Genomic DNA, 115,343 nt, shown 5'->3' with positions numbered 1-115,343 from the left:
GACTCGCAGTGCTTGCCGACGACGCGGGCGAGCATCGGCTCGGCCGTGGACGCGCGGGAGGCCAGCGCCACCGAGTACTCGGCGTCGTAGAGCGCGGTGCGGATGTTGTCCGACATGCCGCCGTCCACGCTCACGTACGTACGCAGCCCCTCCAGCTCCTTGACCGTGCCGACCTCGTACAGCGTGAACGCCGTGGGGCCGACGATCGCGCGGCCCGGCTCAACGGACAGCCGGGGCACGGCAAGACCGGCGGCGGTGCACTCGCGGGAGACGATGTCGCGCAGCGCCTTGGCGATCTCGTGCGGCTCGCGCGGGTCGTCCTCGGGCGTGTACGCGATGCCGAGGCCGCCGCCGAGGTCGATCTCGGGCAGCTCCACCCCGTGCTCGTCCCGGATCTCGGTGAGCAGCCCGACGACGCGGCGGGCGGAGACCTCGAAGCCTGCCATGTCGAAGATCTGCGAGCCGATGTGGCTGTGGATGCCGACCAGCTCCAGGGAGTCGAGCTTCAGCACCCGCCGTACCGCCTCTGCCGCCTGTCCGTCGGCGAGCGCGAGGCCGAACTTCTGGTCCTCGTGGGCGGTGGCGATGAACTCGTGCGTGTGCGCCTCGACGCCGACGGTCACCCGGATCTGCACCCGCTGGCGCTTCCCGAGCCGCTCGGCGAGGTGCGCGACGCGGACGATCTCCTGGTACGAGTCGAGCACGATCCGCCCGACGCCGGCCTCGACGGCCCGCTCGATCTCGGCCGGGCTCTTGTTGTTGCCGTGCATCGCGATGCGCTCGGCGGGCATCCCGGCGGCCAGCGCGGTCGCCAGCTCGCCGCCGGAGCACACGTCGAGGTTCAGCCCCTCCTCGCGCAGCCAGCGGACGACGGCGCGGGAGAGGAACGCCTTGCCGGCGTAGAAGACGTCGGCGTCCTCGAAGGCGTCGGTCCAGGCGCGGCAGCGGGCGCGGAAGTCGTCCTCGTCGAGGAAGTAGGCGGGGGTGCCGAACTCCTCGGCGAGCCGGGTCACGGGCAGCCCGCCGACGGTGACGACGCCGTCGTCGCCGCGGGCGACGGTACGGGCCCAGACGCGGGAGTCGAGGTCGTTGAGGTCGGCGGGCGGTGCGGCGTAGTGCCCTTCGGGCAGCACGTCGCCGTGCCGGGGGCCGGCGGGGTGGGCGGATCGGCTCACGGCGGGGTACTCCTTCGGTGGTGCGGGGTGTTCGCAGGTGGCTGTCGGGTGGGTGTCGGGTGGTGGCTCAGAGGTGCTGGGGGGCCCGGATCCCGAGCAGGGTGAGGCCGCTGCGCAGGGCGACGCCTGCGGCGGCGGCCCGGCGCAGCCGGGCCCGGTGCACGGCGGTGGGCTCCTCGTCGCCGCTGGGCAGGGCGGGATGGGCCGCCTCGGCGCCGAGGAAGGCGCCGGCCAGGACGTCGAGGTGCCGGGCGAGCCGGTCGGGCGCGCGGCGGCGGGCGGCGGTCTCCACGACGGCGGGGAGCTCGCCGATGGCGGCGCGGAGGGCGCCGTCGGAGCGAGTGTGCCGTACGGGGGCGGCGGGGGGCGCGGCGGGTGGCCCGTCGGCGCCGGTGCCGGTCTCGACGGCGATCCGGAGTGCGGCGGCGGCGCGGGCGAGGGCGGCGGTGCGGGAGTGGGCGTACTGGATACGGAAGAGGGGGTTGGCCTCACGGCGGAGGAGCAGCTCGGGTGCGAGGCGGGGCCGCTGCTGGGCGGGGGCACGGAGGAAGGCCCACCGCAGTACGTCGGGGGGGAGTTCGCCGGCGCCGGGGCCCGGGCCGGGCGGGGCGGCGACGGCCCGTACCCGTACGAGATCACCCTGCTCGCCGGGGGAGGCACCGGCGGCGAGGAGGAGCCGCCGGAGGGAGTCGGCAAGGACGAGGGCACGGGGGTGCTCGTCGGCGACGAGGCGGATGGACTGCCCGCGGAGGAAGTCGCCGTGCCCGAAGAGATCCCCCGCGGCGAGGGCGTCCTCGACGGGATCGCCCTCGTGCCGAAGGGTGATGTTGAGGAACCCGGGCCCGGTGACGGTCACGGCGGCGATGCCGGGCTGGACGGCGAGCCGGTCGCGCAGCAGGGCGGCGACGTCGAGGGGGTCGCGGCCGGCGGCGTGGGCGAGCTGGAGGGCGGCGTTGGTGGCGTAGTCGCCGGATCCCCCGGGCCGCGGCCGCTCCACCACGACGCGCGCCGGCACGGGTGCGCCGAGCTCACCCACCGCGGCGGATCGCACCGTACGCCACACGGTGCCGGTGAGCTCTGCGGGGTCCACGGGACCAGCGTACGAGAGGGACGGGGTGGGGAGGCGAACCCTTTTACCGGACTCGTCCCCGGCTCAGCACACCGGAGACCCGGCGGGCTCCGCGTCATCGGCGGCATCCCCGGCGACGGCCCCACCGACCCGCTGCGAGGCCCGCCGCGCGGCGAGCCGCCGCACGACCCGTACGAGATCGACCGGCTCGAAGGGCTTCGCCACGAACGCATCCACCCCGGCCGCCCGCCCCGCCTCGGCCTCAAGCTCCGTGCACCCGCTGACCACCGCTATCGGCAGCCCCCGCGTCCGCGGATCGGCCCGCAACCGGGCCGCGGTCCGCAGCCCGTCGAGCCGGGGCATGACGATGTCGAGCGTCACCACATCGGGGCGCACCCGATGGACGGCTTCCAGACACTCGGCACCATCGGCCGCGGTCACGACCTCGAAACCTTCAAGTTCGAGATTGACCCTGATCAACTGCCGGATCACCTTGTTGTCATCGACGACAAGGACCCGACCGGACAAGCCAGGCACATGGGAAAGGGTAGGCGCGCCCGCCCCCCTACGTCCGGCTTTTGGACACTTCCGCCCCTGACCTGCACACACACCCCGCCCCCCACCCCCAAAACCCAGTACCCGACCACCCCCACGAAGCTGGTAGGGTTCTACCCGTCACCGCACCACCACGCGGCGGACACGCCCCCGTAGCTCAGGGGATAGAGCAACGGCCTCCGGAGCCGTGTGCGCAGGTTCGAATCCTGCCGGGGGCACCTCGCTTGAGGTGCCCAAGACCCCGTGACCAGCGCAAGCGCTGAGGACGGGGTCTTCGTACGTATGCAGCCGAAGGCCGCCGAACGCGGCTCCATGCCACTGATCACGTAGTAATAGCGTTGTGATCTTGAGAGGCTTCCGGGCAGGTCAACCCGGCTTTTCAGAGGTGCATACGCGCGAGAGCCCCGGATCTCTCCGGGGCCCGCGCCATTCACCTTCTCGGGTTGCCTACTCCTCCTCTCCGAGCCCTTGCATGATCCGGTCGTTCATCTCGGTTTCCTGGCCGTCGATGCACTTGGCGTAGATCTTCAGCAGCACGTCGACCGAGTGACCCGCGCGTGCGGCCACCTCGGGCGCGGGCACGCCGGAGTTGAGCCACTGGGAGACGCCCGCGTGCCGGAGGTCGTACGGCCGAGCCGCCAGTACCGAGGACACCTGCCCCGGCAGCAGCGCCAGTTCGCGCGTCTGCTTCCACACCCGCGAGTACGAGGACGCCGCGACGACGTTGCCCCGCTCGCTGGCGAAGAGCCGACCGTCCGCGGCCGTACCGAACTCCTTCAGGTGCTCTCGCAACAGCCGCACGAGCGGCGGAGGAATGGGCACGATCCGCACCTCACCGTCCGCACGTTGCTTGAGGCCCCGCCGGTCGTGAGCCTCGCCGGAGTCGGTCCACGCCTTGCCCGCCGAGGGCCGGGTCTCTGCCAGCTCGATTCGCCCCCAGCCCTGCGCAGGCAGGGCGCAGTCCGAACGCCGGAGCCCCAACGCCTCACCAGGCCGCAGCGCGGCGTAGTAGAGGCACCCGAAGAAGGCCCGCAGCCGCCGCCCGCTGGCACGCTCCCAGCCGCCGACGTAGGTGACAGCGGCCAGCAACTCCCGGGCCTGCCGCGGGTTGACCACCACCCGGCGGTCGACCTCCTGCACGGCCCGACGCCCGCGCTTGCGCTGCACCCGGCTCAGCGGGTTGGACGGCAGCGTGCCCGTCTCGACCGCGTACTCCAGGGCGTTGAAGACCACCGCCCGGCGGCGCCGGTAGGTCTGCGTGGCCGCCGGCTTGCCGTCCAATTTCCGCCCCAGCGCGTCGATCAGGTCATGTACCCGAGCGATCTCCTGCAACTCCGCCACGGGCAATGACGCCTTCTCCAGCCAACGCACGGCCGCCGCGATCTCCTCGGGCCGCTCCCGCTCCCGTCGAGGCGGAGCGAGCAGGAACGAGCGCAACGCCTTCCGCAGCACCTTCGTGGCGGGCCGCCCCCGCACCGGCTTGACCAGTACGGGGACGACGGTAGCCAGGGCATCGGTCATGCTGTCGCGGTGCTTCGCCGACGCTTCCGCCCAGCGATGATCGAGGTACTTCAGCGCCAGTTCCAGGAAGGACAGCGCCGCTTTCCCACCTCGGAGCGAGTCCGGCAGGCCGGTCACCGTATCGAAGGGCTCGCCCTTGTCCACGGCCCGCAGCAGCTTCGCGCGGAAGCGATCGGCCAGGGCCTTCGTCTTGTACGACTCACTGAAGGGCTGCCCGCCGACGACCCAGCGGACGAGGTACGTCGGCTTCTTCGTCGTGCGGTTCACCGTGAGCTTCCACACGGACACCTTGTACGACTTCACACCGCCCCCTCCCTACGCTCCTCCAGCCAGTCGTTCAGCACGTCACGCCGAACTCGCAGCTCGCCGTTCGGGAGCCGGATGCACCGCGGCGCGGTCCGCAGTTGCCGCCAGCGATAGAAGGTGCGCCGGGAGATACCGCCCAGCTCATCGAGCACCTGACGGACGGTCAGCAGTTCCGTCGCCCGCTCACGCGCCATGACGACCACCGCCTTCACGGACCGACGCCGCAACGAGCGCCGCCTCCGGCGAGTAGCCGCGCCCCGCGTACCGCCACTGGCCGACGACAGCCGTCGACCGCCCGTCGAGGCCGAGGGCCGTCCGCTGCTCTTCCGCCCGGTGCTCCGCACGGGTCTGCCGGAGCGCCGTGAGCGTGATCGAGTAGCGGCGCGACTTGGTGGAGAAGTGACCGCCGTAGCCGAGCATGTGCGCCCACCGCCGCAGCCTCAGCGGCTCGAACGGCGGCAGACCGCCCAGCCACCAGCACGTACCGATCATGCGCAAGGTGTGGTGCCGCACCGGCAGCAGCGCCAGGTCTCGCGCGCCGTGAATCCGACCGTCCACGGCGCCGGCCGACTCGGCTCCCTTAGTCGCGTACTTCGCGACATACGCCGCAACGGCAGCCGCACTCAGCCGCTCCCCCGCACCGAACGCCGCGACCGGCCGGACGTCGAGCTGCATACCGAACCGCAGCACGCGCCGCCCCACGACCTCCGCACCCGGCGAGACGAGGCGAACCCGCCCCGCGGCCTCACGCACAGCGCCCGCCAGGAGATCGGTCGAGGCCCAGCCCGGTGAAGGTGTCGCCGGCCCGTCCGGACCGTCGAGCCGGATCACGGCGTGGAAGTGGACCAGACCGCGCCGCTGGTACTCGGCAACCTTCGCGTACGACAGCCGCACCACCTCACCGAGCCGCGTACGCGGCAGCCCGGCTCGCCGGGCGAGTTCACGACGCAGCTCCAGCACGAAGCGATGCCACAGCTCCCCGGAACGGGCCTGCCACAGAACCGCTCCGGCGTAGTCGTAGCAGCGCGGGCAGAGCGGTTCACCGAGCCGCCGATCACCGTCCAGGTGCCTCGTATGACACCCGACCGGCACACCGTGCGGGCAGCACTCCCCCGGCTTCCGGGGGCGGCAGGCGCGTACCCGCCCATCGTGTTCACGCCGCGTGTGCACCGGCCCGAAGCCGGGAGCGGTGAGGGTGGCGAATACCCGGGGATGCCCGCCGACCGTCTCCTCTACTCCCTTACCGCCGACAAGTCCGGCCCGGACGAGCTGATACGTGTCCGCCCGGTAGATCTGCGCACAGGCCGGGCAGACTGTGGCCCGCCGGTTGCCGCACGCGATCAGGATCCGCCCGCCGTCTACCTCCGGCGCATACGACAGCAGGGCCTCCCCCGTGCCCGTGTCGACAACGGTGGCGTTGCCCACCAGGTGCACGGGGTTGGTGCAGCCGCCCAGCCGCACGATGTTGCGGCGCCACGCCTCGAAGCCAGGCTCCGATGCCCGCGCGACCAGCGCCATGACCCCCGCGGGCAGGGGCGTCGACCGGCCGCTCATCGCGACTCCCCGAACGCATGGCGCATCACCGTGGCGATGGCCTCCGGCCGGGTCTTGGCGCTGAACCGGAGCGTCGGGTCCGTCAGCCAGCACGCTGCGGCATGTGCCGGACAGAGTCGCTGTTCGACCTCGTCCGTACCCACGAGGACGATCCCCTCACGGCCGGCACAGGTCGGTTGTTCCTCGTCGTGCAGCTCGCACCGCTGCCGAGGAGATTTGCGCGAACGATTCGCGGTGGACAAAGTGTGAGTACTCCTTTCTCTACGCATGTGGCGGATGGAGTGGGTTCCTGGCGGGGTCGGGTTTGGCGACTTCGCGCCCCGCCGGGAGCCCGTCTTGCTGTGGGTCGGAGGAGGCCGCCGGTCGGCGGCACGGATGACGTGCGCAGGCATGGCTCTCCCCTCCTTTCGACTCGGGTTGATCAGGAGGAGACGCCGCCGAGGAAGCGGCTGACTCCGTCGAGGGCCGCTTGGACGACCGGCGCAGCGGCCGTCTTGGCGACGAGGAAGCCGAACGTTCCGCAGATCAGGAATTCGGCCCAGCGCAGGTAGCGGATGCGCAGCAGGAACCAGATCAGGAGGCCGAGGAGCAGCACGGCCGACGCGGTGACGAGCATTGCGTCCCCTCACCCCGCTCGCTTGTCGGCAATGCCGCCAAGGGCATCGACCAGTTCCGGCAGTTGCGGCGTGAGGTGCGCGTACTCAGCCGCTACAGCCTCCGCGTCCGTCTCCGTGATCAAGTGAGAGCGAGCACGCTCCCACCCCTCACCCGAGGCCAGAACCGCGGTACCTGCCTGCTCTGGCCGTATCGCCTGAGCTGCCTTGAGGGCATCCGGGTTGAGGTCCCCCAACGCCATCTCCGCCGTACCGGGGTCGGCCACCCGATGGCACACGCGCCCGCCGAGCTGGGCCCGCAGCGCCGTGACACCCGGCCCGAGGTCGGAGCCAACGCGCTGCCCGGCGACGACGAGGAAGACCCCGAGCGCAGCTCCGAGTTGGGCCAGCCGGATCAGGGCCGTACCTGCCGCGTGCGCTTCGTCCTTCTCGCTACGGCTCGCAATCAGGAACAGCTCCGCGATCTCGTCAACGATCACGACAACGGGGACAGGCCGCTTCGACTCCGGCAGACCCCAGATGTTGCGAACGTGGGCTGAACGGCAGACCACCATCCGGTCAAGCGTCAGGTCGACGAGCGCAGCAAGCAGCTTGACCGCCTGCCTGCGGTTCGTCGCCAGGGCGGACAGCCGAGGTCCGTAGAGGGACAGCTCCATGCCGCCCTTGCAGTCGATCCCGACCAGCGCCACGGGTTGCGGCGCCAGCCCAGCGACGAGCGCGTTGATCAGCGTCGACTTGCCCGACCGCGTGGCCCCGACGATGAGCCAGTGCGGCACGGCCCGTAGGTCGATGGCCCACTGAACGCCCGTCTCCAGCACGCCAACGACAACCCGGAGCAGTCGGCCGGGGCCCCGCTGCTGGGGTATCTGCTGTGCGCTCAGCGGATCGGCCGCCGAGGCGACGACGCGAACCAGTCCGGGCCTGTACGGAGTCGCCCGTACTGCGTGGACCTGCCACGCCTCAGCGATGGCAGGCGACGCCTTGGCGAAGTCCTCCGGCACCTGGCCAGGAAGCAGCCGCACCAGGAGCCAGAACCCGCCGGTTGTCGGACGTACGGCGCCACGACGAGGTACGCGCGGCAGGGGCGGCGGTGCTCCGTTGCCGACGAGCCCGGAGACGACCGTCAGGGCTGCCTTGCGGCTGATGGCCAGTCCGCAGCCGGCCATCAACGGCCGCCAGGTACGGACGACTCGTAACCATGCGGCAGGGAAGCCGAGGCAAAGCCACCAGGCCACGGGGAAGCGGCGGCGCAGCGCCGGGCCTGCAACAAGCAGACCCGACACCAACGCAGCGGCCCCTACCAGGACCCAGAGCGGCCACGGTTCCCCGCCGGAACCGGTGGAGGCGATCATCACGGCTGACCCGCCCCCTTCCCCGATGCGGCAAGGGGCTTGATCTCCGTGGCGCGGAAGGCGATCCCGTGCCGCCCCTCGTTCTCCCACGGGGTGGCAACCAGGTCCCGGACCTGCACCGGGATCCCCAACTGCACGCCGCTGGGCTCACCGACCACGGTGACGTTCACGACGTCCGCCGAGGTCCCGGCCATCAGACACAGGCCGACATGGAAGAGGGTCTTGCCGGTCTCGCGGTCCACGCGAAGCTGCCCGGTCTCCCGGTTCGCGACGCGCGGCGTAGGGGGAACGGCACAGATGATCCCCGTGTACTTCGCGGTGTCGATCGGTAGTGCTGGCATTGCTACGAACTCCTCTCATCTCGAACGCGGCTCGCGGGCGTTGACCCTGGCGAGCCTGCTAGACTACCCGTAGTACGGGTTGCTGAGACTCCAGAGTGCAGCCCGTACTACGGGTTGTCAACCCGTCCGAGATGAGAGAAGCTGTCCGCGTCTGCAAACGAAGACAGAGGGTCTACGGAGCGGAACGCCGCGCCCCGACACCGGCCGATGGAGAACCGCATGCCAACCGAGAAAGCCCAGGCCAAGTACCGTCAGATCGCAGAACACCTGCGCCGCGGGATCTTGGAAGGTGAGTACCCGGCCGGCCAACCGCTGCCCTCGGAAGAGGTGCTGGCGAAGCAGTTCGGGGTCACCCGCCCTACGGTTCGGCAGGGCATCGCGGAGCTGCGGGCGGCCGGGATGGTCGAGGTGATGATGGGCCGCGGCATGTTTGTCCGCTCCCCACACAGCCGCCCCAGCCTCACGCGCCCCCGCGGCGTACGCCGCGACACGGACGGCGGCTACGTCGAAGCCGATGGCCTCCGCTGGACCGACGCCGAGGACGCCGCGATTACCCGCACAGACGCCCCCGTCGCGCTGGCAGACCTACTCCGCATCCCCCCCGGCGAGCCGATGCTCACCTACGACGCACTACAGACCGCCGACCACGGCCGCCTCCGCCAACTCCACCGCACCTACGTGCCGTTCTCAGTCCTGGTTGGCACGAAGTACGAGGAGGAACCCCCGCCTCCGGCGCCGGCCCTCTACACGGCACTCGCCGAGCTGGGCTACGAACTCCACTTCACAGAGCACGTCCGCACCCGCATGCCACTCCCCGACCAGGCCCAGGCCCTCCGCCTCCCGGACGGCGTCCCGATGCTCCACATCCTCCGCATCACCCTCAACGCCCAGGACAAACCCCTCGCCCTAGAGGAGTTCCACCTCCCCGGCGACGACCTGGAACTCAGCTACCCCCTTGGCTGACCCCCGCCTGGCTCAGACTTTCTCTACGTCATCAAGCCGGCTCGCTACCGCTCGCCGCGCGGCCCGGCTCCCCGGGCCGCCGCTCCTGTCTCCGCCCCGCTCCGGCCCGGTCCGCCAGCCCGCGCCGCGGAAGGCGAGCCCACTCAGGAGAAACGACTCATGGCCGGGTCCGGTTGGCCCCACGGCTTTAGGCAGCCACTTTGGGGCGAGCCTCTAAGATCGGGGGCCCACCTCGGTCCATAACGGGCAGGCCACAAGCCAGCCCGAGCGTGGTCAGCTTAAGGGCCCCCAATCTCTCACCCCAAATCAGCCTCCGCCCAAAGCCCCTCACCGACTTGGTTGTTAGTAATCTGGAGCGCGCAGTTCCCGCCCCGCCAAGCTGAATGAACCACTAACCCACTCGCGCACAAAATCATAAAAACCAGGAGCAAACACGTCAGCATATCTAGCGAATACGGCACCACCATCCTCACCATAGGCTCGCATCCTGGATATACAAATCAAAAATTCATGTGCGCCGTAGTATTCCGAATCAGCGTCATCCCTATAATCCCACGAAAGCATCCAGCTAAGCACGCAAAAGGATGCCTGATAGGGATCGTTCGGTAGATCTCGCATGTAGACCGTGAAAGATTGACGGTACGGCGCCCACGGAACCGGCTGGGCCAGCATGAAGTGAAGAACATCCCGCCTGACGTCAGAGATTCCAGGATAATCCAAACGACGCCTCGCCTCACCAAGCTCGGCAATGATGTTCGAAGACCCGACGTGGAATTGGAATGGCCCCTTCTGCATCACGATAGAAGAGCCATGATACTCCACAGCTTTATCAATACCGAGAAAACCGTAAAGGAGTGCACTGGCGGCGGCTCGCACATCATGCGGGGAAAGGCTGAGGAGAACGTCCCTGAACCGATTCGCATTCTCCCTATCTTGCGAAGCCCAAAAATTGCGAACCTCATCACCTGCATACCAAGGGACGTAATCACTCAAGGAAATTGCCCACTGCAACTCCATATAGCCAGAGGGAGCATTGCCGTTCGGGCGCGTCAGTGCGTCGTTGATGACGCCACGAACCTCTTGCGGAGACAAGCTGATACCGCGCCAGGCAGACTGCAACACTCTTTGAGTGTTTATGGAGTCAGCCTTTCCCTCCCAACTTGCGGAAGCGACCTCTTTCAGCTCTGAGATAACGTCACGCACCGTTGCAGGTCGCAGCGTAACGAACTCCATAAGTCGCGCACAGAAAGACGTGAGTGCTAGGCGGGCGGGAGACGTTGGGGGCTCAGCGCGAGCTTCGCTCAATGCACAGATCACGAAGTTGGTAGCTGCGCTATCGAGGCGCTCATCCAAGAACTGGACGGCCAATTGCGCTGTGACATCCCAGGATTCGTTCTTCAGATGTTCCCGGATCTCGCTGTAGAGCCCATCCGCATCACCATTCTCTCGCACTAGCTGGCGAGCCGAGAAATACTCCAGAAAGGTCCGATGCGTGAACGAATATATACGCTCCCCAGACGGATGGGTACCGACGTCCGTCAGTACCCAAGCCCGCCCACGGCAGTACCGTACGAACGCCTCAGCCGCTTCGTCTGCAGTGTCTCGATCTTCGTACTGTTGCCGGAGAAGATAGTCCGAGGTATAGCGAATCAACTGGCGCTCCGACATTCCCGCTTCCGCGCCAGAGTTTCTGAGCATATTTAGGGCGAGACTAAACATCGCAAATTGAATGCCCCGCTCAAAAGGCTTGGAAACAGTAATGCCCCGTGTAGCATCCCAACGCTCGAAGAGAAATTCCGAGCATCTACGGTAGAGGTCAGGACGGTTGCGCGGAATATACCCCTCCCCTCGGTAAAGCGCACACATAAGCCCCAACATCAATGGATTAGTGATCAGATCTGACGCGTGAGTGGATTCAGCAAGGAATCTCGACGCTAAGCTCGCCCCTTCCGAAGCGTTGCCAGACGTCATCCTCCGAAACCATTTGGTCACGTACTCACGTTGCTGATCGGAGTCGAACGACGCAAGTTGCGAATTCGAGAACAACATTTCGTCAAGGGGAGCCATCTCATAACCAACACGGCGAGATGTAACAAGGATGGGTACAGTGGGGTAGGCGTACGCAAACGCCTCCGCGGTGTCCACAATCTGGGTACGGAGGCTGGTGTCTGTCAACTCGTCGAGGCCATCGAAGATGACTACCGCCCGACCATTCAACAAGAGGTACTCAATCGCGTCGACAGGGGGATCAACCGAATAATACGACCGGCACTGCTTTTCCAGGAATTCTACGATGGACTCTCGGCTATCCCTGAAACGAATGGCGTACTCCCTGAGTACAATCCGAAACGGGACCTGCTGCGCGGGACCACTGATTCCGCTCCCCTTGGCAGCATCCAGTGTGAGCTTGAGGGCGAGTGTACTCTTGCCGCCACCTGGGTTCCCTAAGACCACGAGTCGGTGCGTGGCCGCGAGAAGCTGCCTCACATCAGCCATTTCCTGCTGACTTAGCTGCTTTTCTTCCCCTAGACCAAGGCGAGGCTCAACATAGAGCTCATCGAATGGGATGCGCACACCAGACTCCGTTTGCGCAGGCCGAATACTGCCATGCACTCGAGCGCACTGGCGCGACAAGCGTGTAGCGAAATCATCAATAGCCGATAGTGAAGCAACAGCTTTATGCAGTTCTGCATTCCGAGCCGAAGCTGCAACGTGAGATGCAACTAATTCAGGCGTGAGTGCTCTCTTGTTAACGCCAGACTCGGGTTGATGCTTCTTTACTTCACTCCACGCGATGGCGGAAACATCCGAGAATAGAGCATCCGCAACAGAATCGGTATCTTCATCTGGCACACCAGGATACCGTCTTAGCATGATCTTAAAAGTGTCACGCAGCCTATTTAGGTGCCCCTCGGTGTCGCCTGGCATGCAGTAGGCGATGGCGACCTCGAAACAAACATTCTCAAACTCGGCAGATTGGGTAAATCGCAGGATTTCTGCGCGATCGACTGCGGAAATTTCCTGTAGCGCGCGCTCCACACTTGAAGCACCTTCGAAATCAGCCGCGTCCCGCCGCTTCTTCAACGCGCGGCGTTCACGCAGTGCACGCACTCCGCCGAGGAGCATGGGCCCAGCGGTCCTGCCGGCAGCAGAGCTGGCAGCAGACACGAGGCTCGAGGTGATCGGGTCCGGCATGGGTTCCCCCCTCGTCGATGCGCTCCGACCGCAGACTACTTCGCCAAAGGCCCGCTCGGGCAGGAACCGCCTATTAATGGCAGACGGTGCAGACCTCCCGCGTCGCCGTCCGGCGGTTCCTCGCGCCGCCGGCCGGGCTGCGGCGCTGAGGCGCCGGTCCCGGCCGGCGGCAGAACCGCCGACAGCCCCAGCCGGGCCACGCTAGTCGCGGAGCAACGTGCGATCGCACGTTGATGCCTTGCCCTGACCGAGGCTGCGAGGCCGTGTTGTCTCTTCGCCAGTTGCGTCATCGCTTCCTCGTCGCGGTACCACCAGGGCCCCGTATGCCGGCCGCTGGTTGGTGGAGGCAGATCAGCGGATGCATACGGGGCCGTCTCCGACCCGGGGATGGTCGGAGATCAGGAGATGCGGGCTATGCCGCGGGAGCGGATGGCGGTGCGTTGGGGTCGGCTGCTTGGTTGGCCATCTCGGCGGACAGGCCCGCGGTGAGTAGGTGGGTCAGGAGTTCTGCTGTCGCCGGGCGGATCGGCCCGAGGCGTACTACTCCCTCGCCGTGGACGTTCACGTCTGCCTTGAGGGACGGGAAGTCTGTTTCCAGGCCCAGGGCTGTCAGCGTCTCTGCCAGGGCGTCGACGCTCCTCTTCGACTCCGCCCAGCCGCGGATGTACGGGACACCGGGTGTCAGGTTCTCGGCGCCCTTGGCGCACACGCCTCGCGGGTCGGTCACGGGTGCCTCCTCTCTCCGGTGCTTGGGGGTGTCGCCCCACGCAAGTCCTGATCGCACGTCAGGGCCAGGCGCAGCAGCTCCGCCAGGCGTTCCGCCGTCTCTGGGGAGATGCGGCCGAGTTCGATGAGGCCGTGGCCGAAGGCGTTGAGGTCCGCGCGGAGATAGGGGAAGTCCCGCTCCATGCCGGCCGCGATCAGGACGTCTCGGAGGGCTGAGACCGCGTTGCGTGCCGCGTACCACTCCTGGCTTTCGATCGGGGACCAGTGGGCCGCTTCGTCGTCGGGGCTCTCATGCTCGCTGGGCATCGGTGGACACCTCCACGGCTGCGGGGATGTCCTGGTACTCCCGCCGGTAACGATCGGCGCGAGACACCAGAGCGGCGGTTGCTACGAACATCGCGGCCAGCGCGGCCGTGCGTGCGATCGTCGCTTCCGGACGGCGCATCGGGGCCCGCAGCCAGGCGTAGCGGTCACCGGACAGCGGCATCGGGCCCGGGACGACCACCGTGGAGCCCTTGCTCAGGTAGCGGTACTTCGGAGTCTCGGTCGTCTCGTGCTTGACCATGCGCTCGAAGCGCTCGCGGGAGCGCGACGGCAGGAAGAAGCCCGTCTGCCGGGACGCCCAGTCGACCATCACAGGACCGAGCGGCATCGCGCACCGGTCGAGCTGTTCGTAGGTCTCCATGCCCACGCGCTCCTCGATCACGACTACATCGAAGTAGCGGCCAGCAGGCAGGGCGTACGGGTGGCGCGGGTCGGCGGTCCACACCAAGCGGCAGTCCACCGGATCTTCGGCGGTCGCTGACAGCCAGGACATTCCGCGCTTCGTCATCATCTCCACGTCGACCCACTTCGGTTGGGCATCCTGCGGCGTGATCGCCGCCGTGTGACCACCCTGCTCCGGCTGGCCCTGAGCTGGGCAGATGACGAGAGGTGACGTGGGATGACGACCCCTCCGGGAGCACGTCACCCCGCTGTCGTCCTCGATTCCGGCGGGGATCTCCCCTTACGGGAAGACACAGCCGTCTCACGTTCCGTACATTCGGAACGGGAACGCCTACAGCTTCGGCCCGAGCCGGGAGACGATCGAGACGAGCACCGACCAGCCCTTCGGCCATCTGCTCCGTGCTGCGCGACAGCGGCGCGGTTGGGGGCAAGTGCGGCTGGTACGCGAGATGCGACGGCTGGCCGCTGGCCGAGGGGACACGCTTCCGCAGGACGCCAGCGTGAAGCGTCGCATTGCGAGCTGGGAGAACGGCCACAGCATCCCGGACGAGTTCTACGGCCCGCTGCTCTGCGAAGCGCTCGGCGTGAGTGCGGCGGAACTCGGGCTGAACCACCTGGCCGGCCAGGACGCCCGGTTACTGGACGCGCACTACCCACCGACCCCGGAGGACGCCTTCCGGGCAGTCGGCATGCTGTGGCGGGCAGACCTCAACGGCTACGAACCGCTGATTCTCTCGGAGGCTCAGCAACCCACATGGAACGAAGCGTCATTGCGTTGGCTGGTGGCGCCCGAGCCGTCGTTTCCGAGCCGTCCCGGGTCGGACAGCGTGCAAGTGGGCCTCGCTGACGTCGCCATGGTCAAGTCGACGGCTGACGTCTTCGCTCAGTTAGACGACCGCTTCGGCGGGGAGCACGCGCGCCAGGCCGTCGTGCAGTACCTCAGCCGGGACGTGGCACCGCTGCTCACCGGCACGTACACGGAGGGGGTCGGCCGTGCTCTGTTCTCCACCGTGGCGGAGGCGACGCTTCTCGCCGGATGGATGTCGTACGACGCCTGCCATCACGGGCTTGCGCAGCGGTACCTCCTCCAGGCTCTGCGGCTGGCCCAGGACGGGGACGATCGCCGTCTTGCCGGGAGCATCCTGTCCGCGATGAGCCACCAGGCGACGTTTCTCGGCAACTTCACAGAGGCCGCGACGCTCGCCCGCGCCGCGCGTATGGGCATCTCCCGCGTCGCGACCCCGACACTCATGGCTCAGTTCCACGCGATGGAGGCGCGCGCCCTCGCCCGTATGGGAGATACGCGCGCGTGCGAACTCGCCCTCGCGGAAGCGACCAAGGCGCTGGAGAGCCGGAACAGCGGCGAAGAGCCGGAATGGATCACGTACTTCGACGAGGCCGAACTCGCCGCCGAAGCCGCCCACTGCTTCCGGGACGTGAACCGTGCCCGGCAGGCTGTCAGCCACGCACAGAACGCCATGAGCGGCAGCCACGTCCGCAGCGACTTCTTCGCGACGATGGTGCTCGCCGACGCGCACGCTCGGGCCGGGGAAGTGGAGGAAGCCTGCCAGGTGGCCCTTGGCGCGCTGGACCTCGGCGAGCAACTGAAGTCCTCGCGATGCGTCAGCTACCTGGCGGAGTTCCGGCGAAGCCTCGCAGCGGCCGGTGACAGTGCGGCAGCGCGGGACTTCCACGAGCAGGCCGCGGAGCATCGGCTGTGGGCAGCCACGGCCAGTCAGGTCGCCCAGTGACGGTCAGAAGGGCTGCCAACCCCGGCGGCTGCCGCCGGTCCGGATGTCGCGTACGCGCCGCGGGAACTCCTCCGCAGCCCTCTCGTTCGTCGTGACCTGCTGGCCGAGCCACAGCGTCATCATCAGTTCCCTGACGTCGGCGAGCACCTGGTAGCCGGGCCAGTTCATGAGGTCGAAGCCGTAGCGGTGGACGAACTCCTCGTACTCCGCGCGCGTGTGCCAGCCGAACCGATCGTAATAGAGCGCCGTGAGCACAAGGTCCCACTCGCGGGGCGCGAGCGAGAAGCCGTCGAGGTCGATGAGCACGGCGTGCCCGTCACGGTGGCGGAGGATGTTCCCGACGTTGGCATCCCCGTGGATCATTCCGAAGGGGAGCACGAAGTCCAGGCGGTCGTACTCCTTGTTCAGCTCGCCGGCCCGCGTCTCCAGGAAGGCCCGGTCCTCGTCCGCGATGCCGTTCAAGCGCCGCACCGAGGCCCATACCTTGGCGAAGGGGTCGTAGTACGGGAGCCTCAGGTCCTCGGGCTCCTCCAGCCAGTGCAGCGTCTTGAGCAGGTCGGCCAGCTCGCCGAGCGTCGCGTACTCCGTACGGTCCTGGTCGCTCTCCCAGAACGTGACGACGCGGCCGTCAATGCTCTGCGGCTGGCTCACACCGGGCAGGACACGAGTCGCGGGGAAGTCCTGCTCCCGAAGCCAGCGAGCGACGCGCACCACGCGCTCCATGGCGTCCAGGCTGTCGGGATCACGGGCGATACGAACGATCACCGGGGCGGTCGACAGCCGGTAGACGGCGTTCGAGCCCAGCCGCAGCAGCTTCGTGTCCGCGGGATCGAGCCCCGCCGCCGCGCAAGCCTCCCGGAGCACAGCCCCCGCGCTATCCGCGGTGAACTCCTCGGCTGCGTGCGACTCTTCGCCGTTGCCCGAGATCATGCCTCCGACGATACGGGGCACCCCGGGGCCCGGACAGGCCGCTCACGTAATAGGGGCGTAATGATCTTCCAAAGCCCACCGCCCGGACGGGTCTCTCCTGCTGGTCACAGACGCGTGCCCCTCCTCCGCTCCCCCGGCCTCCGGAGCCGTGTGCGCAGGTTCGAATCCTGCCGGGGGCACCTCGCTTGAGGTGCCCAAGACCCCGTGACCAGCGCAAGCGCTGAGGACGGGGTCTTCTTGCGTGCGCAGCCGAAGGCCGCCGGATGCGGCTCCATGTCACTGATCACGTAATGACCACCTAATGATCTCGACAGGCTTCCTCGCAGGTCAGCTCCTGCTTGACCCAAGGCATCCACCGCGTGTACCCACCATCGGCAGCGACCACCTGACCATGCCGTTCCCGCGCGTGTGGTGTCCTGGTCGCATGAATGGCGCTGCCTCGGCTCTCATCGCAGTTTTGGGGACGTTGCTGGGCTCCACGATCACGTACCTGTTCCAGCGCAAATCGGCAGAGCGGACCGAAGGCTTCACTCGCCAGCAGCAGCTCCGCACGGAACGCATGGGCGTCTACAGTGACTTCGCCGGCGCAGTAACGGAGCACCGGCGCAGCCAGTACGACCGCTGGCACCGCAAGAACGAAGATCCGGACAGCACAGCCGCCTCGGAAGCCCGGCTGGAGTCGTACCGACTCAAGGGGCTCGCCCAGCATGAGCTGTTCCGCGTCCAGCTCATAGCCAGCTCCCCCGCAGTGGTCGAAGCAGCTCAGCTCGCTTTCGACGCGACGTCCAGCCTGCACCACGCATCCGAGAAGCCGCAGTTGCGTGCCGCGGGCAACGAGGCCAAGGCTGTCTTGGAACGCTTCATCACCTTGGCCTCTAACGACGTTCGGTAGCAGCCCACCCAGGATGACGCGAGCCCCGGATTGCTCCGGGGCTCGCGATCGGTCCTGTGGGCCGTTGCGTAGTGGGTGTTCTCGCTTACCTGGTCTCCTCTCCTCCAAGGCCTTTCAGGATCCGGTCGTTCATCTCCTGCTCCTGGCCGTCGATGCACTTGGCGTAGATCTTCAGCAGCATGTCGACCGAGTACCCAGCACGGGCAGCCACTTCCGGCGCGGGAACGCCGGAGTTGAGCCACTGGGAGACGCCCGCGTGCCGCAGGTCGTATGGCAGGGTCACCAGTACCGACGAGACCCGCGACGGCAACAGCGCCAGTTCCCGCGTCTGCTTCCGCACCCGCGAGTACGACGAGGCAGCAATGACGTTGCCCCGCTCGCTGGCGAAAAGCCGGCCGTCCTTGGCCCTGCCGAACTCCTCCGGGTGCTCGCGCAGGATCCGCACCAGCGGCGGCGGTAACGGCACGATGCGCACCTCACCCTCCGCGCGCTGGTTCAGAAGCCGTTGTCTTTCCGAATGTGATCGCTGCGTTTTCGCTGTTCAGGCACGATGTCGATGGTTCTGCGGCAGGGACGACACGTCGTGGTGTTTCGTCCCTGCCGCAGAACCATGAACGAGCTGGGGCTCAGGTGGACATGAGCGCGGTTGTCGTGAGGGCGAGTGTGGGTGTGATGGGGGCGCGCGGTGCGGAAGGCCGGGGTGGCCTTCCGCCCTGTGTGCGCCCGTTGTGATCACGCTCCGGGAGCGTGCTCCCGTATGCCCCGAGTGAGTGATCTTGGGTGCTTTGAGGGTGGGGAGGCTGCCGGTACGGGCGGGAAAGCCTTTCCGTCCGGCTTCTACTGGCACATGGAGGAACCGTGCACCTTCCCGGGATCAAAGCGCCGGTACGGGTACTGGCCGTTGCCGCCGCGGTGGCGACGAGCGCCGTCGTCCCCACCGCCGGCGGCGCGCAGGCGGTGCCCAGCGACCGCTGTCCTGAGGGCTACGTCTGCTTCTGGACCGGCCCGAACTTCACCGGCACCATGACCGTCTTCGAAAACCCCAGCGGCCTCAACGACTGCGACGCCATCAACCCCGCCGCTCGCACCGTGTTCAACAACGACGACCAGACCTGGAACTTCTACCGCGACACCAGCTGCCGCGCCTACGCCTACACGCTGGACCCCGGCCAGTACAACGACGACACCACCGTCCACAGCTGGATCTGACCCAGGGGGCAATGAGGGTGCCTGTCGTCCAGCAGCCCGGCAGGCGCCCCTCCCCCGCACAGCCGCCATCTGCGGGCCCTCGTCGCTTCCCAAGGGCGGCGGGGCGCGGAGGCGCCCAACGAACTCGATCTGCAGGCGACGCCCGGAACCGTCTGCAAATGACGCCGGCCTCGGGGAACATCGGTACAGCCGTTTTGCGCTGAGATCGATCACGTCCGATCGGTGCAAGGGTGCTGACGCGGTTCTCGTACTCGCGGCGGGCCTTGCGCTGGCCCCGCGCCGCACGGTCACCCCTTGGTCGAGCGCGGCGCGCTCGGCGGGCTCCAAGTCGGCCGCGCGGAGAAAGTCGGCGACCTTGCCCGGCATGTCGGGGGTGACCGGCAGTTCCGGGGCCGGGGACGTCCTCCTGCTCGGTGGCGGTGGGTCGGGCAGGAGGTCGGCGACCGCCGTGCGGATGGCGCCGCTGCTGACGCCGTGGTCGCGGGCGAGGGCGGCGATCGAGCAGCCTTCGAGGGACGCGGTGGGCACGGCGTCGGTCCTGTCGGCCAGGACGGCAGGGCGGCGACCGCCTTTGCTGCCCTTGTCGCCGGTGGCGTTGTAGGTGTAGATCTCCTGGCCGGCGGCGCCGGTGGCGGTGAGGACACGTCCGAGGATGTCGAGGTCGTAGGTACGGGAGTCCGGGAGTCCGCCGTCAAGCGCGGTGAGGTGCCCGTCTGCACGGTAGCGGTAGCTACGGTCGGCGATGGGCAGCGCCGTGGGTCCGGTGACGGACTGCCCTGTGAGGCGGCCGGCCGGTCCCCATTCCTGCACGCAGGTCAGCCGGTCGCCGACCCTGCGCGCCGTCTCCCGGCCGAGGGGGGTCGTGGTCGAAGGCGATGGTGCGCCCATCGGTGGTCAGCGTGACGGCAAGACCGTCGGCCGCATACGCCCACTGGCTGTGGCGCCCGGAGGGCGTAGTGCGGGCCAACGGCCGGTTGGCCGCGGGGTGGATGAGGGCGAGGGACAGACGCCGGCGGAGTGGAGCCAGGATCGTCCTGGCTCCACTCCGTGGTGCGGGTGTGTCACTGGAACTGTGCGAAGAACCTCCAGATCTCTGTCTTGGTCCAGGTGGTGACGCCGCTTTCGTTGGTGGAGCCGTCGACCGGACCGGGTATGTGGCCGCCGTCGAACGCGGCCCATTGGACCGGGTACCCGGCCCGGCAGCCCGCGTAGGTGGTGGTGATGTGCGTGCGGCTGCCCGGTGCGGGCTCGCGCGGGCTCTGGGGGGTGCAGCCGTTGTTGCTGACGAATGTGTCGCGCAGGGACCGTCCTTGCGAGATGTTGAGGACGGAGTCGCTGATGCCGTGGATTCCGAAGTAGGCGATGGGCTTGGTGCCGCCGCTGCACCCGCTGATCTGGGCGCCGGACAGGACCGCGACGGCCCTGAAGACGTTCGCCCGGCTGCATGCGAGGGCGTAGCTCATACCGCCGCCCCAACTGAATCCGGTGGCGAAACGCTGTGCCGTGTTGACACAGAGGTCGCTCTCGATCAGGCGGATCATGTCGTCGACGAAGGTGACGTCCTCACCGCCCGAATTGGCCCAGCCGTTTCCGAGGCCCTGGGGGGCGACGAGGATGGCGCTGTTGTTCGACTGTTCTTGTTGACCGTAGTAGGACCAGGCGGTCCCGCTCGTTCCGCCCGAGGCGACGTCGCCGGCGGTTCCGCCCCGCCAGTGGAACGCGAAGATCAGTCGGTAGGGGTGGCCGTTGTCGTAGTTGGCGGGGACCCTGAGAATGAAGCTGCGGCTCTTGCCGCCGCTTTGAATCGTGTGCGTACCGCTGGTCAGGGTCGGAGTGCCGCCGCATCCGCCGCCGCCGTCGGACGACAGCTTGATCATCTGCCACTGCTGGTTGCCGCCGCCCCAGTCGGTGTACTGGACGACGTTGGCGCCGTCGGCGGTGGAACCGCTCTGCACCTCCACCGCCTTACCGCTGTTGCGGTTGATCAGCCGGACGTGGCCCGCGTCGGAGTCGGCCAGACGGAACTGCTGGTTGGCCCCGTTGTGGTCAGCCCACTGCTGGACGGCGGCACCGTCTGCGGCCGAGGCGCCGGTCACGTCGAGGACCTTGCCCGAATGCCGGGCCTTGAGCCGGTAGAAGCCGTCGCCGGAGTCCACGAACTGCCACTGCTGGTTGGCTCCGTCGTGGCGTGTCCACTGGCTGACCTGCGCGCCGTCGGCTGTGGACACGCCGGAGACGTCCAGCGCCTTGCCGCTGTTGCGATTGACCAGGACGTACCAGGCATTGGTGTCCACCGTCGCCGCCTCGGCGGGCGCCGGATTCACCACGGCGAGCATGCCGAGCGCGAGGGCCGCAGCCACCACGGCGGCGATCCGGGACCACCAGCGATGTCTTCGTGGAGGGGCGGGGGAAGCCGCACCACAGGTCTTCATGATTCACCTTTCGTCCGAGCAGGTCCCCTCAGGTGCGGGTCCAGCGTTGGTTGCTGCCGTTCGAGCAGGAATAGAGCTGGATCAGGGTGCCGTTGGCGGTGCCGGCTCCGGAGGCGTCGAGGCAGAGTCCTGACTGGACGCCGACGATGGATCCGTCGGAGTTGAGGCGCCATTTCTGGTTGTCGCCGCCCCAGCAGCCGTAGATCTGGACTCTGGCGCCGTTGCCGGTGCCGGCGGCGTCCAGGCACTTGTTGCCGTAGACCCTCAGTTCGCCGGCGGAGGTGGCGGTCCACTGCTGATTGGTGCCGCTGTGGCAGTCCCACAGCTGGAGCTGGGTGCCGTCGGTGGTGCTGGCGTTCGGCACGTCCAGGCAGCGGCCAGAACCGACGCCCTTGATCTGTCCGGAATCCCCAGGCGGCGTGGAGGAGCCGCCGTTGAGTGCGTCGAGGACGGCGGTGTAGGCGGGCTTCTTACTGCCGTCGCCGTTGAACAGCAGCGGCGTGTCCTGTGACCGCCAGGAGTCGGTGTCGCGCACACCCCAGACGGTGATGCCGAGGCAGCGCGGGACGGCCAGGCAGTCGTTGGTCACGTTGGCGTATGTCGTGGGCGAGGCGCCCTGGATGTCGAGTTCGGTGATGGCCACGTCGACGCCGAGGGCGGCGAAGCTCTGCAGGGTGGTGCGGAAGTTGCTGTTGTAGGGGCTGCCGCTGTTGAAGTGCGACTGGAAGCCGACGCAGTCGATCGGTACGCCGCGCTGCTTGAAGTCCCGGACCATGGCGTACACGGCCTGGGTCTTGGCCCAGGTCCAGTTCTCGATGTTGTAGTCGTTGTAGCAGAGCTTGGCGGCCGGGTCGGCGGCGCGCGCGGTGCGGAAGGCGACCTCGATCCAGTCGTTGCCGGTGCGCTGCAGGTTGGAGTCGCGCCGCGCTCCGGAGCTGCCGTCGGCGAAGGCCTCGTTCACGACGTCCCACTGGACGATCTTGCCCTTGTAGTGGCCCACCACGCCGTTGATGTGGTCGATCATCGCCTGGCGCAGCGTGCTGCCGCTGAGGCTCTGCATCCAGCCGGGCTGCTGGGCGTGCCAGGCCAGGGTGTGGCCCCGCACCTGCTTTCCGTTCTGCACCGCCCAGTTGTAGACGCGGTCACCGGCGCTGAAGTTGAACTGGCCCCGCTGCGGCTCGGTGGCGTCGATCTTCATCTCGTTCTCGGCCGTCACCGAGTTGAACTCGCGGCTCGCGATCGACGTGTACGCCGAGTCGCCCAGCCTGCCCGAGGCGATGGCGGTGCCGAAGTAACGGCCGCTCTGCGCCGCCGCGGCGCCGAGCGTGCTCTCGGCGGCATGCGCGGGCGGCGGCGCGGCCAGCGTGGTGACCGCACCGAGGACGCCGACGACCAGCGCCAGCAGCAGGCCGCGGAGCTTCCGGCGGGTACCGGGTCTGGGAAGGGCATACGAGCCCATGGCTGTGCCTCCAAGGTAAGCACGGAAGGACTGGAGCTCAGGACAATGCGCCGTCCGCTCCCACTCGGCAGACGGACGGGGCGGCCCGGAACCCGGGCAGCGCGGAATCACCGGACACCGCGGGCGGGGAACCGGGACGATCTCAACCGGCACGGACAGCATCCGCTCGGCCGGCGGATGACGTACGCCGGACGGCGGGGGTGTTTCGACACAGGCATGTGGGTGCTCCACAGCGGCTCAGCCGGGGGATCGCCACGCGGCGTCGCGTACCTCTTCAACTGCGCGAAGAGCCAGGACGCACTGGTGCGAACCTCACCGGGACGAAACGGGGGTGGCACGGGTGCTTTGGTGCGCGGATCTGTCGTGCAGCACTACGTGGGATCTGCCGTGCAGCGCAGATCACCCGGGACCGATGCGGTCCGAAATTTCGAACTATGGTCAGCCCCTCAGACAGGGATGATTGAGGGCTGGCGGTACGTCGTCAACACTTCCCGCGAAAAAAGTTTCTGTTTCAGTCTCGAAAATTTCGGGATCTCGACAGCCGGGCGGGGAGCCGCCACACTCCCGGCTCCGCCGTCGGCGGATGGCGCAGAGCCGGGACCCGGGGCCGGGATCGGGGCCGGGGCCGTGTGCGGACCGCCCGTGGCCCGGCAGGCGCGGAAAAGTGTTATCGCGGGCCTGTTCCCTGCGTCACCTGTAACGGGTGCGCTGCCCGGCGCGCCCGTCCCCCCACTCACAGGAGCCGTACATGGGCCACCACAACGCACACCGCATGAGCCGCCGCAGCGTCCTGCAGATCGCCGGAGGGGTCGCGGCGGCCGGGGCGGTGGGCAGCTCGGCCGCCGTCTGGAGCGGCGATCCCGCCGGCGCCGCTCCCGGGGCCGGGGCCAAGGCCGCCGCCTTCACCCACCCCGGAGCGCTGCACACCCGGGAGGCGTTCGACCGGATAGCGGAGAAGGTCGCCGCGGGCGACCAGCCGTGGCTCTCCGGCTGGGACCGGCTCACCGCCAACTCGCACTCCGCATCGGGCTGGGTCCCCAACCCGCAGGAGACGATCGTCCGCGGCGGCGGCGAGGGCGAGAACTACTGGATCCTCTACCACGACATCCACGCGGCATATCAGAATGCGCTGCGCTGGAAGATCACCGGCGACACCGCCCACGGCAACACCGCGCGGGACATCTGCAACGCGTGGTCGCAGACGCTGGAGTCCCTCGACCCCACCTACTCCGAGTCGCGGCTCGCGTCGGGCATCTACGGGTATCAGTTCGCCAACGTCGGCGAGCTGATCCGCGACTACGAGGGCTTCGACCTGCCCCGGTTCCAGGAGCTGATGAAAGCCGTCTTCTCTCCGCTGAACAGCGACTTCCTGGTCCGCCACAACGGCACCTGCGATACCCACTACTGGGCCAACTGGGACCTGTGCAACATGGCCTCGATCATGGCCATCGGCATCCTCTGCGACGACCAGGCCCTGTTCGACGAGGCGGTGGACTACTTCCACAACGGCGCGGGAAACGGCGCGCTCGCGAACGCGATCCCCTTCGTCTACGACGACGCCGGCCTCGCCCAGTGGCAGGAGACCGGGCGCGACCAGGCGCACAGCATCATGGGCATCGGCCTGATGGGAACCCTGTGCGAGATGGCGTACAGCCAGGGCGTCGACCTCTACGCCGCGGACGATCACAGGTTCCGCAAGGCATGCGAGTACGTGGCCCGGTACAACCTCGGCCACGACGTGCCGTACACCACGTACAACAACTGCGACAACGTGAACCAGACCGTCCCCGGCACAGCGGGCCGCGGCCAGGGGCGCCCGGTCTGGGAGCGGGTCTACCACCACTACACGGGCCGGCTGAACCAGGACTGCCCGAACATGCGCGAGACGGTCGAGGCCAACTCCCCGGAGGGCGGCGGCGGCGACTACGGCGGCAACAGCGGCGGCTTCGACGAGCTGGGCTTCGGCACCCTGCTCTACGTTCAGTAGCCTCGCCGCGGCAGCGGCGGGTCCGGCGATGCGAGGAGTGACGGTGGACGCCCGGGACTGGCGCGCGGTCATCACGGCGGCGCAGGCCGGGGACCGGAAGGCGATGGACCGGCTGGTGGCCGGCTGGCTGCCGTTGGTCTACAACATCGTCGGACGGGCGCTCGGCGGCCATGCCGACGTCGACGACGTCGTACAGGAGACGATGCTCCGCGCCGTGCACCAACTCCCCGCGCTACGCGACCCGGACAGCTTCCGCTCCTGGCTCGTCTCGATCGCGATGCGGCAGATACGCGACCGGGCACGGTGCCGGGAGCGGCAGGCCACCGAGTCCCGCGCGACGGCTGACGTCCCTGACGCGACCGTCGACTTCGCCGAGACCACCGTGCTGCGGCTGCAGTTGGAGGGCCAGCGGCGCGAGGTCGCCGAGGCGGCGCGCTGGCTGGACGGGGAGGACCGGCAGTTGCTCTCCCTGTGGTGGCTGGAGGTGGCCGGCGAACTGAGCCGCCGCGACCTCGCCGCGGCGCTCGGCGTCAGCCGGGCGCACGCCGCCGTACGCGTCCAGCGGATGAAGGAACGGCTGGAGAGGGTGCGCGGCATCGTCCGGGTGCTGAACGAGTCGAACGACCCGAAGCACGCCGACTGCGACGGCCTGCGCGCCCTGCTCGGCCGCTGGGACGGCCGGCCCAGTTCCGTCTGGCGCAAGCGGCTGGCCCGGCACATCCGCGGCTGCGCCCGGTGCGCCGCGTCGCGCGAGGAGATCGTGCCGGCGGAGCGGCTGCTGGTGGGCCTGGCCCTGGTGCCGATCCCGGCGGGGTTCGCCCTGTCCCTGGCGCTGGGCGGCAAGACCACCGCGGCAGCCGCGGGCGCCGGCTGGTCGGCCAAGGCGCTCGCGGCACTCGGCAAGCCCGTGGCGGCGGCCACGGCCGGGGTGACCCTCGCCGCGGGTGGCACGGCACTTCTGGTGTACGAGCGGCCGGCGGACCCGGCGCCGCGGGCCACCGCCTCCTCGACCCCGCCCACGTCGGGGCTGCCCGGTACGCCACCGGCGAGCGCGCCGACGACGAGCAGGCCGACGACGAGCACGCCCTCGACGAGCACACCGCCGACCGCCCCACCGGGCACCAGGGCCCCGACGTCCACTCCCGCCGCCCGGTACGGCAGCGTGGTCGACGCCGTTGACTCCCCGCCCGACCCCGACCGGCCGCCCGGCCCGCTGCCCCGCCGGCCGGAACGGGGCGTGACCAGCACCGTCGGACCTGACGTCACCCTCACCCACCGCGGGGAGAGCGCGACCCTGCGCGGCACGGGATACGTGCTGGTCCGCTGGCAGATCGTGACCGCAGAACCCGGCGGCAGCCTGACCATGCCCACCTGGACGGGCCTGGAGGGCAGGCTCTTCCATGTGGCCTCCGGCGGGGGCCGGCGGATGGACGACGTCAAGCCGGGCGGAGCCGGCGAGACCTGGATGGAATCACCCGACATCGGCACCACCGTGCTGCCCGAGGGCACCCAGCAGATGTGGCAGAGCGAGTTCTTCTGGCTCGACGGCGCGGTCACCCTCCACCAGAACGAGACCGGCGAGGACTACAACGTCTTCGTCCAGCCGACGGACCACGCGTCCGTCCTGCGCGACCTGCACACCGCGCCGGACCCGGCGACGGGCATTGTCCGCTACGGCCTCGTCCGCGACACCGGCGACAACCGCACGCCCGTACCGCAGTACCTCACCCGCGCCCGCCCGGCCGACCCGGCCACCGTTCTGCAACGTTCCCGGGTCGGATAGCGGCAGGCCGGAATGGCCGGACCCACGCACCGCCCGCTGCAGGGAGGTGCGATCCGCAGATGGTGCGCATCGAGCCGGGTCGCTGCAGCTACGGGCTCGTCTGCCACGAGGCGGGGCACGCCGTGGGGCCGCTGCACGGCGAGGACGCCGACCCGCCGGTGTCCCACACCCACTCGGAGCTTGCAGGCGGCATGGAGCGTACTGCGTGACCGCCACGAGGCGCGCGGCCGGGCAGAGGCATGGCCGCGTGACGGCGCAACCGTGGCGCTACCGGTGTGCTGTACCTCTGGTGTGCGCGAGAAGACGGCGCATGCGTGCGAGTCAGCCGACGAACCCCCACAAGCGTCTGGAGACGACATGTCGCAACGACCATCCCGCCGTGGCTTCCTGGGGATTGCCGCGGTCGCCGTGGCCGGCGCACCCGTGATCTGCTCCGGTCAGGCCTTCGCCGCGGACCCGCGGGAGCTGCCGATCGTGAACCGCCCCGGCCATCCCGGCGCGGTCTACCCGTCCGGCGGCCTGCGGCACGCGCAGGCCGAGCCGCTCAACGCCACCGTCGACTGCGCCCTGTCCGGACGGAGGGCCCAGTGACCACCTTCGTCAGCCGGTCCGCGTGGGGTGCACGCGCTCCGCGGAACACCAACAGCAACATCACGCCCCAGAACGGCGGGGTGACCATCCATCACGTCGACGCCGTGCACGTCGCCCGCGCGAACCACGCGGACTGCGCCGCCCAGGTGCGCGGAATCCAGAACCACCACATGGACGGCAACGGCTGGGCGGACATCGCGTACAGCCACCTCGTATGCGTGCACGACTACGTGTTCCAGGGCCGCGGCGAGAACCGCCGCACGGCCGCGAACGGCACCGACCCCGGCAACCAGAACTGGTACGCCGTCTGCGGTCTCGTCGGCGGGACCGCCGGTGACTACGACACCATCACCACCGGCCTCATCAACGCCTTCCGCTACGCCGTCAACCGGCTGCGCACGCAGGGTGGTGCGGCCCGTGCCATCTGCGGCCATCGCGACCACCTGAGCACCGGCTGCCCGGGGAACCTCTACGTGAACGGCGTGCTCAACGGCGCGACGAACCCCGGCGGCGGCCCGCTACCCCACCCCGGCGTCAACTTCCGCCAGCCGCCGACCTTCAGCCACGCGAGCGTGGCCACCTGGCAGAACCAGATGAACGCCCGCCACGGCTACAGCCTCACCGCTGACGGCGCCTACGGCCCCAACTCGTACGCGGCGTGCCGGGACTTCCAGTCGAAGAAGGGCCTCGCCGTCGACGGCATCGTCGGCCCCGCCACCTGGGGTGCCACCTTCCCCGCCTGACGGACGGCGTTCCATGCCGGGGAAGACCGCGAGGATCGCGGCCGCGGCGGCCCGGTCGGCCTCGTAGTTGTCCTCGCCGCCCAGCAGGTGGTTCCAGATACGCGCCGAATGCGGGCGGCTCGTGTCGATCGCGTCCGGTGCGTGGTCTGCCATGGGACCGCCCTGGGAGTCGCGGGGGTGGAGCGGGGTGAAGCGGGGGTGAAGCGGGGGTGGAGCGGGGTGCGTCGCGGCTCAACGTACTGCGGGGCGGCGGGCCCGAGGAAGGCCGCTTGACCCTCACGTGGCGTGAGGGGGCATCGTCGGGGGCGTGGCGGTGAAGCACCGTGCACCACTGGCCGGACCCGGTGGCCGGGCTGCGGGAGATGCGGCGCGTGGCGCGGCGGGTGGTGGTGTTCACGTACGACGCCTGCGACCCGGGCCGGCGCGAGCGGTTCTGGCTCACCCGCGACTACCTGCCGGAGTTCGCGGGACTCCTCACGGACTGGCCCTCGCTGGCCGACCTGACGCGCGCGTTCGGTGGGCGCGCGGAGCCGGTGCTGATCCCGTGGGACTGCGCGGACGGCTTCTTCGAGGCGCACTGGCGGCGGCCCGAGGCGTACCTGGAGGACGAGGTGCGCCGCGCGGTGTCGGTGTGGACCAGGGTGGGCCCGGAGGCGGAGCGGCGGGCGGTGAGCGGCCTCCGCGACGACCTCGCCTCGGGCCGCTGGACGGAGCGCAACCGCGACCTCCTCGCCCTCGACGCGGCCGAACTGGGCCTGCGCCTCCTCATCGCCTGAGGGTCCACCGCACCCCGCTGGGCCTCGGGCTGATGCTCACCGGCTGCGCCGTCCTGACGCTCTCTCGTCCTCCACAGCCGACGGCGGTTGCGCGGCCCGGGCCCGCTGCCGTGAGTCATCCGTAACCGGGCGGCGTCCGCTTTCCCCCGAACGGGCACGGCTTGCCGGGGGAATGCGTTTGCGGGCGACGGGTCCCGCCGGTTAGGAAACAGGGATGCTACGAGGCACGAAGGTCGGGCTCAGGGCCCGCCACGCGGACGACATCCCGGTTCTGCAGGCCGACCTCTACGACGACGTCGTCGCCGGCTCCCGGGCCCAGGCCACGCCGTGGCGGCCGATCGCGGCCGCGTCGAAGGACAACCCGCTGCTGGTGGACGACAAGGCCGAGGGGACCGTCCCGTTCTCCGTGGTGGAGCTGGACGGCGGGGCGCTGGTCGGCACGGCGTCGCTGTGGGGCATCGACACGCATCACCGGTCCGCGCACATCGGTCTCGGGCTCATGCCCTACGCCCGCGGCAAGGGCTACGGCACCGACATCGTCGCCGCGCTCTGCCACTACGGCTTCGTCGTACGCGGCCTGCAGCGGCTGCAGATCGAGACCCTGGCCGACAATGCCGCCATGCTGGGCGCCGCCGAGCGCAACGGCTTCGTCCGCGAGGGCGTGCTGCGCTCCTCGGCCTGGGTGCTGGGCACGTTCCTGGACGAGGTGGTCCTCGGGCTGCTCGCCGCCGACTGGCGGCCGGACGCGGCCGCGCGGGCGGGCGGCGGCCGCTGACGGATCGTCCGATCGTTGGTACCGCGCGCGAGCCGCGGGGGTCCGGCACCCCGAACCTTTGGCATGCTGCACTCATGTCGACGCCGCCCCTGCGCCCGGGTGTCTCCCGTGGCGGTCCCGCCGGTGTGTCCGTTTCGCCGGCCGCCGGCCTGCGGTTGCGGGCGCGGCGGGTGGGCCGGGACGTGCGCGGGGCGGGCCGGGTGCTGCGCGGGGTGTCGCTCGACGTCGCGCCCGGGACCCTCACCGTGATCGCCGGGAGCAGCGGCGCCGGCAAGACGGTCCTGCTGCAGACGCTCGCGGGGCTGAGCGTGCCGAGCGAGGGCGAGGTGTGGCACGACGGGGCGCCGCCGGGGCCGCCGGGGCCGGAGTTCGGGTACGTGCCGCAGGAGGACATCATCCACCGTGAGCTGCCGCTGCACCGCACGCTGGTGTACGCGGCCGGGCTGCGGATGCCGCCGAAGACCCCGGCCGCGGCCGTCGCCGCGACGGTCGACCGGGTGCTGGCCACGCTGGGGCTGACCTCGCGGCGCGATACGCCGGTACGGGCCCTGAGCGGCGGCGAACGCAAGCGGGCGAGCATCGCGGTGGAGCTGCTGACCCGGCCCCGGGTGCTGTTCCTCGACGAGCCGACGTCCGGGCTCGACCCGGCCACCGGCGCGGAGCTGATGCACACCCTGCGCGGGCTGGCCGACGACGGCACGACGGTCGTGATGACCACGCACGTGCTCGCCGATCTGCCGCGCGGTGACCAGGTGGTCTTCCTGTCGGCCGACGGCGAGGTCGCCTACGCGGGTGAACCGGGCCCGCTCTGCGAGACGTTCGGCGTGGACACGGCGGAGGAGGTGTACGGGGCGGTGGCCGCCGGCGCACGGGCGCCGGGGGCGGGCGCCGGCGACATCCGGGAGCAGGGGGTCACCTGGGGATCCGCGGCACCCGCCGGGGCCGTCGCCGCGGCCGGAGCCGTCGCGGCCACCGGGCTCGCCACCGCGACCGCCGCCGAGCCCACCGCCCGGTCCGAGCCCACCGCCCGGTCCGGCCCCGCGGCAACGACCCGCCCCGCAGCACCGGCCGCCCCCGCAACCCCCGCCGGCCCCGCCGCGCCGGCCCGGGCCCCCTCGTCCGCCGTCCCCGCCACCGGCCCCGCCCGCGTCGGCGCCCTGCGCCAGTGGGCCCTGCTCACCCGGCGCGGCACCGCGCTCCTCCTCCACAACCGCCTCTCCGTCGCCGTCCTCGTCGGCTCCCCCGTCATGATCGTGGCGATGTTCGCGGTGCTCTTCCGCGGCGGCGCCTTCGACCCCGCGTCCCCGGACCCGGCGTCCACCGCGATGATCATGTTCTGGATCGCCTTCGGCGCCTTCTTCTTCGGGCTGACGTACGGCCTGCTGCAGATCTGCACCGAACTGGCCGTGCTGCGCCGCGAATGGCTCGCCGGCCTGCGGATCGGCCCGTACGTCGCCTCCAAGCTCACCACCATGCTCCCCGCGCTCGCCCTCGCCGACGCGCTGCTGCTGGCCGTGCTGCGCGCGCTGGACCGGCTGCCGCCGGCCGGCTGGGACACGTACGCCTCGCTGTTCGCCTCCAGCGTGCTGGCCTCCGCCGCCGCCCTCGCGCTCGGGCTGCTCGCGTCCGCGGCGGTGGCGGAGCCGGGGCAGGCGACGCTGATGCTGCCGCTGCTGTGCTTCCCGCAGGTGCTGTTCTCCGGGGCGTTCGTGCCGGTGCCGCGGATGACGCCGGGCGGCGAGGCGGTCAGCCTGGCGATGACCAACCGGTGGGCGTTCGAGGCGCTGGGCAGCGGGGTGGGTCTGGAGTCGCTGTGGCGTACGGGCGCATCCCCCGCGGGGCGGCCGCTGCTGGCGTCGTACGGAGAATCGTTCGCGCACCCGGCCGCCCGCGGGTGGCTGATCCTGGCCGGCTTCGCGGTGCTGTTCCTGGCGCTGACGTGGTGGGTGGTCGTGCGCAAGTGCCGGGACGGCGCCGAGCGGAGCCGGCAGGGACGTTGACGCGGGCCGGGGTCCGGGGCCCGCGGGGTCAGCAGCCCAGCCGCGGCGCGAGGTCCGCCGCGTCGGGGACGCGGTCCCGGTAGGTCTGCGTCACGAACGACAGAAACGTTTCGACATCCGCGGGCTGCGACGCCGCGCCCAACGACACGCGCACCGCGCCCGCCGACGGCAGGTGCAGCATCTTCAGGTAGTCCTCCAGCGAGCCGAGCCGCCTGCGGGCCGCCCGGCGCAGCCGGCGCGGCGCCAGGTCGAACGCCGCCTCGCCGGCGCCCGGGTTGCAGAAGCAGCCGGTGCGCAGGGAGATGCCGTACGCGCCGCTGTCGCGGATGATGACGCGCTCGTCGACGACCCGCCCTTCGGCGTCGAGTACGTTCAGCGCGACCGTGCCGCCGCGGGGTGCACCGGCCCGGTCAGGACCGTACAGCCGGACCAGCGGCGAGCCGTCGCCGTGCCGCAGCGTCCGCAGCCCGGCGAGCAGGTGCGCCGTCAGCGCGTCGACGTGGTCGTGGACGCGGTCGATGCCGATGCCCTCGATCCAGGCGAGGCCGGCGGTGACGTCCGGTATGGCGAGGAAGTTGACGGTCCCGTCCTCGAACGCGGCCTCGTCGTCGGCGAGGACGTGCCACTGCGCCTGCGCGCTGACGGCGTAGATCGTGCCGCCGGCGAACCACGGGCGGCGCAGCTTCGCGAGGGCGGTCCTGCGGGCGATGAGGGCGCCGAGTCCTGTGGGGTGGCCGAAGAGCTTGTACCAGCTCACGACGGTGAAGTCCGGGTGGTGGCGGCCGAGGTCGAGGGCGTTGGTCGGGACGTACGCGGCCGCGTCGAGCACGACGTCGTAGCCGTGGGCCTGGGCGGTGGCGATCCAGTCCAGGGAGTGCTGTACGCCGGTGAAGTTGCTCTGCGCCGGGTAGGCCAGCAGCCCCCGGGGAGCGTGGTGCGCGAGGGCGGGGCGCCGGGTGCGTACGGTCAGCGCGGCGTGCATCCGGTCCTCGTCGATCCCCAGGTCCGGCGTGCGCAGCGGGACGTACTCGACGGTCGCGCCGCGCGCCCGCGCGTACTCCCGCAGGCCGTTGACGGAGTTGTGGTTGTCGAGGGAGAGGACGAGCCGGCTGCCGCGCCCGAGCGGATACGCCTCGCCGACCAGGCGCAGCGCGCCCGTGGCGTTGGGCGTGAAGATCACGGCGTACTCGGCGGGGTCGGCGCGGAAGTACCGCAGCACCGCCTCGCGGGCCTCGGCGAGCCCGTCCCCCGAGGCCCGGGAGGCGGGGCTCTCGGAGTGCGGATTGCCGAACAGCCCGCCGGTGATGCGCCGGGCGCTGCCCGCGACGAGGGAGCGCGGCGGAAGCCCGGCGCCGGTGTGGTCGAGATAGGTGTGCCCGCCCTCGTCGAGGTATCCGAACTCGCGTTCCCGCAGCTCCGCGAAGAGGTCGGGGGTGTCCGCGGCTCGTTCGCGTACGTGCCCGGTGGTGTCTGCCCTGCCCATGGGACCCCTTCGCATGAAATCCGCCAAAGGTAGCCATACCAGGATGACACCGACCACGCCCCGTGGCCGCAGCGAAGCGCGGCTTCGGCACATCGAAGTCGGCGGGGTCTTCGATATGGCAGCTCGGTCGCATGTCGCATTCACAGATTTTCGACTGCCGCGGCGGGGCACGCGGGCGTGGCTGCGGGGGACTTCGACGGTGTGCCGCGGCTGCCGGGTGCCTCACCTGGATGGCCCGCGCTCGTCGCGCCAGGGGCGTACTACGCCCCCGGTGACGTCCCGGCGTACGGCCGCGATATCCGCTGGCGTGGGCGCGGGGCGCGTCACTAGCGTCGAGGCTGTGCATCATGAAGATCCGCTGGCCTACGCGGTCGGCCTGGAGGGCGCTGCCCTGCTGCGTTCGTTCACCGGGGAGTACGACCGCGCGTTCGTCGCCGCGCGGCTCGGCGGGATCCGGCGGCTGCTCGGCGACGAGGCGCTGGCGGGTGCGGGCGTGGACGTCGCCCGGGTGTCCACGGTCGAGGGCTACCGGATCTGGTCGGAGACGTACGACGGGCCCAACACGGCGTTCGACCTGGACGAGCCGGTGGTCGGGGCGTTCCTCGACCCGCTGCCCGCGGGCCTCGCCCTGGACGCCGCCTGCGGCACCGGGCGGATGGCGGCCCTGCTGGCCGGGCGGGGCCACCGCACCGTCGGCGTCGACAGTTCCCCGGAGATGCTGGCCCGGGCCCGGGAGCGGGTGCCGGAGGGCGACTTCCGCCTCGGCGGGCTGGACGCGCTGCCCGTCGCCGACGGCGCCGTCGACGTGGTGGTCTGCTCGCTCGCGCTGACCCACGTCCCCGATCTGGGCCCGGTGATGGCGGAGTTCGCGCGGGTGCTGCGGCCGGGCGGACACCTGGTGACCTCGGACGTCCACCCGGAGCGGGTGGCGCTCGGGTCGATCCCGGCGGTACGGCTGCCGGACGGCAGCCCCGCCCGGGTGGAGACGTACCGGCACGCGGTCGGGGACTACGTGCGCGCCGCGCTCGCGGCCGGGCTCGACGTGCTGGGCTGCGAGGAGCCGGAGGTGCCGGCCGCCGGTGAGACGAAGCCGGCCCCGGCCCCGGCGACGGACCCCGGGCCGTGGGAGGCGTGGCCGTGGTCCCTTCGCGAACTGGTCCCCGAGGCCGCGGCGGTGTCCCACACCGGCGTCCCGGCGGGGATCGTCTGGCACTTCCGGCGGGCTGCCCGCCCCGCGGTCCCGTCCGGGGGCGCGTGACGTCGTAGCGCAGGTACGTCACCTCCCGCCCCGACGCCGCGACGCCGTCGATGACGAACGCGAACGGGGCGATCCTCTCGTGCTGCCGGCCCATCAGCGCCAAGTACGTCACCGGGTGCCGACCGCGAGGCGAGCACGTCCTCGTCAAGTGACCTGCGCGGGGCGCCGGTTCGCCCCGGCCGACCGCCGTGGCGGCGGGGCCGGATCCGGTCCGGGTGGGCTGCCGGTCGCGGAGTTCGGGCGGAGCACCACGGGGTGCGTGCACCGCGTCGGCCGCGGGTGCGGAACCCGGGTGGCCTCCCTCCCCGGGGAGCTGTGACCCCCGCCGCCACCTGCATAAGGTGGCGAACATGGATCCAGCAGACTTCTACACCGGAATCGTCGCGGAGCTGTACGGGCCGCTGAAGTCCGTCACCCAGGACCCCGAGCCGTACGCCGCCTTCGTCGAGCAGGCCGGTACGCCCGCGCTGGAGCTGGGCTGCGGCGACGGCGAGCCGCTGCTCGAACTGCGCCGCCGCGGTCTGGACGTGGACGGCGTCGACTCCTCCGCGGACATGCTGGACCGGCTGCGCCGCCGCGCGGCGGAAGAGGGCCTGCCCGTCAGGGTGTTCCAGCAGCGCATGGAGGCCCTGGACCTGCCGCGCAGGTACGCGGCCGTCTTCCTCGCCGGGCCGACGTTCAACCTGCTGCCCGACGACGCCACCGCGCTGGCCACGCTGCGCGCCATCCGCACCCACCTCGCCGCGGGCGGCACCGCTCTGATCCCGCTGCACCTGCCGGCGCCCACCGCCGCGGCGGACGTCGGCCGGGCCCGCACGGCCACCGGGCCGGACGGCGCCGAACTGCGGGTCCGCGTCGTCGCCGAGAACCGCGACGAGCACACCCGCACGCAGACGACGCTGCTGCGCTACGAGCGCTACCACCCCTCGGGCAGCAGCATCACCGAACGTCCGTGGGTGCTGCACTGGTACACCCGGGACGGCTTCGAGACCCTGGCGGCCGTCGCCGGGCTCGACGTCGCCGGTGTCACCGAGCCGGACGGCGGGCCCGCGGCGCCGGACGCCGGCCACATCCACGTACGGCTGCGCGCCTCGGACTGACCCCGCGCCCGGCCGCACTCCCCCGGCCGCACTCCCCGGCGGCTCTCCCCAGCCGCTCTTCCCCGCCCGCTCCCCTGCCCGCGCGGCACTCCGCGCGTCCGTCCCGGACTAATTCACCCGGGTGTTGACGCCCGGTCGCGGGCCGCCGGACGCTGAGCCGTATGCCCCCGACGACGTTCCGCCGCCCCTCGCGCCGCAGCGTCCTGCGCGGCGCCTCCGCCGTCGGCCTCACGGCCGTCGCCGCCCCCGCACTCGCCCGGAGCGCCACCGCCGCAGGCCCGCCGCCGCCCAACGTCATCGTCGTGTCGATCGACGACCTCGGCTGGCGCGAGTTCGGCTCGTACGGCAACACCTTCAACGAGACCCCGCACATCGACCGGCTGGCGCGCGAGGGGATGCGCTTCACCCGCGCGTACTCCGCCGCTCCCCTCTGCTCGCCGACCCGCGCCGCGCTGATGACCGGGCTGTACCCGGCCCGTACCGGCATCACCGACTTCCTCCGCGAGGAACCGGCGGCCAGCAACAAGTTCCTCTCCCCCGACGTGCCCACCGTCCCCGACTTCCTCGGCCCGTACGGCTACACCACCGCCCTGATCGGCAAGTGGCACCTCACCGAGACCTACAGCGGCGAGTACACCGAGCGGCCCGGCAACCCCTACGCGCACGGGCTGGACGAGGCCATCGCCTCCGAGCGGCTGTACATCGCGGACGGCGACTACTTCCACCCGTACCGCTTCATGCCCGACCTGCCGGCCCGCACGCCCGGCGAGTACCTCACCGATCGGCTCGCGGACGAGGCCGTCGACTTCGTCGCGCGCCACCGCGACGAGCCGTTCTTCCTGCACGTCTCCAACTACGCCGTGCACACGGCCCTGGCCGCGAAGCCCGAGCTGCTCGCCAAGTACGAGGCCAAGCCGGGTGCCGGCCGACTGCCGAACCGGCCCGCGCTGGCCGCGATGCTGGAGAGCATCGACCAGCAGGTCGGCCGCATCGTCGGCGCGCTGGACGAGCACGGGCTCGCCGAGCGCACGCTGATCCTCGTCACGTCCGACAACGGCAGCCCGTACCGGGACGCGACGGCGCCGCTGCGCGGCGGCAAGAGCGAGCTGTACGAGGGCGGGATCCGGGTGCCGCTGGTCGCGTACTGGCCGGGCAAGGTGGCACCGGGGCGCACGGACGCCACGCCCGTCTCCACGATCGACGTGCTCCCGACGGCTCTCGACCTGGCCGCCGGCGGCCGCGCCCCCGCCGCGCGCTTCGACGGTACGAGCCTGGCCCCCCTGCTCACCGGCACCGGCCTGCTCCGCCGCGACACCCTCTTCTGGATCTACCCGCACTTCAACCAGAACCGCCACCCGCACGCGGCCGTCCGCCACGGCGAGTTCAAGCTGGTACGCCGGCTCCGCGGCGGCGCCGCCGAGCTGTACCACCTCGGCCGCGACCCCGGTGAGACCGACGACCTCGCGGACCGCTACCCCGCGATTCTCCGCCGCTTGACCGCGCTGCTCGACGACCACCTCGCGGACGTCGGCCTGTTCCCGCCGCCGCCCGGCCCCGACGCGTACCCGGTGGCCGAACTCGACGAGCGGTTCGACACCGGCCTCGACCGCTTCACCGTGCTGCCCGTACCGCGCGGGTCGCACCAGGGCACCGCCACCGCGGGCGACGGCAGGCTGACCGTGACCACGCAGGCGCCGACGCACCTGCTGTTCCTCTCCGGCACCGCGCCGCGCACGGACACCTTCGCGCTGGTGCTGGACACCGGCACGTTCGCGGGGACGGGCGGCCAGGACACCGTCTTCGTCGGCCTCGCCAAGGACGCGGACAACTATCTGCTCTTCCGCCACCACAACGGGCTGCGGCGGGCCGGCTGGGACCTGCGCATCGACGGGAAGCTGATCACCGTCGGCCAGGAGCCGCTGGACAACCTCGACGGCACCGTTGACCTCTCCCGCCCCGGCTCCCGCTACGCCCTGGTGGCGCGCTCCACGGTCACCACGGCGTACGTGGACCAGGGCGCGGGCTGGGAGTTCCTGTTCACGGCGGACGCGGGCGGGGTGCTGGACCTCACGGACCCGGAGGTGCGGGCCGCGTACCGGTACACGGCCGGCGTGCGCCTCGACCGGGGCACGATCACGCTGAACGGGCTGCGCGCGGCGAGCCGCGCGTAGGCCGGGCTAGGCTCCCACCGACCGGCAGGAAGGTGCGGTGGGCGGGATGACCCTGACCGAGGTAATGGCGGAGCTGGCAGAGCTGGAGGATCCGAAGGCGCGCGCGGTGAACGAGAGGCACGGCGACGACCACGGCGTGCACCTCGGCAAGCTGCGCGCGCTCGCCAAGCGGCTGAAGACGCAGCAGCCGCTCGCCCGCGAGCTGTGGCGGACCGGCGACACCGCGGCGCGGCTGCTGGCGCTGCTGGTCTGCCGCCCGAAGGCGTTCGAGCGGGACGAACTGGACGCGATGCTGCGCGAGGCGCGTACGCCCAAGGTGCACGACTGGCTCGTGAACTACGCGGTGAAGAAGAACCCGCACGCCGAGGAGCTGCGGCTGGCCTGGCTCGCCGACCCCGACCCGGTGGTGGCGAGCGCCGGCTGGGCGCTGACCGCCGAGCGCGTGGTGAAGAGCCCCGCGGGCCTCGACCCGGCGGGGCTGCTCGACGTGATCGAGGCAGAGCTGAAGGACGCCCCTGACCGGCTGCAGTGGGCGATGAACACCTGCCTCGCGCAGATCGGCATCGAGTACCCCGCGCACCGCGCACGCGCCGTCGCCGTGGGTGAGCGCCTGGAGGTGCTGAAGGACTACCCGACGTCACCGGGCTGCACGTCTCCGTTCGCACCCGTCTGGATCGCCGAAATGGTCCGCCGCCGAGACGGCTCGCAGGCCCTCTGACCGGGCCGGAAGCCCTCACCACGCAGAGTCACCCAAACAGGCGTATCGTACGAAAAGGGATGCATCCGACTCTGTCTCTGGAGAGGAGGCGGCAACCATGTCGAATCAGCAGCACACCACTGAGATGACCTCGCACCCCGATGTAGTGGAGATGCGAGACCGGCTCGATCGCACGGCGGCCAGAGGTGGTGTGATTGCCCTCGAAGGACTGATCCTTCTGGCCGGCCTGTTCGCCGCGATTTCGCCTTGGGTCGTGCACTTCACGGGGAACACCAACCTCACCATCAACAACCTGATCGTCGGCATCGCCATCGGCCTGATCGGGCTCGGGCTGGCCCTCGCCCCGGAGCGGACTTCCGGCCTGGCATGGCTGACCGTGCCCCTCGGCGCCTGGCTGGTCATCTCCCCCTGGGTGGTCACCGTGACGCACGGCGCACCCAACGCCGCCATCTGGGCCAACTGCTTCGTCGGCGGTGCCACCGCCCTGCTTGGGCTGCTCGCCATGGGTCTGACCGTGGCGTTCAAGCACCAGGCGCGAACGCGTATGTGACGGTCCTCGACTCCGGCCGCGGAGCGGGCAGTTGTCTCCCGCCCCTCCGCGGCCGGGTCGCGCCCGATAGCGCGCGGCCGGCCGGCCGCGCGCTATCGGGCGCGGGCGGCCGGACGCCGGGTGGGGACAACCCCCGGCGCGGAACGCCGACCAGCCCCATCGCTCCCTGCCTCCGCCTGCCGCAGGCTCGTCGCGTACGAGACGGGCGAGACGAGAGCGCGGGTGGACCGGGTGAAGCACGTACGGAGTGTGCTGGTGGCGGCGGCGACGGTGCTGGCGGTGGTGGCCGGGTCGGCCGCCGCCCCACCGCCGGACGGCGAAGAGCCGCCCGGGGCGGCGGAACTGCGGGAGCAACTGGACGAGCTGGTGGCCGAGGGTGCGGTGGGCGCGCTCGTGGAAGTACGCGACGGGCGCCGGGTGTGGCGGGACACCAGCGGCGTCGCCGAGCGGGACACGACGCGGGCGGTCCCGGCGCGCGGGCGGTTCCGGATCGGCAGCATCACGAAGACCTTCGTCGCCACCGTCGTGCTGCAACTCGCCGACGAGGGGCGGCTGCGGCTGGACGACCCGGTCGAGGCGTGGCTGCCGGGCGTCGTCCCGGACGGCCGCCGCATCACCGTGCGGCACCTGCTGGGCCACACCGGCGGACTGTACGACTACAAGCGCACGCTGACCGTGCCGCCCGACCCGGCGTTCCTGGACTACCGGTGGCGGACCTGGACCCCTGACGAGCAGATCGGGCGCGCCGTCGCCCACCCCCCGACCTCGGCGCCGCCGGGCACGGCCTACGCGTACTCCAACACCGGCTACATCCTGCTCGGCCGAATCATCGAGGAGGCCACCGGGCGCCCGTACGCCCGGGAGATCGGGCGGCGGATCATCCGGCCGCTGCGGCTGCACGCCACCTCTATGCCCGGGGCGTACCCGCGGATCCGCGGGCCGCACATGCGCGGCTACGTCCCGGTCGAGCGGGCCGGCGCGATATGGCTCGCCGACTTCACGGAGATGAACCCGTCGCTGTTCGGCGCGAGCGGCGAGATGATCTCAACGGCCGGCGATCTCGACCGCTTCTTCGCCGCGCTGCTCGGCGGGCGGCTGCTGCCGGACCACCTGCTGGCGGAGATGCGCACGCCTTCGTTCGAGGGCCGGACGTACGGGCTGGGGCTGGCCTGGAAGGAGACCGCGTGCGGAGTCACGGTGTACGGCAACGACGGCGACGCCCTGGCGTACCAGAGCTGGTCGTTCACCACGCCGGACCTGCGTCGCCACGTCACCGTCGCGCTCACGCCCGACCACCGCGCCGACCTCGACGACTCCGTGGACGCGCTCCTGGACGCGGCCTTCTGCGGCTGACCGGCCGCGCGCTCAGGCGTGCGGCGACAGCAGGGCGCGCAGGCCGCTGCGGAGTTCGACCTCGACGTCCTTGAAGACCGCCCGCTGCACGATGAACCCCTGGACGAGCGCCATCAGGGCGCGTACGACGTGGTCGGTCGGGATGTCCGCGCGCAGGTGGCCCGCGTCCTGGTAGGTGCGGACGACCTTGGCCCACATGACGCGCATGCGGTCGTAGCCGGCGTTCAGCGTTGCGGCCAGCCCTTCGTCGCGCAGGGTCTCGCTCCACACCTGCACTACGGCGCCGTGGTGGCCACCCCCGGCGGGCCCGAGTTGCTGGTGGCCACCGCCGCCGGGCCCAGCGTGGCGCAGTTGCTCACGGAGGCGGTCGGGGAGCAGGCGGGACGGCCCGTGCCCACCGAGGACGTGGTCCCGCTCCCCTCGGCGGATCCCCGCGGCGCGGCCCTCAACTCCAGTGTCCTGCCGCTGGCGCTGGCCGGCATCGTGGTCGGCGCGCTGGTCACGGTGCTGGGCCTGCGGGGCGGTCGCGCGGTGCTCGCCGTGGCCGGTGCGTCCGCCGCGACCGGCCTCGTCGCCGCCGCGCTCGCGGACAGTTGGCTCGGCGCCCTGGCCGGCGACTGGTGGACGGAGGCCGGCGCGCTCGGTCTGACGGTTCTCGCCGGGGCCGCCGCGGTCGCGGGCCTCGCCGCGGTGCTCGGCCGCGCCGGGATGGGGGTCGGCAGCCTGCTGGTGATGCTCCTCGGCAACCCGTTCTCGGGCGTCACCTCGGCCCCCGAGCTGCTCCCCGAGCCGGTGGGGGCGCTCGGCCAGTGGCTGCCGCCGGGCGCGGGCGGCTCCCTGACCCGCTCCGTCGCCTACTTCGACGGCAACGGCGCCGCGGGCCCGCTCGCGGTCCTCGCCTGCTGGTCCGTCGCCGGCCTGGCGCTGCTGGCGCTCGGCCCGCTGCTCGCCCGCCGCCGCGCCCCGGAGGCCGCGCGGCCGGCCGCGGAGAGCGTCGCGGTGTAGCACCCCCTTTGACGGAGCCCGTACGGCCCCGGCCAACAGGCCGGCCGTGCGGGCTCGTTGACGTGTACGCGAAGTGATCATACGCTCCACGCGTCGGTCCCGGTCGCGCCCGCGACGTGTGGTTTTCCCGAGTGCGCCCAGCCGCCGTCCCCCCACAACTCCGTACCGTCAATCCGGAGGAGCATGTGAAGAGACGTCACGCGGCCGCCTGGGCCGCCTCCGCACTCGCCGCCACCCTCGCGGCGACCGGCGCACTCGCCGGGCCCGCGACCGCGGCGCCCGAGGCGACCGCGGCCGGCCCCCAGGCCCGTATCGCCACCGCCACCGAATCCGTCACGCACGACGAGAACGACCGCGTGCCCGAGGGCGCGGAATGGACCCAGCACTACTTCCCCTCCGCCGACGACTCCGGCACCGAGCTGCACGCCGACGTGCTGCTGCCCGAGGGGCTGGAGAAGGGCGAGGAGGTGCCCGTCATCCTGTCCGTCGGGCCGTACTTCGCGCACGCCGGAGCGACCGGCGACGAGGGCTGGTCGCACACCGGGCCCTCCTCGCGGTTCCAGGACTTCACCGAGGGCGCCGACGTCTTCGCCAACGGCTACGCCTTCGTCATGGTCGACCTGCGCGGCTTCGGCGGCTCGACGGGCTGCCTCGACTGGGCCGGGCCCGGCGAACAGGCCGACGTGAAGGCCGCGATCGACTGGGCCGCCGGCCGGCCGTGGTCGACGGGCGCGGTCGGCATGTACGGCAAGTCGTACGACGGCGTGACCGGGCTGATCGGCAACAACCTGGACCAGCGGGCCCTGAAGGCCGTCGTGTCGCAGGAGCCGGTCTGGGACATGTACCAGTACATCTACTCCAACGGCGTGCCCCGCCCCAACGTCACCGGCACCGCCAACGCGTACAACTCGATCGCCACCATCCCCCCGATGGCCGACGACGACCCCCGCTACGCGGCCAACGCCCGCTGGGAGGAGACCCATCCGGAGTGCCTGACGGAGAACTCCGCCGGCTACCGGATCTCCGACCAGGACAGCGAGCACTGGAAGTCGCGCGACCTCGCGCGGCAGGCCAAGGGCACCGACACTCCCCTCTTCGTCACGCAGGGCTTCATCGAGCCCAACACGAAGCCCGAGGAGATGGAGGAGTACCTGGACAACCACCGCGGCCCCGAGCGCGGTTGGCTCGGCCAGTGGGACCACGTCCGCGGCGGCGACCGCGTGCCGGACGGCCGGCTGGCCATGGGGCGCGAGGGCTGGTACGACGAGACGCTCGCGTTCTTCGACCAGTATCTGAAGGGCGAGAAGCCGGCCGTCCGCTACCCGAAGTACGCCATGGAGGACAACAGCGGCGACTGGCGCGCGCAGAGCACCTGGCCGGTCGTCGAGCGGCGCGCGAGCATCTCCCTGGGCGGCGGCTCGTACGTCGACGACGGCGGCGCCTCCGCCCGCGCCGACCTCACCGCCTCCGGCCGCGCGGCGCCCGGCAAGCCGGCGCAGCCGTCCGGCAAGTGGGACATGGAGAACGCGCCCGCCCTGGAGCCGGCCGCGCCGGACGGGCTGGCCGCCGAGGCCGCGAAGCAGCAGCGGGCGGGCGAGGTCACGTCGAGCTTCTTCGCGTGGTCGAAGCCGCTCCAGCGGGACGTGCGCGTCACCGGCACCCCGCAGATCGCGCTGAACGCGAAGGGCGCGGGGAACGTCATGCTCAAGCTGTACGACGTCGCCCCCGACGGCACCGCCGTGATGTTCGACGAGCAGGTCTCGCTGCTGGAGCGCGACCGGTTCACCGTCGACCTGAAGGCGACCGACTGGCGGCTGGCGGCCGGGCACGTGCTGGCCGTGGAGATCGGCACGATCCAGACCGGCTCGTGGCGGGACACCCCGTCCGGCGAGACGATCGAGGTCCGTGACGCCACGCTGCACCTCGCCCTGGACGGCACCGCCGACGACGTGGCGACGGGCGGCGAGCGCTCGCCGTACCTCGACACGTACCTCAGGCAGTACACGGTGGACCTCCCCGCGGGGCCGCCGTCGTTCACCGTCCCCGGCGTCAGGTAGCGCCGGCGGAACGCTGACCGAGCCGTCGGCAGCACATGCGCCGTCCGGGAGCCCGCAGCGGGCTTCCGGGCGGCGCAACGCGTTCGAGGCAGGTCCGAGGCGTACGCGACCGCGGCGCCGGGGCCCGTCCTGAGGGCCCGTTTCTGACGGTCTATCGTGTACGGCATGTCCGTGCCCGAGTTCATCCGCATCGTCTCGCGCGACTCCCCCATGGCCCTCGCCCAGGTCGAGCGCGTCCGCACCGAGCTGTCCGCCCGGCACCCCGGCATCCGCACCGCGGTGGTGCCGGTGAAGACCACGGGCGACAAGTGGCTGGGCGACTTGTCCGAGGTGGACGGCAAGGGCGCGTTCACCAAGGAGGTCGACGCCGCGCTGGTCACCGGGGAGGCGGACCTGGCGGTGCACTGCGTCAAGGACGTGCCCGCGGACCGGCCGCTGCCGGCCGGGACGACGTTCGCCGCGTTCCTGCGCCGCGACGACATCCGCGACGCGCTGGTCCACCCCGGCGGGCTGGGGCTCGACGACCTGCCCGCGGGCACCCGGATCGGCACGTCGTCGGTGCGCCGGATCGCCCAGCTCTCCGCCGCGTACCCGCACCTGGAGTGCGTGCCGTTCCGCGGCAACGCGAACCGCAGGCTGGCGAAGCTCTACGCCGGGGAGGTCGACGCGCTGCTGCTGGCCGTGGCCGGTCTGGAGCGCATCGACCGCGCCGACGTCATCACCGAGGTGCTGCCGGTGGAGACGATGTGCCCGCCGCTGGGCGCCGGGATCCTGGCCCTCCAGTGCCGCGAGGACGACACGGCGACCATCGACGTCGTCAGCGACCTGAACCACCCGGAGACGTACCGCGAGGCCATGGCCGAGCGGATGTTCCTGCACGTGCTCCAGGGCCACTGCAACAGCCCCATCGCCGGCTTCGCGACCGCGGCGCCGGACGAACTGTGGCTGCGCGGCCGGGTGTTCAGCCCCGACGGCAAGACCGTGCTCCACGCCCGCGAGTCCGCGGGCCGGCTCACCCCGCCCGACCTCGGCACGTCGGTCGCCCTCGCGCTGCTGCGGCAGGGGGCGCGGGAGCTGATCGACGGCATCGCGCACTGAGGCGCGCGGGCCGCGCGGGCGGGGGCGGCGGGCGGCTTACAGGCCCACGTCCGGCGCCCGGTACTCCGGCGGCCTGCGGACCGCGGTCGCGCGCTCGTACGCGTACGCCGGCCGCAGCAGCGTCGGTTCGCTCCACGCCGTCCCCATGAACGTCAGCCCGACCGGCAGCCCGAACGCGAACCCCGCCGGCACGCTCACCGCCGGATACCCGGCGAGCGCCGCGGGGGTCGAGGAGCCGCCGCCGTAGGCGTCGCCGCGGATCAGGTCGATCTTGGCCGGCGGCCCGCTGGTGGGCATCACGAGGGCGTCGAGGCGGTACCGGCGCAGCACCGCGTCGATCCCCTCGGCGCGCGAAAGCCGGTGGTTGACGCCCAGCGCCTCCCGGTACTCCGCCTCGCCGAACTCCAGCCGGTGCACCGTCTCCAGACCGTCCTGCCGGACGTAGCGCAGCTCGCGGTCGGCGTTCTCGCGGTTGAACTCGATCAGCTCGGCGAGGCTGCGCGGGACGTCGCCCGCGGCGCCGGAGAGATAGGCGTTGATCTCGCGCTTGAACTCGTAGATCTGGACGACGACTTGGCCCGGCAGGTCGTCGAGCTGCCCGGCGGCGTCGAGCCGCCCGTCGGCCATGCGGCGGCGCAGCTCGGCGATGTCCAGCTCGTCGAAGCCGTCCGGAGCGTCCGGGACCCGGCCGCGGCCGGTCCCGGCGTGGGCCGGGGTGGCGCCCAGCACGGGCGCGGCGGCAGCGGCGGAGCCGAGGGCGAGCAGGGAGCGGCGCGAGGGGCGCGGCGCGGGAGTTCTCATACGCCGGAACGCTAGGGCGGCGGCGCCGCCGGTTCCCTCCGGCTGCCACCCCCTTAGCTACGGGCGCCATCCCCACGCCCGTACCTGGTGCTGGCCGGAGTCCCCGACTGCCGTACGGCGGCGGGGAGTTCGGCTCCGCCCCGGCGGCCGGGCGCCGGGCGCCGCCGTGCACTCCGGCGCACGACGGCGGCCCAGCCCCGCGCGCTACCGCCGGTACGCCTCGATCTGCAGCGCCTCCTCGCCGACCTCGGGCTCGGCGAGCACGTACAGCACGCCGCCGTCGTCACTGCTGGCCACCGCCTGCGCGGAGCCCGCATTCTCCGGCAGCATGCCCGCGGTCGAGGGCTCGCCGCCCTTCCGCGCGTCCCACAGCGCCAGGTACTCGCCCATGGCGTTCTCGCCCTCGATCATGCCGTCGCGGAGCGCGACCAGTTCGCCGCCGGAGCCGCTGCCGGGGGCCAGCGGGTGGGGAGCGAAGTCGAACTCCTTCTTCCACAGCTCCTTGCCCGTGGTCAGATCGATGCCCACGTAGTCGTTGGTGGCGTCGTCGTAGCTGGTGACCAGCACCGAGTCCCGGATGGTGAAGTCCCCCGGGTCGAGGTGGAGATACCCGTCGGGCCGCTTCAGCGGCAGGTCGGTCAGCACCTTGCCGTCCTTGCCGAACGACACGAGCCGCTCCTGCGTCGCGACCGTCAGCGGCTCGTCGGTGAGGATCTCGACCCGGGCGGGCTGGTCCTCGTCGGTGAAGTCCGCCGCGGTCCACAGCTCTTCGCCGCTCGCGGCGTCGTAACCGGCGATGTGGTTCTCGGCGCCGGTCAGGTCGGGGCAGTCCACGACGGCGACCAGGTACGTGGCGCTGTGCCGCCAGTCGGTGTAGTAGTCGTCGCACTGCTCGCCCACCGTCACCTCGGGGGTGGGCAGTTCCTCGCCGTCGAGGGAGAAGCGGTGCAGGCCGTCCTCGATCAGCTCGACGGTGACCGCCTCCTCGCCGACGCTGACGGGTATGACGTCGGCGCTCGGGTACGCGCTGTCGCCGGAGGTCAGGTCCTTGCTCCAGAGCAGCTCGCCGCTCTTGGTGTCGACCACCGCGAGCACCGCGCAGGAGTCGTCGCCGGGCTTCGCGTCCGCCGGGCCGAACAGCACCGCGCCGACGCCGTCCGCGTTCACGGTCGGCGAGGCGGCGCAGGGCTGTCCCGCGCCCTCCGGCGGCGCAAGTTCCCAGGCGGCCTTGCCGGTCTTGGCGTCGTGTCCTGTGACCCCTTCGGTGCTGATGCCGACGACTCGGTCACCGGTGACCCACAGCGGCGGCAGCCACACGTCCTCCGGTTCGTGCGCCACGGCCGGCGTCTTCCACTCCTGGGCCAGCGGGGCCCCGCCGTCGGCGGCGTCGCTCCCCTCGTCGCCGTCGTCCCCGCAGCCCGCGGCCAGCAGCACCGCTGCCACCGTGGCCAGTAACGCCCACTTCTTTGTGTTCGCGCCCATACAGTCGCTTGTGTCCTGTCCTCTTGTCGTGATCAACTCAGCTTTTCGGACGCGACTCCGGACAGGATGGTTCCGCTACGGGTGGGGTGGAAGTCGGCCACGATACAGGGCTGTTTTCCCCACAAGCGGGCCCCGCGGGCCGGCGGGCGGTGCCGTCGCGCCCGTTCAGGGCCCGGGGGACCGCCGCGGAAACGGGCCGAACCGGGCACGATCCGCCGGGTCCCACGCGCGGGTCACCCATCGGTAGGGCGGTAGCTTGCGAATTGACCAGTCGGGTTGACTGCGCGACCGTTTCCGTATCAGTGAGGTGAGTTCGCGTGCTTTCCATTGGGATCGTGACGCCTGACCGCCGGCACCTGTCGCACGTGCTCGGGCTCGCACTCGACAGATTCCACATCGACATCGTGCTGACCAGCACCGTGGTGGCGGACGCCGTCTCGCGCCCCGAGGCCGGGCGGGTGGACGTCTGGCTGGCGCGGCCGGCCGCGGCCACCGGGGAGTCCGTACGGGAGTTCCGGCGGCTGGTGCCGCCGCGGGGGACCGCCGAGTACGGGGCAGAAGACGGCGGCGGCGCCGGGGCAGGCGGGGGCGTGGGCCGGCCGCGGCCGCTGGCCGTCGTGTGCGGGGGTGAGGAGGGCCAGGTGGCGCAGGCGCTGGCGCTGGGCGCGTCGGCCGTGATGCTGCCGGACGACTCGGTGTTCGACACCGCGGCCGGCCTGTACGCGGCGGCCTCCCGGGACCTGTTCGTCTCGCCGCGGCTGCTGCGCCGGGTGTCGCGGCGGCTGAGCGATGCGCTCAGCGGGCCGCTGACCGTCGGCGTGGACGTGCTGACCGAGCGGGAGCAGCGGGTGCTGAGCCTGATGTCCGCGGGCATGTCCAACGGGGCCATCGCCCGCTCGCTGTGCATCAGCCCCGCGACGGTGTCCACGCACGTGGGGCACATCCTGCGCAAGCTGGGCGCGGGGAACCGTACGCAGGCGGTGATCGCCGCGCTGCAGCAGTCGCTGATCGCGCACCCGGCGCACCGCGCCTGAGGGAGGGCGCGGTACGCCGGGCGCGGAGGCGGCCGCGCACGCGGGGCACGCACGCGCGGCACGCATGCGGGTCGCGTACGGCCGTCAGGTGCGGACGCTCTCCGGCAGTTCGTGGAAGTCGGACGCGAAGAGCGTGCGCGGCTCCTCCTCCTCGTCGAAGCCGCCGGAGGACACCACGAGGAACTGCACCTGCCGGGAGCCCGGCGGGTGCGGGCAGTGGTGCGTGACGAAGGTGAGCAGCGCCAGATAGGGGATGGTCAACTGCAGTACCTCGATGCGCTTCTCGTCCAGCGCGAGCTGCGTCAGCTCCGAGACGGTGTCGGGCAGCAGCTTCTCCACCCGCCGTCCGGGGTGCCAGAGCATGTGCCGGATCGTGCGCCGCTCCAGCATCGGGTACTCGGACCACTGGGTGGTGCCGCCGTCCGCCAGCCGCTCGCGCCCCAGGACGTGGATGTCGGAGCGGCCGGGGTTGGGGGCGAAGAACGTGGTGACGGGGATCGCCGTGTTGATGGGGTCGATGCGGGTGAGGAACTTCGGGGTCTTGCGGAACTGCTTGGCCGCGGTGAGCCCCAGCCAGGAGGCGAGGACGCCGTAGAGCCCGTAGCGGGCGGCGGCCTGCGGAAGTGCGGTGGAGGTGGTCATGTGCGGTCTCCTCAGGCGCTGTCGGAGGCCGGCTTCGCCTTCCCGGCCTTCAGGGGTACGACCGGGGCGGCGCCCTTGGCCGCGCGTGTACGCACCCACTCCACGGCCCGTACGACATGGGCCGCGTGCGCCTCGTCCAGCACCAGCGACTCGTGTCCCGCCTCCTCCACGACGTCGTGCCGCGACACCGTCGACAGCAGCGCCAGCTCCCGCTGGAACTCGGCGTGCAGCGGGTCGCTGCGCACCGTCTCGCCCGCGGTCACCACCGCGACCGGGGTGTCGGTCGCGGGCAGCGGCTGCCGCGCGTCGGGGCACCAGGTGCGCTGCGACTCGGCCAGCTCCTCGCGCGCCGTACGCCACAGCCGCGGCCGGCGCACGATCCGCTCCGTGGCGTCGCCCAGCGGCGCCGGCAGTCCGCTCATCTGCCGCGGGAGGCTGGAGTAGCGCAGCAGCCCGAGCGCCGCCTGCAGTCCGGTCGTCGTCATGCGCTGCCGGATCCAGGGCAGCGCCTCGCGCTGCCGCGGGGAGCGGACGAACTGTTCGGGGTGGGTGGCGTCCACGAACACCAGCCCGCCGGTGAGTTCGGGGTGGCGGCGGGCGAAGGTGCGGACCAGCAGGCCGCCGATGGAGTGGCCGACCAGGACGTACGGAGGCTTGAGCCCGAGGGTGCGCAGGGTCTCCGCGAGGACGCCGGCGGCCTCGTCCGGGCCCTGCGGGCGGTCGGCGGCGTCGCTCCAGCCGATGCCGGGCCGGTCGTACGCGGCGCTCGGCGTCCGCGGGTCCAGGCCGCGCTGCACCCAGCCCCACTGGGTGGCGGGGGCGGCGAGGCCGTTCTCGAAGACGACGGAGGGGCCGTCCGCGGCGGAGTTGCGGGGCAGGACGTGGACGGTGCGGCCGGCGACGGTGAGGAGTTCGCCGGGGGCGTCGCGGCGCAGCCGAACGTCGCGGGCGCGGCCCGCCTGCCGGACGGCGGCGCCGGCCAGCAGCGCGAGACCGGCGCCCGCGGTGACGACGGCGGCGCCGCGGGGACCCGCGGCGGCGCGCAGCAGCCGTCCCGCGGTCCTGGCACACGTCGTCGGGGAGGCGGCCGGGGAGGCGGCCGGGGAGGCGGCCGGGGAGGCGGTGCGGGCGCGCGGGCCGAGGGAGCGGGAGACGTGCGCGAGCGCCGGGTAGGTGGAGCAGTAGGACCAGACGAAGCGGTTGAGGCCCATGAAGCGGGCGTTGCCGAGGTGGAACGCCGTGCCGGAGGCCAGGATGCCGCGCGCCACGGGCTTCGGCGCGACCAGCACCAGCGGGAACGCCATCTCGCCGAGGATCGTCGCCCACGCCACCGACTTCGCCAGCCACGGCCGGTCGCGTACGGCGCGGTAGAAGAGCGGGTCGCCGAAGGTGCTCGTACGGAAGATCTCCGGGATCGCCGTGCCGTCGCGCCACACCGGGGAGATGAGCTTGGCCGCGCCCGAGGTGAAGTACGCCATGCAGACCTGCGCGGCGAGGAAGCGCACCAGCATCTCGCGGGCCCGCGGGTCGTGCCCGAACGCCTTCTCGGCGGCGGACACCGCGTAGTTGACGAACGTCAGGTGGTCGGAGCCGTCGAGGCCGAAGCCGCCCATGCGGGTGTGCAGGCCGTGCGCGGTGCCGCACATGGTCGCGGCCAGCACCCCGCGCTGCGCGCGGGTGGCGCCGGGCAGCAGCAGGCCGAGGCCGGTCAGGGCGCGGGTCTGCACCAGTCCGACGATGCCGGGGTAGCCGAAGACCTTCTCCAGCCGCTCCTCGCCCACCCGGCGCCACCACAGGGGGGCGCGCAGCCGCATCACGGGCCAGGCGAACAGGCCGTCGTCGGCGAGGGTCTCGGCGGTGGCGAGCAGCTCGACGGCGCCGATGGTGGCGCCGACGGAGGTCATCAGCTCCAGCTTGCGGAACACGGTGTCGATGTCGTCCCGGCCGAGGTGGAGCCGGTCGGCGAACCGGCCCGCCGGCAGGCGGGCGGCGGCAGCGGAGGGGGGTGGAGCACTGGGGGGTGTCACGGGTGGGGTCTCCCTTCTGGCGGAACGGCAGTGCGCTCCCGGGCGGCGGCGGGGTGCCGTCCGCCCGGGAGCGCCGCGGCCGGCCGGACGCCGGGTGGTACCGAGGCGCGGGCGGTGCCGGGACGTCAGGCCGTACCGCGGCGGAGGTGCGGGCCGGCCGTCAGACCATGCCCGGGTGGCCGCCGGTCAACTGGTCGACCGAACGGCCCCGGAGCGCGGCGCCGTCGGGGGCGTCGGGCGAGGTGCCGTCGTGGAAGCCGAACGCCGTGGCGAAGGCCGTGGCCGGGCCGAGCGCGCACCCGACCGCCCCGGCGACCGTCAGCGCGATCAGCGGGGTGAAGAGCACCGGGACGACGCGGTCGGTCGGGGCGACGAAGTGCTCGTCGTGCTCCGCCGCGTTCTTCTGCGCCCAGACGGCGATGCGCGAGTCCGCTGTCGTGGGGGGCTGAAGGGTCGTGGTCATGACCTCTCCTTTCGTCGGGAGACTCCGAAGCTAGGTGCGCCGGCGGGGCCCGGCATCCGGTCAATGCACCGTCTTGGCGGCCGGTACGGAGGTGTCCTGAGGATTGACGCCGCGCGCCGGTTCGGGTACGGGCGGGGGCAGCGCGCCCCGGCCGGTTTGTCAATCCCCCGTAGCCCGCTCGTGTGCCGCGGCCCCTCCGGCGAACTGCGGATGCGCGGGCGCGGGCGGCGGTCCTACGTTCCGGGCATGGAGACGCCGAGCGGAAGGGCCGGAGCATGAGCGAGCCGACGCACGACGGGGGCGGGGAGCGTACGCGCAAGCGGGACGGGCGGGACCGGCAGGAGGGGACGCGGCCTGCGGAGGCAGGCCGCGGCGCGGAACCGCGGGGCGGGCAGGGGGCCTTGGGCGCGCCCGGTGGGCCGGGGGCCGAGGAGGCCGCGGCAGTACGGGCCGCGACCGGCACGCTGGTCTACGGCTTCGCGCTCTCCCGGATCACCGGTGCCTTCGTCCGCCTCGGCATCCCCGACGCGCTCGCCGGCAGCGCGCTGCCCGCCGGCCGCCTCGCCCGCGCCACCGGCACCGACGAGCCGTCCCTCTGCCGCCTGCTGCGCGCCGCGACGGCGCTCGGCCTGCTGACCGTACGGCCGGGCGGGCGCTACGAACTGACCCTGCTCGGCGGGCTGTTCCGCGACGACCCGCGGCTGCGCAGGCTCGCCGAGCTGTACGGCGAGCCTGCGGTGTGGCAGGCGTACGGCGCGCTGGAGGACGCCGTACGCGACGGCGGCTCCGCCTTTCACCACGCCCACGGCACCGGCCTCTTCGCGGCGCTGGAGACGGACGGGCCGCTGGCGGCCCGGTTCACCGAGGCGATGGGCACGGTGACGGCCGCGGTGACCGAACCGGTGCTCGCGGGCTTCGACTTCGGCGGCATCCGCCACCTCGTGGACGTCGGCGGCGGCGACGGCACGCTGCTCGCCGCGCTGCTGCGCGCGTATCCGCACCTGCGCGGCACCCTGCTGGAGCGGCCCGCGGCCCTCACCGCGGCGCCGGCCGTGCTGCGGACGGCGGGGGTGGCGGACCGGTGCACGCTGGTGGAGGGCGACTTCTTCGCCGCGGTGCCGACGGGCGACGGCGGCCCGGCCGACGCCTGCCTGCTGAAGAACATCCTGCACAACTTCGGCGACGACGACTGCGTGCGCGTGCTGCGCGCCTGCCGGGCGGCGCTGCGGCCCGGCGGTCGGGTGCTCGTGCCCGCCCTCGTCCTGCCGGAGGCGGCGGCCGCTGCCCGTACGCAGGCGGACGCCGAGGTGGCGATGGCGCTGAGCGACGTGGAGATGATGGTGCTGACGGCGGGGCGGGAGCGCACCCTCGCCGAGTACCGCGGCCTGTTCGCCCGCGCGGGTCTTGCGCTGCCGCCGGAGCTGCCCCCGGCTTTGCCCGGTCTTGCGCACCACCACATGCTGGAGGGGACGAGCGGTACGCCGCACGACACGGAGGAGGCGCGGGATGCTGCTGCTGTACGACGGTGACTGCGGGTTCTGCACCGGGTGGGCCGACTTCGGGCGCCGGCGGTTCGCGCCGGAGGTGCGGATCGTGCCGTGGCAGTCGGTGGACCCCGCGGTCTACGGGGTGCCGGAGGAGCGGCTGCTGCGCGAGGTGGTGCTGGTCGAGGAGGTGGGGCACGCACCCGCCGGGACCCCGGCGGCGACCACGCCGCCGGGCGGCGCCCTGGCCATCGCCGGCACCCTGCGCAGCGGCAACCGCGCCGGCCGGCTCCTGGGCCGCGCGCTCGCCGCCCGGCCCGTACGCCGCCCCGCCGCGGCCGTCTACCGCCTGGTCTCCCGCCACCGCTACCGGCTGCGCTTCCCCTTCCTCCCGGCCCGCCCGGGCGCGAGCTGCGGGCTCCCCCAGCGGTAGCCACCAGTCTATTCAACTGAACGGTTGACGAAGCGCGGACGTCCGGGCTAGCGTGTATTCAACCGAACAGTTGAGGACGTGAGATGACCTCGGTCCCCGAGCCCGAGCCCGACGAACGGCTGTCGCTGGTGTTCTCCGCCCTGGCGGACCCGACCCGGCGCGACATCGTCGCCCGCCTCACCGCGGGCGACGCCACGGTCAACGAGCTGGCCGAGCCGTACGACGTCAGCGTGCAGGCCGTCTCCAAGCACATCCGCGTCCTGGAGGACGCCGGCCTGGTCAGCCGCAGCCGGGACGCCCAGCGGCGGCCCTGCCACCTGGAGGCGGAGGTCTTCGACCTCATGACGAAGTGGATAGAGCGCTACCGGCGCGCGGCGGAGGACCGTTACCGCCGCCTGGACGCCGTCCTGGAGCGGATGGACGCCCAGGAGGGACCGCCGGTGGCGCACACCCGGACGACCAAGGAAGAAGCATCATGAGCACCACGCCCACCCGCCACCGCAACGAGACCGGGATCGTCCTCGACCCGGTGCTGCCCACCATCGTGATCACCCGGGAGTTCGAGGCCCCGCCCGAGCGGGTGTTCCGCGCGCACACCGACCCCGACCTCGTCGCCCAGTGGCTCGGCCCGCGCGGGCTGACCATGACCATCGACCGGTACGACGCCCGCACCGACGGCTCGTACCGCTACGTCCACGCCGACGAGGAGGGCAACGAGTACGCCTTCCACGGCGTCTTCCACGAGGTGCGCCCCGCCGAGCGTATCGTCCAGACCTTCACCTACGAGGGCATGCCCGACAGCGTCAGCCTGGAGACCGCCGTCTTCGAGGACCTCGGCGGGCGCACCCGGCTCACCGCCACGTCGCTGCTGGACTCCCTCGAATCCCGCGACGGGATGATCGCCAGCGGTGCCGAGACCGGCATCCGCGAGGGGTACGAGCGGCTGGACTCCCTGCTCGACGGCACCCAGGCGGCCGATGAGCACCGCCGGATCGCGGGCGACTTCACCGCGCGCGTCCGGGCCGTCCCGGCGGGCAGGTGGGACGACCCGGCGCCGTGCGAGGGGTGGGTCGCGCGGGACGTCGTGCGGCACCTCGTCGAGTGGTTCCCGGGCTTCCTGAAGGCGGGCGCGGGCATCGAGTTGCCGGAGGGCCCCTCGGTGGACGACGACCCGGTGGCGGCCTGGCAGGTCCACAACGACGCCGTGCAGTCCCTGCTGGACGACCCGGCCACCGCGGGCAGGACCCTCTCGCACCCGCAGACCGGCGACCTCCCGCTGGCCCAGGCGATCGACCGCTTCTACACGAGCGACGTCTTCATGCACACCTGGGACCTGGCCCGGGCGACCGGCCAGGACGAGCGCTTGGATCCGGCCAAGTGCGCCGCTCTGCTGGCGGGGATGCTGCCGATGGACGAGGTGCTGCGCGGCAGCGGCCACTACGGGCCGCGCGTCGAGGTCCCGGACAGCGCCGACGTGCAGACCCGCCTGCTGGCGTTCATCGGCCGCACGCCCTGAACCCGGCCGTACGCGACCGGCCCCGTTCCTGTCCCTGCCGCGCCGCCCGTGGCAGGGACAGGACCGTACGTGCAGCGTATGCGCTGGTGAGCCGCCCGGCGCGGGTCATGCCGGGGATTTGGCCGATGCTTGACGGTCACTTGGCCAGCCGCTGGTAACCGCGAGCCCCGGGAGCCCGCCGCCGAACGGCCGGGGAGACCCCGGATCCGGTGGCCAGGGCCGCCGTGATCGGATGGCGCCATGTCCCCCGAATCCCGTGCGCGGCTCGTCGCCTTCGGCGACGAACTCCTCGCCATCCACCGTGGGCTCCGCGCGGAGCTCGCCCGGCTCCGTACGGAGACCGACGACTACCTGGCCGGCGGTCCCCGGCCGCGCGACCTCAAAGCCCACTGCCTCGCCTTCTGCACCGCGCTGACCTCCCACCACACCGGCGAGGACCGCGGCGCCTTCCCCGCGCTCGCCGCGCGCGATCCCGAACTGCGGCCGCTGATCGCCAAGATGGAGGAGGACCACGCGATGATGAGCGGCCTCCTGCAGAGCCTGGAGCGGGTCCTCGACACCCTGCCCGAGGACCCCGGCGAGGGGGACGCGGCGCGGGTGCGGGGCGAGCTGGAAGGGCTGAGCGCGATCGTGGAGTCCCACTTCCGCTTCGAGGAGCGGACGATCGTCGCGGCCCTCAACGCGCTGCCGGCCGGGGCCGGCAGCACCGAGGACCTGCTCGGGCTGCCGGGCCCGGGGAAGGACGGCGCGTAGCCCCGGGAGGCCCGGGGCCACGGTCCTGCCCCCCTGGTCCTGCTGGTCCTGCCCCCGGAGGTCAGGCGGCACGGAAGGCGGCGGCGGCGTCCATCGACTCGATGCCGTACGTCACCGAGCCGACCGGGATGCCGCCGGCGACCTCGTGGATACGGGCCGCCGCGTCGGCGCCGAAGCCGCCGAAGATCTCGATCAGGCCCACCTTCGTCCCCCGTACCTCCCGCGCCTCCCGCTCCGCCGCGGCGAGGTCCGGCACCGCGACCGCGCTGAAGGTGAACCCGCCCGGGCGCTCCGCGACCAGCCGGTCCCGCCGGGGGTCCGCGCCCGGCAGCAGCATCATGAACAGCTCCGACTGGTCCTGACCCGCCAGGAACGTCAGGTGGAAGCGGGAGATGGCGGCCAGCGACTCGCTGCCGTAGCCGATCGCCCCGACCGGCACCCGGTCCCCCACCTCGGCGATCACCTTGGCCGCCCCCACGGGACCGAAACCGCCGCACAGCTCCACCAGACCGGCCCCCTCCGCCACCAGATCGGCGATGGCGGGCACGGCCTCCGTCTCGTCCGGCACGGCGAGCAGCGTCAGCCGCCGCCCGCCGGACTCGAAGACCGTCCGGGTGCCCTTGGGGTCGGCGTCCGGCTGCGGGAAGACCACGATGGACTCGGACATGATGTCGCTCCTCGGTTTCCGGGGCCGCCGGGTGCGTTCCCCGGTACGACGCCGACGCTACGGAGCCGCGCTGACGGTCCACTGACCGCCGGCTTACGATCGCCGGATGCGCTTCGGTGTGCTGGGACCGCTCGCCGTCTGGACCGACACGGGGCAGGACGTCGCCGTGCCGGGCGCCAAGGTGCGCGCGCTGCTGGCGGACCTGCTGGTGCACCACGGGCGGGCGGTGCCGGCGGGGACGCTGATCGAGGACCTGTGGGAGGGCACGCCGCCCGCGGGGGCCACGGGCGCGCTGCAGTCGAAGGTCGCCCAGTTGCGCCGGGCGCTGGAGGGGGCCGAGCCGGGCGGCCGGGCCCTGGTGGAGCGGGCCCCGCACGGCTACCGGCTGCGGGCGGAGCCGGAACAGGTGGACGCGGCGCGGTTCGCGGAGCTGGCGGCGACGGGGCGGTACGGGGAGGCGCTGGCGCTGTGGCGGGGCCCGGCGTTCGCGGGTTTCGCGGAGGCGCCGTTCGCGCGGGCGGCGGCGGAGCGGCTGCAGGAGCGGCGGGTCACGGCGTTCGAAGGGCTGGCGGAGGAGCGCGTCGGGCGCGGCGAACACGGCGCGCTGGCGGACGAGTTGCCGGCGATGCTGGCGGCGCATCCGCTGCGCGAACGGCTGCACGCGGTACGGATCCGCTGGCTGTACCTCGACGGACGGCAGGCGGAGGCGCTGGCGGCGTACCGGGAGATCAGGGACCGGCTGGCGGAGGAGCTGGGGGTGGACCCGGGGCGGGAGCTGACGGCGGTCCACGAGGCGGTGCTGCGGCAGGACCCGGCGCTGGAGCGGGGGCCGGCATCGCGTACGGCAGGTGCCTCGCCCGCGGGAGCCGCGGCAGGACCCGGAGCCGGAGCCGGTGCGGGACCGGCATCGCCCGCCGGGCCGGAGTCCGCCGCACTCGCCTCGGCCGCCGGGCCGATGCCGTATGCCGGGCTCACCGCCCTCGTCGGGCGGGACGACGCCGTCGCCGAGGTCAGGGCGCTGCTCCGCGCGCACCGGCTCGTCACCCTGACCGGCCCCGCGGGGGTGGGCAAGACGCGGCTGGCGCTGGAGGTCGCGGCGGCCGCCGAGGGCGGGGCGCGGGTGGTGGAGCTGGCCGGTGTCGACGCCGCCGGGGCCCGCCGGGACCCCGCCGTCCTGGCGGAGCGGATCGCGGCGGCCCTCGGCGTACGGGGCGACCTGGGCCGGGCGCTCGGCACCCGGCGCCTGCTGCTCGTCCTCGACACCGTCGAGCACCTGGCCGTGCCGGCGGCCCGGCTGGTCGTGGCACTGCTGGGCACCGCCCCGGGGCTACGGGTCCTGGCCACCGGGCGCGAGCCGCTGGCGGTGCCCGGCGAACGGCAGTCGCCGGTCGCGCCGCTGCCGGTGGAGGCGGCGGTACGGCTCTTCCGCGAACGGGTCGCGGACGCCGTCCCCGGGTTCGCCGCGGACGACGCGGAGATCGCGGCCGTCTGCCGGCGCCTCGACGGCCTGCCGCTGGCGATCGAGCTGGCGGCGGCGCGGGTGCGCACGCTCGGGCTGCGCGAGGTCGCGGCGCGGCTCGACGACAGGTTCCGCCTCCTCGGCGCGGGGGCGCGCACGCTGCGGGCGGCGTTCGACTGGAGCTGGGAGCTGCTCGACGCCGGCGAACGGGCGGTGCTGCGGCGGCTGTCGGTGTGCGCGGGCGGGTTCGACCTGGCGACGGCGGAGGCGGTCACCGCGGGTCCCGGGGTGGCGCGCGAGGACGTGGCGGGAACGGTGGCGGCGCTGGCGGACCGCTCGCTGATCACGGTGGACGAGGCGGCGGGGGCGGGCCGGTTCCGGCTGCTGGAGAGCGTGGCGGCGTACGCCCGGGAGCGGCTGGCGGAGGCGGCGGAGTCGACGGCGTACGCGACCCGCCACGCCCGGCACTTCACGCACCTCGCGGAGCAGGCGGACGCCCGGCTCCGCGGCCCTGAGCAGCGGGAGTGGCTGCGCCGCCTGGACACGGAGACACCGAACCTGCGGGCGGCGCTGGCGGGTTGCATGGCACGGGGCGAGGGTGAGGAGGCGCTGCGGCTGTGCGGGGCGCTGGGCTGGTACTGGTTCCTGCGCGGCAGCTACCGGGAGGCCCACCGTGCCTTCGGCGACGCGCTGGCGGCGGCGCCGGAAGCCGCCCCGGGCACTCCGGGACCGGGGGCCCCGGCGGATCAGGACGGCCCGGCGGACCGGCGTGCCGGGGCGGGCCGTTCCTGGGCGCTGGTGTGGCGGGCCGCGCTGGAGGCGTGGGAGCGGATGCCCGGGGGTGAGCCCTCCGGTGAGCGGCCGCCGGTCCGTACCGCCCGGCAGCGGTGGCTGCTCGGGTTCGCTCGTGCCGACGGTGGCGATCTGCCCGCCGCCGTACGGGAAGTCGACCGCGCGCTCGGCGACTTCCGGCGGGACGGCGACCACTGGGGGACCGCCGCCGCGCTCGGCGTGCTCGGCTGGGAGTCGCTGCGGCTCGGCGAGCCCGGCCGCGCCCGCCGCGAGGGCGAGGAGGCGCTGGCGCTCTTCCGGGAAGCCGGCGACCGCTGGGGGCAGGCGCACGCGCTGCGGCTGCTCGGCGTCCTCGCCGAGGTCGGCGGCGACTACGAGCGCGCCGGGCGGCTGCACCGGGAAGGGCTGGCCGCCGCCGAGGAGCTGGAGTTGTGGCCCGTCGTGGTCGAGGAGTTCTCCCAGCTCGGCCGGCTCGCCGCGCTGGCCGGGGCGTACGCCCGCGCCGACGCCCACTACGAGCGCGCGCTGCACGTCGCCCGCGAACGCGGCTTCCACCACGGCGTGGTCCACGCCCGCGTCGGCCTCGGGACCTCCGCCCGCAGACAGGGCCGGCTCGACGCCGCCGAGGAGCATCTGTACGCCGCGGAGCAGGCCCACCGCGACGACGGCTACCGCTCGGGGCTCGCCTACGTCCTCGCCGAACTCGGCTTCGTCGCCGAGCAGCGCGGCGACGCGGATCAGGCCCGCGCCCGGCACACCGAGAGCCTGGCGCTGGCCCGCGCCGCGTCCGACCCGCGGGCCGTGGCGCTGGCGACCGAGGGTCTGGCCGGCGCCGCGTCGCTGGCGGGCGACGCCGGCGACGCGGCCCGCCTCCTCGCCGAGGCCGCCCGCATCCGCCCCCTGCCACCCGCGGAACGCACCGACGTCGACCGCATCACGGCCCGGATCGCGGACACCTCCGGCCCGCGTTCCGAGCCCGGCGCTCAATAGGCAGGTGCCAACCTCCCCGCCGGCGGCCGTCATCCGCCCCGCCGCTCCCCAGGACATGGCGGCGATCGCCGAGATCTACGCGTACTACGTCACCGACGACGTCGCCGGTGCGGACTGCCACCCCGGGACCGCCCCGGCCGGCTCCTGCCACCCCGCGCCGCCGCCCCGCGCCGCCTCCCCGTCGTCGGCCGGCCGGTGTGCCCCGTACACGATCAGCGCGGGCCGGCCCATCGAGCGCGGCGACGACTTCGCGACGATCCAGGAGGTGGGCCTCGGCTAGCTGCGGAACCCGCCCCGTAGCGCCGGGGCTCGGCCCTGCTCGGGCGTACGCCCCCTCCCCCGCCGTACGCCGCGCGCGCCCGCCCGCCTCAGACCGGCCGCGGCACCCTGATCGTCGCCCACACCGTGAACCCCGGCCCCGACGGCTCCGTCCCCCACGCCTCGCTCAGCGCCGCCACCAGGCCCAGCCCGCGCCCGCACTCGTCCTCGGGCCCCGCGACCGTGCGGATCGGGACCCCGTACGAACCGCCCTGGTCCCGCACCTCCAGCCGCACCCAGGGCTGCCGCAGCGCCAGCCGGCAGACGATCCTGCCGCCGCTCGCGTGCAGCACGGCGTTGGTCACCAGCTCGGAGACCACCAACTGGGCCGCGTCGCGCACGTCTCCGCCCAGCCGCCAGTCGTCGAGCAGCCGCCTGACGTACGTCCGCGCTTCGGCCGCCGCGGCGGCCCTGGCCACGAGCTCGAAGCTCTCGCCGTGCGCCGCGACGTCGAAGTCCGCCGTCGTGCCGAGCGCGGTGTGGGATGAGGAGGCCATGGGCCGGATGCCTTCCGTACGTCCGTCGAGGGGGACACGGCGTCCGACCGCCCCGGAGCTTCGCACGTGGGAGGGCGTCGGCCGTGTGAACGGCGTCACTCGCCAACTATGCGTGGGCCGGTCACGGATCGCAAGCGCTGTTTTGCAGACTGCACATGCGGGAATGCATAGCGCTGCGAACGATCCCAGTGGCGTGGCACACTGCGCACCGGCGCACCGGCAAACCCACCGACAACGCCCCATAGTTGTTCCCGGGAGGTGCAGACGCGATGGCGCGAGCGGGCGGCGAGGCGGGCGCGGCGGGCGCGGCGGCCTTATCCGGCCAGTCGGCCCCCACGGCCGGCCAGCTCGTGCTGGGCCGCCGCCTGCAGAACCTGCGTGAGAGCGCCGGGTTCACCCCCGAGCAGGCCGCCAAGGCGCTGCGCGTCAACGCGACCAGCGTCCGGCGCATGGAGAAGGCCGAAGTCGGCCTCAAGTACGCCTCCGTGGAGAAGCTGCTGCGCACCTACGGTCTGCCGCAGGACGACATCGAGTCGTTCCTCGACCTCGTCGAGGAGGCCAACAAGCCCGGGTGGTGGCACCGGTTCCGCGACGTCCTGCCGGAGCAGTTCGGCCTGTACGTGAGTCTGGAGTCGGCCGCGACCCTCATCCGCGCGTACGAGCCGCACTGCGTGCCGGGACTGCTGCAGACCGAGGACTACGCCCGCGCCCTGCTCTCCGCCGGGCACCTGCCGCTGGCCGCCGGCGAGCGCGAGCGCCGCGTCACCCTGCGGATGGAGCGCCAGGGACTGCTCATACGCGAGCCGAAGCCGCTGCGGCTGTGGGCCATCGTCGACGAGGCGGCCCTGCGCCGCACCGTGGGCGGACCGCAGACGATGCGGGCGCAGCTCGACCGGCTGGTGGAAGCCACCCGGATGCCGAACGTCACCCTCCAGGTGCTCCCGTTCGACACCGGCCCGCACCCCGCCATGTACGGGCCGCTGCACCTGCTGCGCTTCCCCGCCCCGGAGCTGGGCGACTTCGGCTACAGCGAGAGCCTGACCGGCCCCGCCTACGTGGAGGACACCGCGCTGGTCTCCCAGTGCCTGGAGGCCCTCAACCGGATATCCACCCAGGCACCGCCGGCGCATCAGACCGAGAACATCATCGCCAACATCCGGAAGGAAGTATGAAGATGGCGCAGACGCACGGTACGAACGACGCCCACCGCACCGGCGCACCGGGCGGGGGGCAGGTGTACAACGGCATGCCCGCCCGTGAGCTGGGCACCGACGGCTGGGACAAGCCGTGGAGCGGCCCCAACGGCGACGCCTGCGTCGAGGCGAAGCGGCTCGCGGACGGCCGCGTGGCGCTGCGGCAGAGCACCGCGGACGACGGCCCCGCGCTGATCTACACCGCCGAGGAGATGCGCGCATTCATCGCGGGCATCAAGAACGGGGACGCGGACTTCCTGCTCTCCTGAGCGGGCATACCGGCCGCCGCCCCGCGCGTCCCGTACGCCGCCCCCCACCGCCGAGCGCCGGCAACGACCGAAACGGACTGACCAGGTGACCGACGAGACCGCGGACCCCACCCGCGTCGACCGGACCCGGGCGCACCCCGCCCGCATCTACGACTACATCCTCGGCGGGCACGACAACTACGAGGTGGACCACACCGCCGCCCGGCAAGTGCTCTCCGTCTGGCCCCAGGCCCGTACCGCCGCCCGCGTCAACCGGGCGTTCATGCGCCGCGCGACCCACTGGCTGGCCGCCGAGGCGGGCATCGGCCAGTTCCTCGACATCGGCACGGGCATACCCACGGAACCCAACCTCCACCAGGTCGCGCAGGACGCCAACCCGGCCGCGCGGGTCGTCTACACCGACAACGACCCGCTGGTGCTGCGGTACGCCGAGGCCCTGATGACCAGCACGCCGCAGGGCCGCACCGCCTATCTGCACGCGGACGTCACCGCGCCGCACACGATCCTGGACGCGGCCGAGTTACGGAGCACGCTGGACCTCGACCGGCCGGTCGCGCTCTCCTGCAACGCGCTCTTCCACTTCATCCCGGACCGCGACGCACCCCACCAGATCATGGAGACGCTGCTCAAGCCGCTGGCCCCGGGCAGCTTCCTGGCCCTGTCGCACGCCACCCCCGACTTCAACCCCGAAGGCATGGCGCAGGTCCAGGAGATCTACCACGGGCAGGGCATCCCCCTGACCATACGCGCGAAGGACTCGATCACGCCCTTCCTGGCCGGTCTTGAGCTGGTCACTCCCGGCCTGGTCCCCCCGCACCGCTGGAAGCCCGACAGGAACCCGCTCGCCGGCACCGAGGCGGAGTTGCTCGACGCGGAGGTGTCCCAGTACGCGGCGGTGGCGCGGAAGGTGTAGCGGACCGGGGGGCGGCGGCCGCGTCAGGGGCGCCGCACCTCGTCGTACGGGCCGAGGAAGGCGAACGCGCCGCCGCGGGCCTGGAAGAGGAAGAGGGATCCCGGCAGCTCCAGTTGGTGCGTGTCGTCCCGCGCGAAGGTCAGTTCCTTGGCCACGCCGCGGTACGTCTCCCGGAACAGTTCCTGCGCGAGGGCCCCGCGGTCGACGGTGTCGTCCGTCGCGGTCCTCTTCAGCCGGGCGATCGCCGCCGCGACCAGGCCCACCGCGTCGTACGCCTCGGGCGCCCAGCGCGGCGGCGCCGCGTCGTACGCGGCGCGGTAGGCGGCGGCGAAGTCCCGCGCCGCGGCGGGGTCGGTGAACGGGGCGGCGCACAGCCAGCCTCCGGCCGCGACACCGGCCGCCTTGAGGAACGCCGGAGTCATCGTGCGCCAGGTGCCGCCGCGCGGACCGGCGAAGTCCGCGGCGGCCAGCGCGCGGGCGCACTGCGCGGCGCGCTCCGGGGACTCGCCGGCGTAGATCACCGCCTCGGCGCGCTGAGTGAGAGCGGCTTCGACGGCCGCGGTCATGCCGTCATCCGTGTCGTGCACGGTGACGATGCCGTCGTTGGGCGGGCTCTCGTTCAGGGCCAGGGCGAAGTCCGCGGCTTCGCGGCCCTCGTCGCGGACGACGGCGGTGCGGTGGACGGGGCGGCCGTCGCTCAGGTAGTGGAGGAACGCCGCGGCCAGCAGCTTCTCGGGTGCCCTGGTGACGGCCAGCGTCTCCGCGTCGGCCTGCGGCACGCCGGCGCCGTCGACGCCGACGAGCACGGCGCCGAGCCGGGCGGTGCGGTAAACGCCCGCGGCGGCCCGGGCGCCGGCGGCGGTGGTCGGTCCGAGGACGGCCCGTACGGCGGCGTCGTCCGCGAACCGCCGGGCGACGCGCGCGGCGCCCTCCCGGCTGCCGCCGTCGTCGGCGACCTCCAGGGCGAGGTGGAACCCCGCGTTCTCGCGGGCGTTGTGCCGGTCGACGGCCAGCCGCGCGGCGCGCTCGTGGGCGCGGCCCGGGTCCTTCCCGGGCCCGCTGAGGTCTGCGTGCAGCCCGAGGGTGTGCACCGGAGGGAGGCCCGCACCTGAAGTCCCGCCCCGGCTGAGCCCGTACGCGAGGAGCCCGCCCCCGGCAGCGACGACCCCCGCCGCCCCTCCGGCCACCAGGAACCGCCGCCGGGTGGGGGCCGCGGGCGGCGCAGATTCGGAGGCGAGGGTGTCACGGGCCCGAGGGGGAACATCAAGCGCCCGAGCAGCCCGCTCGGCAACCACCCGCACCACCGCACCCGGCAGCCAACTCCCGTGATCCGCAACGGTGTCCCCGGGGCCGCCCGCCGCCGGCCCCGGCTCCCCCGCCGGCTCCAGGGCCGCCGCCAGCTCCGCTGCCGTCGGGCGGTCCTCCGGGGGTTTGCTCAGGCACCGTTCCACCCAGTCCCGTAGCGTCCCCTCCGGTACTCCGGACAGGTCCGGGGGCTCGTGGACCGTGCGGAAGACGACCGCCGCCGGGTTGCCCGTGCCGAAGGGGCGGCGGGCCGAGGCGGCGTAGGCGAGGACGCAGCCGAGGGCGAACACGTCCGCCGGCGGGCCGACTTCGGCCGCGCCCGTGCGGGCCTGCTCCGGGGCGAGGTAGCCCGGGGAGCCGATCACCACGTCGCTCGCCGTCAGGGCCGTGGCCCCGGGCGCGCGGGCGATGCCGAAGTCGATGAGCCGCGGGCCGTCGAGCGTCAGCAGGACGTTGCCGGGCTTGACGTCCCGGTGGACGAGGCCGGTGCGGTGGACGTCCGCGAGCGTACGGGCCAGGTACGCGCCCAGCCGCAGCACCGCGGGCTCCGGCCACGGCCCGTGGCCGTCCACCGTCTCCGTCAGCGTAGGACCCGGCACGAACTCCGTGGCCAGCCACGGCTCCCGGGCCTCCGCGTCCGCCGCGACGACCGGGACCAGCCAGCGGCCCCGCAGCCGGCCCGCCGCCGTCACCTCGCGGCGGAAGCGGGTGCGGAAGTCCGGGTCCGCGGCGTGCTCGGCGCGGATCACCTTCAGCGCGACCAGCGCGCCGCCCGGCGTCCGGGCGAGGTAGACCACGCCCATGCCGCCGGCGCCGAGCCGCGCCAGCAGCCGGTGGCCGCCGATGGCCCCGGGGTCGCCGGAGGTCAGCGCGCGCACGGCACGGTCTCCCTCACTCGCCCGTGTCCGCGGGTCCCGCGTAGCCGAAGCGGCCGTCCGCGGCGCGGTAGTGGAACATCTCGACGCCCTGCAGATAGCCGTCCTGGAATGCGTACTCCCTGACCAGCCCGCGGTACGTGCCCTTGGCCAGCAGCTCGAACAGCTCCGCCCGCGCCGGCCGGCCGCCGCCCCCGGCGGCCTCGGTGAGGCGGTCGAGCACCATCCGCGTCACGTCGTACGCCTCGGCCGCCCACCGCCCCGGGGCCCGCCCGTACCGCTCGCGGAACGCCGCGGCGAACTCCGCGACCGGCTTCGCCCCCGGGTCGATGTACGGCGCGTACACCTGCCAGCCGTCCGCCGCCGCGCCCGCCCGTGCGGTGAACTCCGGCCCGGCGGCCGGGTAGCCGAGGATCCGTACGCCCGTGAAGCCCCGGTCGGCGAGCCCGCGCGCGAGGTCCGCGCCGCGCCGCGGACCGCCCGCGTAGTAGACGGCGTCCGGCCCCCGGTCCAGCACGTCCGCGAGCACCGCGACGGGCGAGGCCGCGCTGCGCGGCACCACCCGCGGGTGCACCTCGATCTCCACCAGCCCGATGGTCTTGTACGCGAGATGGCCTTCCTCCCACGCGAACTCGCCCGCCGCCCGGTCGATCACCATGCCCACCCGGCGCACCCCCGCGGCCCGGAGCATCAGCGCGGCGGGCAGGCTGGTGGTGCCGTAGGTCGGCACGGTCTGCAGCAGGGAACGGCGGGAGGCGGTGCCGTACGCGCCCTGCGCGGAGGAGACGGTGAGCTGCGGGACGCGCCGCTCGTCGTACGGGCCGAGGGCCGCGCCGGTGGTCTTGTCGCCGGTGGAGCCGACGACGGCCAGCACGTCGCGGTCGGCCGCGAGCCGCCGCGCGGCGCGCTCGGCCTCCGCGGGGTCGCCGCGGTCGTCGGCGACGGCGACCTCCACCTCGAAGGGCCGGCGCTCCCGGGCGTTGAACTGCTCGACGGCCAGCCGCACGCCGCGCTCCTGCGCCCGCCCCGCCGTCCGCTGCGGCCCGCTCAGGTCGGCCTGGACGCCGAGGGTCCACCGGCGCGCGGCGGGCCCCGGCCCTCCGTCGTCCCGCAGTCCCGCCCAGAGCGCCGCGCCCCCGCCCGCCGCGAGCAGCGCGGCGCCGCCGGCGCCGAGGGCGAGGAAGCGGCGGCGGCCGGTGGCGCGGCCAGGCTCGGGCGCCGCGGCCGCCGTGGCGTCGATGTCGGGCAGCGCCAGCATCGCGGCGGAGCGGTCGGCGATCAGCCGTACGACCTCGTCCGGCAGCCAGTCCGCGGTGCCCTCGGGCGCGTCCTCGACCAGGGCGTCGTCGAGTTCGGCGGCCGTCGGGCGGGCGGCGGGGTCCTTGGCGAGGCAGCGGAGCACCACGTCCCGTACGCCGTCGGGGACATCGGCCAGGTCGGGATCGTCGTGCACCGTGCGGTACAGCAGCGCGTCCACGGCGCCGGTGCCGAACGGCGGGCGTCCGCCGGCCGCGTACGCCAGCACGCAGCCCAGCGCGAACACGTCCGCCGCCGGGCCGACCTCCCGGCCCCGCGCCTGCTCGGGCGCGAGGAACCCGGGGGTGCCGACGACGGCGTCCGGCGAGGTGAGCGCGGTCTCCTCCGGGGAGCGGGCGATGCCGAAGTCGATGAGCCGCGGGCCGTCCACGGCGAGCAGCACGTTGCCGGGCTTGACGTCCCGGTGGACGAGCCCGGCCGCGTGCACGGCCGCGAGCGCTCGGGCGAGGATCTTGCCGAGTATCCGCGTGCCGCGCTCCGGCAGCGGGCCGCAGCGGGCGACGGCCTCGGCGAGCGCGGGGCCCGGCACGAACGCCGTGGCCAGCCAGGGGGCTTCGGCGTCCGGGTCGGCACCGGTGACGGGCACCACCCACGGGCTGCGCACCCGCCGGGCGGCGGCGGCCTCGCGGCGGAACCGGGCGCGGAAGTCCGCCTCCGCGGCGTACTCCGGGCGGATCACCTTGACGGCCGCCAGCTCGCCGGTGTCCGCGCGGCCGAGGTAGACGACGCCCATGCCGCCGGCGCCGAGCCGGGCGAGGAGGCGGTGGCCGCCGATCCGTACCGGATCCGAGGGCGTGAGCTGCTCCGTCACCGGCCGTTCCCCTCCGCACCGTTGCCCTGCGCGCCCTCGGCGCCCGGGGTGTCCTCCCCGCTCTCGCCGCCGGTCCCGTCGCGCCCGAGCGCGTCCGCCACCCGCCGGAGCATCCGGACCCCCGCCTCCCGGCCGATGTCCTGGGCCTCCGTCATGTCGTACCCGCGCCCGGCCCTGACCGAGACCGAGACGGTGACCTGGCCGAGCCGCATCTGCATCCAGGCGTACGGGGCGGGCGCCGCCCCCGCGCCGCGGTAGTCGCCGCTCTCGCGCAGCACGTCGTCGGCGTAGCGGTTCGCGGAGTCGCCGTAGTAGGAGGCGGAGGAGATCAGGTCCGTGAGCCGTTCGTCCGCGCCGAGTTGCTGCTCGGGGCAGCGGAGCATCTCCTCCAGCATCCCGGCGTTCTCCCAGTCGGCTTCCTCGGCGGTGCGGTGCACGGTGACCACGGCGACCAGCCGGGCGGCGCCCTTCCCCGCCGCGGGCGGGACCTCGAAGTGCCGCGAGAGCGTGGCCAGTACGTCGTCGGGGAGCGGCTCCTGGCGCCAGACGCAGTCGTCGCCGAGGACCGACCAGCGGCCGGGGTCGCTCTCGTACGGCGTGGCCTCGACCGCCTCGGGGCCGAAGAGCGCGGGTTCCGCGATGACCTCGTCGATCAGGGTGCGGGCGGCGGCTTCGTCCCGCGGCGCCTTCGCCGGGTCGGCGTCGAGCGCGGAGGTCGGCGCCGGGCCCGGGGCGCTCCGCGTACCGGAAGCGTGCGACGGCCCGGCGGATGGCTTCCCGTCGTCGCCCGTGCAGCCCGCGAGCGCGAGCACGGCGGCGAGCAGCACGGATCCGGCGCACCCCGCGGGCCGTCGTCGCACGAGTCTCCCCCACCCCTGAACGTGACGCAGCTCTCCCTGTCCCCCGGTAACGGATCGTACGGCGTCGCTCGACACGGTGTCAGCACGGGCGTGTACGGATCACGTAACACCGCGTGAACGCCCGGGGCCGGGGCGGGGGCGGGCGGAAGGCGGGGTGCGGTACCCGCCTTCCGCCGCCGGCCTCAGCCGGTCGCCAGCCTGCGGGTCACCTGCACCCGGGACTGGCAGCCGAGCTTGCGCATCACCTTGCGCAGATGGTTCACGACCGTCCACTCGGCGATGCCGAGCCGGCGGGCGATGACCCGGTTCGTCAGCCCCTCGGCCACCAGCAGCGCGACCTCCAGCTCCCGCTTGGTGAGGATGTCGGCCACGTCGGGGGGCACGTCGTCCCCGGCCACCGGGTGCGCGTCCGCGGCGGGCATCAGACGCAGCGCCGCTTCCCAGGTCAGCTCGGCGCCGGAGCGCCACGCCCACATGTAGTCGTCGGCGGTCAGCTCCTGGCTGGCGGTGGCGAGGATCGCCGTGGTCAGGTCGGTCAGCGGCCGTGGGCGGGGGTAGCCGAGCCGCCGGCGCAGCAGGTTGGCCAGGCCCAGCGTCGCCGTGAGCAGCCGCCAGTCGGTGATCCGGCGCCACTTGTACAGCGTGATCGCCAGCATCTCCAGGCACTCGGGCTGCTCCGCCGCGTCCGCGAGGCCGCCGAGCTGCTCGGCGGCGTCCGCGAACAGCGCCCGCGCCTCCGCCGAGTCCTGCTCCAGCAGCCGGACGGAGGCGAGGACGTAGCGGGCGGTGACCGCGCCGCCGAAGTCCTCGCGGCCCAGCTCCGCCGCCAGGGCGGTACGGGCCAGCTCGTCGGCGCGGGCCAGGTTGCCCGCGTCCCGCGCCACCACGGCGAGCCGCCGGCTGAGGTACCGGCCGACGCTGATCGCGGTGTCCCCGGTGACCCCCGCGCGGGCGGGAGAGGCCAGGACGGCCAGCCCCTCCTCGAACCGGCGGCGGGCGCGGTCCAGGTCCCCGGCGGCGTACGCCTCGTCGCCGAGCAGCCCGAGGCAGCGCACCAGGCCGACGTCGCAGTGCACGGCGCGGTACGCGTCACGGGCCTGGACGAGATAGCCGCGGGCCGCGCCGGAGCCGAGCCGCATCGCCAGCCCGCCGGCGGCCTCCAGCGTCCTGGCGTGCAGCCGGGCGTCCTCGACGCCGGCCCGCAGCACCTCCTCGGTCAGCCGCAGGCACTGCCGGGTCTGGGCGGCGCCGGTGGACTGGTCGCGCAGCGCGCCGGCGATGAGGGCCATGAACCGGCCGTCGCGGGCCTCCCGCCAGTAGCCGAACGCCGCGAGCAGGTCCGCCCGGGTCTCCGGTCCTGGCGCGGGGCGCGGTCCTGCGGACGGGGCGCCCGGCTCGGGTGGCGTGGGGTGGGGCGTGGCGAGCGCCAGGAAGTACTCGCCGTGCGCCTTGCGCAGCGTCTCGTGGACGGGCAGCAGGGCCAGCGACCGGGCCGCGGCGTGCCGTACGGAGCTGGGGATGCTCAGGCTCAGCTCGCCGTCGGGCCGCTCGTCGGGGATGAGCACGCTGGCGTCGATGAGCCGTTCCAGGGTCCGGTAGCCGGCGGCGTCGAAGCCGGTGAGCACACCGGCCGCGGCGCGGGTGGTGAACGGGCCCTCGAAGATCGCCAGTTGGTTGAGGAGCAGCCGCTCGTCGGCGGGCAGCCGGGCGAACACCCAGGAGACCATGCCGGAGATGCTGGAGTGCCGCGAGTACGGGTGCTGGTCGATGCGCCGCAGGTCGCCGGTGCCGCGCTCGAAGCGCTCCAGGATCAGGTCGGGTTCGGCGAGCTTGACCTGCTCGGCGGCCAGCTCGATGGCGAACGGCAGCCCGCCGACGAGCCGGCAGAGGGCCAGTACGTAGCGGAAGTTCTCCGCGGTCAGCTTGAACTCGGGCCGTACCGCCCGCGCGTACTGTACGAACAGCTCCACGGCCGGAATCCGCGAGACCGCCGGCAGGTCGGCCTCGACGCCGTGCCCGGTCGGCAGCGGCCGCAGCCGTACGACCCGCTCGCCGTACAGCCCGAGGCGGGTGGTGCCGACCGTGACCACCCGTACCTGCGGGCAGCTCCGCCGGAACTCCGTGAGCAGTGGCGCCAGTTCATCGGCGACGTCCTCGTAGTGGTCGAACAGCACGGTGTACGGGCCGGGGCCGAGGCCCTCCAGGGCCGACTGGACGGCGGCGGGGCCCTCGTGGAGCTGCTCCTTGAGCCGGCGCAGCATCAGCGCGCCCATGGCGGGGTCCGTGATCCGGCCGAAGTCGAACACCTCGACGGTGCCGCCGGGTCCGGGCCCGAAGCGGCGGAGGTACTCCATGACGAGCCGGCTCTTGCCCACCCCTGCCGGTCCGGTGACGGTCACCAGACCGGCGTCGGGCGCGGACAGCACGGTGGCGAGCCGGTCGAGGTCGCGGGTGCGGCCGACCAGCGGCGTGGGTGTGTCGCCCAGGTATCCGGCGGGGCTGGTCGCCCGGCCGGTTAACAGGTCCTCGGGACCCCACGCGTCCTCGTGCTCCTTGGCCGCGACTACGGCGCCGGCGTTCACGGCGCCGCGTCCCGGGAGGTGCCGGAAGCGACCGCCGACCGCGTACCCGTCGAGACGACCGCCCTCTTGCCATCAGGGCTCACTGCATTCCCTCCGCCGAAAGCTGTCCCGCTCCCCCGTGCCACGGTCGGCTCGCCCCTCTACCTGGCGAAGATCAATGTGGCGGGTGAGGGCGTGGGCTGGAACGTGATCTCCTCGAACTCCGACTTGACCAGCCACTCGTGGTAGTCGGCCCGCCGCCAGGTGCTGCCGTGCCTGCTCTTCAGCAGCATCTCCGAGGCGAACTGCAGGGCGTACTTCGAGCCGCCGCCCCGGTCGTCGTCCACGACGTAGTCGGAGACGACCAGCGTGCCGCCGGGCTTCAGGGCGGCCCTGATCTTCGCGAAGAGGGCCATGTTGTCCTGCGGCCCCTCCTGGCGGGCGATGTTGGAATACACCACGTAGTCGTACGCGGACGTGCCGAACTCCGTGGTGTGGAAGTCGCCGTCGATGTAGTCGACGCGCTCGCCCACCCCGCGCCCGGCGAGCAGCCGGCGCGCGATGGCGTTGATCGGCGCCCAGTCGAGCTGCGTGGCGCGGGCGGCCGGGTTGAGCTCCAGCCAGGTGCCGGAGATGATGCCCGAGCCGCCGCCGATGTCGAGGATCGAGACCTCCCCCGCGTCGGCGATCCCGAGGGCCTCGGCGGCGATCTCCGTCGCCGGCACCGACGACGCGGCCAGCGCCGTGACCAGCGCTTCCCAGTGCGGGTTGTCGGCGACCTCGACCACCGAGGTGGACAGCGGGCCGCCGGCGCGCACCACCTCGGGCAGGTCCGTGAGGGAGCCCATGTGGCCCATCTTGAACTGGGCGAAGCTGGTCAGGCTGGTAGGCAGGTGGTCCACCAGGTAGGTGGCCGCCTCCTCGGTGTTGTGGTACTCGCCGCCGCGCCGCTCGACGAGGTCCAGGCTGACCAGTCCGTCGAGCAGGGCCTGGGTGCCGCGGACGGACAGCTCGGCGCGGGCGGCCAGGGCGTCGACCGTACGGGCACCGTCCTCAATGTGCGTGAACAGCGCGTACTTCGCCGCGGTCCCCACGATGCCGGTGGCCCAGTAGCCCGTGATGAGCCGCAGCACCCGATCGGAGTTGGGACGGCCGTCGGTCATGCCGCTCCTCCCTTGTTGTCCTGCTCTACTGGAGACGTGGTAGGGGGCACGGCGGAACCCTCGTAGTGCCGCGACGAGCTGGTGTTGTTGCGCAGCGCCGGGCGGAGCGCCTCGACGACCCGCTCGGCCTGCTGGACGGAGAGTTCGGCGTGCATCGGGATGGCGAGCTGGCGCTGCGCGAGGTCCGCAGAGACGGGGCAGGTCTGGTCGGTCTCGTACGCGGGCTGCAGGTGGCTGGCCCAGGTGCCGTGGCCGCAGCCGATGCCCTGGGCGCGCAGGTCGGCGGCGACGCCGGCCCGGTCGACGCCCGGGTCGAGCGTCAGCAGGTACGACTGCCAGGCGTGGGTGCGGTCCGCGGGCACGTACGGGACGGTGACCAGCTCCTCGTCCTTGAGGAGTTCGGCGTAGCGGGCCGCCACCTGGTTGCGGCGGTCGAGCAGTTCCTCGATCCGGCCGAGCTGCACCTGGAGGATCGCGGCGGAGATGTCGGACAGTTTGTAGTTGTAACCGATGTCGGTGAAGATCGGGATCGGCAGGCCGATGACCCGGGCCTTGTCGAAGATGCTCCCGATGCCGAACGACGAGCGCAATCGCACGTCCGCGCCAATCGCGGGGTCCTCGGCGAGCAGCGCGCCGCCCTCGCCGCAGGTGATCCCCTTGCGGCCGTGGAAGGACAGGCAGGCCACCGGTGCCAGCGAGCCGGCCGGGCGGCCCTGGTACGTGGCGCCGATGGCGCAGGCCGCGTCCTCGATGAGGAACAGCTTGTGGCGGTCGGCGAGTTGCCGCAGCTCCGCGTAGTCGGCGGGCAGTCCGACCGTGTCCACGGCGATGATGCCGACGGTGCGCGGGCCGATGAGGTCGGCGACCGCCTGCGGGTCGACGGTGCCGGTGTCGGCCCGTACGTCCGCGAACACGGGGGTGGCGCCGACGTAGTGCGCCGCGTGGGCGGGCGCCGGGAAGGTGTAGTCGGCGACGATCACCTCGGCGCCGGGCTCCACCTTCAGCGCGAGCAGGGCGAGGTGCAGCGCGGCGGCGCAACTGCTCAGCGTGACGGCGTCGGCGACGCTGTAGCGGCGGGCCAGCTCGGCTTCGAGGGCCTTGCCCCGCGGGCCCTGGCCGGCCGTCCAGTCGGAGTCGAACACCTCCTCGACGGCGGCCAGCTCCTGCATGCCCAGACTCGCGTGAACCAATGGAATGCTGTCCATCGTTCCCTCTCGGGTGGTGCTGGTGGGAGACCGGTTACCCGTAGCGAAGCGGCGTGATCTGTTTGACGTCGTAGCGGTCCCGCAGAAGCTGCACGGCGCCGGGGTCCACGGTCTTGCCGCTGGAGAAGATCTCGCAGATCTCCTCGAAGTAGCGCTCGTGGTCGGGCGGCGGCGAGCTCTGGAAGAGCATGCGCGTCGGGGTGCTCGTGGGGTTGCGGAAGGCGTGCGGGGTGCCGCTGTCCACGAACATGCAGCTTCCGGGCCCGGCCCGCAGCGGCTTGCCGCCCTCGGGGGACTCCCAGTTGTGCCAGGTGTCCTCGGTGCGTGCCACGGGCTCGAAGGCGAACAGCTCCAGCTCGCCCTCAAGGACGTAGAAGAACTCCTTGGCGTCCTCGTGCACGTGTGCGCCGACGTCGAAGCCGGGCGGGACGACGACCTCGAAGGTCGAGGCGAAGCCGTTGTCCGCGCCGGTGACCTTGAAGGTCACCTCCTGCGCCTTCGTGATGAGCTTCCGTCCCTGACCGGGCGGGACGACCAGGCTGGTCATGCGATCTTCCCTTCGTGGTGGCTGACGGGGCGCGCGGCGGGGGCGCCGGCTCAGCCGACGGCGGCGGCGACGGGCGTACCGGCCGCCCGCTGCTGCGGGCCCTCGCCGACCCAACTGCCCACCGACATCTCGGCGGTGATGCCGGGGCCGAATCCCGCGATCATGCCGCTGGCGCCGGGCACGACGGAGTTCTCCTCGAAGAGGCGGCGCAGCGCCTCCAGCACGACGGCGCTGGCGATGTTCCCGTAGTCGGTGAGGGTCGACCAACTGTGCCGGAACATGTGCCGGTCGGTGTTGAGGAACTTGCTCAGGTCGTCCAGGATCCGCGGCCCGCCGGCGTGGATGATGTAGAAGTCCAGGTTCTCGACGTCCCAGCCGTGCTTCGTGGCCAGTTGGCGCAGCACCGGGGCCAGCGGCTCCATGGTGCCGGGCACCCGGCGGTCGAGCTGGAAGTGGAAGCCGGTGGAGCGGACCGCGTAGGAGATCCACTCCTCGGTGTCCGGGATGAGGTACGAGGCGTTGCGCTCCAGCGTCACGCCGGTGCCCCCGCGGCCGCGGACGACGGCGGCGGCGACGGCGTCGCCGAACAGGCCGTCGGAGAGCAGCGAGCCGATCCCGTCGTCCTCCGGCTGGTAGCACAGCGAGCACAGCTCGGCGGAGACGATGAGGACGTTGCTGCCGGGGTACGCGCGGCAGAAGTCGTGGGCGCGGTTGATGGCGGCGCCGCCCGCGGCACAGCCGAGCTGCGCGATGGGGATCTGCCGGGTGTCGGAGCGGAAGCCCATGGTGTTGATCAGCCACGCGGTCAGCGACGGCATGAGGAAGCCGGTGCAGGACACGTAGATGATCGCGTCGATGTCCCGGGGGGTCACGTCCGCGTTCGCCAGGGCCTCTTCGATGACCGGCGGGGTCATCCTCTTCGACTCGACCTCGTAGACCCGGTTGCGCTCCTCGAGACCGGGGTGGTCGAGGGTCTTCTCGATCGGCTGGACGATGTGCCTTTTACGCACGCCGGTCTTCTGGATGAGCCGGAGCGCCAGCGGAAGCTGTGGCTTTCCCGCGTGCACCTTCTTGGCGAATTCCAGGGTCTCTTCCATGGTGATGACGTATTCCGGCACGCTCACCGCTGGTTTGCAAAGAGTCGACATGCCTGGCATCCACCTTCTGAGGTAGAGGTTTCCCCGAAGTTTCCCGTCGCACCCGTTCGGGGTTACAGCAAATTCGGCCGCGCCGCCGCCGCTTTAGCAACGGTGCACAAGCGCTGTATATGTTTGCTCATTTCGCTTGCGATCGGCTTGGTGTCGACTTGGCAACGCGAGAGGAATGCCCGCCGATCATGCGGGGGTGCAGGTCACGCCCGCACGACGCCCTCCGAGGGGCGTGCAGCAGACCGCGCCGCCCGGACTCGGGGCGGGCGAGGACGCCGGCGGCCGGCCGGAGGCCGGCGCCGCCGAGTCTCCCCGTACAGGGCGCGGTTGCGCAAGTTGCGTACGGCACGGGAGGGCCGGTGCGCCCCTGAGGGGGCCCGGCCCTCGCCGTCCGCGGTGGTCAGCGCGAGCCGACGACCTCGCTGCGGCTGCCGGAGACCGCCTCGGTGACGGAGCGTGCGATGTGCTGGCCGGTGAGCCCGGCCTGTTCGAGGATGCCGCCGCGGCTGTTGTGGTCCAGGAACTCCTGCGGCAGGCCGAAGGACGTCACCGGGGTGGCGACGCCCGCGTCGCGCAGGTCGCGGCAGACGGCGTCGCCGAAGCCGCCGGAGATGCCGTTGTCCTCGACGGTGACCACGAGGCGTACGTCGCGGGCCGCGGCGGCCAGTGCCGGGTCGACCGGCTTGACCCACCGCGGGTCGACGGCGAGCGCGCCGATGCCCTGGTCCGCGAGCCGGGCCGCGGCGTCCGCGCACACCCCGGCCATCACGCCGGCGCCGACGAGCAGCACGTCGGTGGCGGTGCCCTCCTCGGGGCGGGCCACGACGTCCATGCCGCCGAGCTTGCCGAGACCCGGGACCTCCTCGCCGGCCGGCGCCTTCGGCCAGCGCAGCAGCGTCGGTCCGGTGGAGTCGTCCAGCGCCTCGGTCAGCAGCTCCGAGAGCCGCTTGGCGTCCCGCGGGGCGGCGACGCGCATGCCCGGGATCATCTGGCTGATCGAGCCGTCCCACATGCCGTTGTGGCTCGCGCCGTCCGGGCCCGTGACACCCGCGCGGTCCAGCACGAAGGTGACCGGCAGCTTGTGCAGGGCCACGTCCATGAGCATCTGGTCGAACGCCCGGTTGAGGAACGTCGAGTAGAGCGCCACCACCGGGTGCAGCCCGCCCATCGCGAGCCCCGCCGCCATGGTGACGGCGTGCTGCTCGGCGATGCCGACGTCGAAGACCCGGTCCGGATGTGCCTTGGCGAACGGCGCGAGCCCGGTGGGGTGCAGCATCGCGGCGGTGATCGCCACCACGTCCTCGCGCTTGCCGCCGATCTTGAGGATCTCGTCGGCGAACACGTGCGACCAGGTACGCGCGGCCTTCTTCACCGGCGCGCCGGTCAGCGGGTCGGTGTTGGCACCGACCTGGTGCAGGTGGTCCTCGTCGTTGTTCTCGGCGGGCGCGTAGCCGTGGCCCTTGCGGGTCAGCACGTGCACGATCACCGGGCCGCCGAAGTCCTTGGCGTGGGCCAGCGCGAGTTCGAGCCCCGCCTGGTCGTGGCCGTCGATGGGGCCGACGTACTTCAGGCCCAGATCCTCGAACATCACCTGCGGCTGCAGGACGTCCTTGAGACCCTTCTTGATCCCGTGCAGCGTCTCGTAGAGGGGCGCGCCGACCAACGGGGTCTTCGGCAGCGTCGACTTGATGGAGGCGAGCACGTTCTCGTACTTCTGCGACGTCCGCACCTGCGCGAGGTGGGTGGCGATGGCGCCGTGCGTCGGCGAGTACGAACGCCCGTTGTCGTTGACGATGATCACGACCCGGTTGGACTTGGCCGCGGCGATGTTGTTCAGCGCCTCCCAGGCCATCCCGCCGGTCAGGGCCCCGTCACCGATGACCGCGGCCACCGTCCTGTCGTCCTCGCCGCGCAGCTTGAACGCCTTGCCGAGACCGTCGGCGTACGACAGGGAGGTCGAGGCGTGCGAGTTCTCCACGTGGTCGTGGGGTGACTCGGCCTGGCACGGGTATCCGGACATGCCGCCGGGCTGCCGCAGGGTGGCGAACTCCTCCTGCCGGCCGGTCAGCAGCTTGTGCACGTACGACTGGTGGCCGGTGTCGAAGATGAGCGGATCGCGGGGGGAGTCGAACACGCGGTGCATGGCGATGGTGAGTTCCACCACGCCGAGGTTCGGACCCAGGTGCCCGCTGTTCGCCGACACCGTGGAGATCAATCGGTCCCTGATCTCCGCGGCAAGACCGGTGAGCTCATTCGGCCCAAGGTCCTTGAGATCCTTCGGACCACGGAGCGAATCTAGAAGTGTCATGGAACAACACTCGGGGCCAGGACTGAATTCAGCAAGGAGTCCCGCGAGGCAACATGTTGCCGGTGGCCCCGGCATGGCAGACTCTTGTCATTTTTGCGGGCGTATGATCGATCGGTCCCGGCCTGTGCGGGACGCCAAGCCGTCGCCAACTCGCGGCACAGTCCTGCCCAAGGACCGTGCCCATACTCAAAACCGTGGAGCGGTGCGGCGAGGCATTAATTCAAGTAACGCGGGAGCGCTCGTCCGCCGCTCCACTATCCACTTTCCGGTACGTGTCGGCGCCACCGTCAGCCGGGGCTACTGGACTTCGAGTACGGCGACGCTGAACTGGAAGCCCACGCCCTCGCCGATGAGGAGAATCACGTCGCCGCGGTTACAGCGGCCGCTCTCCGCGAGATATTCGAGGGCGCTGAACTGGTCGCCCGGGCCGATGTGGCTCGTCGTCGCGAAGTAGTCCCACGTGGTGCGGGAAACGGGAATCTTCAGCATGTCGAGATACCGCTGCAGGAAGGTCCTCCCGACCGCCGGCAGAACCACGCAGGCCACGTCGTCCAGGCTGACGCCGGCCAGCGCCAGGGAACTGTCGATCGTGGCCCTCAGACCCGCTTCGAGGCGCCCGTGCACCTCGGCGGTGTCCCTGCCGGTCCGCTGGAAGAACGCACCGGCGCGCGCGCTCACGTCGACGGGGGTGCGGTCCGAGGGGACTTCGACGTGCAGCCCGCTCAGCGTCGGATCGGTGAGGGTCGCCCCGGACAGCAGCCGGGCGTAGCCGCCGGCCCGGCCGAGCACGACGGCGGACGCGCCGTCGGCGAAGACGAAGTTCGGATTGCAGTCGAAGCGGTCGATGTGGGGCATCCGCCAGAGTTCGGCGGCGACGACGAGGGCGGCGGGGTCCTCGGTGAGCAGCAGGCGGTGCCCGGCCATGACGAGGGCGTCGACACCGGCGGCGCAGGACGCGTTGGATATCTGGGTGGTGAAGGCGCTCGGCGCGCGGACCGCTTCCGCGATCGCCGCGGGCAGGTTGTAAAGGCGCGGGTGCGTGAAGGGGAAGACGCTGACGAACAGCAGGCTGCGGATGTCGGCGGCCGGCACGTCCGACCTGGCGGTCGCCGAAAGGGCGGCGGCGGACGCCAGGTCGAGGATGGAGCTGGATTCGTCCGCGATGGTGACGCCGGTGTATTCGGCGATGTCGGCGCTCTCCCGGGTGTACAGCCCGTCGCGAATGGCGTCTTCGATGGGCATGGCGGGCGGCAGTTCGGTCGCCGCGGCGGCGATGTAGAGCGCGCCGCCCTTCGTGAAGTCGGTGGCGCTGGGGGTCAGAGCCGGAAAGGGGGGCTGGGCCATGAGGAGCCTCCGTGAGGGCACTTGGGCGGGGTGCGTGGACGGTCGTGGCGGCACCTGTCGGGCACGCGTGCGCCGGGCGGGAGGACGCCCCGGGGCGGCCCCCCGTAATCCGACAGGACAGCGCTCCGGAATGTGAGGCCGGCGGCCGGCCGCGCGACTGAGCGCACGGCCGGCGGCCCGCGGCGGTTCCGGCCGTGCGCTCAGTCGGCGGCGAGGAGCGCGTGCGCGGCCGGGGTCAGGGACCCCACCCGGGGCGCGGCGGCCTCCTCGTACTCCTGCCACCGCTGGATCTCGCGGCAGTCGGGGCGTACGAGCATCGCTCCCGCGGGCGGCAGCCCGAGGGCGTCGGCGGTGGCCAGGTCGAGGGTGTGCACCGCGAGCGGCACGGGCCCGGTGTCCACGGCGCCGGCCCCGGTCCAGCGCTTCCCCTCAGGACCGGTGAGCAGGGTGAGCCCGTCGCCGATCAGGTCGACGGTGGAGACCGGCTCGTCCCGCGTGCCTTCCGCGGGCCGCAGCCAGTGGTGCGCCAGCCGTCCGTTGAGGTCCCACGGCAGGGTCTCCGCGGCGGTGGCGGGCTCGGTGGGCGGGGCGGCGGAGAAGTCGACGTTGTGCCTGCCGACCGGGCGGCGCTCGGTCTCGTAGGTGTCGAGCAGGTCGTCCTGTGCCCAGCCCCGGAGCGTCCAGGCGAGCTTCCAGCCGAGGTCGAAGGCGTCCTGGATCGCGGTGTTCATGCCGGTGCCGCCGCGGGGCGTCATCCGGTGGGCGGCGTCGCCGATGACGAAGCCGCGGCGCTCCCGGTACCGCTCGGCGAGCATGGCGGCGAGCGCGAAGCTGCTGAACCGCTCGATCCGCGGCCGGAGCGTGTCGACGCCCGCCGCGCGCGCCAGCAGCGCGGCCAGCCCGGCGTCGTCGAGGTCGGCAAGACCCGGCTGACCAGGGGCGCGGCCGCGCGCGAAGCTCCACCGGTCCCCCTGGCCGCGGCGGCTGAGGAAGCCGGCCGCGTCCGGCCGGGTGATCATGTAGACGGCGGGCTTGCGGTCCGGGTCCCCGATGACGCCGTCGAGCTCCGCCCGGAACTGGACCGACTCGTAGCCGCCCAGGTGGTCCAGGCCCTCCATGGCGATGCCGAGTTGCTCGCGCACCGTGCTGTACGGGCCGTCGCCGCCGATCACGTAGCGCGCCTCGACCACGTGGCTGGTCTCGGTCGCCCGGTCCAGGAGCGTGGCCCGGATGCCGTCGTCGTCCTGGAAGAGGGCGGTGAGTTCGCAGCCGAGCCGCACCTGCGCGGCCGGCAGCGTGCGCAGGTGGGCCAGGAGCACGGGCTCCAGGTCGTCCTGCGGCGCCCACGCCGGCCGGGTGGGGCTGACCAGGGCCGCCTCGGGCCGGGTCGGGATGGCCATCGGCATCTCGGTGCCGGTGCCGGTGCCGGCGGCCAGGGTCTCGGTGACGTACTGGTACGCCTCGACATCGCTCGCCTTGGCGCGTACCGCCGCCTCCAGGCCCCAACGGCGCATCAGCTCCATGGTCCTGGTGCTGATGAGCATGGCCCGCGACAGCTCGGACGCCTCCGGGCGCTTCTCGACGAGCAGGACGTCGACGCCGTAGCCGGCGAGGGTGATACCGGCCACCATGCCGGCAGGACCGGCGCCCACCACGAGCACTTGCACCTGGTCAGGCAGCAATTGCCCCGATTCCCGTAATCCCGTCATGGCATCCGACGCTAAGCACCCGCCGTGGACACCGTCAAGGCGACCTTTACGGCCGCCAATCGACCGCCAAGCGGCTGCCAAGACATCGCCAAGCGGACGGCGGGGACGGTCGTACGGAATCGGAGAAGCCACCATGACCTGCACGTATCCACGGATACGCGGCCTCTGGCCGAAAGGCGGAGACCCGCGCCGGCCCGCAGCGGCGACCTCGTCCTCCTCGTCTCCGAGGGGCTCGGATTCCGGTGGACCGCCGCGCTCCTCCAGGCCCTGTGGTCACCCCGGCGGGGTACCCGCGTCACATTCCGGCGGGGTGTCTTGTCGTACAGAGGGAGACGACGAACACGTCATCCGGCGAGCAGGCGGCCCGGGAACCACCACGACCCGCTTCTCCGTCCCCCCGCGATCGCGCCCGGACGGCACCGCCTGCTCACTCAGATCCGCACACCCGACCAACCAGGAGAAACCATGACGACCCCGGCACCGTCGTTCACCGAGCCGGCGCCCGCGGAGCGCCTGGAGAAAGTGGCCTCCGCACTGAAGGGCAACGGCTTCGAGGCCGAGATCCTCGACGACGCCGCGGCCGCGCGTGCCCGCGTCAAAGAGCTGGTTCCCGAGGGCGCCACCGTGTTCACCGGGGCCAGCGAGACGCTGCGCCTGTCCGGCATCGACAAGGATCTCAACAGCGAGCGGTACGAGTCCGTCAGGACGCAGAGCCTGGCCATGGACCGTGCCGCCCAGCGAACTGACATCCGGCGGCTGCTCGGCCACCACGACGTCATCGTCGGCAGCGTCCACGCGGTCACCGAGACCGGCTCCCTCGTGATCGGCTCGGCCAGCGGAAGCCAGCTCACCGGCTACACCGGCGGCGCCGACCACGCCATCTGGGTCGTCGGGGCGCAGAAGGTGGTGCCCGATCTGGAGACCGGGATGCGCCGCCTCGAAACCCACTGCACCAAGCTGGAGGACGAGCGGGCCCAGAAGGCGTACGGCGTGGGCAGCGCCCTCAACCGCGTCCTCATCCTCCACGCCTTCAACCCGAACTACTACCCCGGGCGCGGCACCGTCCTGCTGCTCCGCGAGGCCATCGGGTTCTGACCCCGCCGGGAGCCGGGACGGCCGCGGGGCCGCGCGCCCGGCACCGCGCCGGCCCCGGCCGGCTCCGTCCACCGCAGGAACACCAGGAGGAACGACCGTGTCTGGCTTGCAGGACAAGGTAGTGATCGTGACGGGCGGCGCCGGCGGGCTGGGCCGGGCGGTCGTCGCCCGCCTGGCCCGGGACGGGGCCGCGGTGGTGGTGACCGGGCGGGGCAGTGAGCAGGGCGAGAAGACCGCCGCCGAGGCCGGCGGGATGTTCCTCCGCCACGACGTGACCGTCGAGGACGACTGGAAGGCCGTGGTGGACGCGGTCGTCGGGCGCTACGGCAGGCTGGACGGCCTGGTCAACAACGCCGGGGTCGACTCCTGGTCGCTGATCGAGGACGAGAGCCTGGAGAAGTTCGAACAGGTCGTGAAGGTCAACCTCACCGGGGTCTTCCTCGGCGTGAAGACGGTCGTCCCGGCGATGCGCGCGGCCGGCGGCGGCTCGATCGTCAACGTCGGCTCCGCCACGGGCCTGAACGGGCACCCCATGACCGCGGGGTACGGGGCGTCCAAGTGGGGCGCCCGCGGCCTGACGAAGACGGCGGCGGTGGAGCTGGGCCGCTACCGGATACGGGTGAACTCCGTCCATCCCGGCCTCGTCTACACCCCGATGACCGCCGCCAACGGCGCCCAGCCCGGCGAGGGCAACTTCCCCTTCGCCCCGCTGAACCGGCTCGGCACGCCGGAGGAGATCGGCGAGGCGGTGGCCTTCCTGGTCTCCGACGCGGCCTCGTACATGACGGGCGCGGACATCGCCGTGGACGGCGGCTGGTCGGCCGGCGAGACCGCCCTGATGAAGCACGCCCCCGACCCCTCCCCCTGAGCCACCGCTTCCCCCCCGGCCCGCGGGCCGGGGGGCGGGGGGCGGGGGGCGCGGGCGGTCAGCCCAGCAGCTCGGCCATCCGGTCGAGCTGGCGCAGGGTCTCGTCGCGCGGCGCGGACCGCAGGTTGAAGGTGATCTCGTCCACGCCCGCCTCCGTCAGGTCCGCGACGGCCTTCGGCTCGGGCGGGGCCGCGTGCACGACGACCGGCACCCGCCGCCCGGCGCGCTCGCGCAGCTCGGCGACGGCGGGGACGAGCGCCGGAGGGCTCGCGCCGAACGGGAACCAGCCGTCGCCGTACTCGATGATCCGGTCGAACGTCCCCGGCGCCCAGCCGCCGACGAGCACCGGGATCGGGTGCGCCGGCTTCGGCCAGCAGTACGCCGGCGGGAAGTCGACGTACTCGCCGTGGAACTCGGCCAGTTCGTGGGTCCACAGCTCCTTCATCGCCAGCACCCGCTCGCGCATCAGCGCGAACCGGGTACGCGGGTCCGTGCCGTGGTCGCGCATCTCCTCGCGGTTCCAGCCGGCGCCGATGCCGAGGACGGCGCGGCCGTCGGAGATCCGGTCGAGCGAGGCCATCTCCTTGGCGAGGAGGATCGGGTCGCGCTGCGGGATCAGCGCGATGCCGGTGCCGAGCTGCAGCCGCTCGGTGACGACGGCGGCGGCGGTGAGCGTCACGATCGGGTCGAAGGTGCGGTAGTAGACCTGGGGCAGTTCGCCACCGCCGGGGAAGGGCGTCTCCCGGCTGGCCGGGATGTGGCTGTGCTCGGTCACGAACAGCGAGTCGAACCCGCGCTCCTCCACCGCCACGGCGAGCGCGGCGGGGTCGATGCCCTTGTCGGTCACGAACGTCGATATGCCGAACTTCATACGCGATCCTCAGCCGTCAGCGGAGCTTGATGGTGGTGGGCAGCGAGGAGAAGCCCCGGATGTTGGTGGTGTAGACGCGGACGGCACGGTCCGCGTCGATCTCGTACGCGCTGATGCGGCGCGCCAGTTCCGCCAGCACGACGCGCGCCTCCAGCCGGGCCAGCGGGGCGCCGAGGCAGTAGTGCGGGCCGCCGCCGAAGCTGATCACGCGGTGGGTGTCGCGGCCGAGGTCGAAGCGCTCGGCGTCGGGGAACACCTCGGGGTCGCGGTTGGCGGCGGCGATCAGGCACAGGACGCGCGCGCCCGCGGGCATGGGCACGCCGTGCAGGGTGCGGTCCTCGGTGAGGGTACGGACCATGTACTGGACGGGCGTGTCGTAGCGCAGCGTCTCCTCGACCCACTCGGTGATCCCGCCGTCGAAGGCGCGGGCGCGCTGGTCCGGGTTGCGCCACGCCCAGTACCAGGCGTTGCCCAGCATCCGCAGGCTCGTCTCGTACCCCGCCGTGACCAGCAGCCCCAGCACGGCGACGATCTGCTCGTCCGTCAGGGGCGCGCCGTCGGGCCGGGCCTGGCCCAGCGAGGTCAGCAGGTCCGTGCCGGGGTCGCGGCGCCGTTCGCCGACCCAGCGCAGGTAGTAACCGGCCAACTCGCCCATCGCCTGGGCGTTCTCGGGCGTGAGGTCGCGGGCGCCGGGCGGGCGGTGGAAGGCGAGGTGGATGAGGCGGCGCGCCTCCGCCCTGTCCTCGTGCGGGACGCCGATCAGCTCCGAGATCACGTCCATCGGGACGGTGGCGGCGATATCGGCGACGAAGTCGAACGACTCGCGCTCCAGCGCCGGGTCGAGGTGGGCGCGCACGATGTCGCGGATCCGCTCCTCAAGACCGTTCATGTGCCGGGGGCTGAACACCCCGGACACCAGGGCCCGGGTCCTGGTGTGGTCGGGCGGGTCCATGGCGTTGAACGACATCACCTTGTGCGCGTCGGGTCCCCAGATGGCCGAGTCGAGCAGCGGGCCGTTGGCACTGGAGAAGCCCGCCGAGTCGCGCAGCGCGGCGTCGACGTCCGCGTGCCGCGACAGCGCCCAGATGTCCAGCTCCTCGTTGTGGTAAACGGGCGCCTCTTCGCGAAGCTGCGCGTACAGCGGATAAGGATCGACGTTGAGCTGCTCGTCGTAGGGGCTGTACTCCACTGCCATACTCCATCGCCTCCACCGTGGTGATCGGTTCATGGGTCCCTGCGCCGAGTCGACCGGATTCCGCCGGCCGGAACGCGAACGAGCAGGGGCCGGCCGGCTCATCGGGCGGGGGGAGGGAACGCGGCTCGAAGGCGCCCTGCTCGCACGTGGATATGTGCGTCTCATCTGTACGACAAGGCACGCTGGCCGAATGTGAGGCGTGGCGCTGACCCGGTGTGCGGGTGGGTTACCTTGACGAGATGCCGAGGGCGGTTGCGTGGAGGAGGCTGGTGGCGCGATGACCACCGAGTCGGGGCCGGGGTTCGCGGCACCGGATCCGAGCCTGGGTGTGATCATGGGCGAGCGGCGCCAGATGATCAATCTGGCCTACCGGCTGCTGGGTTCGCTCTCGGACGCCGAGGACGCGGTGCAGGAGACGTACGCCCGCTGGTACGCGATGCCGCGGGCCGAGCAGGAGGCCATCGAGTCCCCCGGCGCCTGGCTGACGACGGTGACCAGCCGGATCTGCCTGAACCTGCTGAACTCGGCGCGGGTGCGGCGGGAGACGTACGTCGGGCAGTGGATTCCCGAGCCGCTGCCGGAGCACACCGAGTGGACCACCGCCCGCGGCGGCGGCAGCCCTATGGACCCGGCCGACCGGATCACCCTGGACGAGTCGGTGAGCATGGCGTTCTTGGTCATGCTGGAGTCGATGACGCCGGCCGAGCGGGTGGCCTTCGTGCTGCACGACGTGTTCCGGTACTCCTTCGCGGAAGTGGCCGAGATCGTCGGCCGGTCGCCGGGAGCATGCCGGCAGTTGGCCTCCTCCGCCCGGCGCCGGATCCGGCCGACCCGTACCCCCGCGACCGCGCCGGTCAGGAAGGCCGGCATCGTCCGGGAGTTCCGGCAGGTCTGGGAGGCCCAGGACATCGACGGCCTGATCGGGCTGCTGGATCCGAACGCCACCGTGACCGCCGACGGCGGCGGGCTGGCCGCCGCGGTCGCCCATCCGGTCACCGGCGGCAAGGAGATCGCCATCGCCTGCGCCGACCTGGCGGCCCGGGCCCCGCTGACGATCCTGGAGCGTACGGTCAACGGCCAGCCGGGTCTGGTCAGTCAGCGGAACGGCGAGACCGTCGCGGTTCTGGCCTTCGACATCGACCGGGACCGCATCACCCGGATCTGGGCTGTGCTCAACCCCGAGAAACTCCGCGCCTGGACCACCGGCTGAGTCCGCCACCGGCACGTTGTCCGCGCGGAGTAGCAATATGTTGCCCCCTCCGGATCGCCCGATCCGTCCCCGGGTAGGAAGCGGGCTTCCCCCATAAGATGATCGCGCCGGGAGAGAGCCGGGGGAAGCAGCCGGCAACTAAGCTGGGGGCATGATTCCTTGGCTGCAGCATTCCTGCGAAACCGTGTTCCGCGGATGACCCGCTCAGCGGCTGACATTCCGACCGCCCGCGGCAGAGTCCTGCATCCGGCGCGCGCCAATACCGCCTTACGCAGCCCCGCCTGCCTATCGCGAAAGGATCGCACATGAGCGCTTCCGCCGCCCCGGCGAAGGTGCACCAACTCGTCAGCGCCTTCGTGGACGCACCAGACGACCGTCTCGACGCGGAGTTCCGGCAGTTGACGGGCGCGCTGTGGGGGGACGGTGCCGCCACCGACCTCGCCCTGCCGGCCGCGCAGGAACTCGCCGGCCGTTTCGAGACGCTGGACGACCGGAGACGCGGCTACGCGGCGGTGCTGCTCGGTCTCCTCGTCGAGACCGAGTATCCGGCGACGGACGGCCCCCTCGCCACCGCGGTCGGCACCGGCCTCGACGCCTACGCCGACCTGGCGGGCGGCCTCGACCAGGGCGACCCGCTCTTCCTGGCGCTGTGCTATCTGCTGGCGCACTTCCCCGCGGCCCGTGAGCGCGTGCTCGCCGCGGCCCGGCAGGCCGGCCTGCACGAGGACGACTACTCCCGGCTCGACCGGGCGCTGGCCACGCTGGACCCCGAACACCCCGTTCTCGGCCGGGTGTTCCCCTCCCCGGCCGCCTGGCAGCGGTACGGCGCGGAGGGCGACTTCGACAAGCGCTGGATCGAGGCGATGTCCCCGGAGGAGGTCGTACGCGGCTGGCGCGCCGACACCGGGACGGCCTTCGCCGGCCTCGGCGCCAAGGCGTACTGGGCGGTGCGCAACTGGACCTCCCCCGCCGTCCCCGCGGAGATCGACTTCCCGCCGGACGAGAAGATCGCCCGTGCGGGCGAGCCGGCCGTGAACCTCTTCGACGCGCACGAGCCCGCGCTGCGCTGCCCTGCCTGCGGCGGCGCCTTCGAGGTCGCCGAGCGCCGGGCGCGGTGCACGCAGTGCGACACGGCGTACCCGATCTCGGCCGGCATCCTGGACCTCACCAAGACCATGGCCGGGGACGAGGCCGACGACTTCGACTTCATGGTCGCCGAGACGCCGGGCATGACCCTCTTCTACGAGCGGATCGCCCGCCCCAACTTCCTGCGGCTGTGCGGCAGCAACTGGGACGACGCGGTGACCACCGGCATCGAGGACGACTACCTGGCCCGGCACGTCCGCCCGGTCGAGGGCCCGGTGCTCGACCTCGGCTGCGGCGCGGGCCGCTGGACCGGCGTCCTCGCGGACACCGTCGGCGCGGAGCGCGTCCTCGCGCTCGACGCGACCGGCCCGATGCTCTCGATGCTGCGCGCCCGGCTGGCCGGGGTCCCGGCGATCAGGTCCGGCGCCGCGCCGCTGCCCTTCAAGGACGCGAGCCTGGGCGCGGTGCTGTGCTGGAACGCGCTCCAGGCGTTCCCCGACCCGCCGGCGGCCGTCGCCGAGGTCGGGCGGTGCCTGCGGCCCGGCGGCACGTTCACGGTGATGACGTTCCGGAACTCGGACGATCCCGTCTACCGCCACTTCGTCGCCGCCCACACCCCCGCCGAATACCGGGTCGGGCCGCGCCCGTTCGACCCGGACGCGCTCAAGCAGTTGCTGGCGGACGCCGGGCTGCGGATCCGCGAGGAGTGGGGTCCCGGCACGTTCGTCTTCTTCACCGCGGAACGCGCGTAACCGGCGCCGCCGGCCCTCGTCCCCGGCACCGCGCGAGCCGTCCACGGCCGCGGGGACGAGGGCCGGCGCTCCGGCGCGGGGGTGCACGTCCGGTACGTACCGGGCGGGCATCCGCCTGCCGGAGCGGAGGCGCAGGTCACGGCCGTCGCCCTACGGAGTAAGCTCGTTGCCGGCTGTTGTCACCGACAGCCGCGACCGGCACGGACGGGAGGCGGCGACGTGGTACGGCACCGGGCCGGTGGCGGTTCCCGGCTCGTCACATCGGCGGGATCCCGCCGGTCATCAACTTGGCAGGCGCCGGTGAGAGGACTTGACCAGATGAGTGATCACGACTGGCTGGCCGAGCGGTTCGAAAGTGATCGCCCCCGTTTGCGCGCGCTCTCGTACCGGATGCTCGGCTCTGCCGCCGAAGCAGACGACGCGGTCCAGGAGGCGTGGATCCGGCTGAGCCGCTCGCGCACCGACGAGGTGGAGAACCTCAGCGGCTGGCTGACGACGATCGTCGCCCGGGTCTCGCTGAACATGCTCCAGTCCCGCAAGTCACGCCCCGAGGACCTGGTGGACACCACCGAGGCCGGCGAGCCGCACGGCGAGGCCGCGCCGGACGACCCGGAGGAGGAGGCGGTCCTCGCCGACTCCGTCGGCGTCGCGCTGCTGGTGGTGCTCGACACCCTCACGCCCGCCGAGCGGCTGGCGTTCGTGCTGCACGACATGTTCGCCGTCCCCTTCGAGGAGATAGCGACCATCGTCGACCGCTCCCCCGCCGCGGCCCGCCAACTGGCCAGCCGCGCCCGCCGCCGCGTGCAGCGGGCCGCACCGCTGGCCAGGACCGCGGCCGTCGGCGTGTACGACGAGAGCGCGGACACCCCCAAGACGGGCAAGTCCGATCTGGCCAACGCCTTCCTCGCCGCCTCCCGCGAGGGCAACTTCGAGGCGCTGCTGTCGATGCTGGACCCGGACATCGTGCTGCGCTCCGACGCGACCGCCGTGCAGATGGGCGTCGACGCCGAGCTGCGCGGGGCCGACGCCGTCACCCGCGTCTTCGCCGGCCGCGCCTGGGCGCCGGTGCCGGCGCTCATCGACGGGACGGCCGGGCTGGTCTGGGCGAAGGGCGGCCGGCCGCAACTCGCGTTCCGCTTCACCGTCGACGACGGGCGGATCACCGCCATCGGCATCCAGGCCGAGCTGACGGACGTCGACATCGCGCTCGCGCTCTAGCGCGCGTCCCGTACGGACGGCGGAAGGGCCGGTGTTCCCGCGACGGGAGCACCGGCCCTTCCTGCCGAGCGGCCTAGTCGTTGAGCGAGTCGAACGCCTTGAGCAGCTTCCGCTGGATGTCGCTGATCTGGTAGTACGAGCCGAGCTTGTAGTACTCCTCGCGGGGCGTGAGCGTGAGGCCGTAGACGAGGGTGCGCGCGGAACCGATCAAGTTGAACAACCGTCGAACCTCGGCGATGGTCAAGGCTGCGAGTCGGCGTGCGTGCACTCGTGGCCTCCTGGGCTCGTCCGGTCTTGCGGAGCCCTTTTTTTCGCGACCCGCGCCATCGCCGCCAAGAATGCCAACGCCAGCATGGACATGGTGATGTGGCGATACCAGGCGTCGTACTTGCGCACCTGGTAGTTGTCCAGCCCGGCCTGCTGTTTCGCGGCCTCAAAGCACTCCTCGACCGGCCAGCGCAGTCCGATGACCGCGACCAATTCCGACAGCGATTCCTGGCGCGGGTTGTGGCAGTGGAAGTAGGAGATCTCTCCGTTGTCGATGTTGCGCCGGATCACATACAGGTGTCTCTCGCGCCCGGCGATCACGGCCCAGTCGTAGGTCCGAAACCCCTTCGCGCCGATACCGCAGGCGCGGCGCGTGAAGTCCCCCGGCCGCAAGCCGGCCGCCAGGACGTCCAAGCGGGTCGGGCAATCAGGGTTGGTGGTGACGCCCCCGGTGTTGATGTCGGTGGACTTCGGAACGGCCATGCAGTACGCGGTGCCGCCTTCTTCCAGGAATCTGCGCAGCCCGCGGTTCTGACCGAACTCCTCGTCCGCCGTGAACCACGAGAACGGCACCCCAGCCGCCACCGCGCGCTCGATCATGGCCTGGACCTGCTGCGGACGGGTACGGAAGACCACCTCGTCATCGATTCCCGCCTCGCGGCGGCGCTCGAAGTCAGCGCACCAGGACTCCTGCGGCAAATACAGCTCCCGATCGATCAGGACGCGGTCGCCGCTGCGGTTTGCGTAGGCCAGGAATGTCCCGATCTGGCAGTTATCGATACGCCCGAGGGAGCCGGAGTACTGGCGCTGGACCCCGGCCGACTTCCTCCCTTTCTTGGCGAATCCGGTGGGATCGGCGATGAGCACGCCCCGGGGGTCCGCGAAATGTTCCATGGCGTAGTCGCGGGTCAGGTCCCGCAGCAGGTCCGCGCTCCAGGGGGTGAGATTCAAGAACCGCTGGAGCGCCTTGGGTTCCTTGGCGCCAGCGAACTCGGCAATGGTCCAGCCGTTCTTCCGCTGGAGCGGCGAAAGGAGCCCACGCAGGTACTGGTGGGCGTGCTCGCGGGATTCAGGGCGGTAGAACAGCGGACTGATCCGCTCGCGCAGCGCAGTGAACTCGCGCTTCCACACGGCTAATTCAGCACGGGTTACCGCGCCTTGCGGGAGATCTTGATCACGGGCTTGCGTCGCTGCCATGGACGAAGTCTCTCCCAACCCCATGATCAAGATCTAGCCCTGTAGTACTAGTCGTTGAGCGAGTCGAACGCCTTGAGCAGCTTCCGCTGGATGTCGCTGATCTGGTAGTACGAGCCGAGCTTGTAGTACTCCTCGCGGGGCGTGAGCGTGAGGCCGTAGACGAGGGTGCGCGCCTCGCCCGCGTACGCGTACGGCGCGTTGTTCGCGTACTTCGAGAACTTCGCCAGGTCCTCGTCCCGCTCGGCCGGCGCCAGCGTGGGGTCCCTGCTGATCACGGCGAAGCAGAGCCGTTCGATCCTCCCGCTCTCCCAGTTCAGCGTGGGGTAGACGGAGAACGAGCGGCGCGCGAACGTCAGCCCCACCTCACCGGTCTCCTTCAGCCCCATGTCGCGGATCATCGACCGGACGGCCTCGGGCCCGAGGATGTCGGGGGACATCTCGCTGAAGTACAGGTTGACCGCCTTCTTGTTGTAGTCGATCGACGTCATCTGCACCTTGTCGAGGCCGTACCGCGCGAACAGGTCGGCGTTCTCCTTCACGCTGTCCGGCATGGAGGGGATCTCGGCCAGCTTCGACGCGCTCTGCAGATCGTTCGTGGGGAAGAAGGCGTACGTCTTCTTGAACCCGCCGGTGATCTCGCCGTCGAAGGCGAACATGCTGACGGGACAGTGCTCCTGGGTGTCGGCGAGCAGCCTGCCGACGGGGTGGTCGGTGCGGGGGGTCAACCCCTTGGCTAACGCGACGCGGTACGGGTCGCCGGCCTCCGCCGGCACCGAGATGCTGAAGTCGAGCTCGGTCGCGTACCGTCCGCTCGCCATGGAGAACACCACCACGGCGTCCGCGAGCACCTCGTGGTACGCCTCCAGAGCGGGTCTGACCTTTTCCCGGGAGACGGTGATATCGAGGAGGCGGGCCGCCTCCTCCATGGCTGAATAGACACGCTCGACGTCAGCAGCACCGGACATGGAATCCTCCGCAAGTCGATGGGGGTCGACGGGCCGAAATCAGGTCAGATGTATGGAGCAGCTATCAGCTCAGCCTGCCCAGGGTCCGTCACCCGGCTTGGCCCTGACTGTGGAACCGGTTGGCGCCGACTTGGCGGAACCCTGGCTACCGGGCGCAGCGGCCGGGGCGGCCGGGGCCCCGGCGCGGGTGAATCGGGAAGCTGGCTGCGGCAACGCATTGCCGGGTACGCCGACAAGCCGGTGCCAACTCGCGGCACAGTCCGGGCCAAGCCGCTCACAGGCACCCCGTGCCAGCACTCTCCCGGCACTTTCCGTGCTTTAATCGGTTGCCCCTCTGCCGCCCCGCAGTAGGGACTCGGACCCCTGCTGACCAGGCGGGACGCGCCCTGGCATACCGGTGACAATATGTTGCCCCGCGATGATCCTTGACGCTCACAGCCGCGGTTCCGCAGTCTTTTCCATATGGCTACCGCGGTGGATAACAAGAAGCAATCGGGCGGCAAGAAGCTCATTCTCGCAGAGCCGCGCGGCTTCTGCGCGGGTGTGATCAGGGCCATTGAGATCGTCGAGCGTGCGCTCGAGATCCACGGCGCACCGCTGTACGTACGCAAGCAGATCGTCCACAACGAGCACGTGGTACGCCGGCTGGAGGAGCGGGGCGTCAGGTTCGTCGACTCCGAGACGGAGGTGCCGGACGGGGCGGTGTGCATCTTCTCCGCGCACGGCGTCTCCCCCGAGGTGCGCAGCAACGCGGCGCAGCGCAGCCTCCAGGTCATCGATGCGACCTGCCCCCTCGTTTCCAAGGTGCACCAGGAGGCCCGCCGGTTCGCCCGCGACGAGCGGACGCTGCTCCTGGTCGGGCACGCCGACCACGAGGAGATCGAGGGCACTTACGGGGAGGCCCCGGACCGCACGATCATCGTGGAGGACGCGGAGGCGGCCAGGAACCTGGAGCTGCCTGAGGGCACGCGCGCCGCGTTCCTCACCCAGACCACTCTCTCGGTGGACGACACCGAGGAGATCGTGTCCGTGCTGCGCGAGCGGTTCCCCGAGATCGTGGGCGCGGGCAGCGAGGACATCTGCTACGCCAGCCAGAACCGGCAGACCGCGGTGAAGTCGATCGCCTGGCGCAGCGAACTCGTGCTCGTCGTCGGTTCCGCCAACTCCAGCAACACCGTGCGGATGGTGGAGGTCGCGCAGGCCGCCGGCGCCGAGGCCCGGCTGCTGCCGAGCGTGGACCATCTCGACCCCGCCTGGCTGGAGGGCGTCAGCACGGTCGGCGTCAGCTCCGGCGCGAGCGCGCCCGAGGTGCTGGTCGAGGAGGTCATCGAGCGCCTCGCGTCCCTCGGGTACGCCGACGTCGAGACCGAGGTCACCGCCAAGGAGACCGTCGTGTTCCGGCCGCCGTCGGGGCTCGAACTGCCGAAGAAGGACGGCGCCGGCGCCGGCAAGGGCCTCCCCTCGGACGACGCCACCGAGGAGCTGGTCGGCCGCGCCGTCGCGCGCATCGAGGAGCTGCTGAGCGCCGAGATCGCCCGCTGGCGCGCGGTCGACCCGCGCGCGGCGCTGCCCATCGAGGGCATCGCGGAGCTGATCGCGGCCGGCGGCAAGCGGCTGCGGCCCACGTGCTGCGTGAGCGGATACCTGGCGGCCGGTGGTGCCCTCGACGGCTCGGCCGCCGAGGACGCGGTCATCGGCGCCGCCGCGGCGCTGGAGCTGCTGCACGCCTCCGCCCTCCTGCACGACGACATCCTCGACAACGCGTCCACCCGCCGCGGCGCGCCGACCCTGCACGCCAAGCACTCCGCCGTCCACGCGGACAAGGGCTGGACCGGCGAGCCCCGCCGCTACGGCGAGGGGATCGGCATCCTGGCCGGCGCCCTGGCGTACGGCTACGCCACCCGGCTCGCCGCCGGGCTGACGGGGCCGGCCATGGAGATCTGGACGGACCTGGGCACCGAGATGCTCGTGGGCCAGCAGCTCGACATCGCGCTGGCCGCCGAGCCGAAGCCGGACACGGACCTGGCCCGCTGGATCGCGGTCTGCAAGTCCGGCCGGTACACCATCCACCGCCCCCTCGCCCTCGGCGCGTCCCTCGCCGGGCGGCAGGACCTCCAGGAGACGTTCGCGGCGTACGGCGTCGCCGCCGGCGAGGCGTTCCAGCTCCGCGACGACCTGCTCGACGCCTTCGGCGACTCCGAGGCGACCGGCAAGCCGGCGGGACTGGACGTCAGCGAGCACAAGATGAACCTCCTGCTCGCCCTCGCCGCCACCAAGGACGCCCGGGTGGCCGAGCTGGTGGCGGGGCGCACGTGGGACACCGAGGCGCTCAGCGCCGCGATGCTCGCGTCCGGCGTACGCCAGGAGGTCGAGGAGCACATCGACCAGCTCGTCGGGACCGCCCGCACGGCCCTCCAGGGTGCGCCGCTGGCGGACGGCTGGCGGGAGCGGCTGGACCTGATGGTGGAGTACGTCGCGTACCGCGACCGCTGACCGACCGCCCCCCAGACCGAACCCGAGGGGCCCGCCACCGGTGCCGGCCCAGCACGACAGAATCGAGAGGATGATCAGACGTGGTGGACCTCGGCATGCCCAAGGTGCCCCAGCAGGTGTCTCCCCGGCGCAAGAGCCGGCAGCTCAGGCTGGGCCATGACGACCGAGCCGTGCTCGTCGGCGGCGACGCGCCGGTGAGCGTGCAGTCGATGTGCACGACCGTGACGGCCGACGTGAACGCGACGCTCCAGCAGATCGCGGAGCTGACGGCGTCGGGTTGCCAGATCGTACGGGTCGCCGTGCCCTCGGCCGACGACGCCGACGCGCTGCCGGAGATCGCGCGCAAGTCGCAGATCCCGGTGATCGCCGACATTCACTTCCAGCCGCGGTACGTCTTCGCGGCGATCGACGCGGGCTGCGCCGCGGTCCGCGTGAACCCGGGCAACATCAAGGCGTTCGACGACAAGGTCGGTGAGATCGCCAAGGCCGCCGCGGACGCGCAGGTGCCGATCCGGATCGGCGTGAACGCGGGCTCGCTGGACAAGCGGCTCATGGAGAAGTACGGCAGCGCGACGCCTGACGCCCTGGTGGAGTCGGCGCTGTGGGAGTGCTCGCTCTTCGAGGAGCACGGCTTCCGGGACATCAAGATCTCCGTGAAGCACCACGACCCGGTCGTGATGATCAACGCGTACCGCAAGCTGGCCGCGGCCTGCGACTACCCGCTGCACCTCGGCGTGACCGAGGCCGGGCCCGAGTTCCAGGGCACGGTGAAGTCCGCGGTGGCCTTCGGCGCCCTGCTGGCCGAGGGCATCGGCGACACGATCCGGGTGTCGCTCTCGGCGCCGCCGGCCGAGGAGGTCAAGGTCGGCGCGGCGATCCTGGAGTCGCTCGGGCTCAAGGAGCGCCGGCTGGAGATCGTCTCGTGCCCCTCGTGCGGCCGGGCGCAGGTGGACGTCTACAAGCTGGCCAACGAGGTGACCGCCGGGCTCGACGGCATGGAGGTGCCGCTGCGCGTCGCCGTGATGGGCTGCGTCGTCAACGGTCCCGGCGAGGCCCGTGACGCCGACCTCGGCGTGGCGTCGGGCAACGGCAAGGGGCAGATCTTCGTCAAGGGGAAGGTCGTGGCCACGGTGCCGGAATCCAAGATTGTCGAAACGCTCATCGACGAAGCCATGCGTATTGCCGAGGAAATGGAAGCGGACGAAGACACGCCTGCCGGTACGCCTCAGGTCATCACTCCGTGACCCCTGCGCCCACCCAGTGGAATTGCAATTGAAGAATCGCCAAGTGGGCGCCAAGTCGTTGGTGTATTGGTGGCCAAGTGGGATGGCGGATGCTGGGTGGGCGTAGTCGGGAGTTTCGGCGCTGGTTGGGGTGGTGGCCTGGTGAGCGTGAGTCCGGTGCACAAGCGTGGTTTGTATATAGGTGTTCTTGCGCAGCGTGCCGCGGTCAGGCACGGGTCGATGCTGCTGACTTTGGATCACGATCTGGATGTGCTGCCCGGTGCGGGGCGGCGGATCACGGTCAGCGAACTCGCTTACCACGTCTCCGACCTCGCCGCGCGTCTGGCGGCGGCGGGGGTGCGGGCGGGGGAGCATGTGGTCGTCTACAAGCGGCCGAACTTCGATTCCTGGATCCTGGGCACCGCGGTCGCGCGGATCGGGGCGATACCGGTGATGCTCTCCCCGGCCCTCGACGCCCCCACGGTGGCGGCGTTGATGCAGCGCCTGGGCCGCCCCCACCTGCTCACCGACGCCGCGAAACTCGGCCTGCTGTCCGGCGAGGACCTCGATGAGCTGACGGCTTCGGTGATCACGATCGACTCGCTTGCCGGGCTGGAGGGTTCGCCCGGGGTGCCGGCGGTGTTCACCGCTCTGGACGAGCCGGCGATGATCACGCACACGTCCGGGACGACGGGCCTGCCGAAGCTGGTGGTCCACACCGCCCGCACGATGCGCACCCGGCTGCGGCCGCAGTTGTTCATGCTCGGGGTGATGCCCCGGCGGGAGACCGTCGCGATCAGCATCCCCTTCGTCCACTCCCGCCTGTTCGCCGCGATGGCACTGGTGCTGTTCAAGGGCATGCCGACGCTCCTGGTCAACAACCACGACCCCGAAGCCGTCGCCACGTTCTTCCTCAAGAACCGCCCCGGCCTCATCGAAGCCCTGCCCAACAGCTTCCTCGCCTGGGAAGGACTCGTGAACGACCCCAGGAGGCCGTTCGCGTCGGTGAAGTACTTCTCCTCCACCTTCGATGCCATCCACCCCCGCACCGTCCGCCGCCTGCTGGACGCCTCCCGCCGCCGCTCCCCCCAGTTCTTCCAGATCTACGGCCAAAGTGAGGTCGGACCCGCGGTCGGCAGGCCCTACTACCGGCGCCACGCACGCGACATGGACGGACGCTGCGTCGGCTTCGCCCTCCCCGGCAGCGCCAAAGTGCGGGTCACCTCACAGAACGGCCGTCAGGTCACCCCGGACAACCCCGGGTTCATCGAGGTCCGCTGGGACGGCATCGCCAAGACCTACCACGGCGAACAGGACCGCTACGACGAGAACGTCAACCAGGGCTGGTGGCGCACCGGCGACATCGGCTACCGCACCCGCGCGGGCTGCCTGCACATGCTCGACCGCGAGATCGACACCATCCCCGGCGTCGGCTCCAGCCTGGAGATCGAAGACGCCGTCCTGGACCGCCTCGACGAACTCGTCGAACTCGCCGTCGTCCAGGGCCCCGGGAACAAACCCGTCCCCATCGTCTGCACCCGCAACGACGAACCCGTCGACCCCCACCGCTGGCAACAAGCCACCCGCGACTACCCCCAACTCACCGACCCCGTCCACATCCCCCTCGCCCAACTCCCACGCACCGCCACCCTCAAAACCCGCCGCGTCGAACTCACCCGCATCCTCCACGACAAACTCCAAGAACAACCCTGAACAACCCCGTGGCTCGGGGCCGGATCCGGCCCCGACCCGACACGCAGCGGGCGCGCCGGGCGGAACAGCCGCCGGCGCGCCCGCCGACTGTAGGTGAACTTGGGAGGTCTGACCGGTGTTCAGCCGTGTGGCGATCATCAACCGCGGCGAGGCCGCGATGCGGCTCATCAAGGCCGTCGGCGAGCTCAACGCCACGGGTGCGCCGCGGATCGAGACCGTGGCGTTCCACACCGACGCCGACGCCACGGCCACGTTCGTGCGCGCCGCAGACCTCAGTTACGACCTGGGCAGGGCGGCGGACCGCCCCTATCTCGACCTCGCCGTGCTGGAGCGCGCCCTGGTCGGATCCGGCGCCGACGCCGCCTGGGTGGGCTGGGGCTTCGTCGCCGAGGACCCGGCCTTCGCCGAGCTGTGCGGGAAGCTCGGCGTGACCTTCATCGGTCCGGGCCCCGAGGCGATGCGGAAGCTGGGCGACAAGATCAGCGCCAAGCTCCTCGCCGAGGAGGTCGGCGTCCCGGTCGCGCCGTGGAGCCGCGGCCCCGTCGAGGACCTGGACACGGCGCTGCGCCAGGCCGAGCGGATCGGCTATCCGCTGATGCTCAAGGCGACCGCGGGCGGCGGCGGCCGGGGCGTACGGGCCGTGCACGAGCCGGGCGAGCTGACCGACGCGTTCCAGCGGACCAGCCAGGAGGCCGAACGTGCCTTCGGCAACGGCGCGTTGTTCCTGGAGCGGCTGCTCGTCGACGCGCGGCACGTCGAGGTCCAGGTGATCGCCGACGGCCGGGGCGGGGTGTGGGCGCTGGGCGTACGGGACTGCTCCGTGCAGCGCCGGAACCAGAAGATCGTCGAGGAGTCGTCGTCGCCGGTGCTGGCGGCCGAGCAGGTGGCTCGGCTGAAGGAGTCGGCGGAGCGGCTGGCGCTCGCGGTGGGCTACCGCGGCGCGGCCACGGTGGAGTTCCTGTACCAGCCGAAGGACGGCATGTTCGCCTTCCTGGAGGTCAACACCCGGCTGCAGGTGGAGCATCCGGTCACCGAGGCCACCACCGGCATGGACCTCGTCAAGGCGCAGCTCCACGTGGCCGCGGGCGGCCGGCTGACCGGCGGCCGGCCGGCCGAGCTGGGGCACGCCGTCGAGGCCCGGCTCAACGCCGAGGACCCCGACCGCGACTTCGCGCCCGCCCCGGGCCGTATCGCGCTGCTCGACCTGCCCGCGGGTCCCGGCATCAGGGTCGACACCGGCGTCAGCCAGGGCGACACCATCCCCGCCGACTTCGACTCGATGATCGCCAAGGTGATCGCGTACGGGCGGGACCGCGCGGAGGCGCTGTCCCGGCTGCGGCACGCGATGCGCGAGACCACCGTGCTCATCGAGGGCGGCACCACCAACAAGAGCTTCATCCTCGACCTGCTCGACGAGCCCGCGGTGATCGACGCCGGCGCCGACACCGGCTGGATCGACCGGGTACGGGCGGAGGGCGGGCTGGCGTCGCCGCGGCACTCCGGCGTCGCGCTGGCCGCCGCGGCGATCGAGGCGTACGAGGACGGGAAGCAGGCCGAGTTGCAGCGGCTGCTGGGCACCGCGCGCGGCGGTCGCCCGCAGGTGCACCACGAGGGCGGCCGCCCGGTCGACCTCACGCTGCGCGGCGCCGGGTACCGGCTCACGGTGGCCGAGACCGGCCCCGGCCGCTACCGCGTCGGTTTCCGCTCCGGCACGGATACGGACGACGGCACTGTGCGGGCCGTCGACGCCGTGCTGGAGCGGTTCGACGAGCACACCGGGCAGATCCGGCTCAACGGCCACCGCTTCCGGCTGGTCACCGGCGCGCACGGGCCGGTGCACCTGGTCGAGGTCGACGGTGTGACGCACCGGATCAGCCGTGACGAGGGCGGCGTGGTCCGATCCCCCGCCCCCGCGCTGGTGGTCGCGACGCCGCTCGGCGCCGGGGAGGAGGTCGACGAGGGCGCCCCGGTGCTCGTACTGGAGAGCATGAAGATGGAGACGGTGCTGCGCGCGCCGTTCCGCGCGGTGCTCAAGGAGTCGCTGGTCGCCGTCGGCAGCCACGTCGAGACCGGTGCGCCGCTGCTGCGCCTGGAGCCGCTCGACGACGTCGACGCCGCGCCGGTGGCCGCGGGCGTCGACCTGGACCTGCCCGCGGAGGCCGCCGGGCAGAGCGCGGAGCAGCGGGCCGGGCGCGGCCTGGCGGACCTGCGCAGCCGGCTCCTCGGCTTCGACGTCGACCCGGCCGGGGCCGACGACGCCCTCGCCGGCTACCTCGCGGTGCGCGCCGTGCTGCCGGAGCGCCCGCTGGCGGCGGAGGCCGGGCTGCTGGAGGTCTTCGCCGACCTCTCCGAGCTGAGCCGCAACAAGCCGGAGCACGAGGAGACCGCGGCCGAGACCTGGGTGCGCAGCCCGCGCGAGTTCTTCCACACGTACCTGCAGAGCCTCGACGCCGAACGCGCCGGGCTCTCCGAGACGTTCCAGGGCCGGCTGACCCGCGTGCTGGGCCACTACGGCGTCGAGGGTCTCGACCGTACGCCCGCGCTGGAGGAAGCGGTCTTCCGGATCTTCCTCGCCCGGCAGGCCGCCACCGCCGACGTCGCGGTGATCACCGCGCTGCTGCAGCAGTGGCTCACCGAGGCGCCGCCGCCCGACGGGCTGCGCCAGGTGGTGAGCCAGGCGCTGGAACGCCTGATCCGGGCGACGCAGTTGCGCTTCCCGCTGGTCGGCGGCCTCGCGCGGAGCCTGGTGTTCCGCTGGTACGCGCAGCCGCTGCTGCGCCACACCCGCGCCACGGTCTACAACCGGATACGCGACCACCTGCACCACCTCGACGCGCACCCGGACGCGCCCGACCGCGACCGGCGGATCGCCGACATGGTCGCCAGCCCCGAGTCCCTCATCCAACTGCTGGGCGAGCGCATCGCCCGCCCGGACGCCGAGGCGGACCCGCTGCTCGAGGTCCTCGTCCGCCGCGCCTACCGCGACCACCGGCTGACCGACGTGCGCTGCGAGACGGTCGCAGGCCGGCCGTTCGTCACCGGCCGCTACGAACTCGACGGCGTCTCGCACCGGCTGCTGGTGACCGTCGCCGACTTCGGCGACCTGGCCGGCGCCGCCGCGACCGTGGCGGAAGTGGCCGCCGCGGAGCCCGACTCGACCGCCGTCGTCGCCGAGTTCTACCTCACCTGGACCGGCCGGCCCCCGGAGACCGACGACATGGCCGCCGGGCTGCGCGCGGCGCTGTCGGGATCGCTGCCCGCCAGCCTGCACCGGATCACCACGACGGTCGCCGGGCACAACGGCGCGGCGCCGCAGCACTTCACGTTCCTGCCCTCCCCCGAAGGACCGGAGGAGGACAAGCTGATGCGCGGCATGCATCCGCTCATCGGCCAGCGGCTGCTGCTGCGCCGGCTGCGGAACTTCGACCTCACCCGGCTGCCGTCCGTCAACGAGGACGTCTACCTGTTGCGCTGCGTCGCGCCGAGCAACCCCGCGGACGAGCGGCTGGTCGCCATGGCCCAGGTCCGCGACCTGACCCCGCTGCGGGACGAGGAGGGCCGCATCCTCGCGCTGCCCGAGGTCGAGGCGGCGCTCGGCGCCTGCCTGGACGCGATCCGCAGGGAGCAGGTCAGGCGGCCGGGGAGCAGACGCCAGGACACCAACCGCATCTTCATCAACGTCCGCCCGCCCAGCGACCTGACGCTCGCGGAGCTGAACGACGTGGCCCGCCGCGTCCTGCCGACGACCGGGGGCCTGGGCGTGGAGGAGGTGCTGCTCCTCGGCTGCCGGCGCGACCGGCGCGGTGGTCTTGTGCCGGCCGCGGTGCGGGTCTCGTACGACGTGGCCGCGGGCGTCCGCCTCAGCGTCACGGACCCGCCCGCCGACCTGCTCCAGCCGCTCGACGACTACGGCCAGAAGGTGCTGCGGGTGCGGCGCCGGGGCACGGTCTACCCGTACGAACTGTTCGACATGATCGCCGGCGCCGGCGGCACCTTCACCGAGCACGACCTCGACGACTCCGGCGCGCTGGCCCCCGTACAGCGGCCGAAGGGCCTGAACAAGGCCGGCATCGTGGCCGGCGTGGCCACCACGCCGACCGAGCGCTACCCGGAGGGCGTCACGCGCGTCGTGCTCCTCGGCGACCCGGTGAAGGCGCTGGGCGCGCTCTCCGAGGCGGAGTGCGCGCGGGTGGTCGCGGCGCTCGACCTGGCGGAGAGGCTGCGGGTGCCCGTCGAGTGGTACGCGCTGTCCGCGGGTGCCCGGATCGCGATGGACTCGGGCACCGAGAACATGGACTGGATCGCCCGCGCGCTGCGCCGCATCGTGCACTTCACGCAGGACGGCGGCGAGGTCAACGTCGTCGTCGCGGGCGTCAACGTCGGCGCGCAGCCGTACTGGAACGCCGAGGCCACGATGCTGATGCACACCCGGGGCGTGCTCGTGATGACCCCGGACTCGGCGATGGTGCTGACCGGCAAGAGATCGCTCGACTTCTCCGGCGGCGTCTCCGCGGAGGACAACTTCGGCATCGGCGGCTACGACCGGGTGATGGGCCCGAACGGGCAGGCGCAGTACTGGGCGCCCGACCTGAAGGCCGCGCGGGACGTGCTGCTGTCGTACTACGACCACAGCTACGTGCTGCCCGGCGAGGCCGGCCCGCGCAGGGCGCGGACCACAGACCCGGTCGACCGGGACGTGAGCGACTTCCCGCACCCCGCCGAGGGCAGCGACTTCACCACGGTCGGGGAGATCTTCTCCGCCGCGACCAACCCGGACCGCAAGAAGCCGTTCGACATCCGCACGGTGATGCGCGCGGTCACCGACCAGGACCACGCGGTGCTGGAGCGCTGGGCCGACATGGCCGACGCGGAGACCGCGGTGGTGCAGGACGTGCACCTGGGCGGGCGTCCTGTGTGCCTGGTGGGCATCGAGTCGCGGTCGGTGCAGCGGCGCGGCTTCCCGCCCACCGACGGGCCGGACGCGTACACCGCGGGCACGCTGTTCCCGCGGTCGTCGAAGAAGGTCGCACGGGCGGTGAACGCGGCGAGCGGGAACCGGCCGCTGGTGGTGCTGGCGAACCTGTCCGGGTTCGACGGCTCGCCGGAGTCGATGCGCGAGCTGCAGTTGGAGTACGGCGCCGAGATCGGCCGGGCGATCGTCAACTTCCGCGGCCCGATCGTGTTCTGCGTGATCTCGCGCTACCACGGCGGCGCGTTCGTGGTGTTCTCCAAGGCACTGAACCCGGGCATGACGGTGCTGGCGGTGGACGGTTCGTACGCCTCGGTCCTCGGCGGCGCGCCGGCGGCCGCGGTGGTCTTCGCCGCCGACGTGGACGCCCGTACGGCCGCGGACGCCCGGGTGACCGACCTGGAGACCCGTCTCTCCGCGGCCTCGGGCAGGGAGCGGGCGCAGCTCGCCGGGCGGCTGGAGAGCGTGTGGGCGGCGGTGCGCGCGGAGAAACTGGGCGAGGTCGCCGCGGAGTTCGACGGCGTGCACTCCATCCAGCGCGCGCGGCAGGTGGGTTCCGTGGACGCGATCATCCGTCCCGATGAGCTGCGGCCGCAGCTCATCGCGGCCGTGGAACGCGGGCTCGAGGAAGGCGCGCAGGGGTGAGCCGCCAAGACGATTTACTTCCGTTTGTCAAAACACCGGGGGCGTCAAGAACCGGATATTCGTTCGCCCGTTTACGGACGTCAGCCACCGTCCCATCCGGTGTTTTACCGTTTTCGGCAACCGGATCGCGTCGCCCGAACATCATCTTCCGGAACGTGCCGTAACGAGGGACGGACGCCCTGGTGGGAGCCGCTTGCCGGGCGAACCCCGTTCTCGCACCCCGGGCCGGGAAGCCCACCAAACTGACAGGATCTAGCTACGAACCAGACCTTCCCTTGACGTGAATCAGTCGTCTTGCAGACTGTTTTTCGCACGGCGGGCTCGTGACCCCCAAGCCGTCCGAGGGTGATACCGCCGGCGCTCCGCGAGTACTCACGGAGGGGAAATGTTCACAAGACACGAACTATGTCGAGTCCCGTCATGCAGAAGTACGCTGCACGGAAGCTCCGCGAAAAGCAGGGGAGTGGCCGGTGACGGAAAAGCTCTCTGCACATCCTGCCGGGGCCGGCTGGAGAGCAATCTGCTCAACCTTCCCGCACTGTATTCCGACTGCACCGGAAGTCCGGGTCCCGAAATGGTACGGGTCATCCGGAAGGTCGCCAGGAAGAGTCCCGCGACCGGCACGATGAATCCCGCCGCCGCCGAGGTGCGCGCGGCCATCCGTACGGTATTGGCTTCCTGGTCGGGACTCGTCGCCGAGGAACGCCGGCTGAACTCCCCGGCCAGGGACGTCCCGGCGCTCGCGCGCTTCCTGTGCCGGCATGTCGAGTGGCTCGCCCGCCACCCGGCGGCGGGCGACATCGCAGAGGAGATCCAGGAACTCTCCCGGAGGGCGCGCAAGGTCGCCGACCCCGGCAGCCTCCGGCGCGTCCACCTGGGCGACTGTCCCGACGCCGGCTGCGAGGGCACCCTCGTCGCCCTGATCCGCACCCATGGCGACGCGATGCCCTCCGAGATCGTCTGCACGGCTTCCGCCGCCCACACCTGGCCGGTCACCTGGTGGAGCAGACTCGCCCGCCGGATGCGCACGCAAAGAGAGGTCGGATGAAGTACCAACTCGCGAGCACCGGTCTGACGGCAAACGACATCGCCAGCATCTGGCGGATACCCAAGGGCACGGTCTACCGCTACGCCCACATGCACCGCTGGCGCCGCTACAAGCAAATCGGCCGGGTCTATTACCACCCCGACGACGTGACGGCCACACTGGACGAGATGCAGCCGGAATGAACACCGGGCCACAGCACCGTACGCCGATACGGCGGCCGGATCGGAACCGGCTGCACGGGCGCACAGAACACGTCCGCATCCGCGGTGGGTCACGGACGGGATCACCGCTGCGCTTCGTGACCGTCGGTGACTTGTGGCACGTCACACGCATGACCAACCACCCCGGCGAGAGCGGGGGCTTGACGGCCGAGCGGCGAAGAATCTATAAATATACTTGTCGCTCCAAGTCCGCCCTTCGTGGGCGTGCCCAATCTCGCACGACATCCCCACCGCAGCGGATCACGTCCGCTGCGGTTTTGCGTGGCAGGGGAACCCTGCGCGCGATTCGGCTGCCGGCCGTCTGATCTCTACGACAGAAGGTACCTATGCCCAGGCTCTGTAAGCCGTCGGTGCGCGTGCCGGAATATGTCATCACGATGGAAGAGACGCTGGAGTTCGCCCAGCGTGTCCACGGCGGGAAGCCGCAGCTTCCGCTGGCACTGCGGCTGATCCGGAATACCGGCGTACGGAAACGGCACATCGTCCAGCCCATCGAAAAGACCCTCGGGCACCCCGGCTTCGAAGAACGCAACCGCGTCTACGAAGCCGAATCCAGGAAGCGCTGCCCCGAGGTCATCGAGGAGGCGCTGGCCAACGCGGACGTCGCGGCACGCGACATCGACGCGATCGTGTACGTGTCGTGCACCGGGTTCCTGATGCCGTCGCTCACCGCCTGGCTGATCAACACCATGGGCTTCCGCTCCGACACCCGCCAGCTCCCCATCGCGCAGCTCGGTTGCGCTGCCGGCGGGGCGGCGATCAACCGGGCCCACGACTTCTGCCTGGCCCACCCCGGCGGCAACGTGCTGATCGTCTCGTGCGAGCTGTGCTCGCTGTGCTACCAGCCGGGCGACGACGACATCGGCTCCCTGCTGTCCGACGGGCTGTTCGGCGACGCGGTCGCCGCCGCCGTGGTCCGCGGCGACGGCGGCACCGGCGTCGACCTGGAGCGCAACGGCTCGTACCTCATCCCCCACACCGAGGACTGGATCTCCTACGCCGTCCGCGACACCGGCTTCCACTTCCAGCTCGACCGCCGGGTCCCGGGCACCATGGAGCCGCTCGCCCCGGTGCTGCGGGACTTCGCGACCGACCACGACTGGGACATCGGCAAGCTCGACTTCTACATCATCCACGCCGGCGGCCCGCGGATCCTGGACGATCTCGCCCGGTTCCTCGATGTCGACCGCGGGATGTTCCGGCACAGTTGGGCCACGCTGACCGAGCGCGGCAACATCGCCAGCGCCGTCGTCCTCGACGCCCTGCGCCGGCTGATCGAGGAAGAGACGCCGCAGGCGGACGCCACGGGCGTGATCGCGGGCTTCGGCCCCGGCATCACCGCCGAGATGGCGCTGGGCAGATGGAGCCGGGACACCCCGGACGACGCGGACTGAGCCCACCGCGGCACGTACACCTCCGGCAAGCGCGGCAAGGGCGCCGGCATGCCTGAAAACCGTTCCCCACAGGAGGCAGGAGACCTCGTCATGCTTACTCGGGAATCGCAACTGGTGGAGCTGGTCGACGCGGGCGGCACCGCCCTCGGCTCCCTCCGGGTCGCCGAGGCACACACGGCGCCGGGCCGGTTGCACCGGGCGTACTCGGTGATGCTGCTGGACGAGCAGGGCCGCATCCTGCTCCAGCAGCGGGCCGCGGTGAAGACCCGGTTCGCGCTGCGCTGGGCCAACGCCTGCTGCGGCCATCCGGCGCCGGGGCAGGCGCTGTTCGACGCCGCCGGCGAGCGGCTGATCGAGGAGATCGGGCTGCCCGGGGTGCCGCTGCAGGAGGCCGGCGTGTACCTCTACCGGGCCGAGGACCCGCACACCGGCCGGGTCGAGCACGAATACGACCACGTCGTGGTCGGGCTGGTCCCGGTGGACGTGCCGCTGAAGCCCGACCCGGCGGAGGTCGCCGACGTCCGCTGGGTCGCGCCTGAGGAGCTGCGCGCCGACCTGGCCGCCCACCCGGACCACTACTCGCCCTGGCTGGGCGGCGTGCTCGCGGTGGCCACCAACGCCGCCGACCGGCTGCCGCAGGCGGCGGGCCTCGCGACCACGTAGCGCCGCCGGCCGCGGGAGACGACCAACTCGAAGGGAGCCAGTGAAATGACACAAGGAGCCACACTCGCGCGCATCCGCGACTACATGGTGGGCCCCACCCGGTTTATGACCCTGCTGTCCTGTTTCGAGCTCGGCATCATCGACGCGCTGCGCGACAAGCCCGGCATGACCGCGGCCGACCTCGGCGACGCGGTGGGCACCAAGCCGGACGCCGTGGAGCAGCTTCTGTTCCTGCTGATCAAGGAGGGGTTCGTCGCGCGCGACGAGGCGTCCGGCACGTACACCCTCGACGCGCTCGGCGAGGTTCCCGAGCGCGACCTGAAGCGCGCGCTCACCTACATGAACATGATCAAGGTGGTCGCGCTCAGGCAGCTCTTCCACCTCACCGAGAGCGCGCGGACCGGCACGCTCGTCGGCCTCAAGGAGTTCTACGGCGTCACCGAGGGCACCATGTACGACGCCGTGGCCGAGCACAAGGATCTCCGCGATTCCTGGGGGACGTTGATGGACAACGTCACCGCCAACATCGACCCCTGGTTCTTCGGGAACGTCGACATCGCGGCGGGCGCGCAGGTGCTCGACCTCGCCGGGAACACCGGCCTCGGAGCGATCCACGCCTACGAGTCGAAGACCTCCCCCGGGCTCCGGGTGACGACGTTCGACCTGCCGGAGAAGGAGGAGGAGGCGCTGGAGAACTTCCGGGCGCACGGCGTGGCGGACCACTGCTCGTTCGTCGGCGGCAACGTCTTCGAGGAGATCCCGCAGGGCTTCGACGTCGTCCTCATCAAGCACTTCCTGGACATGTTCGACAAGGACGACGTGATCAGGATCCTGACCGGCGTCAACCGGTCGCTGCCGGTCGGCGGACAGGTCAACGTGCTGGTCCCGGTGTACCCCGAGAACCTCACGGACACCGACAACTACAACGTCGACTTCTTCCCGGCCTTCTTCATCGGCTGCACCATGGGCCAGGGCGGCCCGCAGAAGCTGTCGGTCTACCGGAGCTGGCTGGAGGAGTGCGGGTTCGAGGTGACCAAGGCGGTCACCAAGGACCCCGCCGAGCTCCCGAAGGACGTCATCCCGGTGCCGGCCCTCCTGTCCGCCACGAAGGTCCGGTGACCGACCGGTGCCGGCCCGGGTCGCCGATCCCGGCGCGGGCACCGGGTGCCGGTCCGGGTTCTGCCGGGCATCGTGGCAGGGCACGGACCGGTGCCGCCGCATCCGGGTGGCGCAGGACCGCCGGGGCCTTGACGACCAGGGGCGAAGAACCTATACATAGGATTGCACCGCCGGAGTCCGCCCTTCGTGGCGTTGACGCGTTTACGCACCCGCGGTGCCGGGTTCCCCGCCCCCGGTTTCCCCGGCGTTCGACCGGGAGACGTTTTTGAACCGCCGGTCCGCCCATCCGGATTCCACGCTCATACCAGCGCTCACCTTCACACTGGAGGACGCACGCATCATGTCCGGAGCTGTCGAACTCGAAAGGGTTTACTCGGCCATCGAAGAGTCTGCTCAATTAGTGGGTGTGGCCTGTTCCCGGGACAAGGTCTGGCCCCTGCTGAGCACCTTCGGCGAGTCGATCGAGGACGCGCTACTGGTCCTCAGTCTGCAGACCGGCGGGCGGCACGCGGGAGAACTCGACTACAGCTTCACCGCCTCTCCGGGACTGGGCGACCCGTATCCCCACGCCGTGGCGCACGGCTTCGTCGAACCCACAGAGCACCCCGTCCACTCCCTGCTTTCCGACCTGCAGGGGCGCTGGACCATCAGGGAGCACTTCGTCGACTGCGGGGTCACCGGCGGCTTCAAGAAGTTCTACGCGCACTTCCCGCAGGACCTCCAGCCGGTGGCGAAGCTGGCCGAAGTCCCGTCCGTGTCGCCCGCCGTGGCCGACAACGCGGGCCTCTTCGCCCGCTACGGCCTCGACGAGGTCGCGATGGTCGGGGTCGACTACCAGCGGCAGACGATGAACCTGTACTTCCAGTTCACCCCGGACGGCCGTCCGGAACCGAGCGCGCTCCGCGCCATGCTGCGCGAACTCGGGCTGCACGACGCGGACGAAGGCATGCTGGAGTTCGCCAGCAGGTCGATGCGGGCCAACATCACCTTCCGCTGGGATTCCTCGCGGATCGTACGGGTCGCATTCGCCCCGCCGCCGGGCCGCGGCCTGGATCCGGCGGCGGTTCCCGCGCCCATAGAGCCGCACATCGCGCGGTTCGCGACGAACGCCCCGTACGCGTATCCCGGTGAGCGTCTGAACCTCTTCGGCGTCAAATGGTTCCCCGACGGGGAATTCATCGACGTCTGCGCGTACTACCAGCTCTCCGCCGGGTACGAACCGGTCCGGCTGATGGAGACGCACAAGCAACAGGGATGAACCCGGGGACCTGACCCGCCCCCGTTCTCCGATGCGCATGACTGGCTGAGCCGGCCCTCGATCTCAGAAGGCACGGTCCGTTCCGGCGGACCGTGCCTTCTGCCATGCAAGGAATCCCCTCTCAAGGACAAGGACGGCACATGACGACCGGACACTCTCCTGTCTCAGGCTTCTCCCCGCGGCGCAGGTCGCTGCTCCTCGGCGGTGCCTCCGCCGCGGCGCTGTTCCCCCTGGGTCACACCGGCATCGCCGCCGCCGCCGAGAGCAGCAAGGTGGCCAAGGCACAAGCCGAGTTCGACCTTGACAAGGACAACTACATCGAGTGGTTCCAGCCCGAGGACGACGGCGCCGGCGTCTCGCCCTCCTCGGAGATCTTCGGTCCGATGGACGTGACGGTGTTCCTCTGGATCAACCACCTGACCGGTCTCGGGTGGTTCGACGCCGTGGCGCCCTACCACGAGACCGCGGTCGGTGTGCACTCCCGGATTCCCCGCCGCCCGTCGAGCGAGTCCGCCACCAACCGGAACATGAACATCTCCTGTATCTACTCCCAGTTCCAGTTGGTCAAGCGGGTGATCCCGAGCCGGGTCAAGCCCATGCGGGACCTGCTGACGAGCATCGGCCTCGACCCCGACGACGACTCGATGGACCCGGCCAACCCGGTCGGCATCGGCAACATCGCCGGCAAGTCCGTCTTCGAGGCCCGCAAGAACGACGGCATGAACTTCCTCGGCTACGAGGGCGGCCGCAAGTACAACCCCAGGCCCTGGGCCGACTACACCGGCTACCGGCCCGTGAACACCGCCTTCGACGTGGTCAACCCGTCGCGCTGGCAGCCGCAGCTCCAGGCCCACAACGGCCGCCGCGTCGGCGGCGGCCCCGGTGACCTGGGCATCTGGGTGGCCCAGCACTTCGTCACCCCGCACATCCGGATGGTCAAGCCGCACATCTTCGACGATCCGCGCGACTTCACCGTCCCGCCGCCCACGCACGTCGACCACACCCGGCCCCGGGACTTCAAGCGCTCCGCGGACGAGATCCTGGAGGCGTCGGCCGCGCTCACCGACGAGCAGAAGGCCATCGTCGAGGTGATGGACAACAAGATCTGGGGCATCGGCCACTCGGCGCTGGTCATCGCGCGCAAGCACGACCAGAACGGCGAGCTGGGCGTGCAGGGCTGGGCGCACTTCATCCTGGAGCACCTGCTGGCGACCTTCGACCCGCTGATCGCCGTCTGGAACCAGAAGGTCAAGTACGACGCCGCCCGACCGGTCACCGTGATCAAGCACGTGTACGCCAAGAAGAAGGTGAAGTCCTGGGGCGGCGTCGGCATGGGGACCGTCGACGACATGCCCGCCGAGGAGTGGTTCAGCTACCTGCCGGTGGGCGACCACCCGGAGTACCCGTCGGGCTCCACGACGCTGTGCTCCGCGGCCTCCCAGTGCGCGCGGCGCTACTTCGGCTCCGACGAGCTGGACTGGAAGTTCACCTTCCCGGCCGGCTCGGGGCGGACGGAGCCCGGCATCGTCCCCGCGAAGGACGTCGAACTGCACTTCCCCACCTGGACCGACTTCACGCAGAAGTGCGGCGCCAGCCGCGTGTGGGGCGGGGTGCACTTCAGCAAGACCATCGAGACGTCCATCGCCTTCGGGGAGCAGTTCGGCGACATGGCCCACGAGTTCGTGCAGAAGCACATCAAGGGTGAGGTCGAGGACTGAGCCCACCGCGGCGGCAGGAACCAGCCACGGACCCGCGGCCTGCCGCCGCACCTCGATGTGCAGCCGGCCTCCCGGCACGCGCGACGGCGCGCACGCGCCGGGAGGCCGCTGCGGGCAGGGGGCGCCGGGAATACGCCAACCGCCGCTGAAATTCCGCGAGTCTGGCCGGTTCCGATCGATCGCCATGTCACGCGCCGACCCGTCGCGCCCGTCCTATGTGTGACACCCCCCGGTACGACCGATGGCACACCAGGAGACGATCATGGAATCACGGAGCGCAGCCCCAGCGGGCGGGCCGGGCACGGAAGCGCTCGGAGATCCCCGGCGGTGGCTCATCCTCGCCGTCATCTGCACCGCCTATCTCATGGTCGGCCTCGATCTGACCGTGATGAACCTCGCCCTGCCGTCGGCGCAGGAAGCGCTGGAGTTCTCGAACTCCGACCGGCAGTGGATCGTGACCGCGTACGCGCTGCCGTTCGGCAGCCTGCTGCTGTTCAGCGGCCGGCTGTCCGACATCATCGGCCGCAAGGAGAGCTTCCTCATCGGGCTGACCGGCTTCGCCGGCGCCTCCGCGGTCGGCGGGGCCGCGACCAACTTCGAGATGCTGGTGACGGCCCGCGCCTGCCAGGGCGCCTTCGCCTCGATGCTGGCGCCCGCCTGTCTGGCGCTGCTGGCCACCACGTTCCACGACCCGAAGGAGAAGGCCAAGGCCTTCGGCATCTACAGCGCGGTCGCGGCCAGCGGTGCGGGCCTGGGGCTGATCCTCGGCGGCGCGCTGGTCTCCGCGCTGAACTGGCGCTGGTGCATGTACGTCAACCTCGTCTTCGCCGTCGTCGCCTTCGCCGGCAGCGTCATGCTGATGCAGCGGGAGCCCAAGACGGGGGCCAAGCTGGACGTCCCCGGCGTGGTGCTGGCGTCGGGCGGCATGTTCTGCCTGGTCTACGGCTTCGCCAACGCCGCCGACGAGGGCTGGGGCACGACCTCGACGTGGGGCGTCCTCGCGCTCGGCGGCGCACTGCTCCTCGTCTTCGCGTTCTCGCAGACGCGCGCCGCCAACCCGCTGCTGCCGCCCAGGATCCTGCTCGACCGCAACCGCGGCGGCGCGTACTTCACGGTGCTGCTCGTCGGGACCGGCATGTTCGGCGTGATGCTGTTCCTGATCTACTACATGCAGACCAACCTCGACTACTCGGCGATCACCTCGGGCGTCGCGCTGCTGCCGATGGTCGTGTGCACGACCGTGGGGGCGAGCGCCGGCGCCATCAGGCTGATGCCGAAGTACGGCCCCCGGCCGCTGGTCACCTTCGGTCTGCTGCTCAGCGCGCTCGGCATGGCCTGGCTGACCGTGATCGGCGTGGACTCGGGCTACGTGACCCACCTGCTCGGCCCGCTCATGGTGGTCGGCCTCGGCATGGGCTTCATCTACGCCGCGGCGCTGCGCACCGGCACCTCGGGCGTGGAGCCCAGGGACGCGGGGATCGCCTCGGCGTGCGTCAACACCGGCCAGCAGCTCGGCGGCGCGGTCGGCACGGCGCTGCTCAACACGATCGCGGCCACCGCCACCGGCAACTGGCTGGAGAGCAACGTGCAGGGGCAGCCGTCGCAGAGCCAGCTCGACCTCGCGGCGATCGACGGCTACACCACGGTGTTCTGGTGGTGCACCGCCCTCTTCGCGATCGGCGCGGTCGTCTCCGGCCTGCTGCTGCGCGGCGGCCCGCTGCCCACGCCCGCGGAGGAGCCCGCAGGGGAGAATGCGGACGGGACGTCCGAGGAGCTGTCCGAGGAGACGAAGACCGCACAATCCTGAGGCGCACTGCGCCCAGACTGCAGCTCAAGCGGCTGGTGATCCCGGGTGACCCGGGTATCGCCGGCCGCTTTCGCGTGGGCCGGGAACGTCCGCCGGCCGACCTGTCATCTCCAGCGGCGCACAGTCGATAAGGAACCGATTATGACGACGTCCGGAAGCTCCTCCGTCCCCGGCTTCTCACCACGGCGCAGGTCGTTGCTGCTCGGCGGTGGCTCGGCCGCGGCCCTGGCGACCCTGGGCCACGCGGGTACCGCCGCCGCCGAGCCAGGACCGGCGGCGGAGCCGCCGCCCGCCTTCGACCTCGACAAGGGCAACTTCGTCCGGGACCTGCTCACCGTGGCGGGCGACTCCAGCGGGGAGACGCAGGACCTCGGCCCCGCGGACGTCACCCTCATCTTCTGGATCCAGGACGTCATGCAGACCGCCTGGTTCGACGCGCTGGCGCCTTACCACCCGACCGCCGTCGGCGTGCGCACCCGGCTCCCCCGCCGCCCCGCCGGCGAGTCCGGGACCAACAGGAACAAGAACATCGCCGGGCTGTACGCCACGTACCAGGTGGTGAGCATCACCTACCCGGAGCGGGGCCACATCCTGCGGGGCCTGCTGGAGGCGATCGGTCTCGACCCCGACGACGAGTCGGAGGACCCGGCCACCCCCGCGGGCATCGGCAACCTGGCCGGCAAGGCCGCCGTCGAGGCCCGGCTGCGCGACGGCATGAACTTCCTCGGGGACGAGAACCGGAAATACCACCGCCAGCCCTTCGAGGACTACACCGGCTACGAACCGGTGAACACCGCCTACAAGCTGGTCAACCCGTCGAAGTGGCAGCCGGCCAGGACCCCGCACCGCCGCCGCGTCGGCGGCGGCCCGGGCGACAAGGGCATCTTCACCGTCCAGCACTTCGCCACCCCGCAGCTCCGGCTGGTCGAGGGCCACACCTTCCGGGAGCCGGGCCGGTTCGAGCTGGCGCCGCCCGACCACAGCGACCACACCGCACCGGGCCGCTACAAGCGCGCCGTGGACGAGATCCTCGCCGCCTCCGCCGGGCTGACCGACGAGCAGAAGGCGAAGGCGGAGTTCTTCAGCAACAACTACCAGGGCATCCTGCTGGCGACGAGGGCCGCGGCGATCGCCCACGGCCTGGACCTGGACGGCTGGGTGCACCTCTACATGACGAGCTCGGTGGCCCAGCTCGACAACCTGATCGCCTCCTGGCACCTCAAGCACGCGCACGACGCCGTCCGGCCGTTCAGCGCGGTCAGGCACGTGTACGGCAAGCAGAACGTGCGCGCCTGGGGCGGTCCCGGCAAGGGGACGGTCGACCTCCGCGCCGACGAGTGGGCGGGCTACCTGCCGGTGAACGACCACCCCGAGTACCCGTCAGGATCCACCGCGCTCTGCGCCGCCATGGCGCAGGGGGCGCGGCGCTTCCTCGGTGACGACGTCCTGGAGTGGACGTACACCTTCAAAGCCGGCTCGACGCAGACGGAGCCCGGGCTGGTCCCGGCCCGTGACGTCGAGCTGAACTACGGCACCTGGACCGCCTTCGTCCGGGACGCCGCCCTGAGCCGGGTGTGGGCCGGCGTGAACTTCACGAAGACGACCGAGAGGTCCGTGGAGTTCGGCAAGCAGTTCGGCGACCTCGCCCACGAGTTCGTGCAGCGGCACGTCTCGGGCGAGGTCGAGGACTGATCGCAGCAGGTTGCGCCGGACCTTCTCCGGCCAATTCACGCTCCCGCGTGCGCACAACCCTCCGACACATCTGACCACGCACACCAAAGGGGATGACAGTGACCAACCTGATGCTGCTGCCGGACGGAATGCGCCGCTGGTCCAAGGCGAACGGCGTCTCGCTCGACGACGGCTACAAGGCGATGGCGGACAAGCTCGTCGAGTTCATGGACTGGGCGAGGGAAGACGGCATCACCACCCTGTACATCACCACCTCCTCGGCCGCGAACTTCAGCCGCCCCGAGCCCGCGGTGACGACGTTCCTGGTCGCGTTCAACGACGTGGCCCGGCGCACGCACGACAACTGCAGGTTCGACTTCTCCGGGTCGCTCGACCTGGTGCCCAAGAAGTACCTCACCGAGCTGGAGAACCTGCGGGACGAGTCCAACAAGGAGGCGGGCTTCACGCTCCACTACATCATGGGCATGTCCCTCACCGAGGAGGTCATCCAGCTCTTCAACAGGCTCAACGGCAAGATCCCCGAGCTGACCGAGGAGATCCTGGCCGAGAACGCCTACGTCCCGAAGCAGGTCGACTACCTCATCCGCACGGGCGGCGCGATCCGGATGTCGTCCTTCTTCCCGCTGATGTCCCCGTACGCCGAACTGCACTTCTCCCCGGTGCTGTTCCCCGACATGACGCGCGCGGACTTCGACACCGCGATGAACGACCTGCGCCGGCGGGAGCGGCGCTACGGGAACTACCCGGCGTAGAGCACCAGCGCACGACTCGGGCGAACAACGACCGACTCCGGTCTCCCAGGCGTGGCCCGACCACTCGGGCCACGCCTGGGACGTGCCACGCATCCTCGCTAGGGATAAGGAAGAAAATACGATGACGTCCGAAAATTCCTCCTCCGCAGGCTTCTCCCCAGGTCGCAGGTCGCTGCTGCTCGGCGGCGCCTCGACCGCGGCGCTGGCGACCCTGGGGACCGGTACCGCCGCCGCCGGCCAGGGCACAGGACCGGCGGCGAAGCCGGCCGCCGCCATCGAATTCGACTTCGACACCGGAAACTTCCACCGGGATCTGCTCAGCACGGCGGCCAACCCGTCCGAGGAGCCGCTCGGCCCGATGGACGCGACCGTCCTCGTCTATCTCACCCACCTCACGATGACCGCGTGGTTCGACGCGCTGGCGCCCTACCACCCGACCGCGGTCGGCCGGCACACCCGCATCGCCCGCCGCCCCGCCAGCGAGTCCACCACCAACCGGAACAAGAACGTCGCGGCGCTGCACGCCGCGAACGTGGTGTTCGCGGCCGTGTTCAAGGAGCGGGTGGCGGCCTTCCGGCAGGTCATGACCACGCTCGGCCTTGACCCCGACGACCAGTCGACGGACCCGTCGAGCCCGGTGGGCATCGGCAACCTGGCCGCCCAGGGCGTCCTCAAGGCCAAGGCGCGGGACGGCATGAACCTCTTCGGCGACGAGGGCCGGAAGTATCACGGGCAGCCCTACGAGGACTACACCGGCTTCGAGCCGGTGAACACCGCCTACAAGCTGGTCAACCCGTCGAAGTGGCAGCCGGCCAGGACCCCGCACCGCCGCCGGGTGGGCGGCGGCCCGGGCGACAAGGGCATCTTCACCGTCCAGCACATGGTCACGCCGCAGATGGGGCTGGTGAAGCCGGACACCTACCGGCACCCGAGCCAGTTCCCGCTCGCCCCGCCCGACCACCTCGACCACACCGACCCGCGCCGCTACAAGCGCTCGGTGGACGACATCCTGGAAGCCTCCGCCGGCCTCAACGACGAGAGGAAGGTCAAGGCGGAGTTCTTCGACAACAAGTTCCTCGGCATCGGCCAGTCGACGAAGGCCGCGGGGATAGCCCACGACCTGGAACTGGACGACTGGGTCCACCTGATCTACACGAGTTCGCTGGCGCAGGTCGAGGACCTGATCGCGGCCTGGCACTACAAGGTCAAGTACCAGGCCCCGCGCCCGTTCAGCGCGATCCGGCACGTGTACGGGAAGAAGAAGCTGTCCGCCTGGGGCGGGCCCGGCATCGGGACCGTCCACGACATGCCCGCCGACGAGTGGACCAGCTTCATCCCCGTGGGCGACCACCCCGACTACCCGTCAGGATCCACCACGCTGTGCGCCGCCGAGGCGCAGGCCGCCCGGCGCTTCCTCGGCGACGACCGCCTGGACTGGACCTGGCCCATCCCCGCCGGGTGGACGCTGACCGAGCCCGGGGTGACCCCGGCCAAGGACATGGAACTGCGCTACGACACCTGGACCGAGTTCGTGAAGGACTGCGGCTACAGCCGGGTCTGGGCCGGGGTGCACTTCACGACCACGGTCGAGCGGTCCATGGAGTTCGGCACCCAGTTCGGCGACCTCGCGTACGAGTTCGTCCAGCAGTACATCAAGGGCGACGTGCAGGACTGACCGCCGCTCGCGCCGGCGGTCACGCCGGGACCGGCCGGGCAGGGCGCGCACCACCGCGACCTGCCCGGCCGTTCACGGCGTACGACGCCTCCTCAGCGTTCGTCGCCGTCGAGGCCGGCGACGAACGCGCGCAGCGCCGCCCACTGGGCGTGCAGCGCGTGGTCGCCGTCCCCGAGGGGGTCCTTGAAGAAGAAGGCCAGCGGCGTCAGCGGGCCCGTGCGCCCCGCCGCGTGCGCGGCCAGGGAGATCCGGGCCAGGTCGAGGACCAGCGGCGCGGCGAGCGCCGAGTCGCAGCCCTCCCAGGTGAACTGCAGCCGCATCGGGGTGCCGAGGAAGCCGCCGAAGGTGATGAGGTCCCAGGCGGTCTTGAAGTCGCCGATGTCGGCGACGTAGTCGATGTGGGTGTCGCCTTCCGGCGCGTAACCGAGGGTCTCGCGCAGCACGCGCTGCTTGCTGACGGACTTCGCCGCGTTGGCGCCCGGCTCGGCGAGGTTGGCACCGTCGCCGCCGCCGAGGAGGTTCAGGCCCGACCACGAGCGGACCGCGAGGTTGCGCATCGCGAACATCGGCGCGAGCACCGACTTCAGCAGCGTCTCGCCGGTCTTGCCGTCGTGGCCCGCGTACGGCAGTCCGCGGGCGGCGGCCAGTTCGTCGAGTGCGGGCAGCCGCGCCCCCGTGGAGGGGGTGAAGTCGACGTACGCGCAGCCGGCGGTGAACGCCGCGTACGCGTAGAGGGAGCTGGGCGGCAGCACCCGGCCGGGGGCGACGAGCGCCGCGTCGAGCGCCGCCAGGTCCGCGTGCGCCGGGTGCGGCTGGGCGGCGGGCTCGGTGGAGGCGACGTTGACGACGACGACCCGCTCCAGCGCGTGCCGCTCGGCGAATGCCTCGATGTCGGCGACGACCGCGGCGGCCGTCTCCGCCTGGGTGCCGCCGGCGGGCGCGTGCCGCAGCTCGGCCTCCGCCTCGGCGAGGTCCGCCTCCAGCGCCTGTACGAGCCGCGCGGGCACGACGCCGGCGGTGGCGAGCTGCTCGGCCTTCTTGGCCACCGTGCCGGTGTTCACGTCGTGGCCGCCGAAGACCAGGTCGCCGAAGCCCGGCAGCGCTTCGGCGGCCAGGTCAGGGTGG

General features: G+C 71.8%; 93 protein-coding genes, 1 tRNA gene and 3 pseudogenes (2 of these 97 running past the window's edge). 53 read left to right on the top strand and 44 right to left on the bottom strand.

Features of this window, described 5'->3' with window-relative positions:
* From lysA to OG946_RS26965, 3 genes are all read right to left on the bottom strand, one after another.
* A protein-coding gene (gene lysA / locus OG946_RS26975) for a diaminopimelate decarboxylase (protein WP_326798586.1) crosses the window boundary here: on the bottom strand, positions 1-1,175 show its 5' portion. Its footprint begins 214 nt before the window's first position; 1,175 of the gene's 1,389 nt are visible here — the first part of the coding sequence; its start codon is at positions 1,173-1,175; the stop codon falls past the left edge of the window.
* A gap of 67 nt (positions 1,176-1,242) precedes the next feature.
* The gene (locus tag OG946_RS26970; RefSeq protein WP_326798585.1) at positions 1,243-2,265 is read right to left on the bottom strand and encodes a DALR anticodon-binding domain-containing protein; all 1,023 of its coding nucleotides are present in this window, start codon (positions 2,263-2,265) and stop codon (positions 1,243-1,245) included.
* A 63-nt stretch (positions 2,266-2,328) separates the two neighbouring features.
* Entirely contained in the window at positions 2,329-2,772 is a 444-nt protein-coding gene (locus OG946_RS26965; protein WP_442814494.1) for a response regulator, read from the bottom strand.
* A 173-nt stretch (positions 2,773-2,945) separates the two neighbouring features.
* Here OG946_RS26965 and OG946_RS26960 point away from each other — a divergent pair.
* Positions 2,946-3,017: transfer RNA gene (locus OG946_RS26960), tRNA-Arg, on the top strand.
* A 229-nt stretch (positions 3,018-3,246) separates the two neighbouring features.
* Here the strand turns inward: OG946_RS26960 and OG946_RS26955 are convergent.
* From OG946_RS26955 to OG946_RS26930, 6 genes are all read right to left on the bottom strand, one after another.
* Entirely contained in the window at positions 3,247-4,623 is a 1,377-nt protein-coding gene (locus OG946_RS26955) for a tyrosine-type recombinase/integrase (RefSeq protein WP_326798583.1), read from the bottom strand.
* Entirely contained in the window at positions 4,620-4,820 is a 201-nt protein-coding gene (locus tag OG946_RS26950) for a helix-turn-helix transcriptional regulator (protein WP_326798582.1), read from the bottom strand. The genes OG946_RS26955 and OG946_RS26950 overlap by 4 nt, the downstream gene beginning before the upstream one ends.
* Positions 4,810-6,180: a replication initiator gene (locus OG946_RS26945; protein WP_326798581.1), complete on the bottom strand. Its 1,371-nt coding sequence runs from the start codon at positions 6,178-6,180 to the stop codon at positions 4,810-4,812. The genes OG946_RS26950 and OG946_RS26945 overlap by 11 nt, the downstream gene beginning before the upstream one ends.
* A gap of 421 nt (positions 6,181-6,601) precedes the next feature.
* Entirely contained in the window at positions 6,602-6,796 is a 195-nt protein-coding gene (locus OG946_RS26940) for a hypothetical protein (protein WP_326798580.1), read from the bottom strand.
* A gap of 9 nt (positions 6,797-6,805) precedes the next feature.
* A complete protein-coding gene (locus tag OG946_RS26935) occupies positions 6,806-8,146 on the bottom strand; it encodes an FtsK/SpoIIIE domain-containing protein (RefSeq protein WP_326798579.1) in 1,341 nt (446 codons plus the stop codon).
* Positions 8,146-8,487 (bottom strand): SCO3933 family regulatory protein, encoded by a 342-nt coding sequence (locus OG946_RS26930; RefSeq protein WP_326798578.1) that lies wholly within the window; start codon positions 8,485-8,487, stop codon positions 8,146-8,148. The genes OG946_RS26935 and OG946_RS26930 overlap by 1 nt, the downstream gene beginning before the upstream one ends.
* A 219-nt stretch (positions 8,488-8,706) precedes the next feature.
* Between OG946_RS26930 and OG946_RS26925 the strand changes: the two genes are divergently transcribed.
* Complete coding sequence (locus OG946_RS26925) at positions 8,707-9,450, top strand: GntR family transcriptional regulator (protein WP_326798577.1); 744 nt, start codon at positions 8,707-8,709, stop codon at positions 9,448-9,450.
* Positions 9,451-9,792: 342 nt separating this feature from the next.
* On the opposite strand, the gene OG946_RS26920 is transcribed toward OG946_RS26925, so the two are convergent.
* The 4 genes from OG946_RS26920 to OG946_RS26905 all read right to left on the bottom strand — a co-directional run bounded on the left by OG946_RS26920 (position 9,793) and on the right by OG946_RS26905 (position 14,341).
* Positions 9,793-12,576, bottom strand: coding sequence for an NACHT domain-containing protein (locus tag OG946_RS26920; RefSeq protein ID WP_326798576.1), 2,784 nt, complete (start codon positions 12,574-12,576; stop codon positions 9,793-9,795).
* 481 nt (positions 12,577-13,057) lie between these two features.
* Entirely contained in the window at positions 13,058-13,372 is a 315-nt protein-coding gene (locus OG946_RS26915; protein ID WP_326798575.1) for a hypothetical protein, read from the bottom strand.
* Complete coding sequence (locus OG946_RS26910; RefSeq protein WP_326798574.1) at positions 13,369-13,677, bottom strand: hypothetical protein; 309 nt, start codon at positions 13,675-13,677, stop codon at positions 13,369-13,371. The genes OG946_RS26915 and OG946_RS26910 overlap by 4 nt, the downstream gene beginning before the upstream one ends.
* Positions 13,661-14,341 (bottom strand): bifunctional DNA primase/polymerase, encoded by a 681-nt coding sequence (locus tag OG946_RS26905; protein WP_326798573.1) that lies wholly within the window; start codon positions 14,339-14,341, stop codon positions 13,661-13,663. Before OG946_RS26905 ends, OG946_RS26910 begins: the two co-directional genes overlap by 17 nt.
* Positions 14,342-14,597: 256 nt before the next feature.
* Here OG946_RS26905 and OG946_RS26900 point away from each other — a divergent pair, with 256 nt between their 5' ends.
* Positions 14,598-15,848, top strand: a complete 1,251-nt coding sequence (locus OG946_RS26900; protein WP_326798572.1) for a hypothetical protein — start codon at positions 14,598-14,600, stop codon at positions 15,846-15,848.
* A 3-nt stretch (positions 15,849-15,851) separates the two neighbouring features.
* Here the strand turns inward: OG946_RS26900 and OG946_RS26895 are convergent, their stop codons facing one another.
* A complete protein-coding gene (locus OG946_RS26895; protein ID WP_326798571.1) occupies positions 15,852-16,778 on the bottom strand; it encodes a phosphotransferase enzyme family protein in 927 nt (308 codons plus the stop codon).
* Positions 16,779-17,202: 424 nt separating this feature from the next.
* Here OG946_RS26895 and OG946_RS26890 point away from each other — a divergent pair, with 424 nt between their 5' ends.
* Positions 17,203-17,670 (top strand): hypothetical protein, encoded by a 468-nt coding sequence (locus OG946_RS26890; RefSeq protein ID WP_326798570.1) that lies wholly within the window; start codon positions 17,203-17,205, stop codon positions 17,668-17,670.
* 85 nt (positions 17,671-17,755) lie between these two features.
* Here the strand turns inward: OG946_RS26890 and OG946_RS26885 are convergent, their stop codons facing one another.
* Entirely contained in the window at positions 17,756-18,145 is a 390-nt protein-coding gene (locus tag OG946_RS26885) for a hypothetical protein (protein ID WP_442814491.1), read from the bottom strand.
* 383 nt (positions 18,146-18,528) lie between these two features.
* Between OG946_RS26885 and OG946_RS26880 the strand changes: the two genes are divergently transcribed.
* A complete protein-coding gene (locus OG946_RS26880; protein WP_326798569.1) occupies positions 18,529-18,879 on the top strand; it encodes a peptidase inhibitor family I36 protein in 351 nt (116 codons plus the stop codon).
* A 1,061-nt stretch (positions 18,880-19,940) separates the two neighbouring features.
* On the opposite strand, the gene OG946_RS26875 is transcribed toward OG946_RS26880, so the two are convergent.
* Together OG946_RS26875 and OG946_RS26870 are read right to left on the bottom strand one after the other, a co-directional pair.
* Complete coding sequence (locus OG946_RS26875; protein WP_326798568.1) at positions 19,941-21,242, bottom strand: RICIN domain-containing protein; 1,302 nt, start codon at positions 21,240-21,242, stop codon at positions 19,941-19,943.
* 97 nt (positions 21,243-21,339) lie between these two features.
* A complete protein-coding gene (locus tag OG946_RS26870) occupies positions 21,340-22,770 on the bottom strand; it encodes an endo-1,4-beta-xylanase (protein ID WP_326798567.1) in 1,431 nt (476 codons plus the stop codon).
* Positions 22,771-23,518: 748 nt separating this feature from the next.
* On the opposite strand from OG946_RS26870, the gene OG946_RS26865 reads away from it, so the two are divergent.
* The 5 genes from OG946_RS26865 (at position 23,519) to OG946_RS26845 (ending at position 27,874) form a co-directional block, all read left to right on the top strand.
* Positions 23,519-24,757 carry an alginate lyase family protein gene (locus tag OG946_RS26865; RefSeq protein WP_326798566.1) on the top strand — a complete coding sequence of 413 codons (1,239 nt, stop codon included), beginning with the start codon at positions 23,519-23,521 and terminating at the stop codon, positions 24,755-24,757.
* A gap of 28 nt (positions 24,758-24,785) precedes the next feature.
* Positions 24,786-26,540: an RNA polymerase sigma factor gene (locus tag OG946_RS26860; RefSeq protein WP_442814490.1), complete on the top strand. Its 1,755-nt coding sequence runs from the start codon at positions 24,786-24,788 to the stop codon at positions 26,538-26,540.
* 59 nt (positions 26,541-26,599) lie between these two features.
* The gene (locus OG946_RS26855) at positions 26,600-26,749 is read left to right on the top strand and encodes a hypothetical protein (RefSeq protein WP_326798564.1); all 150 of its coding nucleotides are present in this window, start codon (positions 26,600-26,602) and stop codon (positions 26,747-26,749) included.
* A gap of 148 nt (positions 26,750-26,897) precedes the next feature.
* Positions 26,898-27,131: a twin-arginine translocation signal domain-containing protein gene (locus tag OG946_RS26850; protein ID WP_326798563.1), complete on the top strand. Its 234-nt coding sequence runs from the start codon at positions 26,898-26,900 to the stop codon at positions 27,129-27,131.
* Complete coding sequence (locus OG946_RS26845) at positions 27,128-27,874, top strand: peptidoglycan recognition protein family protein (RefSeq protein ID WP_326798562.1); 747 nt, start codon at positions 27,128-27,130, stop codon at positions 27,872-27,874. The genes OG946_RS26850 and OG946_RS26845 overlap by 4 nt, the downstream gene beginning before the upstream one ends.
* Positions 27,875-27,895: 21 nt before the next feature.
* Here the strand turns inward: OG946_RS26845 and OG946_RS26840 are convergent.
* Positions 27,896-28,027: pseudogene (locus OG946_RS26840) on the bottom strand (SAM-dependent methyltransferase); the annotation flags it as partial.
* 164 nt (positions 28,028-28,191) lie between these two features.
* On the opposite strand from OG946_RS26840, the pseudogene OG946_RS26835 reads away from it, so the two are divergent.
* The 3 genes and pseudogenes from OG946_RS26835 to OG946_RS26825 form a co-directional block, all read left to right on the top strand.
* Positions 28,192-28,650, top strand: a pseudogene (locus tag OG946_RS26835) (MerR family transcriptional regulator); the annotation flags it as partial.
* Positions 28,651-28,864: 214 nt separating this feature from the next.
* Positions 28,865-29,425 carry a GNAT family N-acetyltransferase gene (locus tag OG946_RS26830; RefSeq protein WP_326798561.1) on the top strand — a complete coding sequence of 187 codons (561 nt, stop codon included), beginning with the start codon at positions 28,865-28,867 and terminating at the stop codon, positions 29,423-29,425.
* Between the two features lie 74 nt (positions 29,426-29,499).
* Complete coding sequence (locus tag OG946_RS26825; RefSeq protein WP_326798560.1) at positions 29,500-31,425, top strand: ABC transporter ATP-binding protein; 1,926 nt, start codon at positions 29,500-29,502, stop codon at positions 31,423-31,425.
* 28 nt (positions 31,426-31,453) lie between these two features.
* On the opposite strand, the gene OG946_RS26820 is transcribed toward OG946_RS26825, so the two are convergent.
* A complete protein-coding gene (locus OG946_RS26820) occupies positions 31,454-32,908 on the bottom strand; it encodes an aminotransferase class V-fold PLP-dependent enzyme (protein WP_326798559.1) in 1,455 nt (484 codons plus the stop codon).
* 340 nt (positions 32,909-33,248) lie between these two features.
* Here OG946_RS26820 and OG946_RS26815 point away from each other — a divergent pair, with 340 nt between their 5' ends.
* The 6 genes from OG946_RS26815 to OG946_RS26790 all read left to right on the top strand — a co-directional run bounded on the left by OG946_RS26815 (position 33,249) and on the right by OG946_RS26790 (position 40,058).
* Positions 33,249-34,166 carry a class I SAM-dependent methyltransferase gene (locus OG946_RS26815; protein ID WP_326798558.1) on the top strand — a complete coding sequence of 306 codons (918 nt, stop codon included), beginning with the start codon at positions 33,249-33,251 and terminating at the stop codon, positions 34,164-34,166.
* 350 nt (positions 34,167-34,516) lie between these two features.
* Positions 34,517-35,266 carry a class I SAM-dependent methyltransferase gene (locus OG946_RS26810; protein WP_326798557.1) on the top strand — a complete coding sequence of 250 codons (750 nt, stop codon included), beginning with the start codon at positions 34,517-34,519 and terminating at the stop codon, positions 35,264-35,266.
* Positions 35,267-35,427: 161 nt separating this feature from the next.
* The gene (locus OG946_RS26805; RefSeq protein WP_326798556.1) at positions 35,428-37,437 is read left to right on the top strand and encodes a sulfatase; all 2,010 of its coding nucleotides are present in this window, start codon (positions 35,428-35,430) and stop codon (positions 37,435-37,437) included.
* 46 nt (positions 37,438-37,483) lie between these two features.
* Positions 37,484-38,155: a DNA alkylation repair protein gene (locus OG946_RS26800; RefSeq protein ID WP_326798555.1), complete on the top strand. Its 672-nt coding sequence runs from the start codon at positions 37,484-37,486 to the stop codon at positions 38,153-38,155.
* Between the two features lie 97 nt (positions 38,156-38,252).
* Entirely contained in the window at positions 38,253-38,705 is a 453-nt protein-coding gene (locus tag OG946_RS26795; RefSeq protein WP_326798554.1) for an SPW repeat protein, read from the top strand.
* A gap of 231 nt (positions 38,706-38,936) precedes the next feature.
* Complete coding sequence (locus tag OG946_RS26790; protein ID WP_326798553.1) at positions 38,937-40,058, top strand: serine hydrolase domain-containing protein; 1,122 nt, start codon at positions 38,937-38,939, stop codon at positions 40,056-40,058.
* A 12-nt stretch (positions 40,059-40,070) separates the two neighbouring features.
* Here OG946_RS26790 and OG946_RS26785 read toward each other — a convergent pair whose 3' ends face one another.
* Positions 40,071-40,328, bottom strand: coding sequence for a TetR family transcriptional regulator C-terminal domain-containing protein (locus tag OG946_RS26785; protein WP_326798552.1), 258 nt, complete (start codon positions 40,326-40,328; stop codon positions 40,071-40,073).
* Positions 40,329-40,334: 6 nt separating this feature from the next.
* Between OG946_RS26785 and OG946_RS26780 the strand changes: the two are divergent.
* The 3 genes and pseudogenes from OG946_RS26780 to hemC form a co-directional block, all read left to right on the top strand.
* Positions 40,335-41,063, top strand: a pseudogene (locus tag OG946_RS26780) (ABC transporter permease); the annotation flags it as partial.
* 185 nt (positions 41,064-41,248) lie between these two features.
* Complete coding sequence (locus tag OG946_RS26775; protein ID WP_326798551.1) at positions 41,249-43,120, top strand: CocE/NonD family hydrolase; 1,872 nt, start codon at positions 41,249-41,251, stop codon at positions 43,118-43,120.
* Positions 43,121-43,285: 165 nt separating this feature from the next.
* Positions 43,286-44,218, top strand: a complete 933-nt coding sequence (hemC, locus tag OG946_RS26770) for a hydroxymethylbilane synthase (protein ID WP_326798550.1) — start codon at positions 43,286-43,288, stop codon at positions 44,216-44,218.
* A 36-nt stretch (positions 44,219-44,254) separates the two neighbouring features.
* Here the strand turns inward: hemC and OG946_RS26765 are convergent, their stop codons facing one another.
* Positions 44,255-45,019 carry an amidase family protein gene (locus OG946_RS26765; protein ID WP_326798549.1) on the bottom strand — a complete coding sequence of 255 codons (765 nt, stop codon included), beginning with the start codon at positions 45,017-45,019 and terminating at the stop codon, positions 44,255-44,257.
* Positions 45,020-45,223: 204 nt separating this feature from the next.
* Positions 45,224-46,501 carry an outer membrane protein assembly factor BamB family protein gene (locus tag OG946_RS26760; RefSeq protein WP_326798548.1) on the bottom strand — a complete coding sequence of 426 codons (1,278 nt, stop codon included), beginning with the start codon at positions 46,499-46,501 and terminating at the stop codon, positions 45,224-45,226.
* A 335-nt stretch (positions 46,502-46,836) separates the two neighbouring features.
* On the opposite strand from OG946_RS26760, the gene OG946_RS26755 reads away from it, so the two are divergent.
* Positions 46,837-47,535, top strand: coding sequence for a response regulator transcription factor (locus OG946_RS26755; protein ID WP_326798547.1), 699 nt, complete (start codon positions 46,837-46,839; stop codon positions 47,533-47,535).
* Between the two features lie 84 nt (positions 47,536-47,619).
* Here OG946_RS26755 and OG946_RS26750 read toward each other — a convergent pair whose 3' ends face one another.
* The 3 genes from OG946_RS26750 to OG946_RS26740 form a co-directional block, all read right to left on the bottom strand.
* On the bottom strand, positions 47,620-48,177 hold the full coding sequence (locus OG946_RS26750) for a hypothetical protein (protein WP_326798546.1): 558 nt from the start codon (positions 48,175-48,177) through the stop codon (positions 47,620-47,622).
* 11 nt (positions 48,178-48,188) lie between these two features.
* Positions 48,189-50,204, bottom strand: coding sequence for an alpha/beta fold hydrolase (locus OG946_RS26745; RefSeq protein WP_326798545.1), 2,016 nt, complete (start codon positions 50,202-50,204; stop codon positions 48,189-48,191).
* 160 nt (positions 50,205-50,364) lie between these two features.
* Complete coding sequence (locus OG946_RS26740; protein ID WP_326798544.1) at positions 50,365-50,667, bottom strand: hypothetical protein; 303 nt, start codon at positions 50,665-50,667, stop codon at positions 50,365-50,367.
* A gap of 275 nt (positions 50,668-50,942) precedes the next feature.
* On the opposite strand from OG946_RS26740, the gene OG946_RS26735 reads away from it, so the two are divergent.
* The 5 genes from OG946_RS26735 to OG946_RS26715 all read left to right on the top strand — a co-directional run bounded on the left by OG946_RS26735 (position 50,943) and on the right by OG946_RS26715 (position 54,853).
* Positions 50,943-52,196 carry a methyltransferase gene (locus tag OG946_RS26735; protein ID WP_326798543.1) on the top strand — a complete coding sequence of 418 codons (1,254 nt, stop codon included), beginning with the start codon at positions 50,943-50,945 and terminating at the stop codon, positions 52,194-52,196.
* Positions 52,174-52,584: a thiol-disulfide oxidoreductase DCC family protein gene (locus tag OG946_RS26730; RefSeq protein WP_326798542.1), complete on the top strand. Its 411-nt coding sequence runs from the start codon at positions 52,174-52,176 to the stop codon at positions 52,582-52,584. Before OG946_RS26735 ends, OG946_RS26730 begins: the two co-directional genes overlap by 23 nt.
* Before the next feature lie 83 nt (positions 52,585-52,667).
* Positions 52,668-53,063: an ArsR/SmtB family transcription factor gene (locus OG946_RS26725; RefSeq protein WP_326798541.1), complete on the top strand. Its 396-nt coding sequence runs from the start codon at positions 52,668-52,670 to the stop codon at positions 53,061-53,063.
* On the top strand, positions 53,060-54,100 hold the full coding sequence (locus OG946_RS26720; protein WP_326798540.1) for a TIGR03086 family metal-binding protein: 1,041 nt from the start codon (positions 53,060-53,062) through the stop codon (positions 54,098-54,100). Before OG946_RS26725 ends, OG946_RS26720 begins: the two co-directional genes overlap by 4 nt.
* A gap of 240 nt (positions 54,101-54,340) precedes the next feature.
* On the top strand, positions 54,341-54,853 hold the full coding sequence (locus OG946_RS26715) for a hemerythrin domain-containing protein (RefSeq protein ID WP_326798539.1): 513 nt from the start codon (positions 54,341-54,343) through the stop codon (positions 54,851-54,853).
* A gap of 61 nt (positions 54,854-54,914) precedes the next feature.
* On the opposite strand, the gene OG946_RS26710 is transcribed toward OG946_RS26715, so the two are convergent.
* Positions 54,915-55,520: a DUF6506 family protein gene (locus OG946_RS26710; RefSeq protein ID WP_326798538.1), complete on the bottom strand. Its 606-nt coding sequence runs from the start codon at positions 55,518-55,520 to the stop codon at positions 54,915-54,917.
* A 106-nt stretch (positions 55,521-55,626) separates the two neighbouring features.
* On the opposite strand from OG946_RS26710, the gene OG946_RS26705 reads away from it, so the two are divergent.
* Positions 55,627-58,761: an AfsR/SARP family transcriptional regulator gene (locus OG946_RS26705; protein WP_326798537.1), complete on the top strand. Its 3,135-nt coding sequence runs from the start codon at positions 55,627-55,629 to the stop codon at positions 58,759-58,761.
* 4 nt (positions 58,762-58,765) lie between these two features.
* Entirely contained in the window at positions 58,766-59,041 is a 276-nt protein-coding gene (locus OG946_RS26700) for a hypothetical protein (RefSeq protein WP_326798536.1), read from the top strand.
* Between the two features lie 88 nt (positions 59,042-59,129).
* Here the strand turns inward: OG946_RS26700 and OG946_RS26695 are convergent, their stop codons facing one another.
* Positions 59,130-59,576 carry an ATP-binding protein gene (locus OG946_RS26695; protein WP_326798535.1) on the bottom strand — a complete coding sequence of 149 codons (447 nt, stop codon included), beginning with the start codon at positions 59,574-59,576 and terminating at the stop codon, positions 59,130-59,132.
* Positions 59,577-59,845: 269 nt separating this feature from the next.
* On the opposite strand from OG946_RS26695, the gene OG946_RS26690 reads away from it, so the two are divergent.
* The 3 genes from OG946_RS26690 (at position 59,846) to OG946_RS26680 (ending at position 61,951) form a co-directional block, all read left to right on the top strand.
* Positions 59,846-60,748 (top strand): helix-turn-helix domain-containing protein, encoded by a 903-nt coding sequence (locus OG946_RS26690; protein WP_326798534.1) that lies wholly within the window; start codon positions 59,846-59,848, stop codon positions 60,746-60,748.
* Entirely contained in the window at positions 60,745-61,038 is a 294-nt protein-coding gene (locus OG946_RS26685; RefSeq protein WP_326798533.1) for a DUF397 domain-containing protein, read from the top strand. Before OG946_RS26690 ends, OG946_RS26685 begins: the two co-directional genes overlap by 4 nt.
* A gap of 85 nt (positions 61,039-61,123) precedes the next feature.
* The gene (locus tag OG946_RS26680; RefSeq protein WP_326798532.1) at positions 61,124-61,951 is read left to right on the top strand and encodes an SAM-dependent methyltransferase; all 828 of its coding nucleotides are present in this window, start codon (positions 61,124-61,126) and stop codon (positions 61,949-61,951) included.
* A 23-nt stretch (positions 61,952-61,974) separates the two neighbouring features.
* Here the strand turns inward: OG946_RS26680 and OG946_RS26675 are convergent, their stop codons facing one another.
* The 11 genes from OG946_RS26675 to OG946_RS26625 all read right to left on the bottom strand — a co-directional run bounded on the left by OG946_RS26675 (position 61,975) and on the right by OG946_RS26625 (position 79,104).
* On the bottom strand, positions 61,975-64,134 hold the full coding sequence (locus tag OG946_RS26675; protein WP_326798531.1) for a bifunctional serine/threonine-protein kinase/ABC transporter substrate-binding protein: 2,160 nt from the start codon (positions 64,132-64,134) through the stop codon (positions 61,975-61,977).
* Between the two features lie 13 nt (positions 64,135-64,147).
* Positions 64,148-66,259 (bottom strand): bifunctional serine/threonine-protein kinase/ABC transporter substrate-binding protein, encoded by a 2,112-nt coding sequence (locus tag OG946_RS26670; protein ID WP_326798530.1) that lies wholly within the window; start codon positions 66,257-66,259, stop codon positions 64,148-64,150.
* Positions 66,256-67,119 (bottom strand): hypothetical protein, encoded by an 864-nt coding sequence (locus OG946_RS26665; protein WP_326798529.1) that lies wholly within the window; start codon positions 67,117-67,119, stop codon positions 66,256-66,258. Before OG946_RS26665 ends, OG946_RS26670 begins: the two co-directional genes overlap by 4 nt.
* A gap of 182 nt (positions 67,120-67,301) precedes the next feature.
* Positions 67,302-69,701 (bottom strand): LuxR C-terminal-related transcriptional regulator, encoded by a 2,400-nt coding sequence (locus OG946_RS26660; RefSeq protein ID WP_326798528.1) that lies wholly within the window; start codon positions 69,699-69,701, stop codon positions 67,302-67,304.
* Between the two features lie 140 nt (positions 69,702-69,841).
* Positions 69,842-70,843, bottom strand: coding sequence for a class I SAM-dependent methyltransferase (locus OG946_RS26655; RefSeq protein ID WP_326798527.1), 1,002 nt, complete (start codon positions 70,841-70,843; stop codon positions 69,842-69,844).
* Positions 70,840-72,048 (bottom strand): DegT/DnrJ/EryC1/StrS family aminotransferase, encoded by a 1,209-nt coding sequence (locus tag OG946_RS26650; RefSeq protein WP_326798526.1) that lies wholly within the window; start codon positions 72,046-72,048, stop codon positions 70,840-70,842. Before OG946_RS26650 ends, OG946_RS26655 begins: the two co-directional genes overlap by 4 nt.
* A gap of 34 nt (positions 72,049-72,082) precedes the next feature.
* Positions 72,083-72,595 (bottom strand): cupin domain-containing protein, encoded by a 513-nt coding sequence (locus OG946_RS26645; protein ID WP_047018081.1) that lies wholly within the window; start codon positions 72,593-72,595, stop codon positions 72,083-72,085.
* Between the two features lie 50 nt (positions 72,596-72,645).
* Positions 72,646-73,743 (bottom strand): type III polyketide synthase, encoded by a 1,098-nt coding sequence (locus tag OG946_RS26640; protein WP_326798525.1) that lies wholly within the window; start codon positions 73,741-73,743, stop codon positions 72,646-72,648.
* A 400-nt stretch (positions 73,744-74,143) separates the two neighbouring features.
* Positions 74,144-76,051 (bottom strand): 1-deoxy-D-xylulose-5-phosphate synthase, encoded by a 1,908-nt coding sequence (gene dxs, locus OG946_RS26635; RefSeq protein WP_326798524.1) that lies wholly within the window; start codon positions 76,049-76,051, stop codon positions 74,144-74,146.
* 297 nt (positions 76,052-76,348) lie between these two features.
* Positions 76,349-77,395 carry a 3-oxoacyl-[acyl-carrier-protein] synthase III C-terminal domain-containing protein gene (locus OG946_RS26630; RefSeq protein ID WP_326798523.1) on the bottom strand — a complete coding sequence of 349 codons (1,047 nt, stop codon included), beginning with the start codon at positions 77,393-77,395 and terminating at the stop codon, positions 76,349-76,351.
* A 200-nt stretch (positions 77,396-77,595) separates the two neighbouring features.
* Positions 77,596-79,104 carry an FAD-dependent monooxygenase gene (locus OG946_RS26625; RefSeq protein WP_326798522.1) on the bottom strand — a complete coding sequence of 503 codons (1,509 nt, stop codon included), beginning with the start codon at positions 79,102-79,104 and terminating at the stop codon, positions 77,596-77,598.
* Between the two features lie 465 nt (positions 79,105-79,569).
* Here OG946_RS26625 and OG946_RS26620 point away from each other — a divergent pair, with 465 nt between their 5' ends.
* Positions 79,570-80,199, top strand: a complete 630-nt coding sequence (locus tag OG946_RS26620; protein WP_326798521.1) for an LUD domain-containing protein — start codon at positions 79,570-79,572, stop codon at positions 80,197-80,199.
* A gap of 97 nt (positions 80,200-80,296) precedes the next feature.
* Positions 80,297-81,067, top strand: coding sequence for a glucose 1-dehydrogenase (locus tag OG946_RS26615; RefSeq protein WP_326798520.1), 771 nt, complete (start codon positions 80,297-80,299; stop codon positions 81,065-81,067).
* A gap of 58 nt (positions 81,068-81,125) precedes the next feature.
* Here the strand turns inward: OG946_RS26615 and OG946_RS26610 are convergent, their stop codons facing one another.
* Together OG946_RS26610 and OG946_RS26605 are read right to left on the bottom strand one after the other, a co-directional pair.
* Complete coding sequence (locus OG946_RS26610) at positions 81,126-81,938, bottom strand: LLM class F420-dependent oxidoreductase (protein WP_326798519.1); 813 nt, start codon at positions 81,936-81,938, stop codon at positions 81,126-81,128.
* Between the two features lie 16 nt (positions 81,939-81,954).
* Positions 81,955-83,127, bottom strand: coding sequence for a cytochrome P450 (locus OG946_RS26605; RefSeq protein WP_326798518.1), 1,173 nt, complete (start codon positions 83,125-83,127; stop codon positions 81,955-81,957).
* Positions 83,128-83,410: 283 nt separating this feature from the next.
* On the opposite strand from OG946_RS26605, the gene sigJ reads away from it, so the two are divergent.
* The 3 genes from sigJ (at position 83,411) to OG946_RS26590 (ending at position 87,399) form a co-directional block, all read left to right on the top strand.
* Positions 83,411-84,343, top strand: coding sequence for an RNA polymerase sigma factor SigJ (gene sigJ / locus OG946_RS26600; protein ID WP_326798517.1), 933 nt, complete (start codon positions 83,411-83,413; stop codon positions 84,341-84,343).
* Between the two features lie 305 nt (positions 84,344-84,648).
* Entirely contained in the window at positions 84,649-86,181 is a 1,533-nt protein-coding gene (locus tag OG946_RS26595) for a methyltransferase domain-containing protein (RefSeq protein ID WP_326798516.1), read from the top strand.
* 318 nt (positions 86,182-86,499) lie between these two features.
* The gene (locus OG946_RS26590) at positions 86,500-87,399 is read left to right on the top strand and encodes a sigma-70 family RNA polymerase sigma factor (protein ID WP_326798515.1); all 900 of its coding nucleotides are present in this window, start codon (positions 86,500-86,502) and stop codon (positions 87,397-87,399) included.
* Positions 87,400-87,472: 73 nt separating this feature from the next.
* Here the strand turns inward: OG946_RS26590 and OG946_RS26585 are convergent, their stop codons facing one another.
* The 3 genes from OG946_RS26585 to OG946_RS26575 are packed head-to-tail and all read right to left on the bottom strand — an operon-like array spanning position 87,473 to position 89,828.
* On the bottom strand, positions 87,473-87,610 hold the full coding sequence (locus OG946_RS26585) for a hypothetical protein (protein WP_326798514.1): 138 nt from the start codon (positions 87,608-87,610) through the stop codon (positions 87,473-87,475).
* 29 nt (positions 87,611-87,639) lie between these two features.
* A complete protein-coding gene (locus OG946_RS26580; protein WP_326794931.1) occupies positions 87,640-88,863 on the bottom strand; it encodes an IS701 family transposase in 1,224 nt (407 codons plus the stop codon).
* Between the two features lie 47 nt (positions 88,864-88,910).
* Complete coding sequence (locus OG946_RS26575) at positions 88,911-89,828, bottom strand: aromatic prenyltransferase (RefSeq protein WP_326798513.1); 918 nt, start codon at positions 89,826-89,828, stop codon at positions 88,911-88,913.
* Positions 89,829-90,290: 462 nt separating this feature from the next.
* Here OG946_RS26575 and OG946_RS26570 point away from each other — a divergent pair, with 462 nt between their 5' ends.
* From OG946_RS26570 to OG946_RS26500, 15 genes are all read left to right on the top strand, one after another.
* Positions 90,291-92,321, top strand: a complete 2,031-nt coding sequence (locus tag OG946_RS26570) for a 4-hydroxy-3-methylbut-2-enyl diphosphate reductase (protein ID WP_326798512.1) — start codon at positions 90,291-90,293, stop codon at positions 92,319-92,321.
* Between the two features lie 95 nt (positions 92,322-92,416).
* Positions 92,417-93,565, top strand: coding sequence for a flavodoxin-dependent (E)-4-hydroxy-3-methylbut-2-enyl-diphosphate synthase (gene ispG, locus OG946_RS26565; protein ID WP_047020377.1), 1,149 nt, complete (start codon positions 92,417-92,419; stop codon positions 93,563-93,565).
* Between the two features lie 219 nt (positions 93,566-93,784).
* A complete protein-coding gene (locus OG946_RS26560) occupies positions 93,785-95,257 on the top strand; it encodes a class I adenylate-forming enzyme family protein (protein ID WP_326798511.1) in 1,473 nt (490 codons plus the stop codon).
* Positions 95,258-95,372: 115 nt separating this feature from the next.
* Complete coding sequence (locus tag OG946_RS26555; RefSeq protein ID WP_326798510.1) at positions 95,373-100,871, top strand: ATP-binding protein; 5,499 nt, start codon at positions 95,373-95,375, stop codon at positions 100,869-100,871.
* Positions 100,872-101,496: 625 nt separating this feature from the next.
* Positions 101,497-101,919, top strand: coding sequence for a hypothetical protein (locus OG946_RS26550; RefSeq protein WP_326798509.1), 423 nt, complete (start codon positions 101,497-101,499; stop codon positions 101,917-101,919).
* Complete coding sequence (locus OG946_RS26545) at positions 101,916-102,101, top strand: helix-turn-helix domain-containing protein (protein WP_101421567.1); 186 nt, start codon at positions 101,916-101,918, stop codon at positions 102,099-102,101. Before OG946_RS26550 ends, OG946_RS26545 begins: the two co-directional genes overlap by 4 nt.
* Before the next feature lie 365 nt (positions 102,102-102,466).
* Positions 102,467-103,534: a type III polyketide synthase gene (locus OG946_RS26540; protein WP_326798508.1), complete on the top strand. Its 1,068-nt coding sequence runs from the start codon at positions 102,467-102,469 to the stop codon at positions 103,532-103,534.
* A 90-nt stretch (positions 103,535-103,624) separates the two neighbouring features.
* Positions 103,625-104,197, top strand: a complete 573-nt coding sequence (gene idi, locus OG946_RS26535; protein ID WP_326798507.1) for an isopentenyl-diphosphate Delta-isomerase — start codon at positions 103,625-103,627, stop codon at positions 104,195-104,197.
* Between the two features lie 45 nt (positions 104,198-104,242).
* A complete protein-coding gene (locus OG946_RS26530) occupies positions 104,243-105,316 on the top strand; it encodes a methyltransferase (protein ID WP_326798506.1) in 1,074 nt (357 codons plus the stop codon).
* A 340-nt stretch (positions 105,317-105,656) separates the two neighbouring features.
* Entirely contained in the window at positions 105,657-106,574 is a 918-nt protein-coding gene (locus tag OG946_RS26525) for an aromatic prenyltransferase (RefSeq protein WP_326800374.1), read from the top strand.
* Positions 106,575-106,714: 140 nt separating this feature from the next.
* Positions 106,715-108,292 carry a DUF6851 domain-containing protein gene (locus tag OG946_RS26520; RefSeq protein WP_326798505.1) on the top strand — a complete coding sequence of 526 codons (1,578 nt, stop codon included), beginning with the start codon at positions 106,715-106,717 and terminating at the stop codon, positions 108,290-108,292.
* Between the two features lie 262 nt (positions 108,293-108,554).
* Positions 108,555-110,099 carry an MFS transporter gene (locus tag OG946_RS26515; protein ID WP_326798504.1) on the top strand — a complete coding sequence of 515 codons (1,545 nt, stop codon included), beginning with the start codon at positions 108,555-108,557 and terminating at the stop codon, positions 110,097-110,099.
* A gap of 141 nt (positions 110,100-110,240) precedes the next feature.
* On the top strand, positions 110,241-111,791 hold the full coding sequence (locus tag OG946_RS26510) for a DUF6851 domain-containing protein (protein ID WP_326798503.1): 1,551 nt from the start codon (positions 110,241-110,243) through the stop codon (positions 111,789-111,791).
* A gap of 92 nt (positions 111,792-111,883) precedes the next feature.
* Positions 111,884-112,543 carry an undecaprenyl diphosphate synthase family protein gene (locus tag OG946_RS26505; RefSeq protein WP_326798502.1) on the top strand — a complete coding sequence of 220 codons (660 nt, stop codon included), beginning with the start codon at positions 111,884-111,886 and terminating at the stop codon, positions 112,541-112,543.
* Positions 112,544-112,664: 121 nt separating this feature from the next.
* Positions 112,665-114,218: a DUF6851 domain-containing protein gene (locus OG946_RS26500; protein WP_326798501.1), complete on the top strand. Its 1,554-nt coding sequence runs from the start codon at positions 112,665-112,667 to the stop codon at positions 114,216-114,218.
* A 92-nt stretch (positions 114,219-114,310) separates the two neighbouring features.
* Here the strand turns inward: OG946_RS26500 and OG946_RS26495 are convergent, their stop codons facing one another.
* On the bottom strand, positions 114,311-115,343 hold the 3' portion of the coding sequence (locus tag OG946_RS26495; protein ID WP_326798500.1) for an inositol-3-phosphate synthase. Its footprint extends 113 nt past the window's final position; 1,033 of the gene's 1,146 nt are visible here — the last part of the coding sequence; its start codon lies beyond the right edge, outside the window — the gene reads right to left on this strand; the stop codon is at positions 114,311-114,313.

The organism is Streptomyces sp. NBC_01808 (genome assembly GCF_035917395.1).
Classification (GTDB): Bacteria; Actinomycetota; Actinomycetes; order Streptomycetales; family Streptomycetaceae; genus Streptomyces.
Note: the sequence above shows the minus strand (reverse complement) of the source record. Positions and strands in the feature narration are given on the sequence as shown.

Excerpts from the sequence above, each read along its gene's own strand:
- OG946_RS26950 (WP_326798582.1), bottom strand. The coding sequence starts at position 4,820 with ATGGCGCGTGAGCGGGCGACGGAACTGCTGACCGTCCGTCAGGTGCTC.
- OG946_RS26945 (WP_326798581.1), bottom strand. The coding sequence starts at position 6,180 with ATGAGCGGCCGGTCGACGCCCCTGCCCGCGGGGGTCATGGCGCTGGTC.
- OG946_RS26940 (WP_326798580.1), bottom strand. The coding sequence starts at position 6,796 with ATGCTCGTCACCGCGTCGGCCGTGCTGCTCCTCGGCCTCCTGATCTGG.
- OG946_RS26935 (WP_326798579.1), bottom strand. The coding sequence starts at position 8,146 with ATGATCGCCTCCACCGGTTCCGGCGGGGAACCGTGGCCGCTCTGGGTC.
- OG946_RS26930 (WP_326798578.1), bottom strand. The coding sequence starts at position 8,487 with ATGCCAGCACTACCGATCGACACCGCGAAGTACACGGGGATCATCTGT.
- OG946_RS26925 (WP_326798577.1), top strand. The coding sequence starts at position 8,707 with ATGCCAACCGAGAAAGCCCAGGCCAAGTACCGTCAGATCGCAGAACAC.
- OG946_RS26920 (WP_326798576.1), bottom strand. The coding sequence starts at position 12,576 with ATGCTCCTCGGCGGAGTGCGTGCACTGCGTGAACGCCGCGCGTTGAAG.
- OG946_RS26910 (WP_326798574.1), bottom strand. The coding sequence starts at position 13,677 with ATGCCCAGCGAGCATGAGAGCCCCGACGACGAAGCGGCCCACTGGTCC.
- OG946_RS26895 (WP_326798571.1), bottom strand. The coding sequence starts at position 16,778 with ATGATCTCGGGCAACGGCGAAGAGTCGCACGCAGCCGAGGAGTTCACC.
- OG946_RS26890 (WP_326798570.1), top strand. The coding sequence starts at position 17,203 with ATGAATGGCGCTGCCTCGGCTCTCATCGCAGTTTTGGGGACGTTGCTG.
- OG946_RS26870 (WP_326798567.1), bottom strand. The coding sequence starts at position 22,770 with ATGGGCTCGTATGCCCTTCCCAGACCCGGTACCCGCCGGAAGCTCCGC.
- OG946_RS26865 (WP_326798566.1), top strand. The coding sequence starts at position 23,519 with ATGGGCCACCACAACGCACACCGCATGAGCCGCCGCAGCGTCCTGCAG.
- OG946_RS26860 (WP_442814490.1), top strand. The coding sequence starts at position 24,786 with ATGCGAGGAGTGACGGTGGACGCCCGGGACTGGCGCGCGGTCATCACG.
- OG946_RS26855 (WP_326798564.1), top strand. The coding sequence starts at position 26,600 with ATGGTGCGCATCGAGCCGGGTCGCTGCAGCTACGGGCTCGTCTGCCAC.
- OG946_RS26850 (WP_326798563.1), top strand. The coding sequence starts at position 26,898 with ATGTCGCAACGACCATCCCGCCGTGGCTTCCTGGGGATTGCCGCGGTC.
- OG946_RS26830 (WP_326798561.1), top strand. The coding sequence starts at position 28,865 with ATGCTACGAGGCACGAAGGTCGGGCTCAGGGCCCGCCACGCGGACGAC.
- OG946_RS26825 (WP_326798560.1), top strand. The coding sequence starts at position 29,500 with ATGTCGACGCCGCCCCTGCGCCCGGGTGTCTCCCGTGGCGGTCCCGCC.
- OG946_RS26820 (WP_326798559.1), bottom strand. The coding sequence starts at position 32,908 with ATGGGCAGGGCAGACACCACCGGGCACGTACGCGAACGAGCCGCGGAC.
- OG946_RS26810 (WP_326798557.1), top strand. The coding sequence starts at position 34,517 with ATGGATCCAGCAGACTTCTACACCGGAATCGTCGCGGAGCTGTACGGG.
- OG946_RS26805 (WP_326798556.1), top strand. The coding sequence starts at position 35,428 with ATGCCCCCGACGACGTTCCGCCGCCCCTCGCGCCGCAGCGTCCTGCGC.
- OG946_RS26800 (WP_326798555.1), top strand. The coding sequence starts at position 37,484 with ATGACCCTGACCGAGGTAATGGCGGAGCTGGCAGAGCTGGAGGATCCG.
- OG946_RS26795 (WP_326798554.1), top strand. The coding sequence starts at position 38,253 with ATGTCGAATCAGCAGCACACCACTGAGATGACCTCGCACCCCGATGTA.
- hemC (WP_326798550.1), top strand. The coding sequence starts at position 43,286 with ATGTCCGTGCCCGAGTTCATCCGCATCGTCTCGCGCGACTCCCCCATG.
- OG946_RS26765 (WP_326798549.1), bottom strand. The coding sequence starts at position 45,019 with ATGAGAACTCCCGCGCCGCGCCCCTCGCGCCGCTCCCTGCTCGCCCTC.
- OG946_RS26760 (WP_326798548.1), bottom strand. The coding sequence starts at position 46,501 with ATGGGCGCGAACACAAAGAAGTGGGCGTTACTGGCCACGGTGGCAGCG.
- OG946_RS26750 (WP_326798546.1), bottom strand. The coding sequence starts at position 48,177 with ATGACCACCTCCACCGCACTTCCGCAGGCCGCCGCCCGCTACGGGCTC.
- OG946_RS26740 (WP_326798544.1), bottom strand. The coding sequence starts at position 50,667 with ATGACCACGACCCTTCAGCCCCCCACGACAGCGGACTCGCGCATCGCC.
- OG946_RS26735 (WP_326798543.1), top strand. The coding sequence starts at position 50,943 with ATGAGCGAGCCGACGCACGACGGGGGCGGGGAGCGTACGCGCAAGCGG.
- OG946_RS26730 (WP_326798542.1), top strand. The coding sequence starts at position 52,174 with ATGCTGCTGCTGTACGACGGTGACTGCGGGTTCTGCACCGGGTGGGCC.
- OG946_RS26725 (WP_326798541.1), top strand. The coding sequence starts at position 52,668 with ATGACCTCGGTCCCCGAGCCCGAGCCCGACGAACGGCTGTCGCTGGTG.
- OG946_RS26720 (WP_326798540.1), top strand. The coding sequence starts at position 53,060 with ATGAGCACCACGCCCACCCGCCACCGCAACGAGACCGGGATCGTCCTC.
- OG946_RS26715 (WP_326798539.1), top strand. The coding sequence starts at position 54,341 with ATGTCCCCCGAATCCCGTGCGCGGCTCGTCGCCTTCGGCGACGAACTC.
- OG946_RS26710 (WP_326798538.1), bottom strand. The coding sequence starts at position 55,520 with ATGTCCGAGTCCATCGTGGTCTTCCCGCAGCCGGACGCCGACCCCAAG.
- OG946_RS26705 (WP_326798537.1), top strand. The coding sequence starts at position 55,627 with ATGCGCTTCGGTGTGCTGGGACCGCTCGCCGTCTGGACCGACACGGGG.
- OG946_RS26695 (WP_326798535.1), bottom strand. The coding sequence starts at position 59,576 with ATGGCCTCCTCATCCCACACCGCGCTCGGCACGACGGCGGACTTCGAC.
- OG946_RS26690 (WP_326798534.1), top strand. The coding sequence starts at position 59,846 with ATGGCGCGAGCGGGCGGCGAGGCGGGCGCGGCGGGCGCGGCGGCCTTA.
- OG946_RS26685 (WP_326798533.1), top strand. The coding sequence starts at position 60,745 with ATGAAGATGGCGCAGACGCACGGTACGAACGACGCCCACCGCACCGGC.
- OG946_RS26655 (WP_326798527.1), bottom strand. The coding sequence starts at position 70,843 with ATGACCGACGGCCGTCCCAACTCCGATCGGGTGCTGCGGCTCATCACG.
- OG946_RS26650 (WP_326798526.1), bottom strand. The coding sequence starts at position 72,048 with ATGGACAGCATTCCATTGGTTCACGCGAGTCTGGGCATGCAGGAGCTG.
- OG946_RS26645 (WP_047018081.1), bottom strand. The coding sequence starts at position 72,595 with ATGACCAGCCTGGTCGTCCCGCCCGGTCAGGGACGGAAGCTCATCACG.
- OG946_RS26640 (WP_326798525.1), bottom strand. The coding sequence starts at position 73,743 with ATGTCGACTCTTTGCAAACCAGCGGTGAGCGTGCCGGAATACGTCATC.
- dxs (WP_326798524.1), bottom strand. The coding sequence starts at position 76,051 with ATGACACTTCTAGATTCGCTCCGTGGTCCGAAGGATCTCAAGGACCTT.
- OG946_RS26630 (WP_326798523.1), bottom strand. The coding sequence starts at position 77,395 with ATGGCCCAGCCCCCCTTTCCGGCTCTGACCCCCAGCGCCACCGACTTC.
- OG946_RS26625 (WP_326798522.1), bottom strand. The coding sequence starts at position 79,104 with ATGACGGGATTACGGGAATCGGGGCAATTGCTGCCTGACCAGGTGCAA.
- OG946_RS26620 (WP_326798521.1), top strand. The coding sequence starts at position 79,570 with ATGACGACCCCGGCACCGTCGTTCACCGAGCCGGCGCCCGCGGAGCGC.
- OG946_RS26610 (WP_326798519.1), bottom strand. The coding sequence starts at position 81,938 with ATGAAGTTCGGCATATCGACGTTCGTGACCGACAAGGGCATCGACCCC.
- sigJ (WP_326798517.1), top strand. The coding sequence starts at position 83,411 with ATGACCACCGAGTCGGGGCCGGGGTTCGCGGCACCGGATCCGAGCCTG.
- OG946_RS26595 (WP_326798516.1), top strand. The coding sequence starts at position 84,649 with ATGAGCGCTTCCGCCGCCCCGGCGAAGGTGCACCAACTCGTCAGCGCC.
- OG946_RS26590 (WP_326798515.1), top strand. The coding sequence starts at position 86,500 with ATGAGTGATCACGACTGGCTGGCCGAGCGGTTCGAAAGTGATCGCCCC.
- OG946_RS26580 (WP_326794931.1), bottom strand. The coding sequence starts at position 88,863 with ATGGCAGCGACGCAAGCCCGTGATCAAGATCTCCCGCAAGGCGCGGTA.
- OG946_RS26575 (WP_326798513.1), bottom strand. The coding sequence starts at position 89,828 with ATGTCCGGTGCTGCTGACGTCGAGCGTGTCTATTCAGCCATGGAGGAG.
- OG946_RS26570 (WP_326798512.1), top strand. The coding sequence starts at position 90,291 with ATGGCTACCGCGGTGGATAACAAGAAGCAATCGGGCGGCAAGAAGCTC.
- ispG (WP_047020377.1), top strand. The coding sequence starts at position 92,417 with ATGCCCAAGGTGCCCCAGCAGGTGTCTCCCCGGCGCAAGAGCCGGCAG.
- OG946_RS26560 (WP_326798511.1), top strand. The coding sequence starts at position 93,785 with ATGCTGCTGACTTTGGATCACGATCTGGATGTGCTGCCCGGTGCGGGG.
- OG946_RS26550 (WP_326798509.1), top strand. The coding sequence starts at position 101,497 with ATGAATCCCGCCGCCGCCGAGGTGCGCGCGGCCATCCGTACGGTATTG.
- OG946_RS26545 (WP_101421567.1), top strand. The coding sequence starts at position 101,916 with ATGAAGTACCAACTCGCGAGCACCGGTCTGACGGCAAACGACATCGCC.
- OG946_RS26540 (WP_326798508.1), top strand. The coding sequence starts at position 102,467 with ATGCCCAGGCTCTGTAAGCCGTCGGTGCGCGTGCCGGAATATGTCATC.
- idi (WP_326798507.1), top strand. The coding sequence starts at position 103,625 with ATGCTTACTCGGGAATCGCAACTGGTGGAGCTGGTCGACGCGGGCGGC.
- OG946_RS26530 (WP_326798506.1), top strand. The coding sequence starts at position 104,243 with ATGACACAAGGAGCCACACTCGCGCGCATCCGCGACTACATGGTGGGC.
- OG946_RS26525 (WP_326800374.1), top strand. The coding sequence starts at position 105,657 with ATGTCCGGAGCTGTCGAACTCGAAAGGGTTTACTCGGCCATCGAAGAG.
- OG946_RS26520 (WP_326798505.1), top strand. The coding sequence starts at position 106,715 with ATGACGACCGGACACTCTCCTGTCTCAGGCTTCTCCCCGCGGCGCAGG.
- OG946_RS26515 (WP_326798504.1), top strand. The coding sequence starts at position 108,555 with ATGGAATCACGGAGCGCAGCCCCAGCGGGCGGGCCGGGCACGGAAGCG.
- OG946_RS26510 (WP_326798503.1), top strand. The coding sequence starts at position 110,241 with ATGACGACGTCCGGAAGCTCCTCCGTCCCCGGCTTCTCACCACGGCGC.
- OG946_RS26505 (WP_326798502.1), top strand. The coding sequence starts at position 111,884 with ATGACAGTGACCAACCTGATGCTGCTGCCGGACGGAATGCGCCGCTGG.
- OG946_RS26500 (WP_326798501.1), top strand. The coding sequence starts at position 112,665 with ATGACGTCCGAAAATTCCTCCTCCGCAGGCTTCTCCCCAGGTCGCAGG.